This window comes from Allomuricauda sp. M10 (assembly GCF_020782875.1).
Classification (GTDB): Bacteria; Bacteroidota; Bacteroidia; order Flavobacteriales; family Flavobacteriaceae; genus Flagellimonas.
Window position 1 is genome coordinate 1 of record NZ_JAJGBN010000008.1, and the last position, 106,249, is coordinate 106,249.

105 protein-coding genes and 2 tRNA genes are annotated in these 106,249 nt (G+C 42.0%); 48 read left to right on the top strand and 59 right to left on the bottom strand.

Translation table 11 applies throughout. The annotated features are described in order from the left end of the window. Positions 1-614: 614 nt before the first annotated feature. From thrS to rplT, 4 genes are all read left to right on the top strand, one after another. Entirely contained in the window at positions 615-2,555 is a 1,941-nt protein-coding gene (gene thrS / locus LKX84_RS16420) for a threonine--tRNA ligase (RefSeq protein WP_228238564.1), read from the top strand. Between the two features lie 35 nt (positions 2,556-2,590). Continuing rightward, positions 2,591-3,142 carry a translation initiation factor IF-3 gene (infC, locus tag LKX84_RS16425; protein ID WP_317206483.1) on the top strand — a complete coding sequence of 184 codons (552 nt, stop codon included), beginning with the start codon at positions 2,591-2,593 and terminating at the stop codon, positions 3,140-3,142. A gap of 54 nt (positions 3,143-3,196) precedes the next feature. Beyond that, a complete protein-coding gene (gene rpmI / locus LKX84_RS16430; RefSeq protein WP_072879913.1) occupies positions 3,197-3,394 on the top strand; it encodes a 50S ribosomal protein L35 in 198 nt (65 codons plus the stop codon). Between the two features lie 90 nt (positions 3,395-3,484). Beyond that, positions 3,485-3,829 carry a 50S ribosomal protein L20 gene (gene rplT, locus LKX84_RS16435; protein WP_163636424.1) on the top strand — a complete coding sequence of 115 codons (345 nt, stop codon included), beginning with the start codon at positions 3,485-3,487 and terminating at the stop codon, positions 3,827-3,829. A 204-nt stretch (positions 3,830-4,033) separates the two neighbouring features. On the opposite strand, the gene LKX84_RS16440 is transcribed toward rplT, so the two are convergent. Next, positions 4,034-4,456: a secondary thiamine-phosphate synthase enzyme YjbQ gene (locus LKX84_RS16440; RefSeq protein ID WP_228238742.1), complete on the bottom strand. Its 423-nt coding sequence runs from the start codon at positions 4,454-4,456 to the stop codon at positions 4,034-4,036. A gap of 100 nt (positions 4,457-4,556) precedes the next feature. Here LKX84_RS16440 and LKX84_RS16445 point away from each other — a divergent pair, with 100 nt between their 5' ends. Beyond that, positions 4,557-5,348, top strand: a complete 792-nt coding sequence (locus LKX84_RS16445) for an HAD family hydrolase (protein WP_228238565.1) — start codon at positions 4,557-4,559, stop codon at positions 5,346-5,348. On the opposite strand, the gene LKX84_RS16450 is transcribed toward LKX84_RS16445, so the two are convergent. The 5 genes from LKX84_RS16450 to tgt form a co-directional block, all read right to left on the bottom strand. Continuing rightward, the gene (locus LKX84_RS16450; protein WP_410548886.1) at positions 5,345-6,655 is read right to left on the bottom strand and encodes an asparagine synthetase B; all 1,311 of its coding nucleotides are present in this window, start codon (positions 6,653-6,655) and stop codon (positions 5,345-5,347) included. The two genes, LKX84_RS16445 and LKX84_RS16450, sit on opposite strands and share 4 nt — an antisense overlap. After that, positions 6,633-8,180 carry a replicative DNA helicase gene (gene dnaB / locus LKX84_RS16455; protein ID WP_228238567.1) on the bottom strand — a complete coding sequence of 516 codons (1,548 nt, stop codon included), beginning with the start codon at positions 8,178-8,180 and terminating at the stop codon, positions 6,633-6,635. Before dnaB ends, LKX84_RS16450 begins: the two co-directional genes overlap by 23 nt. Before the next feature lie 167 nt (positions 8,181-8,347). Continuing rightward, positions 8,348-9,301: an acetyl-CoA carboxylase carboxyltransferase subunit alpha gene (locus tag LKX84_RS16460; protein WP_228238568.1), complete on the bottom strand. Its 954-nt coding sequence runs from the start codon at positions 9,299-9,301 to the stop codon at positions 8,348-8,350. A 112-nt stretch (positions 9,302-9,413) separates the two neighbouring features. After that, positions 9,414-10,496: an LptF/LptG family permease gene (locus LKX84_RS16465; RefSeq protein ID WP_228238570.1), complete on the bottom strand. Its 1,083-nt coding sequence runs from the start codon at positions 10,494-10,496 to the stop codon at positions 9,414-9,416. Then, the gene (gene tgt, locus LKX84_RS16470; protein ID WP_228238573.1) at positions 10,496-11,626 is read right to left on the bottom strand and encodes a tRNA guanosine(34) transglycosylase Tgt; all 1,131 of its coding nucleotides are present in this window, start codon (positions 11,624-11,626) and stop codon (positions 10,496-10,498) included. Before tgt ends, LKX84_RS16465 begins: the two co-directional genes overlap by 1 nt. Before the next feature lie 153 nt (positions 11,627-11,779). Between tgt and LKX84_RS16475 the strand changes: the two genes are divergently transcribed. The 3 genes from LKX84_RS16475 to LKX84_RS16485 are packed head-to-tail and all read left to right on the top strand — an operon-like array spanning position 11,780 to position 14,257. Next, positions 11,780-12,625, top strand: coding sequence for a transketolase (locus LKX84_RS16475; protein WP_228238575.1), 846 nt, complete (start codon positions 11,780-11,782; stop codon positions 12,623-12,625). A gap of 17 nt (positions 12,626-12,642) precedes the next feature. Continuing rightward, a complete protein-coding gene (locus LKX84_RS16480; protein WP_228238577.1) occupies positions 12,643-13,596 on the top strand; it encodes a transketolase family protein in 954 nt (317 codons plus the stop codon). Positions 13,597-13,645: 49 nt separating this feature from the next. Further along, positions 13,646-14,257, top strand: coding sequence for an outer membrane beta-barrel protein (locus tag LKX84_RS16485; RefSeq protein ID WP_228238579.1), 612 nt, complete (start codon positions 13,646-13,648; stop codon positions 14,255-14,257). A gap of 54 nt (positions 14,258-14,311) precedes the next feature. On the opposite strand, the gene LKX84_RS16490 is transcribed toward LKX84_RS16485, so the two are convergent. Continuing rightward, positions 14,312-15,250 carry an FKBP-type peptidyl-prolyl cis-trans isomerase gene (locus LKX84_RS16490; RefSeq protein ID WP_228238581.1) on the bottom strand — a complete coding sequence of 313 codons (939 nt, stop codon included), beginning with the start codon at positions 15,248-15,250 and terminating at the stop codon, positions 14,312-14,314. Positions 15,251-15,327: 77 nt separating this feature from the next. On the opposite strand from LKX84_RS16490, the gene LKX84_RS16495 reads away from it, so the two are divergent. Both LKX84_RS16495 and LKX84_RS16500 read left to right on the top strand, forming a co-directional pair. After that, positions 15,328-15,699, top strand: coding sequence for an RNA-binding S4 domain-containing protein (locus LKX84_RS16495; RefSeq protein ID WP_228238582.1), 372 nt, complete (start codon positions 15,328-15,330; stop codon positions 15,697-15,699). A gap of 31 nt (positions 15,700-15,730) precedes the next feature. Continuing rightward, positions 15,731-16,228: a phosphoribosyltransferase family protein gene (locus LKX84_RS16500; protein ID WP_228238583.1), complete on the top strand. Its 498-nt coding sequence runs from the start codon at positions 15,731-15,733 to the stop codon at positions 16,226-16,228. On the opposite strand, the gene LKX84_RS16505 is transcribed toward LKX84_RS16500, so the two are convergent. Further along, positions 16,220-16,732, bottom strand: coding sequence for a shikimate kinase (locus LKX84_RS16505; RefSeq protein ID WP_228238584.1), 513 nt, complete (start codon positions 16,730-16,732; stop codon positions 16,220-16,222). The two genes, LKX84_RS16500 and LKX84_RS16505, sit on opposite strands and share 9 nt — an antisense overlap. Positions 16,733-16,851: 119 nt before the next feature. On the opposite strand from LKX84_RS16505, the gene LKX84_RS16510 reads away from it, so the two are divergent. The 6 genes from LKX84_RS16510 (at position 16,852) to LKX84_RS16535 (ending at position 22,187) form a co-directional block, all read left to right on the top strand. Next, positions 16,852-16,924: transfer RNA gene (locus LKX84_RS16510), tRNA-Lys, on the top strand. 188 nt (positions 16,925-17,112) lie between these two features. Further along, positions 17,113-18,210, top strand: coding sequence for a helix-turn-helix domain-containing protein (locus tag LKX84_RS16515; RefSeq protein WP_228238585.1), 1,098 nt, complete (start codon positions 17,113-17,115; stop codon positions 18,208-18,210). A 100-nt stretch (positions 18,211-18,310) separates the two neighbouring features. Beyond that, positions 18,311-19,960 (top strand): serine hydrolase domain-containing protein, encoded by a 1,650-nt coding sequence (locus LKX84_RS16520; RefSeq protein WP_228238587.1) that lies wholly within the window; start codon positions 18,311-18,313, stop codon positions 19,958-19,960. Positions 19,961-20,039: 79 nt separating this feature from the next. After that, on the top strand, positions 20,040-20,858 hold the full coding sequence (locus LKX84_RS16525) for a formylglycine-generating enzyme family protein (RefSeq protein ID WP_228238589.1): 819 nt from the start codon (positions 20,040-20,042) through the stop codon (positions 20,856-20,858). Positions 20,859-20,925: 67 nt separating this feature from the next. After that, complete coding sequence (locus LKX84_RS16530) at positions 20,926-21,495, top strand: DinB family protein (RefSeq protein ID WP_228238591.1); 570 nt, start codon at positions 20,926-20,928, stop codon at positions 21,493-21,495. 80 nt (positions 21,496-21,575) lie between these two features. Continuing rightward, the gene (locus LKX84_RS16535; RefSeq protein ID WP_228238593.1) at positions 21,576-22,187 is read left to right on the top strand and encodes a hypothetical protein; all 612 of its coding nucleotides are present in this window, start codon (positions 21,576-21,578) and stop codon (positions 22,185-22,187) included. A 58-nt stretch (positions 22,188-22,245) separates the two neighbouring features. Here the strand turns inward: LKX84_RS16535 and LKX84_RS16540 are convergent, their stop codons facing one another. The 5 genes from LKX84_RS16540 to LKX84_RS16560 form a co-directional block, all read right to left on the bottom strand. Next, on the bottom strand, positions 22,246-24,360 hold the full coding sequence (locus LKX84_RS16540; RefSeq protein ID WP_228238602.1) for a M28 family peptidase: 2,115 nt from the start codon (positions 24,358-24,360) through the stop codon (positions 22,246-22,248). 195 nt (positions 24,361-24,555) lie between these two features. After that, positions 24,556-25,833, bottom strand: coding sequence for a mechanosensitive ion channel family protein (locus LKX84_RS16545; protein ID WP_228238604.1), 1,278 nt, complete (start codon positions 25,831-25,833; stop codon positions 24,556-24,558). Between the two features lie 79 nt (positions 25,834-25,912). Then, a complete protein-coding gene (locus tag LKX84_RS16550; protein ID WP_228238606.1) occupies positions 25,913-26,200 on the bottom strand; it encodes a putative quinol monooxygenase in 288 nt (95 codons plus the stop codon). Between the two features lie 21 nt (positions 26,201-26,221). Continuing rightward, complete coding sequence (locus tag LKX84_RS16555; protein WP_228238607.1) at positions 26,222-26,815, bottom strand: NAD(P)H-dependent oxidoreductase; 594 nt, start codon at positions 26,813-26,815, stop codon at positions 26,222-26,224. Between the two features lie 79 nt (positions 26,816-26,894). Further along, positions 26,895-27,494 carry a nitroreductase family protein gene (locus tag LKX84_RS16560; protein WP_228238608.1) on the bottom strand — a complete coding sequence of 200 codons (600 nt, stop codon included), beginning with the start codon at positions 27,492-27,494 and terminating at the stop codon, positions 26,895-26,897. A 115-nt stretch (positions 27,495-27,609) separates the two neighbouring features. Here LKX84_RS16560 and LKX84_RS16565 point away from each other — a divergent pair, with 115 nt between their 5' ends. Next, complete coding sequence (locus tag LKX84_RS16565) at positions 27,610-27,960, top strand: winged helix-turn-helix transcriptional regulator (protein ID WP_228238609.1); 351 nt, start codon at positions 27,610-27,612, stop codon at positions 27,958-27,960. Between the two features lie 62 nt (positions 27,961-28,022). On the opposite strand, the gene LKX84_RS16570 is transcribed toward LKX84_RS16565, so the two are convergent. From LKX84_RS16570 to LKX84_RS16595, 6 genes are all read right to left on the bottom strand, one after another. Then, positions 28,023-29,789, bottom strand: coding sequence for an alkaline phosphatase (locus LKX84_RS16570; RefSeq protein WP_228238614.1), 1,767 nt, complete (start codon positions 29,787-29,789; stop codon positions 28,023-28,025). 1 nt (position 29,790) lies between these two features. Then, the gene (locus tag LKX84_RS16575) at positions 29,791-30,765 is read right to left on the bottom strand and encodes an alkaline phosphatase (RefSeq protein ID WP_228238747.1); all 975 of its coding nucleotides are present in this window, start codon (positions 30,763-30,765) and stop codon (positions 29,791-29,793) included. A gap of 234 nt (positions 30,766-30,999) precedes the next feature. Continuing rightward, positions 31,000-32,742 carry a RagB/SusD family nutrient uptake outer membrane protein gene (locus LKX84_RS16580; RefSeq protein WP_228238616.1) on the bottom strand — a complete coding sequence of 581 codons (1,743 nt, stop codon included), beginning with the start codon at positions 32,740-32,742 and terminating at the stop codon, positions 31,000-31,002. A gap of 19 nt (positions 32,743-32,761) precedes the next feature. Continuing rightward, a complete protein-coding gene (locus LKX84_RS16585) occupies positions 32,762-35,959 on the bottom strand; it encodes a SusC/RagA family TonB-linked outer membrane protein (protein ID WP_228238618.1) in 3,198 nt (1,065 codons plus the stop codon). 199 nt (positions 35,960-36,158) lie between these two features. Further along, positions 36,159-37,088, bottom strand: coding sequence for a FecR family protein (locus LKX84_RS16590; RefSeq protein WP_228238620.1), 930 nt, complete (start codon positions 37,086-37,088; stop codon positions 36,159-36,161). Between the two features lie 149 nt (positions 37,089-37,237). Continuing rightward, positions 37,238-37,816, bottom strand: a complete 579-nt coding sequence (locus LKX84_RS16595) for an RNA polymerase sigma-70 factor (protein WP_228238622.1) — start codon at positions 37,814-37,816, stop codon at positions 37,238-37,240. Between the two features lie 312 nt (positions 37,817-38,128). Here LKX84_RS16595 and LKX84_RS16600 point away from each other — a divergent pair, with 312 nt between their 5' ends. Genes LKX84_RS16600 through LKX84_RS16625 form a run of 6 tightly spaced genes read left to right on the top strand, consistent with a single transcriptional unit; the run spans position 38,129 to position 43,794 of the window. Then, the gene (locus LKX84_RS16600) at positions 38,129-38,560 is read left to right on the top strand and encodes a DUF2147 domain-containing protein (protein ID WP_228238624.1); all 432 of its coding nucleotides are present in this window, start codon (positions 38,129-38,131) and stop codon (positions 38,558-38,560) included. Further along, positions 38,521-39,894 carry a TolC family protein gene (locus LKX84_RS16605; protein ID WP_228238626.1) on the top strand — a complete coding sequence of 458 codons (1,374 nt, stop codon included), beginning with the start codon at positions 38,521-38,523 and terminating at the stop codon, positions 39,892-39,894. Before LKX84_RS16600 ends, LKX84_RS16605 begins: the two co-directional genes overlap by 40 nt. After that, positions 39,878-40,978, top strand: a complete 1,101-nt coding sequence (locus LKX84_RS16610; protein WP_228238628.1) for an efflux RND transporter periplasmic adaptor subunit — start codon at positions 39,878-39,880, stop codon at positions 40,976-40,978. Before LKX84_RS16605 ends, LKX84_RS16610 begins: the two co-directional genes overlap by 17 nt. Beyond that, complete coding sequence (locus LKX84_RS16615) at positions 40,909-42,222, top strand: ABC transporter permease (RefSeq protein WP_228238630.1); 1,314 nt, start codon at positions 40,909-40,911, stop codon at positions 42,220-42,222. Before LKX84_RS16610 ends, LKX84_RS16615 begins: the two co-directional genes overlap by 70 nt. 4 nt (positions 42,223-42,226) lie before the next feature. After that, a complete protein-coding gene (locus LKX84_RS16620) occupies positions 42,227-42,907 on the top strand; it encodes an ABC transporter ATP-binding protein (protein ID WP_228238749.1) in 681 nt (226 codons plus the stop codon). A 5-nt stretch (positions 42,908-42,912) separates the two neighbouring features. Further along, positions 42,913-43,794 (top strand): DUF6268 family outer membrane beta-barrel protein, encoded by an 882-nt coding sequence (locus LKX84_RS16625; RefSeq protein WP_228238631.1) that lies wholly within the window; start codon positions 42,913-42,915, stop codon positions 43,792-43,794. A gap of 182 nt (positions 43,795-43,976) precedes the next feature. Here LKX84_RS16625 and LKX84_RS16630 read toward each other — a convergent pair whose 3' ends face one another. The 4 genes from LKX84_RS16630 to LKX84_RS16645 all read right to left on the bottom strand — a co-directional run bounded on the left by LKX84_RS16630 (position 43,977) and on the right by LKX84_RS16645 (position 47,107). Then, a complete protein-coding gene (locus LKX84_RS16630) occupies positions 43,977-44,738 on the bottom strand; it encodes a hypothetical protein (RefSeq protein ID WP_228238633.1) in 762 nt (253 codons plus the stop codon). Positions 44,739-44,741: 3 nt separating this feature from the next. Continuing rightward, complete coding sequence (locus LKX84_RS16635; RefSeq protein WP_228238635.1) at positions 44,742-45,185, bottom strand: DUF6515 family protein; 444 nt, start codon at positions 45,183-45,185, stop codon at positions 44,742-44,744. 141 nt (positions 45,186-45,326) lie between these two features. Further along, entirely contained in the window at positions 45,327-46,091 is a 765-nt protein-coding gene (locus LKX84_RS16640; RefSeq protein ID WP_228238637.1) for a LytR/AlgR family response regulator transcription factor, read from the bottom strand. A 5-nt stretch (positions 46,092-46,096) separates the two neighbouring features. Continuing rightward, positions 46,097-47,107 carry a sensor histidine kinase gene (locus LKX84_RS16645; protein ID WP_228238639.1) on the bottom strand — a complete coding sequence of 337 codons (1,011 nt, stop codon included), beginning with the start codon at positions 47,105-47,107 and terminating at the stop codon, positions 46,097-46,099. A 267-nt stretch (positions 47,108-47,374) separates the two neighbouring features. Here LKX84_RS16645 and LKX84_RS16650 point away from each other — a divergent pair, with 267 nt between their 5' ends. From LKX84_RS16650 to LKX84_RS16675, 6 genes are all read left to right on the top strand, one after another. Next, entirely contained in the window at positions 47,375-48,019 is a 645-nt protein-coding gene (locus tag LKX84_RS16650) for a porin family protein (RefSeq protein WP_228238641.1), read from the top strand. Positions 48,020-48,120: 101 nt separating this feature from the next. Further along, positions 48,121-48,204: transfer RNA gene (locus tag LKX84_RS16655), tRNA-Leu, on the top strand. Between the two features lie 168 nt (positions 48,205-48,372). Beyond that, on the top strand, positions 48,373-49,272 hold the full coding sequence (locus LKX84_RS16660) for a MerR family transcriptional regulator (RefSeq protein WP_228238750.1): 900 nt from the start codon (positions 48,373-48,375) through the stop codon (positions 49,270-49,272). A gap of 2 nt (positions 49,273-49,274) precedes the next feature. After that, positions 49,275-50,735 (top strand): phytoene desaturase family protein, encoded by a 1,461-nt coding sequence (locus tag LKX84_RS16665; protein ID WP_228238650.1) that lies wholly within the window; start codon positions 49,275-49,277, stop codon positions 50,733-50,735. Continuing rightward, positions 50,732-51,574, top strand: coding sequence for a phytoene/squalene synthase family protein (locus LKX84_RS16670; protein ID WP_228238654.1), 843 nt, complete (start codon positions 50,732-50,734; stop codon positions 51,572-51,574). The genes LKX84_RS16665 and LKX84_RS16670 overlap by 4 nt, the downstream gene beginning before the upstream one ends. After that, the gene (locus tag LKX84_RS16675) at positions 51,571-52,020 is read left to right on the top strand and encodes a sterol desaturase family protein (protein WP_228238655.1); all 450 of its coding nucleotides are present in this window, start codon (positions 51,571-51,573) and stop codon (positions 52,018-52,020) included. The genes LKX84_RS16670 and LKX84_RS16675 overlap by 4 nt, the downstream gene beginning before the upstream one ends. Positions 52,021-52,022: 2 nt before the next feature. On the opposite strand, the gene LKX84_RS16680 is transcribed toward LKX84_RS16675, so the two are convergent. The 6 genes from LKX84_RS16680 to LKX84_RS16705 form a co-directional block, all read right to left on the bottom strand. Beyond that, entirely contained in the window at positions 52,023-52,589 is a 567-nt protein-coding gene (locus LKX84_RS16680) for a TlpA family protein disulfide reductase (RefSeq protein WP_228238656.1), read from the bottom strand. A gap of 6 nt (positions 52,590-52,595) precedes the next feature. Further along, positions 52,596-53,156, bottom strand: coding sequence for a TlpA family protein disulfide reductase (locus LKX84_RS16685; RefSeq protein WP_228238659.1), 561 nt, complete (start codon positions 53,154-53,156; stop codon positions 52,596-52,598). An 83-nt stretch (positions 53,157-53,239) separates the two neighbouring features. After that, positions 53,240-55,510, bottom strand: coding sequence for an aconitate hydratase (locus LKX84_RS16690; RefSeq protein WP_228238665.1), 2,271 nt, complete (start codon positions 55,508-55,510; stop codon positions 53,240-53,242). 102 nt (positions 55,511-55,612) lie between these two features. Beyond that, a complete protein-coding gene (locus tag LKX84_RS16695; RefSeq protein ID WP_228238667.1) occupies positions 55,613-56,566 on the bottom strand; it encodes an AAA family ATPase in 954 nt (317 codons plus the stop codon). A 4-nt stretch (positions 56,567-56,570) separates the two neighbouring features. Further along, positions 56,571-58,004 (bottom strand): peptidylprolyl isomerase, encoded by a 1,434-nt coding sequence (locus tag LKX84_RS16700; RefSeq protein ID WP_228238669.1) that lies wholly within the window; start codon positions 58,002-58,004, stop codon positions 56,571-56,573. Further along, on the bottom strand, positions 57,964-58,836 hold the full coding sequence (locus tag LKX84_RS16705; RefSeq protein ID WP_228238671.1) for a peptidyl-prolyl cis-trans isomerase: 873 nt from the start codon (positions 58,834-58,836) through the stop codon (positions 57,964-57,966). Before LKX84_RS16705 ends, LKX84_RS16700 begins: the two co-directional genes overlap by 41 nt. Positions 58,837-58,951: 115 nt before the next feature. Here LKX84_RS16705 and LKX84_RS16710 point away from each other — a divergent pair, with 115 nt between their 5' ends. The 3 genes from LKX84_RS16710 to LKX84_RS16720 are packed head-to-tail and all read left to right on the top strand — an operon-like array spanning position 58,952 to position 60,813. Further along, positions 58,952-59,404, top strand: coding sequence for an SRPBCC family protein (locus tag LKX84_RS16710; RefSeq protein WP_228238673.1), 453 nt, complete (start codon positions 58,952-58,954; stop codon positions 59,402-59,404). Positions 59,405-59,409: 5 nt separating this feature from the next. After that, positions 59,410-59,667 (top strand): hypothetical protein, encoded by a 258-nt coding sequence (locus LKX84_RS16715; RefSeq protein WP_228238674.1) that lies wholly within the window; start codon positions 59,410-59,412, stop codon positions 59,665-59,667. Positions 59,668-59,676: 9 nt separating this feature from the next. Further along, positions 59,677-60,813, top strand: coding sequence for a serine hydrolase (locus LKX84_RS16720; RefSeq protein ID WP_228238675.1), 1,137 nt, complete (start codon positions 59,677-59,679; stop codon positions 60,811-60,813). Between the two features lie 105 nt (positions 60,814-60,918). Here LKX84_RS16720 and LKX84_RS16725 read toward each other — a convergent pair whose 3' ends face one another. The 3 genes from LKX84_RS16725 to rimO all read right to left on the bottom strand — a co-directional run bounded on the left by LKX84_RS16725 (position 60,919) and on the right by rimO (position 64,564). Further along, positions 60,919-62,535 carry a Gfo/Idh/MocA family protein gene (locus tag LKX84_RS16725; protein ID WP_228238676.1) on the bottom strand — a complete coding sequence of 539 codons (1,617 nt, stop codon included), beginning with the start codon at positions 62,533-62,535 and terminating at the stop codon, positions 60,919-60,921. Next, positions 62,532-62,987 (bottom strand): DoxX family membrane protein, encoded by a 456-nt coding sequence (locus LKX84_RS16730; protein ID WP_228238677.1) that lies wholly within the window; start codon positions 62,985-62,987, stop codon positions 62,532-62,534. Before LKX84_RS16730 ends, LKX84_RS16725 begins: the two co-directional genes overlap by 4 nt. A 275-nt stretch (positions 62,988-63,262) precedes the next feature. Further along, positions 63,263-64,564 (bottom strand): 30S ribosomal protein S12 methylthiotransferase RimO, encoded by a 1,302-nt coding sequence (gene rimO / locus LKX84_RS16735; protein ID WP_228238679.1) that lies wholly within the window; start codon positions 64,562-64,564, stop codon positions 63,263-63,265. Positions 64,565-64,690: 126 nt separating this feature from the next. Here rimO and LKX84_RS16740 point away from each other — a divergent pair, with 126 nt between their 5' ends. Further along, the gene (locus tag LKX84_RS16740) at positions 64,691-65,791 is read left to right on the top strand and encodes a serine hydrolase domain-containing protein (RefSeq protein ID WP_228238681.1); all 1,101 of its coding nucleotides are present in this window, start codon (positions 64,691-64,693) and stop codon (positions 65,789-65,791) included. On the opposite strand, the gene LKX84_RS16745 is transcribed toward LKX84_RS16740, so the two are convergent. Next, positions 65,788-67,449, bottom strand: a complete 1,662-nt coding sequence (locus LKX84_RS16745; RefSeq protein ID WP_228238683.1) for an amidase family protein — start codon at positions 67,447-67,449, stop codon at positions 65,788-65,790. The genes LKX84_RS16740 and LKX84_RS16745 overlap by 4 nt on opposite strands. Positions 67,450-67,453: 4 nt before the next feature. After that, positions 67,454-68,410, bottom strand: a complete 957-nt coding sequence (gene ftsY, locus LKX84_RS16750; RefSeq protein WP_228238686.1) for a signal recognition particle-docking protein FtsY — start codon at positions 68,408-68,410, stop codon at positions 67,454-67,456. A 225-nt stretch (positions 68,411-68,635) separates the two neighbouring features. On the opposite strand from ftsY, the gene LKX84_RS16755 reads away from it, so the two are divergent. Beyond that, entirely contained in the window at positions 68,636-70,510 is a 1,875-nt protein-coding gene (locus LKX84_RS16755) for an immunoglobulin domain-containing protein (RefSeq protein WP_228238687.1), read from the top strand. Positions 70,511-70,593: 83 nt separating this feature from the next. Here the strand turns inward: LKX84_RS16755 and LKX84_RS16760 are convergent, their stop codons facing one another. The 9 genes from LKX84_RS16760 to recR all read right to left on the bottom strand — a co-directional run bounded on the left by LKX84_RS16760 (position 70,594) and on the right by recR (position 76,447). Further along, positions 70,594-70,746 (bottom strand): DUF4295 domain-containing protein, encoded by a 153-nt coding sequence (locus LKX84_RS16760; protein WP_228238689.1) that lies wholly within the window; start codon positions 70,744-70,746, stop codon positions 70,594-70,596. 36 nt (positions 70,747-70,782) lie between these two features. After that, positions 70,783-70,965: a 50S ribosomal protein L33 gene (gene rpmG, locus LKX84_RS16765; protein ID WP_163636469.1), complete on the bottom strand. Its 183-nt coding sequence runs from the start codon at positions 70,963-70,965 to the stop codon at positions 70,783-70,785. A gap of 28 nt (positions 70,966-70,993) precedes the next feature. Continuing rightward, a complete protein-coding gene (gene rpmB, locus LKX84_RS16770; protein ID WP_163636470.1) occupies positions 70,994-71,221 on the bottom strand; it encodes a 50S ribosomal protein L28 in 228 nt (75 codons plus the stop codon). A gap of 73 nt (positions 71,222-71,294) precedes the next feature. After that, on the bottom strand, positions 71,295-72,542 hold the full coding sequence (locus LKX84_RS16775) for a competence/damage-inducible protein A (protein WP_228238691.1): 1,248 nt from the start codon (positions 72,540-72,542) through the stop codon (positions 71,295-71,297). Between the two features lies 1 nt (position 72,543). Then, positions 72,544-72,882, bottom strand: coding sequence for an Hpt domain-containing protein (locus tag LKX84_RS16780; RefSeq protein WP_228238693.1), 339 nt, complete (start codon positions 72,880-72,882; stop codon positions 72,544-72,546). Further along, positions 72,882-73,493, bottom strand: coding sequence for a fumarylacetoacetate hydrolase family protein (locus tag LKX84_RS16785; protein WP_228238695.1), 612 nt, complete (start codon positions 73,491-73,493; stop codon positions 72,882-72,884). The genes LKX84_RS16780 and LKX84_RS16785 overlap by 1 nt, the downstream gene beginning before the upstream one ends. Positions 73,494-73,519: 26 nt before the next feature. Then, positions 73,520-74,293, bottom strand: coding sequence for a 3'-5' exonuclease (locus tag LKX84_RS16790; RefSeq protein WP_228238700.1), 774 nt, complete (start codon positions 74,291-74,293; stop codon positions 73,520-73,522). A gap of 79 nt (positions 74,294-74,372) precedes the next feature. Further along, positions 74,373-75,731 carry a dihydrolipoamide acetyltransferase family protein gene (locus LKX84_RS16795; protein WP_228238701.1) on the bottom strand — a complete coding sequence of 453 codons (1,359 nt, stop codon included), beginning with the start codon at positions 75,729-75,731 and terminating at the stop codon, positions 74,373-74,375. A 95-nt stretch (positions 75,732-75,826) separates the two neighbouring features. After that, positions 75,827-76,447, bottom strand: coding sequence for a recombination mediator RecR (gene recR, locus LKX84_RS16800; RefSeq protein WP_228238702.1), 621 nt, complete (start codon positions 76,445-76,447; stop codon positions 75,827-75,829). A 76-nt stretch (positions 76,448-76,523) separates the two neighbouring features. Here recR and LKX84_RS16805 point away from each other — a divergent pair, with 76 nt between their 5' ends. After that, positions 76,524-78,005, top strand: coding sequence for a sodium:solute symporter (locus LKX84_RS16805; RefSeq protein ID WP_228238703.1), 1,482 nt, complete (start codon positions 76,524-76,526; stop codon positions 78,003-78,005). On the opposite strand, the gene LKX84_RS16810 is transcribed toward LKX84_RS16805, so the two are convergent. Beyond that, positions 77,989-78,348: a CoA-binding protein gene (locus LKX84_RS16810; protein WP_228238705.1), complete on the bottom strand. Its 360-nt coding sequence runs from the start codon at positions 78,346-78,348 to the stop codon at positions 77,989-77,991. The genes LKX84_RS16805 and LKX84_RS16810 overlap by 17 nt on opposite strands. A gap of 349 nt (positions 78,349-78,697) precedes the next feature. Between LKX84_RS16810 and LKX84_RS16815 the strand changes: the two genes are divergently transcribed. Then, positions 78,698-81,148 (top strand): TonB-dependent receptor domain-containing protein, encoded by a 2,451-nt coding sequence (locus tag LKX84_RS16815; protein ID WP_228238706.1) that lies wholly within the window; start codon positions 78,698-78,700, stop codon positions 81,146-81,148. A 114-nt stretch (positions 81,149-81,262) separates the two neighbouring features. Here the strand turns inward: LKX84_RS16815 and LKX84_RS16820 are convergent, their stop codons facing one another. The 3 genes from LKX84_RS16820 to LKX84_RS16830 form a co-directional block, all read right to left on the bottom strand. After that, positions 81,263-82,270 carry a 3-oxoacyl-ACP synthase III family protein gene (locus LKX84_RS16820; protein ID WP_228238707.1) on the bottom strand — a complete coding sequence of 336 codons (1,008 nt, stop codon included), beginning with the start codon at positions 82,268-82,270 and terminating at the stop codon, positions 81,263-81,265. Positions 82,271-82,366: 96 nt separating this feature from the next. Beyond that, entirely contained in the window at positions 82,367-83,677 is a 1,311-nt protein-coding gene (locus LKX84_RS16825; RefSeq protein ID WP_228238708.1) for an ABC1 kinase family protein, read from the bottom strand. Between the two features lie 6 nt (positions 83,678-83,683). Continuing rightward, positions 83,684-84,340, bottom strand: coding sequence for a TetR family transcriptional regulator C-terminal domain-containing protein (locus LKX84_RS16830; protein WP_228238709.1), 657 nt, complete (start codon positions 84,338-84,340; stop codon positions 83,684-83,686). Positions 84,341-84,668: 328 nt separating this feature from the next. Between LKX84_RS16830 and htpG the strand changes: the two genes are divergently transcribed. From htpG to LKX84_RS16845, 3 genes are all read left to right on the top strand, one after another. Beyond that, positions 84,669-86,552 carry a molecular chaperone HtpG gene (htpG, locus tag LKX84_RS16835; protein WP_228238710.1) on the top strand — a complete coding sequence of 628 codons (1,884 nt, stop codon included), beginning with the start codon at positions 84,669-84,671 and terminating at the stop codon, positions 86,550-86,552. 90 nt (positions 86,553-86,642) lie between these two features. Beyond that, on the top strand, positions 86,643-87,980 hold the full coding sequence (locus LKX84_RS16840; RefSeq protein ID WP_228238711.1) for a hypothetical protein: 1,338 nt from the start codon (positions 86,643-86,645) through the stop codon (positions 87,978-87,980). Between the two features lie 4 nt (positions 87,981-87,984). Beyond that, positions 87,985-88,341 carry a MauE/DoxX family redox-associated membrane protein gene (locus LKX84_RS16845; RefSeq protein ID WP_228238713.1) on the top strand — a complete coding sequence of 119 codons (357 nt, stop codon included), beginning with the start codon at positions 87,985-87,987 and terminating at the stop codon, positions 88,339-88,341. On the opposite strand, the gene LKX84_RS16850 is transcribed toward LKX84_RS16845, so the two are convergent. Together LKX84_RS16850 and LKX84_RS16855 are read right to left on the bottom strand one after the other, a co-directional pair. Further along, positions 88,333-88,749, bottom strand: coding sequence for a hypothetical protein (locus LKX84_RS16850; protein ID WP_228238715.1), 417 nt, complete (start codon positions 88,747-88,749; stop codon positions 88,333-88,335). The genes LKX84_RS16845 and LKX84_RS16850 overlap by 9 nt on opposite strands. Continuing rightward, positions 88,742-89,320, bottom strand: a complete 579-nt coding sequence (locus LKX84_RS16855) for an RNA polymerase sigma factor (RefSeq protein ID WP_228238717.1) — start codon at positions 89,318-89,320, stop codon at positions 88,742-88,744. Before LKX84_RS16855 ends, LKX84_RS16850 begins: the two co-directional genes overlap by 8 nt. A gap of 135 nt (positions 89,321-89,455) precedes the next feature. Here LKX84_RS16855 and LKX84_RS16860 point away from each other — a divergent pair, with 135 nt between their 5' ends. Both LKX84_RS16860 and LKX84_RS16865 read left to right on the top strand, forming a co-directional pair. Further along, positions 89,456-89,809, top strand: a complete 354-nt coding sequence (locus LKX84_RS16860; protein WP_228238718.1) for a DUF6249 domain-containing protein — start codon at positions 89,456-89,458, stop codon at positions 89,807-89,809. Positions 89,810-89,871: 62 nt separating this feature from the next. Further along, the gene (locus LKX84_RS16865; RefSeq protein WP_228238719.1) at positions 89,872-90,504 is read left to right on the top strand and encodes an MOSC domain-containing protein; all 633 of its coding nucleotides are present in this window, start codon (positions 89,872-89,874) and stop codon (positions 90,502-90,504) included. A 49-nt stretch (positions 90,505-90,553) separates the two neighbouring features. Here the strand turns inward: LKX84_RS16865 and LKX84_RS16870 are convergent, their stop codons facing one another. After that, the gene (locus LKX84_RS16870; protein WP_228238720.1) at positions 90,554-90,934 is read right to left on the bottom strand and encodes a hypothetical protein; all 381 of its coding nucleotides are present in this window, start codon (positions 90,932-90,934) and stop codon (positions 90,554-90,556) included. Between the two features lie 213 nt (positions 90,935-91,147). Here LKX84_RS16870 and LKX84_RS16875 point away from each other — a divergent pair, with 213 nt between their 5' ends. Continuing rightward, positions 91,148-92,017: an AraC family transcriptional regulator gene (locus tag LKX84_RS16875; RefSeq protein ID WP_228238721.1), complete on the top strand. Its 870-nt coding sequence runs from the start codon at positions 91,148-91,150 to the stop codon at positions 92,015-92,017. A gap of 6 nt (positions 92,018-92,023) precedes the next feature. On the opposite strand, the gene LKX84_RS16880 is transcribed toward LKX84_RS16875, so the two are convergent. Next, a complete protein-coding gene (locus LKX84_RS16880; RefSeq protein ID WP_228238722.1) occupies positions 92,024-92,794 on the bottom strand; it encodes a S1/P1 nuclease in 771 nt (256 codons plus the stop codon). A 150-nt stretch (positions 92,795-92,944) separates the two neighbouring features. Between LKX84_RS16880 and LKX84_RS16885 the strand changes: the two genes are divergently transcribed. Continuing rightward, entirely contained in the window at positions 92,945-95,143 is a 2,199-nt protein-coding gene (locus LKX84_RS16885; protein WP_228238723.1) for a DUF5916 domain-containing protein, read from the top strand. A gap of 128 nt (positions 95,144-95,271) precedes the next feature. On the opposite strand, the gene LKX84_RS16890 is transcribed toward LKX84_RS16885, so the two are convergent. Then, positions 95,272-95,439 carry a lmo0937 family membrane protein gene (locus tag LKX84_RS16890; protein WP_163636495.1) on the bottom strand — a complete coding sequence of 56 codons (168 nt, stop codon included), beginning with the start codon at positions 95,437-95,439 and terminating at the stop codon, positions 95,272-95,274. 139 nt (positions 95,440-95,578) lie between these two features. On the opposite strand from LKX84_RS16890, the gene LKX84_RS16895 reads away from it, so the two are divergent. The 5 genes from LKX84_RS16895 to LKX84_RS16915 all read left to right on the top strand — a co-directional run bounded on the left by LKX84_RS16895 (position 95,579) and on the right by LKX84_RS16915 (position 99,219). Further along, positions 95,579-96,268: a DUF4375 domain-containing protein gene (locus tag LKX84_RS16895; protein ID WP_228238725.1), complete on the top strand. Its 690-nt coding sequence runs from the start codon at positions 95,579-95,581 to the stop codon at positions 96,266-96,268. Between the two features lie 33 nt (positions 96,269-96,301). After that, on the top strand, positions 96,302-96,706 hold the full coding sequence (locus LKX84_RS16900; protein ID WP_228238726.1) for a helix-turn-helix domain-containing protein: 405 nt from the start codon (positions 96,302-96,304) through the stop codon (positions 96,704-96,706). Between the two features lie 32 nt (positions 96,707-96,738). Next, positions 96,739-97,134 (top strand): VOC family protein, encoded by a 396-nt coding sequence (locus LKX84_RS16905; RefSeq protein ID WP_228238728.1) that lies wholly within the window; start codon positions 96,739-96,741, stop codon positions 97,132-97,134. 82 nt (positions 97,135-97,216) lie between these two features. Continuing rightward, positions 97,217-98,479, top strand: coding sequence for a DUF819 domain-containing protein (locus LKX84_RS16910; protein WP_228238730.1), 1,263 nt, complete (start codon positions 97,217-97,219; stop codon positions 98,477-98,479). Between the two features lie 41 nt (positions 98,480-98,520). Next, a complete protein-coding gene (locus LKX84_RS16915; RefSeq protein ID WP_228238731.1) occupies positions 98,521-99,219 on the top strand; it encodes a DUF4369 domain-containing protein in 699 nt (232 codons plus the stop codon). Here LKX84_RS16915 and LKX84_RS16920 read toward each other — a convergent pair. The 7 genes from LKX84_RS16920 to LKX84_RS16950 all read right to left on the bottom strand — a co-directional run. Continuing rightward, positions 99,216-99,488: a hypothetical protein gene (locus tag LKX84_RS16920; protein WP_119645592.1), complete on the bottom strand. Its 273-nt coding sequence runs from the start codon at positions 99,486-99,488 to the stop codon at positions 99,216-99,218. The two genes, LKX84_RS16915 and LKX84_RS16920, sit on opposite strands and share 4 nt — an antisense overlap. A gap of 26 nt (positions 99,489-99,514) precedes the next feature. After that, a complete protein-coding gene (locus LKX84_RS16925) occupies positions 99,515-100,483 on the bottom strand; it encodes a type I phosphomannose isomerase catalytic subunit (protein ID WP_228238732.1) in 969 nt (322 codons plus the stop codon). Continuing rightward, positions 100,483-100,890, bottom strand: coding sequence for a 6-pyruvoyl trahydropterin synthase family protein (locus tag LKX84_RS16930; protein WP_228238733.1), 408 nt, complete (start codon positions 100,888-100,890; stop codon positions 100,483-100,485). The genes LKX84_RS16925 and LKX84_RS16930 overlap by 1 nt, the downstream gene beginning before the upstream one ends. Continuing rightward, positions 100,887-101,420 carry an isopentenyl-diphosphate Delta-isomerase gene (idi, locus tag LKX84_RS16935; RefSeq protein ID WP_228238734.1) on the bottom strand — a complete coding sequence of 178 codons (534 nt, stop codon included), beginning with the start codon at positions 101,418-101,420 and terminating at the stop codon, positions 100,887-100,889. Before idi ends, LKX84_RS16930 begins: the two co-directional genes overlap by 4 nt. Positions 101,421-101,475: 55 nt before the next feature. Further along, positions 101,476-102,411 (bottom strand): type IX secretion system membrane protein PorP/SprF, encoded by a 936-nt coding sequence (locus tag LKX84_RS16940; RefSeq protein ID WP_410548887.1) that lies wholly within the window; start codon positions 102,409-102,411, stop codon positions 101,476-101,478. A 23-nt stretch (positions 102,412-102,434) separates the two neighbouring features. Further along, entirely contained in the window at positions 102,435-104,390 is a 1,956-nt protein-coding gene (locus LKX84_RS16945) for a gliding motility-associated C-terminal domain-containing protein (RefSeq protein ID WP_228238737.1), read from the bottom strand. Positions 104,391-104,478: 88 nt separating this feature from the next. Next, positions 104,479-106,249 (bottom strand): beta strand repeat-containing protein (locus LKX84_RS16950; RefSeq protein ID WP_228238738.1); only part of this gene is annotated, 1,771 nt, incomplete at its 5' end.

Below are 106,249 nucleotides of genomic sequence, written 5' to 3' on the forward strand. Positions count from 1 at the left end.
TATTCTAATACCGAGTCAATCTCATTAAATCAATCCTCTCTCGGCTTTGTCCACATAACCTTATCGGTTAAGCGGCTGCAAATGTACAACTGTTTTTTAAACCAGCAAGCTTTTTTAAAAATATTTTCAAGCTTTTTCTTTATCTCAAAACAATCATTTTACAAGAACTTTTTCCCAAAACACCTCGGTGTTTTTCGGGCTGCAAATGTAAAATGCTTTTTTTGATTACACAATGCTTTATTTGATATTTTTTTTCAAGCCTTTCCGACTTATCAAAACAGCATGTCAATGAGCTTTTGTACTAACCTAAAAACAAACCCTTTGTTGTTTTTCGGGCTGCAAATGTAACACGCTTTCCATAATATACAAGAGTTTTTTTTGCCTTTGCAGCATATTTACATTCAAGTCACTGAAAACAAAGCCTATAAAAATACAACTTTTTTTAAAACTTCAAAACAACCAAACCTTTCTTGTAACATCAAGTCGAAAAAGCCAATTAAATCCACTTTATTCCAAGTAGAATATTCATGCATATATAATGTGTAGGTATTGTAACATCTATACAAGATATTATCTTTGTCCTCTCCAAAGTAAAACTTAGAAGTTTAAACCACATGATAAAGATCACACTACCAGATGGTGCTGTAAAAGAAGTAGAAAAGGGAACTACGCCCATGGGCATTGCCAAAGGTATCAGTGAAGGCTTGGCCAGAAATGTTATTTCAGCCAAATTCAATGATACAACTGTGGAGACCACAACCCCTTTAACGGAAAATGGCTCCCTTACCTTATATACATGGAACGATGATGAGGGAAAAAAAGCTTTCTGGCATTCCACATCGCATGTGGTGGCTCAAGCTTTGGAGGAAATGTACCCAGGCATTAAGCTGACCATTGGGCCAGCTATTGACAGCGGGTTTTATTATGATGTTGATTTTGGTGACCAATCCATCTCAGAAAAGGATTTACCCGAAATTGAAAAGAAAGCCTTGGAAATTGCCCGCGGGAAGTTTGACTACAACATGAGGAGCGTTTCCAAAGCAGATGCCCTTAACTATTACAAGAACCAAGGCAATGAATATAAGGTAGAGCTTATTGAAAACCTGGAGGACGGAACCATTACCTTTTGCGACCATAGCACCTTTACCGACCTTTGTCGTGGTGGACACATTCCAAACACCGGAATCATAAAAGCCATAAAGTTGTTGAGCGTTGCCGGGGCCTATTGGCGTGGTGATGAAAAAAACAAACAATTGACCAGGGTATATGGTATTTCTTTTCCTAAGCAAAAAGAGCTGACCGATTACCTTGAACTTTTGGAAGAGGCAAAAAAAAGGGACCACCGTAAATTAGGTAAAGAACTGGAACTTTTTACGTTCTCACAGAAAGTAGGACAAGGCCTTCCTTTGTGGTTGCCCAAGGGTGCAGCACTAAGGGAACGTTTGGAACAGTTTTTAAAGAAGGCACAAAAGAAGGCCGGTTATGAAATGGTGGTCACTCCCCATATCGGGCAAAAAGAATTGTATGTTACTTCTGGGCATTATGCCAAATATGGTGCAGATAGCTTTCAACCTATACGTACCCCAAAAGAAGATGAGGAGTTTTTATTGAAACCGATGAACTGTCCGCATCACTGCGAAATCTACAACAGTCATCCATTCAGTTATAAAGATTTGCCAAAACGTTATGCTGAATTCGGTACTGTATATAGGTATGAACAAAGTGGGGAGTTACACGGTCTTACCCGTGTACGAGGGTTTACGCAGGATGATGCCCACATTTTTTGCACCAACGAACAGTTGAACGACGAGTTCAAAAATGTCATCGACCTTACCTTATATGTATTGAATTCTTTGGGCTTCAATAATTTTACGGCCCAGGTTTCGGTACGCGACTTGGAACATCCTGAAAAATACATAGGAAATGCCGAGGATTGGGAGAAAGCTGAACAGGCCATTATTGATGCAGCTGAGGAAAAAGGATTGAAATATGTGGTTGAAAGTGGTGAAGCCGCTTTTTACGGACCAAAGCTCGACTTTATGGTGAAGGATGCCCTTGGCCGTAACTGGCAGTTGGGTACCATTCAGGTTGATTATAACCTACCGAAACGTTTTGACCTTACCTATAAAGGAAGTGACAATGAATTGCACCGCCCCGTTATGATCCACCGAGCACCTTTTGGCAGTATGGAGCGTTTTGTGGCGTTATTGCTGGAACACACTGGGGGCAACTTCCCGCTGTGGCTCATTCCGGTACAAGCTATTGTATTGCCCGTCAGTGAGAAACATGAAAAATATGCCGAAAAAGTTTTGAATTCACTAGAAAATAACGAAATTCGCGCGCTCATTGATAAGAGGAATGAAACGGTAGGGAAAAAAATCCGTGAGGCAGAACTCAAAAAAATCCCGTTCATGTTGATCGTCGGGGAGCAGGAAGAAGCTTCCGGAACCATATCGGTAAGAAGACATGGAGGAGAGGATTTGGGCAGCCTGAGCACCGATACATTTTCCGACTTGGTATCTACTGAAATAAATAGTACCTTAAAGTCGTTCTAAAAATCAAGTTTAACTAAAAAGTATACGTCATAGCAATACGAAGAAAATTTAAGCCCCAACCACAGAGGGAAAACAAAAACCCTCACAATATCAATGAAAAAATTAAAGCCCGCGAAGTAAGGTTGGTGGGCGATAATGTGGAGATGGGTGTTTACCCCATTGCAAGAGCAATGGAAATGGCCAACGAACAGGAATTGGATTTGGTGGAAATTTCACCTAATGCCAATCCTCCCGTTTGTAAGATTATCGATTACAAAAAGTTCCTTTACGAACAAAAGAAAAGGGACAAAGCCCTAAAGGCCAAGGCAACCAAAGTTATCATCAAGGAAATTAGGTTTGGTCCACAGACGGATGACCATGATTATGACTTCAAGAAGCGACATGCAGAAAAATTCTTGAAGGAAGGTGCCAAACTGAAAGCCTATGTGTTCTTTAAGGGACGTTCCATCGTTTACAAGGACCAAGGTGAAATTTTGTTGCTCAAACTAGCCCAAGAATTGGAAGAATGGGGCAAAGTGGAGCAAATGCCTAAATTGGAAGGAAAGCGTATGACCATGTTCATCGCTCCCAAGCCAAACAAGAAATAAAAAATACTGAACCATTGTTCAGCATAATAATAAGCGGAGTTAAAAACTAGGAAAATGCCTAAGATGAAAACAAAATCCAGTGCCAAAAAGCGTTTTAAGCTTACCGGTTCTGGTAAAATCAAGAGAAAGCACGCTTTTAAGAGTCACATCTTGACCAAAAAGTCTAAAAAGCGTAAGCTAAAGCTGACTCATTCCACGTTGGTGCACCCATCAGATGAGAACAGCGTATTGGAACAATTGCGTTTAAAATAATTGTTCAATCGGTACATTATTTATTAACCCTGGAGTTAGGCCATTAAAGTTCCCGTTTTTGGGACGCCTACTACAAAAAAATGAAACATTATGCCAAGATCAGTAAATTCAGTTGCTTCACGCGCTAGGAGAAAAAAAGTGATGAAGCAGGCCAAAGGTTACTTTGGAAGACGTAAAAACGTTTGGACAGTAGCCAAAAATGCGGTAGAAAAAGCAATGCTATATGCTTACCGCGATAGAAAGACCAAAAAACGTAACTTCCGTTCCCTATGGATTACCCGTATCAACGCCGGTACCAGATTGCACGGAATGTCTTACTCTCAATTCATGGGAAAAATCAAATCCAACGGAATCGAACTTAACAGAAAAGTTCTTGCGGATTTGGCCATGAACCACCCTGATGCCTTCAAGGCCATCGTGGAAAGAGTAAAATAAAAATCAATATAAACTTACCCCGCTTATTAAAAATCCCGCCTAGTGCGGGATTTTTTATTTCTAGCCTAAAACTGGTTGACACGAATTATTCGAATTGGCTCTAATGCATCTGCCTTTCTTTCTGCAAAAATTAGAAGAACAAAAAAATTATACTCAACTTCAACTAATTGAATTGTTTATTGAAAATTGTACATTGACGATTGCTTACAGTCCAAAAGCAGTGATGACCAACCTTCTTCCTGAGGCGTGGTTGCGGTGTTCACAAAGATAAATTCCCTGCCAAATTCCCATATTCAATCGTCCACGAGTAATCGGAATCTGAACCGAGGCTCCCATCAAAGATGCCTTGATATGTGCAGGCATATCATCTGGCCCTTCGTAATTGTGCACATAATAAGGAGCGTTCTCGGGTACCATCTTATTCATATGACTTTCAAAATCCGTACGAACGGTTGGATCGGCATTTTCATTGATCGTTAAACTGGCAGATGTATGTTTGATGAATACCTGTAACATTCCCGTTTCAATTTTACTGATCTCTAGCAATGACTCCAAAACGGTTTCCGTGATTAAATGAAAGCCTCGCTTGAAGGGTCTCAATTGTATTTCCTTTTGATAAAATTGCATGGTCATGGTACTGGTTCCGCACGAAAATAATACAAACTTTACCAAACAACCATGATTCTTTGATTGGAAGGGAATACCTTTGCAGCTTAATTTTTTTAGCATGGACCTATCACAGATAAAAATGGTTGTTTCCGACATGGACGGCACTTTGTTGAATTCCAACCACGAAGTGAGCCCACGTTTCTTTGAAATTTTCAAAGAACTGCAAAAAAGGAACATCACCTTTGTTGCCGCCAGCGGAAGACAATACCACAGTATGGTGGACAAGTTGGATTCCATTAAGGATGAGATTATTGTGATAGCCGAAAATGGCGCCTTGGTAAAACAACAGGGGAAAGTTTTGCTTACCACCCCTATTGATGGGTCTGAAGTAAACCGCATTTTGGAAACCGTAGCCCCTTTGGAAAATGTACACCCGGTACTCTGTTGCCAGAACAACGCCTTTGTGTGTGGGGATTCTGATGCCTTCATCACCATGTTGAAGGAATATTACTCCGAATTTCAGATAGTAAGAGACCAATCCCGAGTAGATGAAGAAGTCCTAAAAATTGCCATTTATCATTTTGAAAGCTCAGAAAGGTTCATATATCCGGCAGTGAAACATTTGGAAAGTGAACTGAAGGTAAAAGTATCCGGGGCCAATTGGGTAGACGTATCCGACATGAACGCTCACAAAGGTTATGCCTTGCAAAAAGTGATGGAGCAGCACAATGTAGCGCCCCACGAGATTATTGTTTTCGGGGATTACAATAATGACCTAGAAATGTTGGAACTTTCCGAATATAGTTTTGCGATGGCAAATGCCCACCCCAATGTGCTAAAAGCAGCCAAATACAAAACCACTAGCAACAACGATTTTGGCGTAGAACGGATTTTGGAAAAATTACTCTAGGTTTTCTGCTTTTTCTTCCTTGCGGCGGGGAATAAAACATTGTTCAATATCAAACGATAGCCCGGCGAAGTGGGATGCAGGTCCAGTTCCGTTTTGGGGTCCCCTACCCTGTGTTGGTAATCTTCGGGATCATGGCCTCCATAAAACGTAAAAAAGCCCTTCCCTTTTATGCCATGTATATAACGGGCCTCTCCATTGATCTTGTTTTCACCCAAAACCATTACCGTCGGTTTAATTTCATCCCTAGTAAAGGCCGTAGTCTGCCCCATAAAGCCTTTCACCAAACTGGTATGGTTCTGCGTTAACATGGTAGGCACGGGATCCCATTTGGCCGAAAATTCCATCAATGAAAAATAATCGGATTCCTTTTGAACGTTGCCACGCCTGTTGGTCATATCTATGGAAGAAAACTCATAACGCAATGGGTTCCGTTCAAGAATAAAATTGGTAAATGCAAAAGTGTTTCCAAAATCGAGTTTAGCCTGATAATTGGCATCCGAGGGATCCCCATCGAACATAGGTTCGCAGATGTCCACATTTTCGGCGGCCAAAGCAATGTCAAAACTGTCGGTTGCAGAACACATGGCGAACATGAACCCGCCACCTATTACATAATTCCTAATCTTTAGGGCTACAGCCAACTTCTCATCGGACACTTTGGAAAAGCCTAATTTTTGGGCCAATGCCTCAGCATCTTCCTTGGCTTCAATATACCAAGGCGCGGAACGGTAATGTCCATAAAACCGTCCGTATTGACCCGTAAAGTCTTCATGATGTAGGTGCAACCAATCGTACAAAGCCAATTTATCTCCCAAAACTTCCTCATCATAAATGGTGGTATAGGGAATTTCGGCATAAGTAAGCACCATGGTAACGGCATCGTCCCAAGGTTGGTTTTCCTTTGGGGAATACACCGCAATCTGAGGGGCTTTTTCCAAGACTACAGCATCTTGGTTTTGCGATGGACTGCTGATTTCATCCAAAATCTGTTCTGCCTGCCCATCAGTTAATACTTCAAAAGAAACTCCCCTGATCTGGCATTCCTTTCGTATGGCATCTCCATCAGGTAACAAAAAAGAACCTCCGCGGTAGTTGAGCAACCATTGTACTTTTTGTTGTTTGGAAAGCACCCAATAGGTAATTCCGTATGCTTTCAAGTGATTTTCCTGGCCTTCGGCATCCATAGGAATAAGAATGACGGAGGCGAAGGACTGCAATGAAAATAAAAAAACAAGAAAAAGAAGACCTCTCGACTTCGCTCGAGGCGACAAAAGTTGAAGTATTTTAGAACGGTACGTCGTTATCATCTGGGTCATCGTCACTGTTCATTGCGCTGCCAAATGCTTCGTTCGCACTAGGGAACTTTGGCGTTGCAAAGGGATTTTCTTCGTCCGCATTCATCTTCGATTGGAATTCGAATGGGGAATCAAAGTCATCCAAGTTATCAAATTTACCCAGAGCACCCACAAATTTTAACCTAATATTATCCAGACCACCATTACGGTGCTTGGCCACAATGAACTCCGCTTGACCTTGGGTAGGGGTGCGTTCCTCATCGTCCCATTCGTCAATTTTATAGTATTCTGGCCTGTAGATAAAGGATACAATATCCGCATCCTGTTCAATGGCACCGGATTCCCTAAGGTCGGAAAGGATCGGGCGTTTGCTGCCACCACGGGTCTCCACTGCCCTTGAAAGCTGTGAAAGGGCAATGACCGGAACATCCAATTCTTTGGCCAAAGCTTTCAGGTTACGGGAAATGGTGGAAATCTCCTGTTCACGGTTACCTCCTTTTTGGCTACCACCTGCCGTCATCAACTGCAAGTAATCGATGATTATAAGCTTTATTTTATGTTGCGAAGCCAATCGGCGTGCTTTGGCACGTAGGTCGAAAATGGAAAGTGAAGGAGTATCATCAATGAACAAAGGCGCTTTTTCCAAGGCTTTTACCTTTACGTTCAATTGCTCCCACTCGTGTTTTTCCAATTTACCGGTCCTCAATTTTTCTGAAGAAAGTCCAGTTTCCGAAGAAATTAAACGGGTAATCAACTGTACCGATGACATCTCCAAGGAGAAAAAAGCAACTCCATTACCTGAATTAACGGCAATATTACGCGCCATAGACAATGTCAATGCCGTTTTACCCATACCTGGCCTTGCCGCCACAATGATCAAATCACTTGGTTGCCAACCAGAAGTCAACCGATCTAGCTTGTCAAAGCCGGATGGGATTCCGCTTAGCCCTTCTTTGTTGGAAATTTCCTCAATTTTCTTTTTGGCTTGGATCACCAAGTTTTGCGCTGTCTCTGCAGAACGCTTCAAATTACCTTGGGTTACCTCGTACAGCTTTGCTTCTGCGTTATCCAACAAATCGAAAACATCGGTGGAATCGCTATAAGCGTCCTCAATAATTTCACTGGAAATTTTAATGAGGCTCCTTTGAATATACTTTTGGAGAATAATCCTGGCGTGGAACTCAATATGCGCCGAAGAAGCTACCTTTTGGGTGAGTTTTATGAGATAAAAATCCCCTCCAGCGGCTTCTAGCTTACCATCTTTCTTTAATTGCGAGGAAACGGTTAATAAATCCACTGGTTCGGAGGATTCGAACAATTTGAAGATGGCCTCATAAATATATTTGTGGGCATCCTTGTAGAACACATCCTGATGAAGAATATCGATTACTTCATCCACACCCTTTTTGTCAATCATCATAGCACCCAACACAACCTCCTCTAAATCAACAGCTTGAGGTGGTATTTTTCCTTTTTCAAGGCTAATAAGAGTAGATTTGTCCACTCGGTGTCCGATGACGGGGCTAGGCTTGTCCATGAATGCGAAAGTAGCTAATTAACCTTTAGTTAACTTTAAAATTGACGGAGGCGATTTCCACAGGTACTCAACAAATAAAATGTTGATAACTAAAAATACCTGTTGATAACATAAAAAAAATGCAGGATTTAACCTAATTCAAAAGGTTAACCTCTGAAAACCATGACTTATTCGTCGAAGACGCCCATTTCACAGTATTTATCCATGCGAGACTTGACCAGTTCTTTTGGTGATAACTTTTTAAGTTCCTCGTAATGGGACGAAATTTTGTTTTTTACGATTTCAAAAGTCTTATCCCTATTGGAATGTGCACCACCAAGTGGTTCTTTTACGATCTCATCGACCAACTTCTGCTTCTTCATATCGGCAGCGGTCAATTTTAACGCATCGGCAGCTTGTTCTTTATATTCCCAGCTCCTCCACAAAATGGATGAACAGGATTCAGGTGAAATAACGGAGTACCATGTGTTTTCCAACATCAGTACCTTATCACCTACTCCAATACCCAAGGCGCCACCGGAAGCTCCTTCACCAATAATGACTACAATGATAGGCACTTTAAGTCGGGTCATTTCCAGAATATTTCGAGCAATGGCCTCACCTTGTCCTCTTTCTTCTGCTTCGATACCTGGATAGGCACCAGGGGTATCAATAAAGCTCACCACTGGGATTCCGAATTTTTCGGCAGATTTCATTAACCTAAGTGCCTTTCTGTACCCTTCTGGGTTGGCCATACCAAAGTTTCGGAACTGTCGTGTTTTGGTATTGTATCCTTTTTGCTGACCGATGAACATATAGCTCTGGTCACCAATCTTGCCCAATCCACCGATCATGGCCTTGTCATCCTTCACATTTCGGTCTCCATGAAGTTCCAAAAAGGTCTCTCCACAAATAGCCCGAATATAGTCCATGGTATAGGGTCTATTGGGATGTCTTGACAGTTGTACCCTTTGCCAAGCGGTCAAATTTTTATAGATATCCTTTCGGGTATCTTCCAGTTTCTTTTCAATCTGGGTACATGTTTCACTTACATCTACATCACTTTCTTCCCCAATGATCATACATTTTTGAAGCTGTTCTTCAAGTTCTTTGATGGGAAGTTCAAATTCTAGATATTCCATGGAAAGTTGAAATTTTCAATAAAAACAATGGGGACAAATATATAACATTAAAGGTTATCCAAATAACTTGTGGAAGGCATTTAACGTCAAACATTTAAATAGATTTACCGATTTAGCGCTTGGCCTTCATCAGCATGTAAACGGCAAATGCACCGAACAAAAGATTGGGAATAAGTACGGCCAACAAAGGTGAAAACCCGGATTGTTCCGCTAGGGTACCGAACACCTTGTCAAAGAAAATGTATATAAACGCCACCCCTATACCAAAGGCCAAATTGAGTCCCATACCTCCCCTTCTTTTTACCGAGGATACGGCCACCGCAATAACGGTCAGGATAAACGCGGCAATGGGCAGGGCCCATCGTTTGTATTTTACCAGTACATAAGCATTGATGTTGGATGCCCCTTTGCTACGTTGATCTTCGATAAAATCATTGAGCTCGAAAAGGTTTTTGGTCTCGGCCACGTAGGAAACTGGTGTAAGATCATCAATCTGGAAAGCAAAAATGGTATCCAACCTGCGTTTGGAGTTAATGTATTCCGTTTCGTTCCGTACTTGGCGTTTCTCGTAGTTGGTCAATCGGTACACGCTGTCGTTTTCTACCCATCTGATATTACTCGCAGATATTTTATAATCCAACTTTCCGATGGTATCAAAATGCTCATAGGTAAAATTGTAGCCGATCTGGCGGTTTGGATCAAAACTGCTTACGTAGATATAATCCGTTTCGTTCAACTGGTTGAAAATGTTTTCCGTAACCCTATCCTGGCGTCCTTTTTTGAAGTATTTGTATTCAAACTCATTGAAACCGATACTGGCATGGGGAACGATGAACATCCCCATCATAAAAATGAGGAAGGCGACCAAAGTAGCACCGATAAAATACGGGCGCAAAAATCGCCAATACGAAACCCCCGAACTTAAAATGGCCACAATTTCAGTATTGCTCGCCAGTTTTGAGGTAAAGAAAATAATGGACAGGAAAAGGAAAATGGGCAACAACAGGTTTCCAATTACCAAAGTGAAGTTCCCGTAAAAAACGATTACTTCAGACAAAGGAGCCTCGTTATCGATGATTTTCCCGATCTTTTCAGCCAAGTTGGCCATGATCCCAATGGGTACAAAGAGCATGAGCATCCCCAAAAAGGTGACCAAGTAGCGTTTTAGAATGTACCTATCGAGTATGGTGAGCATTAGAGTCTTTTATCCATTTGTTGTACCATCCGGTTTTTCCATTCCAGAAAATCCCCTGCTAAAATACGTTCTCTGGCGGTACGTACCAACCAAAGATAAAATCCTAAATTATGTATGGTAGCGATCTGCTTGCCCAAATATTCATTGGCGGCGAACAAATGTCTCAAATAAGCCTTGGAATATTCGGTGTCCACAAAAGTGATTCCCATCTCATCAATAGGGGAAAAATCGTTTTCCCACTTTTTATTTTTGATGTTGATGGTACCATGTGCCGTGAACAACATACCGTTCCTGGCGTTACGGGTGGGCATCACACAATCGAACATGTCCACACCCAGTGCAATATTCTCCAAAATATTGATGGGCGTTCCAACACCCATTAAATATCGGGGCTTGTCTTCTGGTAAAATATCACAGACCAATTCTGCCATTTCATACATTTCCTCCGCAGGTTCACCTACTGAAAGTCCACCAATGGCATTCCCCTCCGCTCCTACCGAAGCAATATATTCGGCGGATTGTTTTCTCAAATCCTTATAGGTTGACCCCTGAACAATTGGAAAAAAGGTTTGGGAATACCCATATTTAAAGGGAAGTTTTTCCAAATGGTTGATGCATCTGTCCAACCATCTATGGGTCAAATGCATGGAACGCTTGGCGTATTGGTAATCACAGGGGTACGGAGTACATTCATCAAAAGCCATGATGATGTCTGCACCTATGGTGCGTTGGATCTCCATTACATTTTCTGGAGTGAAAAAATGGTGAGAGCCATCAATATGCGACTTGAACTTTACTCCTTCTTCCTTTATTTTCCTATTACTGGAAAGTGAATACACCTGATATCCCCCACTATCGGTCAAGATGTTTCGGTCCCAACCCATAAATTTGTGCAGGCCACCGGCCTCTTCCAAAATACCGGTATTGGGGCGTAAATAAAGGTGATAGGTGTTCCCCAAAATGATATCGGGATCGATCTCTTCCTTCAATTCTCTTTGGTGTACTCCCTTTACGGAAGCCACCGTTCCCACGGGCATAAAAATTGGGGTCTGGATATTTCCATGATCCGTTGTTATTTCTCCCGCCCTTGCCTTACTTTTGCTATCTTTATGAATTAAGGTAAAATCCAACTCGTACGTTTAAAACCGCAAATATAACCAACTCCTTTTCCTTAACCCTTAACAAAAAAATAAAGTTTTGGTCTACTTTTGGTTAATAAATGTGTTTTTTACACTTGTATAAAAGGATGATAGCCTTTACTTTTGAAAGATAAATTGAAAACAATGGCAAAAAATCAAGAATTGCAAGACCTGGTCTATCAGGTCAGAAGGGACATCTTACGTATGGTCCATAAGGTAAATTCAGGGCACCCCGGTGGCTCATTGGGCTGTACCGAGTTCCTTGTTGCGCTTTACAATGAGGTAATGGACCTTAAAGAGGGATTTGATATGGACGGAATCGGAGAAGACCTTTTCTTTTTGTCCAATGGACACATTTCCCCTGTTTTTTACAGTGTCTTGGCACGCAGAGGGTATTTCCCGATCGAGGAACTGAACACTTTTCGATTGATCAATTCAAGATTGCAAGGCCACCCTACCACTCATGAAGGATTGCCCGGAGTACGTATTGCCTCTGGATCTTTGGGTCAGGGAATGTCCGTTGCCATTGGTGCCGCTTTGGCCAAAAAATTAAACGGAGACAATCATTTGGTATTCAGTCTCCATGGTGATGGGGAACTTCAGGAAGGTCAAAACTGGGAAGCCATTATGTACGCATCCGGGAACAAGGTTGATAACCTTATCGCCACTGTGGACAGAAATGGTCAACAGATAGATGGCCCTACAGAAAAAGTATTGCCTTTGGGCGATGTTGCCGAAAAATTCAAAGTATTCGGATGGGACGTTATGGAGATTGCAAACGGAAATGATCTTGACCAGGTAGTGGCCGGATTGAAGGAAGCCAAATCTAGAACCGGAAAAGGAAAACCGGTTTGCATTGTGATGACCACGGAAATGGGCAACGGTGTTGACTTTATGATGCACACCCATGCTTGGCACGGTAAAGCGCCAAGTGATGAGCAGTTGGCCACGGCTTTGGCACAGAATCCAGAAACCCTAGGCGATTATTAATTTCAGAAAAACACACCATGACTAAATATACAGATCAAGGAAAACAAGATACCCGAAGCGGCTATGGTGCCGGAATGACGGAACTGGGAAGAACCAATCCAAACGTGGTGGCCCTTTGTGCCGATTTGGTGGGATCATTGAAGATTGAAACCTTCATTGAGGAAAGTCCGGAAAGATTTTTTCAAGTGGGGATTGCCGAGGCCAACATGATGGGGATTGCAGCAGGCTTGACCATTGGTGGTAAGATCCCGTTTGCCTCATCTTTTGCCAACTTTGCCACAGGAAGGGTCTATGATCAAATCCGTCAATCTATTGCCTATTCGGATAAAAACGTAAAAATATGTGCCTCCCACGCGGGTCTTACCCTTGGTGAAGATGGTGCAACGCATCAAATTCTAGAGGACATCGGGTTGATGAAGATGCTACCTGGGATGACGGTTATCAATCCTTGTGATTTTAACCAGACCAAAGCTGCCACCATTGCCATAGCAGAGCACCACGGTCCGGTTTACCTACGTTTTGGACGACCCAAAGTGGCCAACTTCACCCCTGTTGACCAAAAATTCGAAATAGGAAAAGCTTTAATGCTCAACGAAGGAACCGATGTGACCATCATTGCCACCGGACATTTGGTATGGGAAGCACTTATTGCCGCTGAACGTTTGGAAAACCAAGGAATCTCAGCTGAAGTCATCAACATACACACCATTAAACCTTTGGATGAAGAGGCCATTTTGGATTCCGTAAAGAAAACAGGATGTGTGGTGACTGCTGAGGAACACAATTACTTGGGCGGTTTGGGAGAAAGCGTGTCAGGTGTATTGGCGATGCACCATCCTGCTCCACAAGAACTAGTGGCCACAAAGGACACTTTTGGAGAAAGTGGCACCCCCGAACAGCTTATGGAGAAGTACGGTTTGAACAATAAAGCCATAGAAGAAGCCGTTTTAAGAGTGTTGAAGCGGAAATAGTTTCCGGTATCATTATTGATATACTTCAACCTCTAAAAAAGAACATTTTATGAAAAAAACGCTTCTAGTAGCAGTGTTTGCACTGTTTGGTGCTACTGCATTTGCCCAAAGTGGCTCCGGATTCGGTATTAAAGCCGGTTTATCTTATAACAAAAATGGTGATTTGATCAGCTCTGTTGGCGATGGCGGACAGGACATTATTGAAGGTGCCGAAGGTAAGGCCGGTTATCATGTTGGTTTCTGGGGAAAGTTGGACTTCCCAAAAATTTATTTGAGACCTGAATTGGTATATTCCAAGACCAAAAGTTCTTATGAAGTTGATGGAGATTCCCAGGATTATGACATTTCCAAATTGGATATGCCCGTACTGTTAGGGTATAAACTGATCGGTCCTTTGCACATTTTTGCAGGCCCCGCTTTTCAATACACCTTGAAAAACGATTTGGGCGATTTGGAGGTAGAGGACGTTAAAAACGACTTTACCGTTGGTTTGAATGCCGGTGTTGGCGTAAACCTTGGTAAAATTGGATTGGATGTTCGCTATGAACGTGGTTTCTCTGAAAATGAGGCCGAGTTCATCGGGAATAATGTTACCGATATTTCCGGAAGGGTAGATTCCAGACCTTCACAGGTTATTTTTGCCCTTTCCCTTAAGTTGTAAAAACTTGCTCATAAAAAATAAAAAGCCCGATGAAATCATCGGGCTTTTTTATGCTTAATTGGTATCTGGATCTAAGTAATCCGGAACTCCGTCCCCATCCTTGTCCGGGTAGGGTTTTATAATATTTCCGTTATCATCGGAGATTTCTTTTCGCGTTGAAACTCCATCACCATCATCATCCGCATCCCTGAAATTAGAAAAACTATCTTCGTCAGTATTATCATCATATAAATAACCATTCCCATTCAAATCTTCCTCAATAGAAGGGATACCATCATTGTCCAAGTCAGTATCTTCTACATACAGTCCCAACTCCACTTTAAACAAAATAGGGGAATAACTTGGTATGAGGGAAGAACCTGATCTATTGAAATAGGCCAAACCAGAAGGAATGACCAATATCCCCATTCCACTGTTCAAAATATCATAGGTACCATCCCCATTTTCTACGATCTGGTCTTCGGTTCCAGCATTCAACATTGCCACACCATTACCATACCCTCGCACTGTAACGGGAAGTTCTTGCCAAATAAAATCCTGGCTTTCATCGAACAAATTTCCGTTCAAAAGGGAACCTTGGTAACGGACCAAAGTAGAATCGGCAAACGTAGGGCTTCCGCCTCCACCTTCTCTTACGACAATATAGTAAAGGGTATGTTCAATATCCTCTTCGCCAGCGCTCAATCCCAAATAATCTGAATTTACTTTAATCTTTACGGATTGTGCATCCTCCATCAAAGAGCGTTTACCTGCATTATCCCCGGCCAAGGTATCGATCACAATTTTATAATCAAATCCTTCAGGCATGGTCAGTTCATCAAAATCCTCGTAGTTGTAGAAATGTGTATTCAGAAATTCTTTGATCGTTGCATCGTCCTCGGGAGCCACATCGCTCAATAGACTTGGCGGTACTTCCACAATCCCATCATCATCCTTTTTACACGAAAAAACAACCGTTACAAAAATCAAAGAAACTAAAATCCGGTACTTCATCAAGTTTGTCATTTAGCTGCGCAAGATACAATTTTCCGTTATTTTTGCTTTGTCCGTTAACAAAGAATTGCGAAGACATGCGTATTGACAAGTACCTTTGGTGTACCAGATATTACAAAACCCGGAACCTTGCCGCCACAGCCGTTAAAAAAGGACAGGTGAAGGTAAACGGGGCCGCGATCAAAGCATCTAGGGAGGTCTACCCGATGGATAAGATCATTGTAAGAAAGGATCAGGTGGATTATCAACTGACGGTGCTCGATCTTCCTGAAAGTCGAGTTGGGGCCAAATTGGTGGATATTTACCGAAAGGACACTACTCCAAAAGAGGCCTTTGAACATACCGAACTGCTGCAGCATGCCAAGACCCATTACCGCAAAAAGGGATTGGGCCGACCCACCAAAAAGGACCGGAGGGACATTGATGATTATTTGGACGAATCTGAATGATCTGTTTTATCTTTGAAGCAACAAGTACTATATGATGAACCGCATACTTACCCACGAACAGATCCAGCATATTGCCAAACGCATTGCCTATCAAATTTATGAGACGAATGTGGATGAGGAGGAAATCATTATTGCCGGTATTAACGGCGGTGGGGTGAACTTTGCCAAAAAAATTGCGGACATCCTTAAAAAGATTACCGATGCGAAAATTGTACTCCTTAAAATGGACATGGACAAAAAAAATCCATTGGACAGTGGGGTGAGTACGTCTATGGACGAAAAGGAGTATACCGATAAATCAATTGTATTGGTGGATGATGTGTTGAATTCCGGAACCACATTGATCTATGGCACGCATCACTTTTTAAAGACTCCAATAAAACAATTGAAGACAGCGGTTCTGGTCAATAGAAACCATAAAAAATACCCGATCAAAGCTGATTTTAAGGGAATTTCCCTTTCCACTTCGTTGAATGAGCACATTAAAGTGGTTTTTGAGCCCAATAATGATGCGGTCTATCTAGAGTAATACTTTTTTGATTTCATCAACCACAGCTTCGGGCTTTCCTTTACCATTGATCATGTGATGGGCCTGGGAGTAATACGGAATCCGTTCAAAAAGGTGTTTCCCTACAAATTCTGGTAAATCTGCATCGGGAATATCCTTTACAAGTGGCCGGTTTTCCTTTTCCCTAGCGATACGTTCCACCAAATCGGGAATAGCCATTTGCAGATAAATAGCGTGGTCTGCCTCCTCCAAAATAGTTTGCATATTGTTTCCGTAACAAGGTGTTCCCCCTCCTGTTGAAAGGACCACAGAAGCGTTTTCTTGCAATATTTTGGCCAACATTTGGTGTTCCAATTTTCGAAAATGGATTTCTCCCTTTTCAGAAAAAATGGTTTTGATGGATTTTTTTTCTTGTTCTTCGATGTAGGAGTCCAGATCCAGGAACGGAATTCCTAATTCACTGGCCAACAGCCGTCCAACTGTTGACTTTCCGCTTGCCATATATCCCAATAAAACTACTTTCATAAGCTTGAACTTCCTGCGATTTCAAAAAAACACAAATTTATCATTAATTCACCTTGTAAAATAGATTATTGATGTTATATTTGCACCCGCTTAGCAAAACTGCTACGCCCTTATTGAATGACCTGGTAGCTCAGTTGGTAGAGCATTTCACTTTTAATGAAAGGGTCCCGGGTTCGAGCCCCGGCCAGGTCACGAAATAAAATTTAAAACCTTGACAATCAAAGATTGATCAAGGTTTTTTCTTTTGTAGCCCCTCCGATATTCAGCCTGGACTCCGAACTGCTTCATTGAAAAAAGCTATTTTTATACCTGTTAGTACTGTATCGTTTCAAAGAAACGATGAGTAAGAATCAAAGGTAATTCTCAATATTATTTAAAAATTGGACAGTTTGGAACTTATCGCCAGTTTGGGAAAAATCATCTTTTTTTTGATGGTGCTATTTTCATTTTTCTTGTTCACTGTCAAAAGCGAGAAGAAAATGGCCAATCGTATCTTTGCCATATTTCTGCTGGTTACCGCCTTGGATTTATCGGGACTGTTCCTCATTGGCTTTTTTATGGAGCATCCCAATTTCAGGATACTGAAAACTTCTTCCACACTGTTACAGATGCCCCTGTTCTACTTTTATGTGCTCTCGGTCTGTTACTCTGATTTCAGGATAAAACCTAAGCATTGGTTACACGGGGCGTTGTTTTTGCTTTTTGTGCTGGTCTTTACAATCACATCCATTTCCGAGCAGAGTCTCTTCTATTTCAGTATCGTTGTAGAAGTGCAATACTTCAGCTATATCTTCGCTGTTTTTCATGCCCTAAAAAGATATAAGACCATTTATCTGGAGAATTATTCCCATGCCGATCGTACCGGGTATCAATGGTTGTTTCGAATAACCCTATTTTTCTGTTTTGCCCATGTTTTTGTATTGCTGAAAATGGGAGCTTTATTTTTGGGAAGTGAAGGCAACTTGATCCAGGTCCTGTATATTATCATCAGTATTGTGGCCCTATTCATCATTTGTTGGTTTGTTTTGACCGCTTTGTACAACCCACACCTTTTCACAGGTATTAAAACGGGACTTGTTCCGGTTCATTCCATCTTAAGGGAAAAAGAAACCGAGACAGAAAAGGACGACGAAACTCTTGAAGCTATCCAAAAATTGTTACATTTTATGGAAAACGAGAAACCGTATCTCGATTTCGAACTTACCTTGGAAAAATTGGCCTCCCATTTGCAAATACCCGATAGAGACCTGTCGATTTTAATCAACCATCACTTGGGCAAGCACTTCTTTGATTTTATAAACGAATACCGAATTGATAAGGCCAAGGAAATCCTGGAAAATCCAGACAATAGAAAACTCACCATTTTAGAAATCATCTATCAGGTTGGTTTCAACTCGAAATCTTCCTTTTACACCGCCTTCAAGAAAATTACCCATCAAACCCCAACAGCCTACAGAAAAGCAGCCCTCTCACAATAAACCATCACTCACACGGTACAATATTTAGTCCGACTTTCTTATTCGGACACTTTTATGAAAAACGACCTCTATGTTTGGGCCATATTCATCATTGTACATCATGAGAAAATCGATCTTACTTCTATTTCTTTTTGGCCTATCCTTTCAAAATTTCTTGGCGCAAAAAAATTACCAAAAAGAATTTCACCAAGTTGATTCAATACTTGGCAGCCACTATGATAAAAATGAACCAGGCATTGCGGTTGCCATCATAAAAGAGGGGAAAACCATATATAAAAATCAAATTGGTATGGCCGATCTTGAACAGGGGATTTCCATTTCTGACTCAACAGCCTTTCATATTGCGTCGGTCTCCAAACAATTTACAGCTTTTCTGGCCCTTTTATTGGAGAAAGAGGGTAAGCTATCCATGAGTGACGACATGCGGAAGTACCTGCCAGAATTGAAGGATCTTCCGTTCAAAATAAATCTTTACCAATTGGCCAACCATACCCATGGCCTACCTAATTTGAATGAATTGGCCCATCTGATCGGGATTGGACCTCAAGATCGAATGACACATAAAGAGGCAATAAAAATGCTGTTAAACATTAAGACGACTAATTTTAAACCGGGAGAAAAATATGAATACAATAACACAGGTCTTGCTCTACTGGCAGAAATTATAGAACGCGTTGAAGAAAAATCATTTAAGCAGGCACTAAAAGACAAAGTTTTTGAACCAGCTGGAATGATGCGGAGTAATGCTGTAGACAGTCCAGTGCTTATTGTGAAAAACAAGGCGCATTCATACAAGTTGGAACATGGGACCTACGTTAATTACCCCTTTAATTTAAAATCCAACGGTTCCACTGGGATAAGTACTACAATTAACGATATGGGTAAATGGGCATCTATGTTCCAAAACCCGTCCCCTGAAGCCAAAGAGATTTTTCAGGAGATGCAAAAACCAACTAAACTCAATTCAGGCAAAGTGGTTCAATATGGCTTAGGGTTGGAATTCAAAAATTATAAAGGCCTGAATTTGGTTTTTCATGGAGGTGGCGATGCGGGATATCGTTCATATATTCTGCACGTTCCAAAATTTCAATTTTCAGTTGTCATCCTTGGAAACAACAATGACTTTACGCCACTTGAGGTTGTCTACCAAATAGTGGATACATTCCTCAAAGACCATTTAAAAGAACCCTTGCCCCCCAAGAAAACACATTATACCGAAAGGGAGTTAAAATCATTTGAAGGCACTTACGAAATGTTTCCTGGAAACTATTTTAACATTATCGCCAACAAAGACACACTCTATTTCCAATCCTATGGAACCAAGGATAAAGCCCCACTTCCTATAATAGGCGATGATGAATTCCTGTTCCCCTACATCCCAACCGCTAAACTTTCCTTTTATAAAAACGGTTTCATTTTTCATATTGCCGATTTCAAATACGATTGTGAAAAGATAACCTTGGAAACGATTCTACCCGAGGAAGTAAAACTTACCGACTTTACAGGCTTATATAAAAATGAAGAATTCAACACCTTTTTTGAATTGGTCCTCCAAAATGGGGAATTGAAGGCAAAACATTGTTCAGATGAAGACATAGTGCTCCAACCACTCACCAAGGATAGTTTTTACTCTAGGAAATCTTTTTTCGGCAAACTAGATTTTACAAGGGACATACAGGGTAGTGTCATTAAATTTAAGGTGTCCGGTCAAAATTTAAAGGACATTGAATTTGTCAGAATACATGACTAAGTTTTAATCATGGCAGCTAAACATCTTTCCAATGATTCTCCCTTGAACCCATGTTATTAAACCAAACAAAAATCAAAAAATGATCAAAAAACAAACTTTACTGGTACTAGGAATTCTGGTTTTCCTTTCTTGCAAGCAAAACCAGGATGATACGGAAATCGACTGGGTTTTTGTAAAAGGGGGAACCTTTGAACAAGGCAAGAACCAAATCATCATCAGTCCAAAAGGAGATACCATTACAGGTTTCACCAGCCCTCATCGATTTGTGGAAATTAGCGATTTCTATATCAGTAAATACGAAATCACAGTGGAGCAGTTCAAAGAGTTTTGTAAAAGCACCAGAAGAAGCATGCCGGAAGCACCCATTGAAAATGCTTATGGAAAAAAAGTGTTTTATCAATGGGAAGATAAAAAACCTATGTTGGCCACTTGGGATGAGGCAAATGAATTTGCCAAATGGGCTGGAGGAAGATTACCGACGGAAGCAGAATGGGAATACGCCGCAAAAGGTGGGCAAAAAAGTAAAAACTTTACATATAGCGGGAGTAATGACCCAGTAGAAGTAGGTTGGGTCAGGGAAAACTCGGATAGTACTTTTCACAAGGTAGGACTACTCAAGCCAAACGAACTCGGCATTTATGATATGACCGGAAATGTAGGGGAATGGGTTTTTGATTGGTACAATCCAGAAAAAGATAGTTTGGTCAACAAAACAAACCCGCAAGGGCCACCCGAAGGTGCATATAAAATTTCAAAAGGGGTGAGCTGGTTTTACGAGACGCAGAACGCCAATGGAAAACCTTTGGAATATGGCATTCATATGCCAGAAGTAAGATACCAATCCCCTCCTGATACACGAAATGACGGATTTGGATTCAGGATTGCAAAAAATAAATAAAACGACCCCGACTTCCCATGGTCAAAATCATTGTGTATAATCATGAAAATCAATTGTTAAATAGATAATGCCCAATAAAACCTACTACAGAGATGCTCCAGCATATTGTCATTCCTTTTTTGACTTGGTTCAGACTGATGATCTGTTGAACGAACTTGAAAAAAGTAGAATTTTTACACAGGAGTTGTTCCATCTCATAACACCTGATACCGAAAATTACGCTTATGCACCCAGCAAGTGGACTACAAAAGAGGTCGTCCAGCATGTTATCGATTGCGAGAGGGTATATACATATCGGGCTTTGCGGTTTTCGAGGTTTGACTCTACCGAGCTTCCGGGTTTTGACGAGAACCAATACATCGAAAACCTAAAATCGACACACCTAAACCTATCCGATTTAAAAGAGGAATATGACTGTGTCAGAAATTCAACCATGACACTTTTTAAAAACATGACGGATGAAATGTTGGATTTTAAAGGAAAGGCAAACAAAGTCAATTTCACACCACGAGCACTTGGTTTTATGACTGTAGGACATAATCTGCACCACTGTCATTTTATAATGACCAACTATTTGAAACTGCCCCCAGCAATGCAAATTAACAAGGGAGGTTTGAGTAATGGAACAAAAAGTTAGCGAATTGAAATCTGCCACTAATCCTTATCCTATATTTTAGAATAATTATATTCAACCATATTTATAATATTTTCAATTGAATGGATAAACCAGATATGAGCGGAACTTGGTTAATGATCAACGATGGAAAATATTATGGAAAGCCGATGGTCATCAAATTTGAAGGGAATCAAATATTACATTATGAAATATTGGACCAGTTGAAAGATGGATTTTTGCAAAAGAAGTTGTTATACAGCGAAAAATGGTCGGAAACTAAAAATGAAGTCATCAACGAAAATCGAATTCGATTTTTTCGGATGGGAAAAACACATACCATAATCAGTGAAAACAAATCCAAAACAGAATACACTGAATTTACCATACACTATGAGCGACTAACACCTACTTTGACCGAATTAACTGAAGAGGAAATCCAAAAGCTTCAGTTTTTTATAGAATGGAACAACGAAATACTGGATTTTAAATTCAACCAAACATTGGACAGCATAACAATACAAGAACTCAACAAAAGGCTCGGAAAAGAAGGAAGAAAGCTTGTATTGGAAAAAATAAAAGATACCTATTTTGGTACTTTGTACGATAATGGAAATAGGGTCATTTTGTTGGCAATCAAGGAAATTGACCACGATAAAGTAGTCTTATACGGTTTCCCAAAGGAACCCTATCAAGTGGTGGGTTACCCAAAATAAACAATTACAAAAAAAGCAGGCCAAAGGCCTGCTTTTCCATATTCGCTTTTCAAGTTTCTTAGGAAATACTGTTTGCCAACGTCAAAATTTTGTTCGCCAAAGATTCGATGGCTGCAGCATAACGTTGATTCCATTCTTCCAACCTGTTTGATGATTCAAGGGATATTTCATATTCCAATCCAGGAAGGATCCAAGAAGCATACCCACTAAATGGATCGGTAGAAGCATACAAGGATTTGTACCAAGAACCATAATACATGCCCTTTTCATCAATAAAGCTTTTTTCCAAAGCGATCAATTGTTCATTGATACCTTTCAACTCCTTTTTGGAAAGTGTCTTTTCACCTAAAGCTTTGGTCAGGGCCACATCTAAAACGGTGGTGTTTTTTTCCAAAACGGCCAAAGCGGTTTCCACTTTTCCAAAGCCTGCAAAATCTTTATCAAATTCCTTTATCTTTTTGATGGCATTTTCAAAATGCCCTTTTAAGTCCGTGGCATATCTTTTTACATCATAGGGAATCACCTCCGCATTCGCCATTCGTAGCGCCATCAGACCGGCCCATTGCCCAATGGTTCCCCCCATTTTAAACTCAGGATCCACATAGGTCTCATAAAAATGGAAATCGTCATAATTGGTATGGTAAAGGGTAGGTCCACCAGAACCACCGCTTAAGGAGGGCACCCCTACGTGCATGTAAAAACCGATATGGTCCGATCCACCACCAAGGTTACCGATACCGGGAACTTCTTTCTCCCCTCTCCACTGATCGTAAAGCGTTTTATCGGTGTAAGGATAATCTACTTTTTGGGCCATTTCCGTTACGAGACCTTTTAACGTTGGGGACGAAGCAGCTCCAAAATTTTTACCTGAAACCCCGCCGTCAAAATTGAGATAGGCCACGGCTTTGGCATTCAAGGCATCACGCATTTGCTCCACCCATTCCGAAGAACCGATCACACCGTGTTCCTCTGCATCCCAATGTGCAATAAGGATGGAACGCTTTGGGGAATGTCCCGCTTTTACCATCTTGCCCAATGCCTCACTCAAAGATAACAGCATGGCTGTTCCACTATTGGGATCCGTTGCTCCAAAAGCCCAAGCATCGTAATGACATCCTAAAATGATCCACTCATCCGGATATTCGGAACCTTTAAAAGTCCCCACCACATTGCTGATTCGTGTAAAATCTTTTTTCTGGTCTACTTGTAACCTAAGGGTCAGTTCTTCCCCACCTTCCAATCGGTACGTGTAAGGCAAGCCACCCTGCCAACCCGAAGGAACCACTTTTCCGTTCATCCTAGCAAAGATTTCCTTGGCGGCACCATAGGCGATCGGAAGTACTGGAATGGTATGCAAGCTGGCTTCGGAGGGGTCCATTCGCTTGATTTTCTTTTTACCATCCATCGGAAGTGCAGGCTCAAATGGGGTCAAGGGGTCTCCTTCGTAATCCGTTGTCAAAAGAGAGCCCCGTTGAATGGCGCTTTCGTCATAAAATACCCCATCAGGATAAACCAGGCCTTTCATATAACCACTATCGGCAGGATCGGTATAAATAATCAAACCGGCCGCTCCATATTGTTCGGTAAATTTGGCCTTGTAACCTCTAAAGTTTCCTCCATAGCGAGCAATTACAATCTTTCCTTTTACATCTATGCCCATTTCAGCGAGCTTTTCAAAATCTTCCTTGGTTCCATAATTGGCATACACCACCGTAGCGGTTACATCCCCACTACCAGAATACGCATTCCAACCTTTTCCTAAAGTTGGGTCTGAAGAGAAGGGATCTTCCTGCATGATGTATTCCTGTTGGTTCAACGGCAACCGGATAGGTGTAACTAGGTCAATACTGGAAGTTCCGCCATCCGTAGTCATATAAATGTCGTATGGGTAGCGATCCACCTGCATTCCTGCAGCCTGCATCACTTGGGCCATATAATCGGCCACCTTTTCATTGGCTGGAGTACCTGCAATATGAGGCCGTTCTGTTAGTTTTTTCAAATGTTCCCGATAACTGGGAAAATCCATGCCCTGCAACAACAGGGTTTCCATTTTTTCCTGTTCTTGAAAGGAAGTTGGTGTATAGCCGTTCCATTCTTGGGCAGCTGCAAAATGACCAGTCAATAAGACCACAGAGTAATAAAGAAATGATGTAAGGGAAACTTTATGTTTCATATTTAAGAGGTTTGGTTTTTCCAAAAATAAGGCTTTAATCTTTCAAGATTTGTCCAATAGATGTTGCGGCAACAACTTTTGGATTATTCCTGATTTGGATCAGTTAGAATTATGGAATTACCAATCAAATTATTGGATTGCCTCATGAAATCAGCCCTTAGCAAAAGGTGTACAAAACCTTCCTAAGAATTCACCTCAATGCTCCGAATCATCCATAGTGATGGATGTAGGAAATTCAAATACCTCCAAAGAAAAATAAGGCAATGCGGCCAAAAGATGATCAAAGATATCGGCCATGACATATTCGTAGTTTTCCCAACGTTTATCGGAACTGAACGCATAGATTTCCAAGGGAATCCCCTTTGTGGTGGGTTCCAATTGACGCACCATCAAGGTCATATTTTTGTTGATGGCCGAATGGTTTTGAAGATAATTGGTGACGTATTTTCGAAAGACGCCAAAATTGGTAAGGTTACGTCCGTTCACCAAAAGTTCTTTGTTGATATTGTTATCCTTGTTATAGGCATTTATCTGTTCACTCCTAGTGTTTAAATAAGATTCCACCAACTGGATTTTCTTCAAATCCGCTATCTCCTTTTCGGTAAGGAACCGTATACTTTTTTGACGGATGATCAATGCCCGTTTGATCCGCCTTCCACCCGAAACCTGCATGCCCCTCCAGTTTTTGAAGGAATCCGAAATCAAGGCATAGGTAGGAATGGTGGTAATGGTCTTGTCAAAATTCTGGACTTTTACCGTGGCCAAGGAAATCTCGATCACATCACCATCGGCGCCATATTTTTCAAAAGTAATCCAATCCCCAATGCGAACCATATCGTTTATAGTCACCTGAATACTGGCCACCAGCCCCAGAATGGAATCCTTAAAAATGAGCAGTACAATGGCCGAGGCAGCACCAAGAGCCGTAAAAAACTTCCACACGGTGGTTTCGGTGACAATGGCAAATATGGTCAGGATCCCCACTACCCAAGCAAAAATCATAAACACCTGCACGTAACTGTCAATAGGCTTGTCCTTAAATTTTTGCAAGGTTTTTAGGTAGCCATTGGTGCTTTTAAAGAATTTCCTGAAAATGACCAGGGTAAGAAACACGAATAGGATCTTAATCACTTTCAAGGCAATGCCACTCGCATATTCAAAATCCATAAATGCGATGGGAACAAATTCCAACAAGAGCAACAATGGAAAAATATGAGCCACGTAGCGGGGCACTTGGTGCATCACCAGAAAATTATCGAAATTGTTCCGTGATTTTCGAGCCAAGCGAATGGAAACTCCACGCAACACCCTCCAAAGAATAAGATCCAGCACAAAGGCCACGATCAAAATCCCAACCAATAAAATCAATAGGTTGAGATAGGATGCCAAACCCTCACCCATCCCCGTTTTTAGAAGGTAGTCATAAAGCAGCCTTCCCCAATCCTTGTATATCGTAATGATTTCTGAAAACATGGTGCAAAATTACAGCATCCTTATGAGCTGCAAACATTTATTAACGCCTTATTCAGAATTGGGCTATTTGTTTTTATGATCAGACCCTATCCGCCTTGATGACCAAAGGGGTTTCCTGTAATTTTCCATTGGCAAAAGCCTGGAATTTTTTAATATGGGGTTGACCGTTGTGCTTTGTTAACCCCGCTTGGTCTTTCCAAATTTCATAAAAGATGAATCGGGTCTCATCCTCCTTGTCCTGATGAAGGTCGTATTGAATACATGCTTCTTCTTTGTGGGTTTCCTGCATAAGCTCCACCAATGCATTCTTTACTTCTGCAACAAATTCAGGTTTGCTGGTAATCAGGGCTACTACGTATATTTTCATGGCGTTGATTTTATGGGTTGACTATTTTATGATCTGTTCCAAATGGTTTCTATAACCACGAAGATACGTTTCTATCTGTGGATCTTTGATCACATTGAAACAATGAAAGTTAGGCAGTAATTCATACCCACAAAAACGATAGTTAACCCCAACGTTGTACAAAACATCATCCGCTGTTTTGCCTTGCAACAAATATTGGTCTTTGTTCCCTGAAAATTCATCCGGGGCATTCCAAGACGCTACCATGGTCATTTTTCGTCCCTGCATCAATCCACCGGTACCATAATTTTTGGAGGGGTCCTTTCGGGTGCGGCCATCATCCTTCAATAATTTACCCAAAGCCAGTCCGGTATTAAATACCTCATCCACATATTTTTTATGGATCCAAGGAGTATTGAACCAATACACTGGCGTATGTAGCACTACAACGTCAGCCTTGACATATTTTTCCACTTCTTCTGCGGGATCATATCCATTTTCAATTATGGTTTCGGTATAGGTATAACCGTGATCATCACAAAAGGTTTTGGTGGTTTCTGCTAGGGTTTTGGTCAATTTTCCTTCGGAAATACCATGATAATATTGATGGGCGTTGATAATGTGTAAATGTTTCATCGGTTTGTTTTGAAGAATAAGAATATGGGCGGACAGCCAAGGGCCATCCGCATTTAGAGAATAATTTTGATTAAGAGGTTTAGATGGAATGCACCACTGTTTCCAGATCCAATCTGGATTTTTGTTTTAGGGCTGGTTGATTGGCATCTTCCGAATCACGATACCCAATGGCAACAGCAAACAAAGAAGTATATCCATCCAGTTGTAAAACGGAATCGTACCCTTCCTTTTCAATGCCTTCCATGGGAGTGGAATCGATACCCATTGAAGCGCAGGCCCCCAAAAAGAAACCAAGGGACAAATACACTTGATGGGACAACCAAGATTTGACCACTTCTTCGTCAAGCGGTTTCAGGAATTGTTTAAAATACCCCACGCTTCCTGGTTGTAGGTGTTTTTCAATTTGTTCCTCAAACTTGTCGAGGTCGTTGATCACTGTAAAAACAACCAAATGACTGGTATCCTTCACTTTTTGATCATTAAAAAAGGACTGTTTGGCGAGTTCCTCTTTCATTTTATCATCCGAAACAAAAATGAAACGCCATGGTTGACTATTGATAGAAGAAGGACTCAACCGAAGAATTTCCTTTAAATCTTGAATTTTATATTCGGGAATTTTTTTGGTAGGGTCGTATTTTTTTGTGGTATATCGCTGTTCTGCCAGTTGTAAAAAATCCATTGGTTTTATAATTTCGATTAAACTATACTTTTTATAGTTACAAACGTATGTATAGTTTTATATCTTTGCAATAACGGTCAAAATGTATAGCAGGTATTTTTAAACTTTTCATTCCATGTATTCTGTCGACGACAAACATTATCCTTGCAGTACCAGCCTCACAATGAAGTATATAGGAGGCAAATGGAAATCGGTAATCCTGATTCATCTTGCCAAGGAAAAAAAGAGATATAATGAACTCCGCAAGGAAATACCCACCATTACAGAGCGTACTTTGAGTCTTCAACTAAAGGAATTGGAGTCCGACGGATTGGTTTGCAGAAAAGTGTACACCAGTAAGCCACCCCTTAAGGTGGAATATGAACTCACTACTTTTGGCAAGACGTTGATTCCCGTCCTGGTTGCCATTTCCGATTGGGGCAAGGAAGCTTCAAAAGCGCAGAAAAAAATTAAGGTGGAACTTTAACCAAAGTTTGATTTCAACTAAAAAAAGAAGGTGCACCCACCAAAGGTAAGCGCACCTATCCGTTACTTCAGTTGCAAAGCGGTCAATATTTTAGTAAAGACTTCGGTATTTTCATAAACGCCGTTGAAATCTTCTGCATGTGGACCATACGCAAACAAGGGCACCATAATTCCGGTATGGTCAATCGTTAAAAAATCACCGTGGATTGTCCCATCCTGCAAACTTCCTCCAACGATTCCGAAACCGGATGTTTCATGATCGGCGGTAATGACCACCAACGTATTCTCATTGGCATCAGCAAAACGAATGGCCGCCGCAATGGCTTGGTCAAAATCCAACATTTCCTGCACAATGTCGCTGGTACTGTTCGAATGTCCTCCGTTGTCAATTTGAGCTCCTTCCACCATCAAAAAGAATGGCTCCTGTTTATCACCTAGAACTTCTAAAGATTTTTTGACTGCCTCAGGCAACGTAGCTCCCCTGCCCTTCTCCATGGAAGGTACTTTGTTCTCCCCCAAATAAACTGCAGTTTGCCTGGAGAAATCTGAAAAACCCTCCAACGTTTGGTTCTGGAATACCTTGGAAATAGTTCCTTCCTGGTTTTGTCCCCCGGCCATGAAAAAATTCAAGTTGCTCTTGGTCAAATCGGCCACAAGACCTTCTGTATCGTCACGCTCCACCCGATGAGCAAAAAAAGAGGAAGGGGTTGCCCCGTAAATGGCATCCGTAGAAACAATCCCAGTATTGAAACCTTTTTTATGAACCACGTCAACCAGATTGGTCAAGACCTCACCTTTCGGCCCCACTCCAATAGCTCGGTTGTTTGTCTTGTTCCCAGTGGCCATGGCAGTTGCCCCAGCGGCAGAATCGGTGATCAAATCATCAAACGATGACGTTTTTACCAACCCGATGTTCTTTAAACCGGCAATCGTAAGTTTACCACGATTGGCAATCATGGCCGAGGTTATTTGGGCCAGTCCATTTCCGTCCCCGATCATTAAAATGACATTCTTTGGTTTCGATTTGGCATCATAACCAAATTTTGGTTCATAAACAGCGATCTCGTTTTTAAGTTGAAAGGTATTGGTATCCAATTTGTCCAGATACTGAACGGCCAATGCAGGTTCGTCCGTGTTGATAAAATCTACGCCCATTTTGGCCAATCGGGTCCAAGCCGTCTTGGTATCAGGTGTGGCCCAAAAGCGAAAGGGTTTGCCTGATTTCTTGGCTTTTGCAATAGCATTCTGTACAACTTCAAAATCGGGTGCGGTCATTCTTCCATAGCCGTTCCAAACCGAAAAATCCTTAAAGCTGACACTTACCAATCCTACCTTGGATAAATCAATCTGGTCCAATTCATCCAAATTTTGATGATCGAACCAAATAAAATCAGGATACTTTTTATAGTCCTCAAGTTTAGGCCTGTTCCCGGAAACCACAAATTTGACTTTGGACAATGTTGGGTAATTTTTCAATACCCCAACCAATTCCTTCATAGTGGAATACGCTTCGGATTTTATATCGATGAGTAATTGTATTTCCCTTAAATCCCCAGATTTTTTCAATCCTTGCAATTTGTCCAAGTAAAGGGTTTCCAAAGTTTTCCCTTCTTTGATTTCATTTTCGGCATGGGTTACATACAGCTTGCCATTTTTCAGGAATACATCGGCCTCAATGGATGCGGCACCATTGCTGTAGGCAAACCAAAATGGCAGTTCCTGTTCATAATCGTTGTGGGAATGTACTTTGTACGTTTCTTGCGCCAACAGATTTTGATGCGCGCTTAATAACCAAAGTACCAATGCTACTACTCCAATAATTTTTTTCATCCTATTTTTTGTTCTGATTTATAGCCTGAAAAAGCTTGTGATAAATTTCGTTGTTCTCATAGATTCCCTGAAAGTATTCAGCGCCTTTCCCTTCGGCAAAAACCGGTATCAACTCGCCACTATGCTGATTTGAATTAAAATACACCGCTACCTTATCGTTCACTTCCTTTTTATTGCCGGCTTCATCCACTTCATAGTATTTTCCAATGCTAACGCCACCGGTTTCATGATCGGCCGTGACCACCAACAAGGTATTGGGATGTTCTTTCACATAATCCAGTACCGTTCCCAAGGTTTTATCAAAATCTAGGACTTCGGCAACCATCATTTCGGCATCTTCCGCATGACCTCCCCAGTCAATATACGAACCTTCCACCATTAAAAAGAAAGGCCTTTTCTTCTGATCAAAATAATCCAAGGCCATTTTAGTGGCATCCTTTAGAAAATCGCCTCTGCCCTCCGTTTTTGAAGGAATGCCATCCTCGGCCAATACATAGGCATTGGGTCGATCCACAACCGGATTGGAAAGTTGAACAGTATCTAAATAATAATTCTCCTCCACTAAAGATTGAAAGAGGTCTTTCCCATCAGCTCGTTGGTTGAAGAATTTTTTTCCACCTCCTGCAAAGAAATCCACCTTTGCCGTTACCAATTGCGCAGCAATTTCCTCATGCATATCGCGATCGGTCACATGGGCATAAAAGCTGGCCGGCGTAGCGTGGGTAATGGAAGTCAAACTAATCAAACCGGTTTGATAGCCTTCTTTTTGAAGTTGCTCCAAAATGGTTTCTTGCGGAATACTATCCACAGAAACACCAATGGCCCTTTTGTAGGTTTTTTGTCCTGTTGAAAAAGCTGTTGCCCCTGCGGCAGAATCGGTAATCTTGGAACTTTTGTCCGAGGTCTTGTGTAAACCGATATGGGTAAACCTAGAAAAATTGGGGGGGGTTCCTCTCCAAAGTAATAGGCCGAGGATACCTGGGGAACGCCCATACCATCCCCAATCATCAAGATGATACTAAGTGGTTCTTCTTGATTCGTTTCAACTTGCCCATCCTTCTTTGTGGAACATCCGAATGCTACAAACGCTACAATAAAAGCCAAAATTTTAGGGTATGAAATCTTCATTATTTTCATTCAATACATTGTTTAAAAAAGCAAGCGGCAAGAGGAATCCCAACTTGCCGCATGTGCTAAAAAATACACTTGGTTAATACCCTTCGTTCTGTTCCAGATAACCTGGCACATTTGATGCTCCATCGATGGCATCCTGTGGAATAGGAAACAATCTGTGGTGAACATCCGTATCTGTTTTTTCGGTCCAAGCATCCTCATAATGACCGAATCGGATCTGGTCTGTTCTCCTGAAACCTTCCCAGTACAATTCAAAACCACGCTCACGGAAAAGAATGTCCAAATCTATACCTGGCAATGCTTCTGGGGTTTGGTCTGGACGTGCAGTTCTCGCGGTCCTAACAGTGTTCATGTCCACCAAGGCTCCGGCACTGTCTCCATTTCTGAGTTTTGCTTCGGCACGCATCAAATAAATTTCGGCCAAACGCATCAACACCAGATCCACACTGCTATAGTTGTTACCATTGGGCGAAGTATGGCTAAACTGGTATTTGGATACCCTGTAGCCATTACGGTGCAACCTTCCCTCGTTGGTGAAATCAACCTGCAACACGTGGTTCACATAATCCACATTTTTATCAGGGCCATTTCCTTTGGTTTGGATAACCGGATAGATTCGGTACCCACCATCACAGGTATAAAAGTTACCGCTTTCATCTTTTCTTGGTCCCCAAATAACACCACGAATGATTCCCCTATTGATCTCGAAATCCTCTGCAGAGATACAATAGTAATGGTCTTCATCATTTTCAGGAGTAACACCGGTCAAATCCTGCAATTCTGCCGGGATAATTTGGTTTTCCATGAAGAACCTGGCATCGGCTGCTGGATCTTCGGTTCCATAGGCATCTACCCAAGTTTGGTAGAAATCGGAAGTAATGGCCGGACCATCGGTACCGTCAGCACTTGGAAACTCTGGTCTTGGAAACCAAGAACCTGCCAAGGACCAATAAGCCCATCGGCTGTGCTCATTGTTCATTACCCCGCGTTGATCCGCTGCAAAAATGATTTCAGAATTGTCATTGTTATCATCGTTGAACAGATCAAAATATTCTGGGGACAATGCAAAGGCCCCTGAATTGATGATGTTATCGGTATACCCGATTACTTTGTCCATGTCCGCATTGGTGAAATTGGGTGTACCATATGGATCACGATATACGGCCGCATTCAGGTTCAATCTTGCCAAAAAGCCCCAAACAGCCGCTTGGGTAATCCTACCAGGGCCTCTGCTCGAATTAATTACGTCCACCACTGACAAGAATTCGCTTTCAATATAATCAATAGCATCTTGTCCCCTTAGAATTTCGGAAAGATCATCAGAATTTTCCTTTTTAAAGGCCAATCCCCAGCTATCCAGCACCAACATGTTCATATAGGCACGTAGGGCAATCATTTCGTAAAGGGCTCCTTCCGCCTCGGTATCGCCTGCTTCTGCAAGTGGTTTCAATACTTCAATGGCAGAAAGTGCACGTGAAATATTTTTGGTCACCTCATTCCAAGAACTACCAACCAAATCATTTCCGGTTGAAATGGTATGGGCATGCGTTTCCAAAAATTTACCACCGTCATACCAATCCGTTCCTCCACGATATGGCAAAATGGCCTCATCGGCAGCGATCAATTGCAAACCGTAATAATTAGTATGTCTCCAAGTCCAAGCCACTTGCCCATAAGCTGGGGCAATGGCACCACTGATCAGTTCTGCTTGTCCGCTTCCTTCCAGGGATTCGTCCAAAACTTCTTCCTCCAAATCGGTACAGCTCAAGTTTGAGAATAAGGAAATCCCCAATAATGCTATTATTATCTTGTTCTTCATTTTTGAAGTGTTTTTTTGATTAGAATGATACATTTAAGCCAAATACCACGGTTCTAGCCTTCGGATAATTGAAGTAATCGATCCCGAAGGTCTGGATGCCATCAATAGTCAAGTTCGAGTTGATCTCAGGATCAAAACCGGTATAATCGGTGATTACAAAAAGGTTCTGACCTGTTACGGAAAGACGAATATTGTTCACCAAGCCATCCAAACCGATTAGGGCCGGTCTTAGACTGTAACCCAAGGTGGCATTGTTCAGGCGCAAGAAATCCCCATCCTCCAAATAACGGGTAGAAACCGCATTGGAATTGGTTATGTCTTCGTTAGGAAACTCCGATGCGATCGACGTGGTATTGAAGTTTGAAGCCAACAATCCTTTTTTAAACAAGGACATTGCGGTATGGTTGTATACTTTGTTACCAGAAACTCCGTTAAAGTTCAATCCTAGGTCAAAATCCTTGTACTTGAAGTTCAGGTAGAATGCATACACCAAAGGTGGAAGGGCGCTGCCCACCACTTTTCTGTCTTCAGATAAGATGCTCAAACCGTCATCTCCGATACCCAAGAATTCTTGCATATAGAAGGAACCGATTGGCTCGCCATTGATGTTTCCGTTGATGGTGGCATCGGTCTGTCCTGCTCCTTGGGCCGCTCCAGTGGTCAAAACTTTGTAGGGCGAATTGGCCACTTCATTTTGCGTATACGCTAAATTACCTCCAATGTTATAGGAGAAATCCTTGCTGTAATCACTGTGGTAATCCAAGGCGAATTCAATACCGTTGTTCTTGATTTCCATATCAGGGATGTTGGTCCAGTACTTATCGGTTGGCTGAATAGGATCGGCAGGGGTTACCTCCAACAAAATATTCTTGGACACTTTCTGGAAATAATCCAGGGTTCCTGAAAGACGATTGTTGAACAAACCGAAATCCAAGCCGATGTCGACTTGTTGGGAAACTTCCCATTGGATATCAGGATTGGCCAAACGGGTAAAAATGGTTCCATAAGGATAATCTTCCAACGAGTCTTCATCTCCATTGATTGGATAGGAATCGTTGCCATCCTTACTATCGGTATAGCTCAATTTGGTGATCTTGGATGGAATTTCCTGGTTACCGGTCTTACCCCAGCTGGCCCTTAATTTCAAATTATTGATAGCCGTGTTGGAGCTTAAAAAATCCTCGTTCATAATATTCCAACCCAATGCCACAGATGGGAAATATCCATACTTGTTGTTGCCCCCAAATTTTGAGGATCCATCGGCACGCATAGTAGCGGTCAACAGATATTTATTATCGTAAGCATAGTTTACCCTTCCAAAGAAAGACTGCAATTCATTTTCGGTGGCATAGGTATACATATACGTTTGGGTACTTTCGCCACTGATCTGATCTTGATACTTTGGTTCTATACCATTGTCTGCAAAACCTTCCAATTCAAAACTCTTTTGATGCACAAAAGTTTTTTGGTAGGTGTGACCCGCCAAAACGGTAAAGTTGTGCTTATCAGTTGAATAATTGTAGGTAAGGGTATTTTCTACCAAGCTGTTCTTGTTGGTGGTATAAATGGAGTTCAACGATCCATTGATATAGCCCTCCAACAAAGAGTATGGGATGTATTGGATATCCCTTTCCGTTGTGGAATAATCAACACCCAAATTCAATTTGTAGGTCAACCCGTCTATAATTTCAATGGATGGGGACACGTTGGCCAAAATCCTATGGTTTAGGGCCTCATCACTGAAAATCTTTTCTCGGGTCAATGGGTTCAATGCATTGTCCAGCATGGCGGGTTGCCCATTAACATACAATGGAAGAGTTGGATTCATTTGAAGCATATCCCCAACAATGGCTCTTGAATCTGCTCTTAGGTTTTCGGTCCTACTGGCCGTCATGTTAAATTCTACCTTGAAACGGTCGTTCAATGCTTTTTGTACCAAATTCAATCGGCCTGAATACCTTTTAAGGTCGTTTGCCCTTAAAATACCTTCTTGATCATTTACGCCCAATGAAGCGTGATAGGAGAATTTTTCAGCCCCCCCACCCATGGACAAGTTTATATTTTTAGAGAAACCGGTTCGGCTCAAGGCATCTTGCCAATCGGTATTGGCTCCGCCATCATCCAAATTGCCGCCAGCGGCCACTACTTGTTGACGGAACTCATTGGCACTGAATACATCAACTTTATTGGCCAAAGTTGAAAAGCCGGTAGATACACTCAAATCCATTTGGGTACGTCCTGCTTTTCCTTTTTTGGTGGTGATCACAATAACCCCATTTGCGGCCCTGGCTCCGTAAATAGCTGCTGCAGAGGCATCTTTCAACACATCGATGCTTTGGATATCCTGTGGGTTGATAAAGTTCAATGGGTTAGTAGGCACTCCAGTACCTGTATTGTCCAAAGCAAAACCATCGATTACATATAACGGAGTGGTACCGGAACGCAAGCTTCCCACCCCACGGATGATAACATCCTGGGCGGCACCTGGCTCACCACTTACGTTGGAAATATTGACACCCGCAACTTTACCTTGTAAAAGCTGCCCGGGGTTCATCACGATTCCTTTATTGAAATCCTCACTTTCCACAGAGGCAATGGAACCGGTAACGTCGGTTTTTCTTTGGGTGCCGTAACCAACTACCACTACATCTTCCAATTGGGTGGCATCGGCCAACAATTGCACATCAATATTGGTTCTACCATCCACGGCAATTTCTTTTGGACTATACCCCAGATACGAGAATTGCAGTATTGAGTTACTTTCCACATCTATGGAATACCTTCCATCAAAATCAGTAATGGTACCATTTCCTGACCCCTTTTCCTGTACGGATGCGCCCGCCAGTGGAATTCCGTTTTCATCAGTAACGGTTCCCGAAACGGTAATAAAAACGACTTCCACAATCCTTTGGGGAGCCTTGGGTTTTACATCTATGGAAATGGTGTGGTTGATCCTTCTAAAGGTAAGATCGGCATCTTTGGCCATCAGTTCCAATATAGACTTAAGGGACACTTTGTTGTAGACAATGTCGTACGTTTTGTGCAAACGTTCCACCTTGCGATCATACACAAATTTGAAGTCTGTTTGTTCCTCTATCTGTTTCAAGACCTCAACTACCGTGGCATCGTTAACGGATAGGTCCACCCTGTAGTTCTCCAGTTTTTGTCCCCTTACATTGGCCGCCAACACCGGATTTAACAGTGCCAAGATGATCATGAAGCAAAATGTACGGAATGTCAACTTGATAAATTGTTTAATAGTTAGTGAATTCATAATTTCACATAATGTTTAAATGGTTATAAGTATTTGTAATCATTGAATTTTCGACAGCCTGTTTCCGCTCGCCAAAGTGTTGCAGGCTGTTTTTTATTTGGTTGTATTCATATCATAGGCGTATTTGTTAAGTTAGGTTGATTTAGTCAGTGCATTTTCCTTTGATCAGGATCTTCTGATCCTCCAAAAATTCATATTGTAATCCTTTCTTGGCAAACACGATACTTTCCAGCACTGTAGTAAGCAATTCGTTGTTATAGCTTGCGCTGATATGGCAATTGCCAGCGTTTTTGTTTTCAAGTACGAAGGTGACACCATACCATTTTTCCAAGGTTTCCAAGGCCTTTGCGAGGGGTACATCCTCAAAATGGATGATACCGTTCTTCCAATGGAGTGCGGCAGCAATATCCACTCTTTCCTTGGTCATGGTTTTGGTTTTTTTATGGAACACGCCTTGCTCGTTGGGCTCCAAGATGATTTCATTTTCTTGGGATGCTACTTTTACCTTTCCAGTAGAAACGGTGACTGCGATTTGGTCATCATCAGGATAGGTGTCCACATTGAAAGATGTCCCTAAAACCGTGGTCTGCACTTCCCCGGACTGGATTACAAAGGGTATTTTCGGGTTTTTGGCCACATCAAAAAAGGCTTCCCCTATCAATTCTACTTGACGCAGGTTACCTTCAAATCGACTTGGATATTTTAGGGTACTCCCTGAATTCAACCTTACTTGGGTACCATCGGCTAGGGTAATGTTCAATTTTTGCCCCCACTCTGTCGTCTTAACAATCTCAACCAGAGGCTCAACTACCGGCTCAACTTTCATTTTAGAGTAGAAGAAATATCCCAAACCCATCAAAAGGGCCAAAGAAGCCGCAGCTTTGGTCCATCTCAATATCGATTTATTCCTTTTGGGTTGGGTTATTCCATCGGAAAGCTGTTTTGCCATACGTTTCCGTTGATCATCATTTGCGAAGGTGTTCTTACTATTTCTTAAAAATAGACCACCATCGAACTGCTCCAGAAGGGATTCTTCCTGTTCGGTAATCGTACCATTTAAGTACTTTTCCATCAATCCCTTAATTTCATTTTCAGTCATTTTGTGCTCTTTTCATATATAAGTACCAAAGACACACAATTACGCACATTAAAAAAATGAGTTTTAATGTTTACTTAATATTAAGGGATTCTTATTAACCTTTAGGTAAAAATAGAAATATGTTAAAAAAACAGTGATTTCACCAAAGTGAGTTCTTGGCGAAGTCTGCGAAGGGCAAAGGAGATTTGATTTTCAACAGAGCGCTGGGAAATATTCAACCTCTCTGCAATTTCCTTGTTGTTGACTTGGTTGATGCGACTCATGATAAAAACTTCTTGACACCTTTTCGGCAGGCTGGAGATGGTGTCATCAATACGTTTGGACAAATCAACCAAATCAGCTTCCATTTCCACTTCGGAGTTTATGCAAACGGAATGTGCAACCTCTATCTGTATTTTGTTGAATTTGGTATCCCGAAGCGCATTGTAGCACTTGTAACGAATGGCCTTGAAGAGATAGGATTTTATGTTCTGAACCTCTATTGTTTCCCTTCGTTGCCAATAGTCGATCCAAACTTCCTGAACCAAATCCTTGGCCATGGAATTGTTCATGACCAGCGATGATGCATAAAGGTACATGGGCTCCCAAAGCATCCCAAATAAGGAGTTGAATGCATTCCTATTGGATTGATTGATCATTTTGGCTAACTTTTCTGGAGTGGCCTTATTGTTGAAGCACTTATCATCGAATACAAATTTCATAAAAATAAGATAGGCCAGAGATTATGATTTTGTAAACTTTACTCGGGTTTTGTGTAACCGAACTAAAATAACAAAATAAACTTGTATTTCAAACTTTCATCCTAACACCCTCAATCACAGTTATTTCAAAGAAAAAATATTGGATTGAAGCTTTATTTTATGGGATCTTCAACCTTTTTATACGAATCAAAAAATACTTGAATCCCCCTAACGCCCCTTTCAGTTCCCATAATGTACCCTTTACCCAATTCAAAGTGTGTTTAGGATAGCACAATGGTCAATTTTGACCAGGAACCTATCTAAAAAACATTCATGAAATCAATAGTGTTGATAGCATTTTTCTTTCTGACTATGTCGATGTCCTACGGGCAAACCCAGGATACGGACATCACGGGAACATGGTTGAACGACAAGAAAGATGCCCATGTGGAAATTTATCAAAAAGAAGGCAAATTTTACGGGAAGATTGTTTGGTTACAAGAACCCAATACTACCAATGGGGAACCTAAAACCGATAAGAACAACCCAAAGAAATCTCTAAGGAACCGCAAAATCTTGGGCATCGATATTATTTCGGATCTCTACTTCAATGGTCACATCTGGGAAGATGGCACTGTATATCTGCCCAAAAAAGGGCAAGAGGCCAATTGTAGTATAAAAATATCCGATGACCAAAAGGAGTTGACTTTGCACATCACCAAATTATGGTTCTCTACGGACATCACCTGGACACGATTGAAATGAGGAAGGCCCGTTTCATAATTGTATTTGTATTCTTATTTCAGGCTTCCCGATTGGTTGCACAAAAAAGTTCGGACACCATTGTTTTGGCCCAAGTTTCCGAAGCTATTGCATATGCCAAAAAGCACAATATCGACAAGGAAATACAAAGCCTTCAAAACGATAGGTCCAAATCGGAATACCGACTTTCCAAAAGCTATTTACTCCCTAATATTTCCGGAAATTTCAACGCCCAAAACAACCTGAAATTGGCCACTACGCCCATCCCAGGCGAACTTGTGGGACAACCAGGGACGTTGGTAAATGTTCAATTTGGGCAGGACTATAACTACAATGCAGGGGTGACCGTCACACAAACGGTGCTAGATTGGCAGAATAGCATGAAATCAAGGACTGCAAAGGTAGGCACCCAGATTACCCAAGTGCAATCCGAGCTTTTTGATGAACGGCTTACCGAGCAGATTGCACTTTACTATTACACCTCGCTTATTGCCCAAAAGGCACTGGACATTTCCACAAAAGATCTTGCATTGGCAGATAGTATCCTGATTTTGACCCAAGAAAAATTTCAAAATGGATTGGTGGATAAATCGATATGGAACCAAGCTTCCATCAACCTGAACAATATCCAGCAGAACCTCCTTTCCAATAGGATCCTATGGGAACAATCCTTGAACCAATTGAAAAATTTGCTCGGTATTCCAACAGGGGTGGCCCTTGAATTACATGAAGCCCAATCATCTTTTGAACATGCTTTTTCAGCAACCAATGAATTGTCCATGGACAAAAACATTCACCTGTTAGCGCTTCAATCAGAGCAGGCACGGTTGGACATAAAACAACAAAGGGCCCTTTATTATCCGAAACTGACCTTGAACGCCTATTTCGGACAACAACAGTTTCAAAACGATTTTACATTCTCATTGGATGGCAATGCATGGTCCGATTACAGTTATGTGGGCTTAAATGTTTCGGTTCCCATTTTCACAGGGTTCGCCAATCATCAAAAAATCAAAATAGCCAAAATAGAAAAGCGCATTGTGGATAAATCATTGGAGCAAGAAAAAAGGGAGTCCATTTTGAGGGACGACCTTTTATTGAAGGAACATTCGATAAATCTTGACGCTTTGACCTCTGCCCACAACAATTACCTGCTCTACGAGGACAATGTGAGCCTGGCCCATCAAAAATTACAACAGGGAATCATCAGCCTGGAAACATATTTCAAGGTTTTTGAAGATTACCTAAAATCAGAAAACAACTATTTAAATGCGCTTTCCAACCTATACAGTAGCTATTCAACCATCCTTTCCAGAAAAAATGACAACAATTTATAGAACCTTTACCTGTATCATCTTGCTGCTCCTTTCAAGTTGTAACCGTGGGGATACCACTACCCCCATTAAAAGGGATATTATTGACGTGGTGTTTGCCAGTGGATATTTGGCCAAATCCAATGAGTATACTGTTACGGCCAATACGGAAGGGTTTCTTCGCCATAGTTTGGTAAAGGAAGGAGATGAGATACACATTGGAGACGATCTTTTTCAATTATCAAACGGAGTTCAATCCAGTCAGTTGGAAAATGCGTTGGTGAACTATCAGGATGCCATGGCAAAGGCAAAACCAAGTTCCCCACAGATCACACAATTGCGACTTCAAATTGAACAAGCGGAAACACAATTTGAATTGGACCAAAAAAACTTGGAACGGTACAACCAACTGATCAAAACCAATGCCGTATCCCAATTGGATTATGACAAGGCCAAGGTACAGTTTGAAAACTCCAAGGCCCAGGTAGAAATCCTTAAAAAATCATTGTCTGACCTTCAACAATCATTGTTGATAAATTTGGCCAATGCGAAGAGCCAGTTACGCATCCAACAGGAAAACAATGACGATTACTTCATTAAATCACAATTGAATGGCATTGTACTGAATGTTTACAAAGAGCAGGGAGAATTGGTAAAAAGAGGAGAAAGTATCGCAAAAATTGGTGGAGGTGGATATATCCTTAAATTATTTGTTGCCGAGGAAGATATTTCGAGGGTTACATTGGGTCAGCGGGCAAAAGTTTCCCTAAACACGGAAAAAGACATCACTTTTAACGCCTTGATTACCAAAATCTACCCTGCTTTTGACGAAAAAGAACAATCCTTTGTGGTGGAAGCCACTTTTACAGAAACACCGTCTTCCGTTTATGCGGGCACCCAGTTACAGGCCAATATTGTAATAGCCGACATCAAAAATGCATTGGTCATACCTGCCCAATATGTGATGAAGGAGCATATGGTCATCTTGGACAAGGACAAAAAGGAAGTACCCATCAAACTTGGGATAAAAACGAGTGAATGGGTCCAGGTACTGGAAGGTTTGGACGAATCGACACGGATCATCAATCCAAAAAAGGAAAAGGAATGATCGTGAACAAGACCAATTACAAGATTGCCAACGCACATTTGACTTCTAGGTTGAAACAAACCTTGGTGGCCATTTTGAGTGTGACCTTTGGTATTTCCATGTATATTTTCATGAACAGTTTCATGACCGGTGTCAATGATACCCAAACCGGACTTGCGTTCAGTACCTTGGCCCACATCCGAATCTACAATGATATTCCCCAAGACAATACCAATCTTTTTGCTGATCATATTGATGAAAACATATTGGTCAACATAAGAAATCCCAAAGTCATCCAATACACCGAAGGCATCAAGAACTCTGAAAAAATATTGAACCTTTTGGATTCCGTTCCCGAGATCAGTGGCATTACCCCACAATTGAACATCAATGTATTTTTTAGAAATGGTGCCACGAAAGTCAATGGAATGTTGTCCGGTATCGATGTGGTCAATGAAGACCAACTTTTTGGAACCGCACAATATGTTGTTGAAGGTGATTGGATGGACCTGAACAGAAGGAGCGACGGTATTCTTTTGGGCAGTGGATTGGCCAAAAAATTGAGTCTGCACCTCAACGACAATGTAGTACTGACCACAGAAGATGGCATTACCAAAAATTACAAGGTCATCGGCATTGTAGAGACCACTCTAGCTAGTGTGGATAACTCTCGTGCCTACATTAGGATCGGGTTTGCAAGGCAATTGATATCCAAGAACATGGGATATGTCACCGATATCCAAGTGAATGTAAAGGATTATGACAGAGCCGTTTCGATTGCACAGAGAATTGGCAAAATAACACCTTACAAAGTGGAGCCCTGGCAAGAGGCGAACGGACAGTTGGAGGCTGCAAACAAACTACGGAACATCATTGCGGTGGCCGTTTCCCTCACCATTTTAATCGTTGCCGGTTTTGGGATCTACAACATCATGAACATGACGGTAAACGAGAAGATCCGTGAGATTGCCATCCTTAAGGCCATGGGGTTCGACGGGAAGGATATCATTCAGATCTTCTTGACCCAATCGGTGATCATTGGTATTTTGGGAGGAGTGGTAGGAATTATTTTGGGGTACTTGGTTTCCGTATTGGTAAACCATATTCCATTCAAAATTGCTTCGTTGGAAACCTTGCCGATAACGTACAGGACCAAAGATTATATCATGGCATTTGTATTTGGATTGATCACCACCTTCATTGCCGGGTACCTTCCGGCCAAAAAAGCCTCCCAAGTAGACCCTGTTGAAATCATTAGAGGATAATATCATGGAAAATCTAGCCCTATCGGTAAAAAACCTGAACAAATATTTCCATGAACCCCAAACGTTCCATGTATTAAAGGACATTTCCTTCGATATAAAAAAAGGGGAGTTTTTGGCCCTGACCGGGAAATCCGGCTCCGGAAAATCGACCCTATTGTACATCCTTTCCACCATGGACACCACTTATGAAGGTTCCCTGACTATCAACGGATTAACCTTGACAGGAAAGGCACAGAACGAGCTGGCAGCTTTTAGGAACGAGCACATTGGTTTTGTATTCCAATTCCATTATTTACTTCCTGAATTTTCGGCATTGGACAACGTAATGCTCCCTGCATTGAAATTGGAAAAAAAATCATCGGAAGAAATAGAGGAAAGTGCCATGGGCAATCTAAAACTTTTGGGGTTGGAAGACCAGGCCCTCAAGCCTGCCAATAAACTTTCAGGAGGGCAACAACAGCGTGTAGCCATTGCCAGGGCACTCATCAATGAACCTACTATTATCATGGGTGATGAACCTACTGGAAACCTAGATTCGAAGAATACGCAGATTGTTTTCGACATTTTCAGGGAATTGGCCAAAGAAAGGGGCCAGACCATTATCGCAGTAACGCATGATGATGATTTTGCCGCCAATTGCGACCGAACATTAGAATTGATGGACGGTAAATTGATCCACCAGTAAACCACATGAACAGAAACATTACCAAAAGCCTCATTGTTATCTCCCTTTCCTTGTTAGGTTTTAAAGGAACAGGACAGGAGAAATCACCCATTTATGTAAAATATGGCCTATCTACTTTAAAAGATGTGGATTCCGGGCATATTTCGCATTTGGAAGGTCAGTTGGTTTTCCCGATTCTTAAAGAAAAAGGGGTTGGATTGGCCACAGGAATAGCGCCTCAAGCCTTGTTGCTTGAAAATCTTCCCATGGAAATCGGAACTAGATTATTTGAACTAGGAATACCCATAGTAGCCAAATTAAAAGGGAATGGACGAAATGAATATTTCCTTGCTGGTAAAATTTCCCTGAACAGCGACCTGGAAAACATTACAATACGCGATATAATCTTCGGTATGGGAGTTGGGATGCAAAGAAAATTCTCCGATGACCTGACCTTGGGAATTGGGTTGGGATATGCCCATCAGTTCTTTGGAAATCAATTGATCCCCCTTTTGGATTTTGATTATCGGATAACTCATAAGCTTTCCATTTATGGCCGATTTCCCATGCAGGGAACCTTGGCATATTCATCAAGTATAAAAAGCACTTTGGGACTGGAGTGGAACCTTAATGCTTCCAGCTATGGAATTGGGAAGGAAACGGATGAGGGCTCTTTTGTGCGCGTTCGAAATTTGAACGGCGGCCTTTTTTATTCGTACCAACTTCTTGAACATTGGAAAGTAAAAATTACCGGGGGAATGGGTGCGCAAAAATTTGAATCGTTCCAAAATAAACAAACTGGAACGTGGACGATCATTACCATTCCGTTATCCGACCGTGAAGAACCCCTTGAAACCTATACCAACCGCGCCATGCAATTCCAAATTGGTCTGTTGTATGCTTTTTAGCAAAGAGAAGCATTATCAAAAATAGTTTCGTTTGTTTGTTAGTTGAGATGTTTGCCCTGGGAACTTGGAGTCCCGGGGCATTTGCTTTTTGGCCAATCCAGTTTCCTTGGATATTGCTCAAACAAAAACCCGGATGCCGAACAAACGGCACCCAGGTTTTAAGCAAACTTAGAGAATCGAAATTAATCTTCAGAAATACTCATGTTATCCAAATCAACATAGAAAATTTCCCCGCTATCGAAGGTTACTTTTGCTTGATCTTCATTCAGAAATTCCACGGTCCCTTCATAGGTATACGTTACATTGGAATAACTGTAGGCCTGCTCTAAAGTAAAGTTGGCAGCACCTGCAAATATTTTGTTGGATTCCTTGGAGACCAAAACCCCATCAATATCACTATCAAAAGTAAAACGGTAGGTTTCGCCATTAAAATTGGATTCCCACTCACCTTCCCGCTGATAACTCCCGACATAGATTTCATCTGAACTGGTTTCTTCCAAACCTGAAATATCAAAAGTTAAATCAATATCGTGGTCATAATCAAACCTTAGGGATTTTAATTGTTGGGTAGCTTTAAGATCATAATCCACTGAAACTTCGGGACCACAAGACCAAATGTATTCCTCTTGATAGTTGTACTCATAACTGATGTATCCTGTAATAGTCTCATCATAATGGGTATCGTTATCTTGATATAACACTCCACATTCATTGTTTTCCTGAATTTCATTACTGGCCCAATTCATATTGGCTACCATACCATAGGTACTGTAAGCCAGCGAAACCGCAACTGCCTCCTCAGCATCTTCATAAGCATAATATCTGGTGATGACGATGATCTCATCGTCGTCATCACAGCTTTGCATAAAAGCTGCCAAAAGCAAGAAAGTGGACCATAGCAGCAGGAGCAATATTCTTTTAATCATAATTTTCCTTGTTTCCATGTTTTATGATTTTGTGTATCCTACAACTTCGTATTTCACCAAATTCTCTACCAACACCTTTTTATAGATTACATCACCGAACTCATAATATTCGCGATCATCTATTATGGTCATATGTGCACCATCTGGAAGATTGGGCACTATGGTTCCGACTGGTGGCAGTACAACTTTATAGGAATCAGACTGCTCTATCCTCACATAAAAAACCCCATTGGCATAGTAGTAGGGATTACCAGCATAGTACACAGGTGCATAGTAACGGGGAAGTGCAACCGGCGCAACCACAACGGGCCTGGCCACTGGATAAACATACGGTCTTACAACAGGTCTATGGACCACAGTAACCGCTGGCCTTCGCACCACTACCTGTGCACTCAATTCAGGCACAAAGGCCAAAAACAAAATAGGTATCACCCACAATTTGGATGCTTGCATGATTCTTTTCATAATGCTACTTTTTTAAGATTCTACAGCAATAATACCTATGCTTTAGGTATGGATCTGACACAAATGATGGCAAGTGGACAAATCCATTGTTGAAGTAACATTTTAGGTTCCCGAAGCAATCTGGAACCTTTTAGTAAAGGGTCAACGCTCCTTTAACCACCCCATGAATACAGGGCTTCTCTTTTTACTGACCAATAAGGTTGATGGAGTTTCCACGAGCATATTCACCTTCATTTTTCTGGCATCATTGGCTTCCGCAGAGGCCATTGCACTATATGAAATGATATATTGCCTGTTGGCCCTGAAAAACATTTTGGGATCCAAGAGCTGTTCCAATTGTTCCAGGGTATAAGAAAGGACATAGCTTTTATGGGAAAGGGTATACAATTTGGTGATGCCGTTCTCGGTATAAAAAAAAGCAATATCCACAACTAAGATGGGTATCATCTTATCCTGAAAAGAAATCAAAAAACTGCTCCTGTAGGTTTGCAATTGATGATGAACCTTCTGTAAAAGCTCTTGAAAGTATGGGTTGTTCCTGATAAAATGGTCATTTAACTGATGGTACCTTTTAAGGCTTTCCGAGAGCTTGCCTTCATTGATCGGTTTCAACAAATAGTCAATTCCATTGGTCTCAAAAGCCCGAATGGCATATTCATCATATGCGGTACAAAAAATAACGGGACAACTTACACCTACCCTTTTCAACAGTTCAAAACTGAGTCCATCCGCCAATTGGATATCGCTCAAGATCAAATCAGGTTGTGCATTTTTACCAAACCAAACCAATCCTTCCGAAATGCTATCCACAATGCCCAAAACCTTCAAACCTGGATCTAAGGATTGAATGGTTTCCTCCAGATCTTTGGCCGTGGCCGGCTCATCTTCAATAATCAAAATATGCATGAAGTCTAAATTAAAATGGGCAACAAAACCTTGAACCGCTTATTGTCCTCCTTGATCAATATTTCCTTTTGCGCCAATAACCAATACTGCTCTTCCATACTACCCAAACCAAAACCGTGCGATGTCTCCAACGATACTTTGGGCTGGATTTGGTTACTGACCACGATCATTTGGTTTTCAATGCCAATTTCTATATCCAAGGGTTGGGTTTTGGACACCACATTGTGCTTAACCGCATTCTCCAAAAGCAATTGCAATGTCAATGGAGGTATTCTGGTCTGGATGTAGGGTTCGGTGATATTCACCGTAACCCTGATATTCTGTTTGAACCTGACCTTCAACAAAAAAATATAGGCATCTATAAAATCGAGTTCTTCCTTTAAACTTACCGTTTGGTGTTCCCTGTGCTGCAACAGATACCGATATACTTCCGCCAACCGTATCACAAAGTTCACCGCTCCAGGACTATCCCTTTTGATGACAGAAATAAGGGAGTTGAGCGAATTGAACAAAAAATGGGGGCTCATCTGTTCCTTTAATGAAGACAGGTTGGCTTCCAACTGTTTTTGCTTCAACTGTTCAATAACAAGGGCACTCCTTTGCTTTTCCTTTAAAACATCCAAATAATTGACCACAAAGGAAATTAAGGCACCAAGCATCAGTCCCCGAAAAAGAATGAGTAAGGTATAGCGCATACCCCCCGGGTCCATGATGGGCCTGATGGAAACCCCGACCACGGCCGTGAACAAGAAATTCAACAGAAAAGCCAGGATAATAGTGATGCTGGTACAAAAAACAAAGTACAGGGTTCTTTCTTTGGAAAAATTGAATCGGTTACTTTCCAGAACCTGATGACAAATAAACCAGCATAATAGTGTGATGATCAAATTATAGCTGATGGACCTGGCGAACAAATTCACTTCATCCGTAGAAAAATGGAGCAGTATGGGCAACGATCCAACTACCGATAAAATCACCGAAAACGGGATTCCTATGCTCCAATTCACCTTTTTCATCGGGCAAAAGTAGTGGGCTAAACCCATGATCGATCAAACTTTCAATTCCAGGCAGTAGATTATTGAGGTGAAGCATCCTAATTTCAGGTTGAAGTGCAATTGGACCATCAAAAGCAATGCTCAATTAATTTTATTGGGCGATTTCCCCTAAACGCCCCTTTTGGTTTCTTTAACCAACAATTCAGCCGCTTCAATTTCTTTTCAAATGCCAATAGTATTCTCCTACTCTACTTTTACCAAGGTTTATTGATTTAATACTTTCAAAAAATGAAAAAAATTTGGTTTTTGGCCGCTTTGGCTTTCACTTTTACAGGATTACATGCACAGCAACAATCAGGTTATTACCCCATTTACAGCATTCATGACCCCCATTTTGGACTCACTTTCGGTCCACAAGCAACAAGCTTCTACAGCGATCCGTACGATTCTGAATTTCAATTCGGTTTTTTTATCGGAGGCTCCTTTAGTTTGCCCTTGGGCAAAAGAATTGGCTTGGAACCGCAAATCCTGTACACAAGAAAAGGCGGAAAAGGCGATTTCTATATCAACAACTTTTACGACGGTACAATTCGGTTTAAATTACATTATATTGAAACCCCACTTTTGGTCAACATACACACCAAAAGTGTTGTGGATATTGTTTTAGGAGGATATGCCGGCTTTTTATTGGATAGCAATTTTGATTATGGCACTCCTTACTACATAGGCTATGGGGAACTGGACAATGACCAATTTGAAAAAATAGATCTAGGTCTGGTTGCCGGCATCGGAATTAATCTGCCCCATGGGAAAATCTTGTTCAAATACAATCACGGATTGACCGATGTGGCCAAGGAAGGCAATGCCTATCTTTTTTTGGAAGGCGCCAAAAACCATGGATTTTCCTTCTCTTACATAGGGTATTTACGCTAATGGTAAAAACCGGATTTCTATCTTTTCCATTGTTGCAAAACAATTATATTTGCAATCCGAAAGTTAAGTGCTTTGCTTAACTTTTTTTGTTTTCTACATTGGCCCACGTGGTGAAATTGGTAGACACGCCATCTTGAGGGGGTGGTGTTCGTAAGGACGTGCTGGTTCGAATCCAGTCGTGGGCACAAAACCGCAAATTATTGCGGTTTTTTTTGTTTTCATTCTTTTCCATTCCTTCCTAAACAAAATCCAATCAAAATTTCAGGTTTTATATCCTCTCCCTAAATTTTAAGACAAAAAAATAGGTTGGCATCGTTTAAATTGTAAATTTGTTTAACGTTTATGATGAAAAGATGAACAACGTAAAGAAATCTTTCAGCATTAGGGATTTGGAAAATTTGTCGGGAATCAAGGCCCACACCATTCGAATTTGGGAAAAACGATATAACCTTTTCAGCCCAGAAAGAACAGATACCAACATCCGCACCTACAATTTGGTGAGCTTGCAAAAGTTGTTGAACGTGACCATGCTGTACAACAACGGCTATAAAATTTCTAAAATAGCCAAGCTGGACGAAGTCAAGATTCCTACCCTTGTAAGGGAAATAGTGGCCCAAAACAGTGAAAAGAGCCATGCGCTGAATTCACTCAAACTATCCATGCTCAATTTTGATCAGGCACTTTTTTTGAAGACCTACAACAGCCTACTTCAAGATCGCACATTTACCCAAATCTTCAAGGAGGTTTTTATTCCTTTTTTGAATGAATTGGGACTCTTATGGCAGACACACACCATAAGTCCTGCCCATGAACATTTTGTTTCCAACTTGATCAAACAGAAAATCTACATCCATACAGAACAGGTACAGCTGAACGAACCTACACAAAAAGATCAGGTTTTTGTATTGTTCCTTCCTGAAAACGAAATTCATGAAATTGGCTTGTTGTACATCAATTATGAACTGGCCAACAAAGGGTACAAAACCATATATCTTGGCCAGACCATGCCTGTAGAAAGTTTGGTGGATCTACTTAAATATTACAGTAACATCCGGTTCATTTCTTATTTCACCGTATCCCCGGCTGCCAACGATCTTGAGGATTATTTTAATAGTTTTCAGGAGGTTCTTGATATGTCCCCTGGTTCTAAATTGTATGTATTGGGTCATCAAATACAGCAGGTTTCTGATAAAAAATTACCAAGTAGTGTCAAGATATTTAGATCAATCAACGAACTCTTGGAAACCGTTTAAGTATGAAAAAAGCCATCGTTATCGGTTCTGGATTTTCCTCACTGTCTGCCTCTTGTTATTTGGCAAAGGCAGGATTTGAGGTAGAAATCTATGAAAAGAACGATACGGTGGGCGGCAGGGCCAGACAATTGATCAAGGAGGGTTTTACTTTTGACATCGGTCCGAGCTGGTATTGGATGCCCGATATTTTTGACAAATTCTTCAACGACTTTGGAAAAAAAACTTCTGATTACTACCAGTTGGACAAACTGAGCCCGGCCTATAAAATATTTTTTGAGGACGACACGCTGACCATTGGGGATTGCATGGAAGCCATCTGTGAGGAATTTGAACGTATTGAAGCAGGCAGCAGTGAACACCTCAGACGATTTATCGGGCAGGCTCAAGAAAACTATGACATTGCCATCAACAAGGTGGTACTCCGACCCGGACTCTCCCCTTTGGAACTGGTTACAAAGGAAACCGTTCTTCGGGTGGACCAGTTTTTCAAAACCATCAGTCAAGAGGTTCGTAAGCGGTTTAAAAACCCGAAGCTCGTTTCCACATTGGAATTTCCCGTATTGTTTTTGGGTGCCAAACCGAGCAATACCCCATCCTTTTACAATTTCATGAACTTTGCCGATTTTGGCCTGGGCACCTGGCATCCCAAAGGTGGTATGTACGAGATCATCAAAGCCATGAAAAATCTGGCTGAGGAACTTGGGGTAAAAATCCATACCAACAGTCCCGTTACCCATATTTTGGTGTCAGATGGGGAAGTAATCGGTATCCGAAGCAAAGGAAACAATCAATTGGCCGATTATGTGATCAGCGGAGCGGATTACCATCATTCGGAAACGCTTTTGGACCAAAAATACCGTCAATATTCAGAAGAATACTGGGAGAACAAGACGTACGCGCCTTCCTCGCTACTTTTCTATATCGGTTTCAACAAAAAGTTGAAAAACATTGACCACCACAATCTGTTCTTTGATACCGATTTTGAAAAACATGCCCAGGAAATTTACGATGAACCCCAATGGCCGAGCAATCCGTTGTTCTATGCCAATTTTCCTTCGGTAACCGATAGCACCATGGCTCCCCAGGATTGTGAAACCGGTTTTTTCTTGGTCCCCATTGCACCGGGATTGGAGGATACACCTGAATTGAGAAACCAATATTTCGACATAGTGATGGATCGGTTTGAAAGACTGACCCATCAACAAATTAAAAATGCCATTGTTTTTAAGGAGAGTTTCTGTGTAAACGATTTTGTGGAACAGTACAATTCTTACAAGGGCAACGCTTACGGTCTGGCCAATACGTTGCGGCAGACTGCCTTTTTACGACCTAACCTAAAAAGTAGTAAGGTAAAGAACCTGTTCTTTACCGGTCAGCTCACCGTTCCGGGACCAGGAGTGCCACCGTCCCTGATTTCTGGTAAACTGGTGGCCGATCTAATCACCAAAGAAGTAAAAAGATGAAAAGCATTTTCGACGAAGTATCATACCATTGCAGTAAGGTTGTGACCCAATCGTACAGCACTTCCTTTGCCTTGGCCACCAAAATGTTGGCACCTTCCATCCGTGCCGATATTTACAACATTTACGGCTTTGTTCGGTTTGCCGATGAAATTGTGGATACTTTCCACGACTACGACAAGGAACAATTGTTCGTGAACTTTGAAAAGGAAATGGAAGAGGCCCTTGAGAAAAAAATTAGCCTGAACCCCATATTGAATTCTTTTCAACACACCTATCACAAATATGATATTCCCCATCATTTGGTGGCGGCTTTCATGAAGAGTATGCGGATGGACCTCCGCAAGAAGAAATACGAAACCTTTGATGAATATAGGGAGTACATCTACGGTTCTGCGGATGTGGTTGGGTTGATGTGTCTTTGTGTTTTTGTGAACGGCGATAAGGAGAAATATGAAGAATTGAAGGAATCTGCCATGGCTTTGGGGTCGGCCTTTCAAAAAGTGAACTTTTTAAGGGATTTGAAGGCGGATTATGAAGAATTGAACCGTACCTATTTCCCCAACACCAATCTTTTGGAACTGGATGAAGAGTCCAAGAGAAGAATCGTCAATGAGATAAAGGCGGACTTCGCGGTAGGGTATTCAGGTATCATTAAATTACCGGAACAGGCCAAATTTGGAGTTTATACAGCTTACCGTTATTACAAGAAACTGCTCCATAAATTACAGGGCACTCCTCCCCTAGAAATCAAAAATGCCAGGATACGTGTTCCCAATTATCAAAAATTCGGACTTTTGGCCCAATCTTACCTCAATTATAAATTACAATTGGTACAATGAAGGTAGCACTTTGGATACTCATTTTTTTGGCCACATTTGGTTTCATGGAGTTCATGGCCTGGTTTACCCATAAATATGTGATGCACGGTTTTTTATGGAGCCTTCACAAAGATCATCACAAAAAGGACCACAACTCTTGGTTTGAACGCAACGATGCTTTTTTCTTGTTCTACGCCGTGGTGAGCATGACGCTTTTCTTTTTGGGCAATTATACTTCCTTTTGGTATGGTTGGCCTTTGGGATTCGGGATTTTGGCTTACGGTATCGCCTATTTTTTGGTACACGATATCTTCATCCACCAGCGTTTCAAACTATTAAGAAATGCCAATAATTGGTATGCCCGTGGGGTACGTAGGGCCCATAAAATGCACCACAAACATCTGGGCAAGGAAGACGGGGAATGCTTTGGGATGCTCTTGGTTCCTTTTAAATATTTTAAAAAGTAGGGCTACTCTAGTATAAGTTCATCCAAAAGGGACCTTGTACTTTCGGAATTCCAGTTGGCGGCTCCCCTTTCATCCACAACAATTTTCCCTGATTTACTTATGATATAGGTGGCAGGAATGGTGCTACTATCGAATTCTGTAGGTGACTTTGAAGTTTGAAGAAATACAGGTAATTGATATCCCTTTTTCTTAAGAAAGGTCACCACCTTTTCTTTTTCATCGTTGGCAACAAAGGCAAAAACCACCTTGTCCTTATAATCCGCATACAATTCAACAAACTTGGGTAGTTCGGCAACACAGGGAGGACACCAAGTAGCCCAAACATTGACCACGGCCACCTTTCCTTTTGCAGATTGAAAATCTATTTGTTTGCCATCCAGACCCACCAAATTCCAATGATAATCCTCAAGGGTTATCTGCTCGTCATCCTCTACTACATCCGCAGAAAAAACCTCCGCCATTGCCTTACTGACCCATACCCGAACATGGAACCCAACAGGGGTGAACAAGATCAACACAATGATCAAAATCCAAATACCGTTGCCAATCTGTTCCTTGGTAATTTTCATACGGAATTATTCAGCGATCAATTCATCCAACAATTTGTAGACTTTTCCGGTGCTCCAATCGGCAATTCCTTCCTTGTAAATCACAATATTCCCTGATTTATCAATTAAATAAGAAGAAGGAACTGTTTCGGAATCAATCGGCATTTTCTCGCCAATAATCAAATAGGTAACGGGAAAAGTAAACTTGTGCTCGGCCATAAAAGCCTCCACGGGCGGTTGGTTTTCATTTGTGATGATATAGAAATCCATCTTGCCCTTGTACCTGTCGTACAACTCTTGAATGCTTGCAAGTTCCGCTTCAGACGGCAATTTCCAAGAAGCCCAAAGATTAATGAGTATCACTCTTCCCTTTGACTTTTCAAAATTGAAGAAGTTCCATTCCTCATCCTTCAATTTCCAATCGTAATCCGTAATCTTTTGTCTTTCCGATTGCTCGATTACGGGAGGAGAAAAGGAAAATAAACGGTTCAGGAATATTTTTCCATAGTAACCGATCGGTGTCACAAAAAAGGAAAGCACCAATAGAATGAATGCAATATTTAAAACGGTTTTTTTACTGACCTTCATAAAAAAGATGTTTCTCAAAAATTAAAAACTCCTGATATCTAAATCAATATCAGGAGTTTAATACAAATTATCTTAGATACAAATTATGCATTCTCCTTCTTGATCAGGTTCAATGCAGAACCTTCCTTGAACCATGCAATCTGAGCATCGTTGTACGAATGGTTTGCAATGATGGTATCCTTGCTTCCATTGGCATGTACTACTTCAATGGTCAATGGCTTTTCAGGAGCAAACTGGTCAATATCCAAAAAGTTGAAGGTATCATCTTCTTGAATTAGATCATAATCACTCTCATTGGCAAACGTCAAGGCCAACATACCTTGTTTCTTCAAGTTGGTTTCGTGGATCCTAGCAAAGGATTTTACCAAAACAGCAGCGACACCCAAGTGTCTCGGCTGCATGGCCGCATGCTCTCTTGAAGAACCTTCACCGTAGTTGTGGTCACCCACTACCAAGGTTTTGATTCCAGCTTTTTTGTATTCACGTTGGGTATCAGGTACCCCTCCGTACTCTCCTGTCAATTGGTTTTTGACAAAGTTTGTTTTTTTGTTGAAGGCGTTCACTGCTCCGATCAAGGTATTATTGGCGATATTGTCCAAATGTCCTCTGTAACGCAACCATGGTCCGGCCATTGAAATGTGGTCGGTGGTACACTTACCAAAGGCCTTGATCAACAGTTTCATGCCTTTCAAGCTTTCAGGTTTGATGGGTTCAAATGGAGCCAAAAGTTGCAGACGCTCAGAATCTGGGGCAACTTTTACTTCAACACCGCTACCGTCTTCTTTGGGAGCAATGTAACCGGCATCTTCCACAGCAAATCCTTCTGGAGGAAGTTCGTACCCTCTTGGTTCATCCAACATTACCTCTTCACCGTCCTCGTTCAACAACTTATCGGTGATGGGGTTAAAATCCAATCGCCCAGCGATGGCAATGGCGGTAACCAATTCTGGTGAACCTACAAACGCCAAAGTATTCGGGTTACCATCGGCTCTTTTAGCAAAGTTCCTGTTGAAAGAGTGAACGATGGTGTTACGTGGTGCATCAGCGGCTTTGTCGCCGTAACGATCCCACATACCGATACAGGGTCCACAGGCATTGGCAAACACGGTTGCTCCAATATTGTTGAAGGTATCGATAAATCCATCCCTTTCGATGGTATAACGAACCTGCTCGGAACCTGGGGTTATGGTAAATTGTGATTTAGTCTTCAAATTCTTGTCGGCCACTTGTTTTGCCAAAGAAGCCGCCCTTGAAATATCTTCGTAGGAAGAGTTGGTACAAGAACCAATCAATCCAACTTCCACAGTCAAAGGCCAATCGTTTGCTTTGGCAGTCTCTCCCATTTTAGAAATTGGGGTAGCCAAATCCGGGGTGAAAGGTCCGTTCAAATGTGGTTCCAAAGTATTCAAGTCGATTTCGATAACCTCATCAAAATACTGTCCTGGGTTGGCATACACTTCAGGATCCGCGGTCAAGTGCTGCTTTACGGCAAGGGCCGCATCGGCAACATCGGCACGGTTGGTAGCTCTAAGGTACCTATCCATGGATTCATCGTAACCGAAGGTTGAAGTAGTGGCACCTACCTCAGCTCCCATGTTACAAATGGTACCTTTACCGGTACATGACATGGAAGTGGCACCTTCGCCAAAATATTCAATAATGGCACCTGTTCCCCCTTTTACGGTAAGAATATCGGCCACTTTCAAGATCACATCTTTAGGAGCGGTCCATCCGGAAAGTTTTCCTTTCAGTTTAACCCCAATCAATTTTGGGAATTTCAATTCCCAAGCCATTCCGGCCATTACATCAACGGCATCAGCACCACCAACACCGATAGCGACCATTCCCAATCCACCGGCATTTACCGTGTGTGAATCGGTTCCGATCATCATACCTCCTGGAAACGCATAATTTTCCAAAACTACTTGGTGGATAATCCCTGCACCTGGTTTCCAGAAACCAATACCATATTTATTGGAAACGGATTCCAAGAAATCAAAAACTTCGTTACTGGTCTGGTTGGCCCTTTTTAAATCTGCCTCAGCCCCAACTTTTGCCTGGATCAAGTGATCACAGTGTACAGTTGTTGGTACAGCGGCCTTAGGTTTTCCAGCATGCATGAACTGTAGCAATGCCATTTGAGCGGTTGCATCCTGACAAGCAACCCTGTCCGGTGCAAAATCAACATAATCTTTTCCTCTGGTAAAATTTTTGGTGGGTGTTCCGTCCCATAGGTGTGAGTACAATATTTTCTCAGAAAGGGTCAACGGTTTTCCTACCAGTTCACGGGCCTTATCTACACGTTCCCCCATGGAAGCGTAGACGCCCTTAATCATGTCTATATCAAATGCCATTCTACAATTGAGTTTTTAGATTTTAGTAATTCGGTAAATTTACTAAATAACGAAGGATTTTGGAATTAGAATTCCGCTAAATAAATATCTATGATTTGATATTTATAACAATTCTGCAACAATTCTTTCCTCTGAGATGCCCTCGGCCTCAGCTTTATAGTTTTTTAGGATCCTGTGACGCAGAATACCCAAGGAAACCGCTTTCACGTCCTCAATGTCCGGAGAGAACTTTCCATGGACGGCAGCATGGGCCTTTGCAGCCAAAACAAGGTTTTGGGAAGCCCGTGGACCAGCGCCCCAATCCACATAATTATTCACAAAATCCAAGGAACCTTCCATTCCCGGACGGGTTCTATTGACAAGCCTTACGGCGTAATCGATTACATTATCGGGCACGGGAATGCGCCTGACCAAATGCTGGATGGCAATGATATCCTCCGCATTAAAAAGGGTATTGAGTTGTACCTCCTCATCAGTAGTGGTTGATTTAACCACCTGAATTTCTTCCTCTATGGACGGATATTTCAATTCTATAGCAAACATGAAACGATCCAGCTGGGCCTCTGGTAAAGGATACGTTCCTTCCTGTTCAATAGGGTTTTGTGTGGCCAACACAAAATAAGGACGGTTTAGCTTGTATTGTTTACCTGCAATCGTCACTGCTCGTTCCTGCATGGCTTCCAAAAGGGCAGCCTGAGTTTTGGGCGGGGTTCGGTTGATCTCATCCGCCAAAATGATGTTGGCGAAAACAGGCCCCATGATAAACTTAAAGTTTCTATTCTGATCCAACACCTCACTACCCAAAATATCACTGGGCATAAGGTCTGGGGTAAACTGTATCCTTTTAAAATCCAATCCGAGCGTTTGTGCGATAGTGTTGACCATTAACGTTTTGGCCAAACCGGGAACACCGATCAAAAGGGAATGCCCTCCTGTATAAATGGAGAGTAAAATCTGTTCGACCACCTTTTCTTGGCCAACAATGACCTTGGCAATCTCCTTTTTGAGTTCTTGGTGTTTTTTTACCAGGTTTTCTACCGCAGTTACGTCTGACATTGGCCTACTCCTTTACCCAGTTGTTTGCAAAATCGCAGCCTCTATTGTCAACGTTCACGTGGATATAGGTATCCTCAATATGTTCTTCCATCCATTTTTTGATGGCCTTGAACTGCTTTTCCCGAAGGGCCAATTCCTGAATTTTTAAATAATCCTTGGCAAAATCGGCTTTGTGCTCATCATAACGATTGGAAATCTTCATGATCTTGAACTTGGGAGGCCCTCCTCTGGGATCGTCTTCCCTGATAGGCTTGGAAATTTCCCCATCCTTAATGTTCCTAACCTGATTGTACAAGGTAGGATCCATTTTGGTCAGTTCAAATCTTGAATCAAAATTGATTGGGTTACGCAATAGACCTCCATCATTTTTGGTTTCCTTTTCATCGGAAAAATTTTGAGCAGCTTCGGCAAAAGTATATTTACCATCCAATATTTGCTGGCGAATGGTATCCAACTCTGTCACTGCATCATCAATTGCACTTTGCGGAACTTCGGGAATCATCAGAATGTGTCTCAAATCGATTTCCTGTCCCCTAATTTTTTCAATATAAATAATATGGTAACCGTAAACCGTTTCAAAAGGTTCGGAAATTTCACCTTCACGAAGACTGAAAGCCACATCCTTGAATTCTCGTACAAATTGGGTTTCCTTGTTCATACTGTAGAAACCACCGTTCGCCCTTGAAGAGTCGTCACGGGTATACAAAATGGCTTTTACCTTAAAGCTAGCCCCATTTTCCTCCACATCTTGTTTGATGGCCTTTAACTGTTGTATCACCTTCTGCTTTTCCTCTTCAGGTGCTTTGGGCGACTTTACGATCTGTGCAATTTCCAGTTCCGCACCAAAAACGGGACGGTCCTCTTCTGGAATATTAAAGAAAAACTGACGTACCTCTTCTGGGGTCACCTCAATTTCCTCAACAATCTTACCCTGCATCTTCTCGGACAGCATACGCAATTTGTTGATTTCAAAAAGTTCGGTACGGAAGCTTTCCACATCCGGTTTTTTGTAAAACTTCAACAGTTTTTCCATGGACCCTAGCTGTGACACAAATTGTTGGATCTGTCGATCACTTTGGGCATTCACCATATCGTCCGAAACCAACAAACTATCCTGAATAGCCTGGTGGGCATACAAACGGTCTTCCATCAATTTGCCCAGAAGCCCGCATCGGGTAATATTTTCCATTGAAGCTCCTTGTGTTTTTAGATCGATCAAGGTTTTATCGATATCCGATTCCAAGATCACATAATCACCGATTACCGCAGCAATACCATCCAACTTCACTTTAGTGGTAGAAGCAGTTGTGTCCTTCACTCCCAATGCTTCATCCGTTTCCTGGGCCTTCGCTGTAATGGTCGATAGGAAAACAAGGGCCAAAATCCCCTTCATCATATTATTCATAAACCTCAAATTCTTTCTTCTTGATTGCTTCATCTATAATCTCGGTTTCCAATTTTTTTACGTAGTTCAATCGCCTTCGGTTGAGGATCAATTGCCTAATTTCTGGTTCTACATACTCAAAAGGCGCTGTATCATTGACCTCCAACACATTGGTGACCATGCCCAAATATACCTCTATGGAATCTTGTAGCTCAAAAAATTGTGATTTTTTTAAGTAGTTGGCTTCATTTGCGGCAGTTAGGGGCGTAATTTCTTCCACAACCCTCGTAGAACTGACCCAAATAGAGTCGTTAAAATGGATTTTTTTGAACTGCACCGCAATGGAATCCAAGTATTGTTTATCAGCATCTTTCCAAGTTCTGATCTTTGCCTTTACCCCATCTTTGTCCAAAAACTGGGCAGGCATACCCACAAAACGGAGCTGCACCAATTTTTCGTTCAATTTAAAGTTTTCCTTTTCCCTTTCATAGTATTCCTGTAACTGGCTTTTGGTCACGGAGGTATCGTTGGCCTGCAACACCAAAGCCTCAATATAGGCCCGGGTGTACAGTTCCGACTTGTAATCGGAAACCAATCGGTCAAATTCCGCCAGTTTTTCTTCAGGCAGATTAATCTTGGATTTGGTCAACAACAATTGCTTGGATGCCCAATTGTTGATGTAATTGGACACAAACAGGGCACTATCCTGTGGAGTCATGTCATCACTGATCAAAGCGGCAACATCATCTTTGTAAAGGTAGGCATCCCCTACTCTTGCCAATGGTTCCCGTTCCACTTCCTTATTAAAAAGGCCTTCGCACGAAACGATCATCAGGGCACCCAGGGTGCAAAGTAGGTATAGGCTATTTTTTTGGAGCTTAAGCATTTCGCAAAAATAACAATTACTAAATCCCCTACAAGTAAGTGTCAATCCCATTAACAGATTTTTAGTAGAGAACCTTCACCAAAAAAAATGTTACATTAGTGGAAAACCAAACCAAATGAAATATACGACCGAAATTTTGGTGAATGTCCCAAGGGAAGAGTTCATCAAGAAATTGGACAATCCGGAAAACATGAAACATTGGCAACGGGGGCTGACCCAATATGAGCAGCTTTCCAAAAACCCAGGACAGGAAGGGGCGCAAATGAGCCTCACCTACCAGATGGGCAAGCGTGAAATCACTTTGGTGGAGACCATCATCAAAAAAAACCTCCCAGAAGAAATGCATGCCAGTTATGATGCCAAAGGTGTTCACAATCTCCAAAAAAACTATTTCAATGACGAAGATGACAAGACCCGTTGGGTAACGGAAACAGATTTTCAGTTTTCAGGCTTTGGAATGAAATTGATGGGGTTGCTGATGCCCGGTGCATTCAAAAAACAAACTTTGATTTATATGCAGGATTTTAAGAAATTTGCCGAAGAGGGGATTTCCGCAACCGATTTATAACAACCATGGAAAAAATTTTGGACCGCAAAATCAAGATCATTTGGGACTTTAGGGGACCCAACGCCGCACGCACCGCCGAACACTACCTTAAACACCTTGAAGAGTTTGTCATCGTGGAGGAATTGAAATTCGACCTATCTGGCGTGGAACATTTTGGACCGACACACAGCATCGCCTATTTGGTGGTGGCCGAGTTTGAGCTCAAAGAAGTGAAGGACATTCTAAAACCGCACAGGGGACAAGTTTATACAGGAGACCTATAACCGACCATCATGTGGAGCAGGATTGCTTTTACCGCACTGACCGTTTTGGCATTGTCCTGCAAAGATTCCGTTGTTGCCATTGATCCACTGAAGCAAGTTCTGGCTTCCGAAAATCCGCTGATCAAAAATGTGATGGACCGTGTGAAGGAACACGAAGTCCAAATACGGTATACCCAGATTGATCGTCGGAACGACAGCATTTTCTTCACGGATTTCGATTTTCAGGTGGATGCGGAAAACTATTTTTATCCTGCAAGTACTGCCAAGTTTCCAGCTGCAGTGGCCACACTTGAAAAATTGAACCAAATTGATTCCCTGGACCTCAACACGCGATTTTATATTGAGGGAGATTCCGTGGAAACCACTTTTGCCAAATGTATTTCCGAAATTTTTGCCGTTTCTGACAATGCCGCCAATAATAGATTGGTTGAGTTTTTAGGGCAGGACGACTTGAATGCTAGAATTATGCGAAGAGGAGTTACACCCATCCGTATCGCGCATAGATTATCGACTCCCAATGGTGACGATGTCACCACAAAGCCTTTGGTCATCTATTTAAATGATTCCACTACAACGGTAACCCAAACCATCATCAATACACCGGCCAAACCATTGACCTTGAAACAACTTAAAAAAGGCAGGGGATTTTACGGGGATGATTCTTTGGTGATGGAACCGTTCGATTTTTCCCTTAAAAATTATTTCCCCATTCAGGCTCAATCAGCATTGTTGAAACGTATCATTTTTCCAGAGGCTTTTCCAAAGGAAGAACGGTTTGATTTGAGCCCAGAGCAACATCAATTCCTTTTGGAAGCCATGCATACGCTCCCACCAAAATTGGGTTATGATCCCGAGGAGTTTTATGATAGCTATGTAAAGTTCTTTATGTTCGGGGACAGTACGGACCTCATGCCGGACCATATCAAAATTTACAACAAAGTGGGCTATGCCTATGGCACCCTAACGGATTGCGCATACATCAAAGACACCCAAAACCAAGTGGATTTTATGATCGTAGCCACCATTTTGGTGAACAGTGATGGTATTTTTAATGATGACGCCTACGAATATGACGATGTAGGCATTCCTTTTTTGGCAGAGTTGGGCAGGCAACTCTATCAACACGAACTACAGCGAAAAAAATAATCGAATCTGCAATTTCATGAAAAGTGGGACACTACCAAAGGAGCCGAATTCCTTAGAGGCAACATCCCACTTTCCGGATTAGAAAAACATAAAAATCTAGAAACCTCAACCAACCATTTCGGGTTTTACCTCCCAATTATCGTTGGCCAGCAATACTTGATCAAAATCAATGCCCTCAATGGGCTTCAACATTTGGGTTTGGGGATCCCATTCAATTTTTCGGCCTAATTTCCATGACAATCCTGCCATGTGTGCCGAAATGGCTTCCTCAAAACCTTCTTTGATACCACAACTAACCTTGCCACCATTTTTGATGACACTCAACCACTCCCTCATATGCAGAAAGGTGGAATCTACACGGACCCCATCAATATAGGTCCACATAAGGCCCTTATCCGCAAAATATTGTGAGGTGGCGGACGAAATGGCATCGGGTACATTGGCCGCTGGGTTGTACTGATAAATGGGTACTCCCGGATTCATTTTACCGGCCTCTATCATTTCGGCATAGCGAGTAGAAGCCCCATCGGGCCAAATGGTCAGTTTATTGCCCAGTTCCATGGTGGCATCATGGCCCATCAGTATAGTAGGTCTATTGAAACCATTACCTAAAGTGGCACTATAACAGAAGGTCATTCCTTTTTCCTTGCCTTTGGCCTGACTGCTTCCTGTACTGTAATCGGGGAATTCCATGTTCACCTGGATCACATCCGGAACATTCCTGCCATCATTATGGGTATAGATACCTCCCGAAGCACTCACCGAAGAGGGAATGCCCATATTGAGCACACAGTTCAAACGGTCATAATCGTGGGTCAACAAATCCCCTGAAAGTCCAGATCCATAGGCCCACCATTTGCGCCATCTGAAAAAATGATCTTTGTTGAATGGCACTTGGGGCGCAGAACCTAAAAATTGTTCCCAATCTATGGTTTCTGGGCTTGCTTTTTCATGAATGTCATAATTCCATGCGCCATTGTCGTCATTTCTATTGGTATTGGTCTGAATCAGGGAAACATGCCCCAGCGTACCTTTTTCAACAATGTCCCTTGCCGTACTGAAGCTCAGGGTCTGTCTATGTTGGTGCCCTACGGCCAAAACGGCCTTGGAGTTTTTGGCAGCATCACGCAACAGATAGGTTTCCCCTACGGTATGCGTCATCGGTTTTTCCACATACACATGTACATTGTGGTTCAATGCCTCAATAGAAATAGGGGCGTGCCAGTGGTCAGGTGTTGCAATCACCACAGCATCTACATCACCACTACCGATCATATCTTGGTAGGTAGTGTATCTTTTTATTTGGTTTTCTGGAGTTGAGAAAGAATCGATAAAATGTTGTGCCCTTACGTCGAAGATATCACAGATACCCGTCAATTTCACATTGAGCCTTTCTTGGCCCATGAAATCTTCAAGGGCTTGGTTTTCAGGATCTTCTTGAGTGGCCAAACGCATTTCTTCCTTCCAGGTTTCGGTAGCAAATCCCAAGGCCCTGCAAAGTTGTTCGCCACGGATTCCGAATCCAATAATTCCGATTCTAACAGGCTCCCCACCAATTCCGGGCACTGCAGGTGGCAATGATGGTACAATGTTGAGCTGTTCCAAAATTTCGGAACGTTTTCTTCTAGACCCTACGGTAGTGGCTGCTCCGGCCCACCATACCGCTCCAAGTATGGGGAGTCCACCCAATCCGATCAAAAGGTCTCTTCTTGTCCATTTCATTGCTCTTGCATTTTAGTTAGTCTGTTTTTTCGTAGGTATTCCAGTCCAAAATATTGTCCTGTGGGCAACTGGTAGATAACCAAACAAGCAACCAGTTCAATCAAATTTTTATTGACGAACCAATAGCTACCTTCCACGTTCAACTGGGTCAATCCTGGGAATGGTGGGTGAGCAAAAAAGTAGAGGGCCAAAAGTCCCATGCCAACAAAGGCACCTACTTTTTCAAAAATACCAAGGGTAAAGGTGATACCCACCACCATAAGGGCAATGATGTTCAGCGTGTCTACCCAACCGATTGTAGCATCGCCCACCAGCATGGTAAAAAACCATTTAAAAGGGCCCTGCGCGGTAGCCAAATACCCGAACGATGTCCACTCGGGATTGTAAAGCTTCACGACGCCCTCAAATAAAAAGTGCCACCCTATCAGAATACGAAGTAGCGTGACACTCACTTTCAATTTATTTTGATTTTGGTCCATATTGTTGGTTTAGTTGTTAACCCTTTTCTTTATCAACTGAATATCAATCAATAAGAAAATGAAATCAACAAAGATTCTTTAGTTTGAACTATAAAATTACCAACAGAAACGATGCTGAACCATGACCATTGTCAGTTTATGGACCTATTAAAATATATCCAACAGAAAACGAGCCTTGATAAGACTCATGATCGGCTTACCCTGCGAATATGGGAGGAATTTAAAATTAAATAATTATGGATTTCAACCTAAGCTGGCTCTCCATATAGATCATAATCGGAAGCCTCATGGATCTTGATGGACGTAAAATCGCCGATTTTTAGATAATGCTTGGTGGCATCGATCAACACTTCATTGTCCACATCGGGGGAATCAAATTCGGTGCGGCCTACAAAATAATTGCCTTCCTTTCTATCGATGATACAACGGAACGTTTTTCCAATTTTTTCTTGGTTAAGTTCCCATGAGATTTGGGATTGAATCTCCATAATCTGATTGGCCCGATCTTGCTTAACTTCCTCTGGAACATCATCTTCCAATGAATAGGCATGGGTATTTTCCTCATGACTATAGGCAAAGCAGCCCAAACGTTCAAAACGCATATCGGTTACCCATTGTTTCAACGTCTGGAAATCTTCTTCGGTTTCCCCTGGGTAACCCACAATCAAAGTGGTACGAATTGCCATACCTGGAACCGTTGATCTGAAATCCTTCAACAATTGTGTAGTCTTGGCTTGAGTGGTTCCCCTACGCATACTTTTCAATATGTTATCGGAAATATGCTGTAATGGAATATCAATATAATTGCAGATTTTGGGCTCCCTTCGCATCACCTCCAAAACATCCATCGGGAAACCTGTTGGGAAGGCATAGTGCAAACGGATCCATTCAATTCCCTCCACTTTTACCAATGCTTCGAGCAACTCTGCCAAATTACGCTTCTTGTACAGGTCAAGTCCGTAGTATGTAAGGTCCTGTGCAATCAAAATCAATTCCTTGACCCCTTTGGCAGCTAATTTTTCCGCTTCGGACACCAAGTCCTCAATGGGAGTGCTCCGATGTTTGCCACGCATGATCGGGATGGCACAGAACGAACAGGGTCTATCACAACCTTCGGCAATCTTCAGGTACGCATAGTTTTTGGGTGTGGTAGTTAAACGTTCCCCAATCAATTCATGCTTATAATCGGCCCCTAGGGCTTTCAGCAAATTAGGAAGGTCACTGGTCCCAAAATATTCGTCCACATTTGGGATTTCCTTTTGCAAATCCGGTTTATAGCGCTCACTCAAGCAACCGGTCACAAAAACCTTGTCCACTAAACCCTCTTCCTTCTTTTGAACATACTCCAAAATGGTGTTCACACTCTCTTCCTTGGCGTTGGCAATAAATCCACAAGTATTGATGACCACCACATTGCCTTCCTCTTCGTGTACTACCTCTTTATTGTTGGCACGCAGTTGGCCCATCAGTACTTCAGAATCGTAGACATTCTTGCTACAACCCAAGGTTACCACATTGATTTTGTTCTTTTTAAGCGATTTTGTGCGCATAGTTGCTATAAATGGAGTGCAAAAATACAACAACACAGCGCATTACATCGATTTGCCTGCATATTTTTCCTGTTTTGGCGTTAAACCCAATGGATTAAAATTAGTCCAACTAAAAATCGTGATGCCATGAAACAACTGGTTGCCCTATCGCTCTTTCTATTCATTCTATTAACTGGGTGCTCCTCTGGGGATGATTCCAAGGACAATGAGAATCCGGATCCTGATCCTGTTGCAGGTGAATTGTATTTTCCTCCAATCGGTTCTTCCACATGGGAAACCGTTTCGCCAACAGAGTTGGGTTGGAACACGGATGCCGAACAATCGCTATATGATTTTCTGGAAGAAAAAGGGACCGACGGATTCATCATTTTAAAGGATGGTAAAATTGCCGTGGAATGGTATTTTGGAGGTTTTACTGCAGATGACAGTCATTCATGGAACTCCGCGGGTAAAACTTTGACCGCCATGACAGTGGGTATTGCCCAAGAGGAAGGTTTTTTGTCCATTACCGATTCTTCAATGGATTATTTAGGCGAAGGTTGGTCCATGCTTACACCGGAACAAGAGGCCAATATCACCGTACGCCACCATTTGACCATGACCACAGGTTTGGATTATACGGTGGACGATCCTTTTTGTTACGACAAGGAATGCCTTATTTATAAAAATGAACCGGGTACATTTTGGTATTATCACAATGCAGCCTATACTCTATTGGATCAAATTGTGACCAATGCTACCGGTACAGATTTTAAACAATATTCCTATGAAAAGATTCGGGATAAAATTGGGATGCAGGGAACTTGGATCAAAGTCAACTACAACAATCTTTTTTTCAGCAACACCAGGAGTATGGCTCGTTATGGACTTTTATGCTTGAATGAAGGAACTTGGAACGAAACTGAAATTCTTTCGGACAAGTCTTATTTTACTGCCATGACGAACACCTCCCAAAACCTTAATCAATCTTACGGTTACTTATGGTGGCTCAATGGGAAGGGTAATTTTAAGGTTCCTGGTAATGAAGCTACCTTCAGTGGTGAATTAATGGCCGAAGCTCCAAGCGATCTCATTTCAGGTTTGGGCGCTTTCGACCAAAAGTTGTATGTGGTGCCTAGTCAAAATCTGGTCATCGTACGCTTAGGGGACGATGCTGGGGAAAGCCAGTTGGGCCCTTCCAGTTTTGACAACCTGCTTTGGGAAAAGTTGAGTGCCTATATCAATTAATCCTTAAACGCTTCCGGGATTTTTCGTGCATGGGTAAGGTCTTCATAAGCTTTCCCGATTCGTAACAGTTGAGCTTCCGTAAAAGGTTTGCCAATAAAAGTGAGGTTTTCAGGTTCTCCCGTTGGTTTATACCCCATCGGGATGGTCAAGGCCGGGTATTCTGCAACAGCTGCATATCCTGCATGGTAATTATTGATGCTCAAAACGGCATCAAGGTTTTTCTCTTCCATGATCTTGAAAAATGACCTGCCGGCGGCCATCAAATCAGTCTTTATCTTTTCAAATTCATCCTGTGTGGTGGAATCTGCCAAAATACCATCAAAACGAGCCTGCCCATAAGGAATCCTCACCAACGAATCTTGACTGTTGAACTTGACCACATCCTCCACCTTTTCCAACCTTACCACATCCTTGTTTTTTACTTCAGCATCAAGATAGGCTTTCAGGTCCTTTTTCATATCGAGGTTCAAGAGGGTAGTAAAATGGTCTAAGGGAACATTTTCAGGTTCAAATTCGATAAGTTGGGCACCGGCTTCCTTCAATTTTTCAACGGCCAAAGCGTAAATGGAATCCCTTTCCATCAAGTTCTTCATTACACCAAGCCTAACCTCCTTGAGCGGTTCCGGGTTCATCCACGCAGATAGGATACCGGGTTCGGATTCCACCGACTTAGCATCTTTGGGGTCTTTGCCCAACATGGCATCCAACAGAATGGCGTTATCCGTTACATTTTTGGTCATGGGGCCAGGGGTATCCAAAGTACTGGAAATAGGTACAATTCCTGTCCTGCTCAACAAACCAATCGTTGGCTTTAACCCCACCACGGAGTTTTGCCCAGAAGGTGAAAGAATGGAACCTGACGTTTCGGTTCCCACCGCACCAACGGCATAATTGGCCGCTGTAGATGTACCGCTGCCCGCACTGGAACCTCCGGTATCAAAAACCCTCCGTCCATAGGCATTCAGCGTTTGTCCACCAACGGCACTCTGTCCATTCGGGCAAACATCACAGATAAAATTGGCCCACTCGCTCAGGTTTGTCTTTCCTAGTATCAAAGCTCCTTTAGCTTTCAAGCGTTTTACGATAAAGGCATCATCGGTCTGGTTATCTTTTAAAGCTACTGCACCTGCTGTGGTATGCATTTCAGAAGTACCCACATTATCCTTCAACAAAATGGGCATTCCATAGATCAAGTGATGACCATCACTATTTGTATCCAATTTGCGAGCTTCTTCCAACACCAACGGATTCAAAGCAATCACGGTATTTAGGGTGGTGGTGTTCGGAAGTTCGTATTTGTAAATTCTGTGTAGGTAGAAGAGCACCAAATCCTCATAAGTGAAATCGCCATTTTTGATATGTTGTTGAAGTGTTGGAATATCCTGCTCCAACACCATGGGTTTCATCTTTTCATATAGCTCTTCAGAAAATTTGGAAACCTCATCATATAAGGGAAGAAATACTTCGTTTTTGTCAAGCACCTTGCTCTGGATGAATTTGTACCGCATCCTGGCACTTTCATTTTCCTGACTGGCGGCCACTTCGGATGAATCGTTATAAGGTGTCCAAAGAACAACTTCTTTTTCAGGCTCGGTATTTTTTTGCTTACAGGAAGCCAAACCTACAATAAGAAAACAGCCAAAAAGGTACTTGTACATAAGACTATAATTTGAAAAAGGAGTCGACAAACTCGTATTTGTTGAACACTTGAAGGTCTTCAATACCTTCACCTACCCCAATATATTTTACCGGAATCTGGAACTGATCGGAAATACCAATGACCACCCCGCCCTTGGCCGTACCATCCAACTTGGTAACTGCCAAACTGGTCACTTCGGTTGCCTTGGTAAATTGTTTGGCCTGTTCAAAAGCGTTCTGACCTGTGGAACCGTCCAAAACCAAAAGCACTTCGTGCGGAGCATCGGGCACCACTTTTTGCATGACCCGTTTTACTTTGGAAAGTTCATTCATTAAATTGACCTTGTTGTGCAAACGCCCGGCGGTATCCACCAAAACCACATCGGCACCTTCTGCCACGGCAGAATTCAACGTATCAAAAGCTACGGAAGCGGGATCACTGCCCATTTTTTGTTTGATGATGGGTACATCTACCCGCTTGGCCCAAACTTCCAACTGGTCAATGGCTGCAGCACGGAAGGTATCTGCGGCACCCAACACCACTTTGTATCCTTTGTTCTTGAACTGATGGGCCAACTTACCAATGGTTGTGGTCTTTCCCACACCATTTACGCCCACCACCATGATCACATAGGGTTTCTTGCCCTTGGGAACGGAAATCTCCGTTTCTTCGCCAATGTTGGTCTCGGAAAGGAGTCCGGCAATTTCTTCGCGTAGAATGGTATTCAATTCATCTGTCCCCATGTATTTATCCTTGGAAACGCGTTCCTCAATACGCTCAATGATCTTTAGGGTGGTGTTCACACCAACATCGGAGGTCACCAATACCTCTTCCAAATTGTCCAACACCTCATCATCAACCTTGGATTTTCCGGCCACGGCCTTGCCCAATTTGCCAAAGAAACTGGTCTTGGATTTTTCCAATCCCTTGTCCAAAGTCTCCTTTTTGTCCTTTGAAAATATATTTTTGAATAAGCTCATCTCGTGTTCTTAGTTGAATGTCAAATATAGGAAAGTAAGGGGAGTTTTGTTAAATCAAATTGCCTTGGGAACCTATAATGATATGCCCTCCATCTTTCCTACATATATCTTACAAACTTTGAGCAGTCAAGGTTTTACCGATAAAATGCACGGATACGCAACAAAATTTTTAGAGGGCTGGACTCCTTTTTTACTTTTAACATGGCATAGTTTACATCAATTACAATGAAAAATCTTTTAAATAGATACATCTTGGTGATCGTGATGATGCTATGCATTACTGTCAAGGCCCAAGAAACCTATTCTGATTTCTTTAGTTCCGTATCTTATTCCAACAATAACGGCACCCAAAACTGGTCGGGCAACTGGGCGGAGTCCAATGACGACAACGACCCATCCAACGGAAGAATAAGAATTACCGGAAATGAATTGAGGTTCAGCAGAATTGGTTCACACTACATTACCAGGGCGGCAGACCTAAGTTCCTATAGCACGGCAACACTGTCATTTGATTGGCAAACCTCAAGCCTGGAAACCAACGAAACCTTGGTCATCCAGATATCCAGCAATGGCTCTTCATTTTCTACAATTGGAACATTCTCAGGGAATCAGTCCGGTAGTTTTAGCCAGGATATTACTGGTTATTTATCCGGCAGTACCACCATCAGGTTCCGTAAAGGCAGTAATGATTGGGATCAAGGCAATGACAGAGTTTATATCGACAACGTAACGATAACGGCATACATCGTGGATCAGGACGGGGATGGGATCAGTGATATGGTCGACCTGGATGATGATAATGATGGGATAACGGATGAAGAGGAATATTGTACCACGATCAATGCTTCATTTTTGACCTCGGCGGATGTCGGGCAGAGATCGGTTGTAGTGAATCATACGGATACCGGTTATTTACGATTGGATTTTTCTTCCATGGACAACTCGTTTCAATTGGATATCAACGGAACCACAGTACATCCCTCCGTTTTGGAATTTGAAAGTGGGGCCCTCGATGCCGGTGATGAATATTTTGTTTTCCAATCCGATGGAGCCTTTATCAACTCACCTTGGGTGGCCAACTCCAATGGATTGCCCCGCTTGCGTTTGATCATCAACGAGTCAGGTCAGGCTACCTTGTACGGCACACGTTACACGTCCTCCACTGCTTTGGAAGTGATGGAGGCGCAAGCAAGTACGCCGTTCAATACAATTACCTGGACACCGGGAAACAACAATACCTTTACCATCACCAACCAGGCCGGTCCTGGTCCCGAAGGATTTACGGGTGAACTGTTCGCCAGTTCCGTATGCGATACCGATGGTGATGGCATCAGCAACCATCTAGACCTAGATTCAGACAATGATGGCATTATGGATATTGTTGAATCCGGGGTGCTCGATATAAGCGGTGTTTCCGATAGCAACAATGATGGGCGAATCGATGGGGCAATATCTGGCTCTGGTTCCAACGGACTCTATAACAGCATTGAGGACAATGATACCGTCTATGCCATTTTATCCTATTCCATTTTGGATTCCGATTCTGATGGCAGTTATGATGCCTATGTTTTGGATGCCGATGGAGATGGATGTAACGGTGTTTTGGAAGCTGGGTTTACTGATAATAATGATGATGGTGTTTTAGGGCCTTCAAGTGTGACAATCGATTCTGATGGTTTGGTAACCAGTGGTGTAGATGGCTATACCGTACCAGCGGATAATGATTCCAACTCGATCTATGATTATCGGGAAGTCGGAACTGTACCGACCATTACCTCCCAACCTGTGGATACTACTACTTGTCCTGGCTGCACTACAGCCATAACAGTAACTTCCATTGCAGATCAGTACCAATGGCAATTTAACAATGTAGGTGTTTGGAACGACCTTACTGATTCAGGAATTTACTCTGGCGCAACATCCCAGACATTGACAATAATTAACCCAACGCCCAGCGAAAACAATACCCAGTACCGTGTAGTGCTAAGCAATGACACCTTTGTGTGTGGATCCACCATTTCCAGCACTGCCACCCTAACATTACAAGTGACCACCGTGGTAACCAACCGTACTATCACGTACAGGGTGAATAAGAATTAATACATGATAATCATCCCAATAGGGACACAAATAAAAAAGCCGCTCAAAAAGCGGCTTTCTTTATATATATGTGGTTGTTCTCTTTAGTTCTTGTTCAACCAATCGTTCACCATTTCTGGAGCCATTACAGATTCTACGAATGTGTATGCACCAGTTTTTGGAGACTTTACCATTTTAATGGCTTTGGTCAATCTTTTAGAGGCGGTCTGAAGTGTTGCTACTGTTTTCTTTGCCATGGCCTATATTGTGTTTACTTTTTAATGAAAAAGTGATTACTTAATTTCTTTATGAACGGTCATACGCTTAAGGATAGGATTGTATTTTTTAATCTCCATCCTATCTGGCGTGTTCTTTTTGTTCTTTTTGGTAACGTACCTAGAAGTACCTGGCATACCAGATTCCTTGTGCTCTGTACACTCCAAAATTACCTGAATCCTATTTCCTTTCTTTGCCATTGTATCGTACTTAAAACGCTATTACTACTTACTTTTTGGAATTGATATCCTTCAATACGGCAGAGATTCCTTTTTTGTTGATGACCTTCAACCCTCTTGATGAAACGTTCAAGGTTACCCAACGATCTTCTTCTGGAACGTAAAATTTCTTTTTGGAAACGTTTACGTCGAATCTCCTTTTGGTCTTATTGATAGAAAAGGAAACGTTGTTTCCAAACATCACCTTTTTTCCTGTTACTTCACAAACTTTAGACATCTCCCTAACTTTTGAGTGATTTTATTGAGGCTGCAAATTTATACCATTTTAATGGGACGTACAAAATTCTTTTTCAGAAATTTAAAATTTCTTTGTACAATAGCTCAAAAGCCTTGCCTACAGACTTCTTTACCACCCTTTCCCGATGGTTTCCCATACTGAATTCTTGGGCAAAAGTGCCCTTTGGGGAACTTATGGCAATAAACACCGTTCCCACATCGGCATCGGAATCACCTTTTGTGGGTCCCGCATTTCCGGTCGTGGCGATGGCAAAATCGGTTCCCAATAGGTTTTTTACGCGTTCCGCCATGGCAACTGCCACCTGTTCACTAACCACGGAATGCTTTTCCACCAATTCTTTTGGCACGCCCAATATCTTGATTTTGGTCTCGGTGGCATAGCAGACCACACTACCCTTAAAATAATTGGACGCCCCAGGTACCGAAGTAACCTGCTCCGCGATTTTGCCCCCTGTAAAACTTTCGGCAGTGGCCAAAGTCAATTTCTTATCGGTGAGCAATTTTCCAATTTGTACCTCAATGGCACCATCTTCCTCCTCACCATAAATGATATCCCCGATCAAGGGATATAATTTCTTGGCCTCCTCTTCCACAAGGGCTACCAATGCCTCCTTATTCGCTCCTTTTGCCGAAAGTCGGAGCTTGACCCTTCCTAAATTGGGCAAATAGGCCAATTTTATGGCAGGGGGTAGGTTGTTTTCCCAATCCTCGATTTTTTCTGCGATGGTACTCTCCCCCATTCCATAGGTCATGATGGTCTTATGCACAATATGCGGACGTTCATACTCCTCAATGATTGCAGGTAGCGCAGAGGTTAGAATGAGATTCTTCATCTCATAAGGCACGCCGGGAAGAAAAAAATAGGAAACCTTCCCCTTTTTCATCCAAAGACCCGGAGCAGTGCCGAAAGCATTGTGCAACACCGTGGCCTTGGTCGGCACAAGTGCCTGTTGGCGATTTAGATCGGAAATGGGTGAATTGATGTATTTTTTAAAAAGTTCCTCAATATGGGCAAGGACCTTTTCATCACGTACCAACTCGTCATCAAAAAATTGGCAAAGGGTCGGTTTGGTGACATCATCTTTTGTTGGGCCCAGTCCACCCGTAACAATGACCACGGAGGAACGGTTGCCCGCCTCTTCCAATGACCTTAATATGTGATCGCGATCGTCCTGTACCGAGGTAATCTGGTAGACCGAAACACCGATCTTGTTCAACTCCTTGGCTATAAAAGCTGAATTGGAGTCTACAATCTGCCCAATGAGAATCTCGTCCCCAATGGTGATGATCTCGGCTTGCATTTTATAAATCGAAGTCTTTCTTTAATTCGGAGACCACCTGAAGAACATCCTTTTTCAAAAGGGGAAATTTCCCTTCAATATCCTCCATACTGGCTTCACTTTTGCCCATGGTCTCAATATCGAGGGCCATGGCCCTGGTCTGTTCCATGCCCAAGATGTCCACATTCGGTTTTATCTTGTGTGCCAGTTTATAAATAGTATCGTAATCCCGAGCACCTATGGCTTTTTCCAAACCTTCAAGATCTTCGGGTACTTCTTCCAAAAAAACAGAGATCACGGAAACAATGAAATCCTCATCTCCCTCCGCCATCTCATTTAACTTATCGAGGCTGTAAATCATTATCGTACATTAATTTCAAATAGCTTCTCACCTTCCAAGGTGCCAACAAGGTAGTCATTTGGGGTTACTTTACCAACCCCGGCAGGCGTACCAGTAAAAATGATATCCCCCTTTTTCAACATGAAATAAGTGGAGACATGCGCTATAATTTCATCTATCTTCCAAAGCATCAAAGCCGTATTCCCATCTTGAACTTTTTCACCATTTTTGGATAGGGTAAAACTCAAATGGTCCACATCCTTGAATTTATTTTTGGATACCCAGTTCCCAATAACGGCAGAACCATCAAAGCCTTTCGCTTTTTCCCAAGGCAGACCTTTTGCTTTTAGTTTGGATTGAAGGTCACGTGCCGTAAAATCGATGCCGAGGCCAATTTCGTCATAGTATTTATGGGCAAATTCCTTGGCGATATGTTTTCCGACCTTTTTGATCTTCACCAATACCTCAACCTCATAATGTACATCGTTGCTAAATTCAGGAATGTAAAAATCCTGCTCTTTTGGAAGAATGGAGGAATCCGGTTTTATGAAAACCACAGGTTCCTCGGGACGTTCGTTGTTCAGTTCGTCTATGTGATCCACATAGTTACGTCCTATACAAATCAGTTTCATTCAGTTTTAGTGGGGGTTATGTTGTGTTATATTTTATTGTTGAACTTACTCAACTTGATCTGTGTCAATACTTTTTTAGTGTACAAAGGAAAATCGGCATTCAAAATCCAACCAAAATAACCTGGTTCGGCCTCCAAGACCTCATCCACCGACCTTCCCTTGTGTTTTCCGAAGGAAAAAACAGGCTGTTCGTTTTCATCAAGGGCTATAAATCCAGCAAAATCGAGGGATTGTTTCCTAGTGGTGAATTCCGACAGTTTCTTGATGTCATTTTCCAGTTCGGGGTATCTTTCCAACTGGGCAAGGAGTACCTCATAAGTGGCCATGGTATCGGCTTTGGCACTATGGGCATCATCCAAGCTTTTGTCGCAATAGAATTTATAGGCAGCTTCCAGGGTACGTTTTTCCATTTTATGGAAAATGGTCTGCACATCCACGGAAACCATGTTCTTCATATCAAAATCCACATCGGCCCGCAACATTTCCTCCACCAATAAGGGAATATCGAAACGATCGGAATTAAAACCTGCCAAATCGCTGTCGCGGATCATTTTGTAGATCTCTTTTGACAATTGTTTGAAGGTAGGTTCATTTGCCACTTTTTCGTCGGATATGCCATGAATGGCCTCCGACTCTGGCGGTATTGGCATTTCAGGATTTACCAACCATGTTCTGCTTTCCTTGTTTCCGTTGGGATATACCTTCAAAATGGATATTTCTACGATACGATCCTTGGCCACATTGGTACCTGTGGTTTCCAGATCAAAAAAGCAAATGGGTTTGGTCAATTGTAATTGCATGCGGAATTCATTGAATGAGTAAATGGGACTTCAAAATCTTAAAGTTACACATAGTGAAAAGAAAAAATGGAATTTTCCATTAGATTTCCCTGTTCACGTCCCAAGCTTCCAAATAATCCGCAACGGCTTTTACGAACATTCCACCCAAGGCTCCGTTCACCACACGGTGGTCATAGCTATGCGATAGGAACATTTTGCTTCGGATGCCGATGAACTCCCCTTGACCGGTTTCGATCACGGAAGGAATTTTTCTAATGGCGCCCAATGCCAAAATGCCCACTTGCGGTTGGTTGATGATCGGCGTACCAAAAACACTACCGAAGGTTCCCACATTCGTAACGGTGTAGGTACCATCTTTAACCTCATCGGGCTTCAATTGGTTGTTCCGTGCACGATTGGCCAAATCGTTAACCGTCTTGGCCATCCCTACCAAATTCAATTGGTCGGCATTTTTGATGACAGGCACGATCAAGTTTCCATCTGGCAAGGCTGCCGCCATACCCAAATTGATGTTTTTCTTTTTGATGACCTTGTCCCCGTCCAAAGAAATATTCATCATCGGGAATTTCTTCAGGGCCAATGCCACCGCCTCCATAAATATTGGGGTAAAGGTGAGTTTTTCCCCTTCCCTCTGCTCAAAGGCATTTTTTACTTTATTTCTCCAGTTCACCACGTTGGTCACATCCACTTCCACAAAACTTTGCACATGTGCCGATGTGGAAATACTTTCGATCATGTGGTGCGCAATCAATTTACCCATTCGGGTCAATGGGATAACCTCATCGCCATCACCAACGGGAATTGGGGCTGATTTTGGTTTCTCAGCAACTTCCTTCACTGGTTTTGCTTCGGCTTCTACTGGTTTTACCTCTTTCACAACCGGAGCCTCAACTGGTTTTGTACTGCCTTTGGCGGTTCGGTTTTCCAGATAGGCCATGATATCGTTTTTGGTAACACGACCTTCACTGCCTGTACCGACAATAGCTTCCAGTTCGTCCATGGAAATACCTTCTTCCTTGGCAATATTTTTCACCAAAGGAGAATAAAATCTATCCGAATCTGAAAAATTTGGGGCAGGTATGGCAACTGCTTTTTGGGTCTGGGCCATATCGTTCTCCAAAACCTTGACTGGCTCTTCAATAGGCTCGGAAACAGGGCTCTCCTTTTTGGAATCCCCAGAAGGCATATCCACATTACCATTTAACTGGATTACGGCCACTACTTCCCCAACTTTTATCACATCATCTACGTCAAACCGCTTTTCCACCAAAACACCTTCCACTTCACTGGGTACTTCAGAATCTACTTTGTCCGTGGCAATTTCAAAAACGGCCTCGTCCATTTCAATGGTATCGCCCACTTCCTTCAACCAAGTGGTCAGGGTAGCTTCGGCAACACTTTCGCCCATTTGCGGTAATTTCAATTCAAATTTTGACATATTCCTATTTATCAAAGTGATTTGGACTCTTATTTTGCAAAAATACTAAAGTAAATCACTTATTATTGTTTTATGTTCATTATTTAGCAACTCACCTAATTCGCTTTCATCGAATTTTCAAAAGGCACTCGGTTCAAAATACTTCGCCCCAAGGTTACCTCATCGGCATACTCCAATTCATCGCCTACGGAAATCCCCCTTGCAATGGCAGAAGTGGTCACTTCCAACCCTTCCAACTGACGGTAAATATAAAAATTGGTGGTATCACCTTCCATAGTGGAACTTAGGGCAAAGATGAGTTCTTTTACCTTTCCCTCCTTTACTTTATTAACCAGGGATACGATGTTCAAATCCTGCGGCCCCACTCCTTCCATTGGGGAAATCTTGCCTCCCAGCACATGGTACAATCCATTATATTGGGATGTGTTCTCAATGGCCATTACGTCGCGGATGTCTTCCACCACGCAGACTAGACTTTCATCCCTTTTCGGGTTGGCACAGATCTCACAGATTTCGGTATCCGAAATGTTATGGCAGCTTTTGCAAAAGTTTACTTCGTTTTTCAACTTGGAAAGGGCATGGGTCAAATGCTCTGTACGTTCCTCCGGCTGTTTGAGCAGGTGAAGCACCAAACGCAAAGCGGTACGCTTGCCAATTCCCGGCAATTGCGACATTTCGTACACTGCATTTTCCAATAATTTGGATGAAAATTCCATAGTATCAAATCTCCAACAAAATTACGATTTTAGTGTTACGAATTTACTTTCGTACTTTGCAAATCAAATACCGTTTATGTCAGCCACACAGATTCTCTTGCTTATAGGTGCTTATTTCCTGGTGCTTATATTGATCTCTTACTTTACCGGAAAAAACGATTCGAACGCTGATTTTTTTAAGGCCGGCAAACAATCACCATGGTATCTGGTGGCATTTGGGATGGTAGGCGCCTCATTGTCAGGGGTTACGTTTATTTCCGTACCGGGATGGGTGGACGATATCCATTTTACCTACATGCAGGTAGTAATCGGATATCTTTTTGGCTATTTTGTTGTGGCTTTTGTACTGTTACCCCTTTACTACAGGTACAACCTTACCTCCATTTATGAATACCTTGCGGAACGTTTTGGAAAGGTCAGCCATAAAACCGGAGCCTTTTTCTTTTTCCTGTCCCGAGTTTTAGGGGCAGCCTTCCGGTTGTATTTGGTGGCCATTGTTTTGCAGCAATTTGTTTTTGATGGATTGGGGGTTCGTTTTGAGTTTACAGTGGTCATTTCCATTTTATTGATTTGGATCTACACCAACAAAGGCGGTATTAAAACTATTGTTTGGACCGATACCCTACAAACCCTTTTCATGATAGTAGCCGTGATTCTTTCCATTATCTTCATCAACCAGGAATTGGGTTGGAGCTTTGGGGAGTTTTTAAAGTCGGAAGAACTGAAAAGTTATAGCTCCTTTTTGGTCACCGATGATTTTTTGAGTCGAAATTATTTTATAAAATCCTTTGTTGGGGGGATGTTCGTGACCATTTGCATGACCGGACTGGATCAGGACATGATGCAAAAAAACCTTACCTGCAAATCGTTGAAAGATGCCCAAAAGAATATGGTTTCTTTCAGTTTTGTTTTGGTGGGGGTCACCTTTTTGTTCATGCTATTGGGTGCTTTGTTGTTTATTTATGCCAAACGCAACGGAGTGGCCATTCCTTTGATGGACGGCACCCCAAAAACCGATTTGTTGTTCCCCGAAATTGCGCTGAATAGTGGACTGGGATTGGCCCTTTCCATTACTTTTATGTTGGGATTGATCGCTGCGGCCTATAGTAGTGCAGATAGCGCCCTTACTTCGTTGACTACCTCATTCTGTGTGGATTTCCTTAACGTACAGAACAAAGAGGAAACGGAACAGAAAAAAATCAGGAAACAGACCCACGTTGGTATGAGTGTGATGCTCATTGTGGTCATCATTGCCTTCAAATATATTTTGAGCAGCAATGTGATCGATAGTCTTCTTACCGTAGCGGGTTATACCTATGGCCCTCTGTTGGGATTATTTTCCTTTGGAATTTTCACTAAACATAAGATCAAGGATACCTATGTATGGATCGTAGCCGTATTATCTGTCATCATCATCATTTTGATAGCCAACATCCCTGCCTCTTATTTAGGTGGATACCAAATGGGTTATGAACTGTTGCCCCTTAATGGATTATTGACCTTTTTTGGTCTTTGGTTGATCAGAAAAAAGGAATTGGAGCCTAGTATTGCCCAGTAGCCAATAAGACCAAAGTACAGGCAACCTCCACTTTTATACCTTCTTTTTTCAGGATTTCATAAAATTCCGGATTTTCAGTACCGGGGTTAAAAATCACCCGTTTGGGCCGTAAATCCACGATTTCCTGGTAATATGGCTTTTGGTTGGATGGGTTCACATATAAAGTTACGGTATCAATATTTTGAAAATCAACTAACTTGTCTTTAATTTGTACTCCTGATACAGTTCCCCCACGTATCCCAAATGCGGTTGTTTCAATATTTTGATCGACCAACCTACGAATTGCCATGTTACTGTATCTTCCCGGGTTTGTAGAAGCCCCGAAAACAAGTGTCTTTGTCATTTGTTAATTTTAGTGTTAAACTTAATAATAGACCGTAACGATACCAATAATTTTACGTCTATTGTATATATAAAAAATTTCATTGGTAAGACTGTATTTTTTATAGTTAATGGTTAGTGTTTAGTATAGCTTATCAATGTATCAACCCCGGTATTCTTTACCGGGGTTTCTTCTTTTTAGAACTTTCTCTTTTGTCTTTTTAAAATCGATATCCTTACAATCAAGACCTTACCGTTTTTTATTTGTTAAAGAATGTTAAAATGAGGTGAAGCTGTAACATTCTACGGTAGATGACGTCTTAACTATATCATCAATCAATCGAATTCATCAATCAAAAAACGAACAACTCATGAAAAAGTTGACCCTACTTTTTGTGCTCCTTTCGTGCACATTATTCCCAACACATGCAAATACCACAGATCCTGAAAACGCCTTGGGCTCCATTTCAGGAAAGGTAATTGACAATACCCTGCAACAACCCGTTGCCTATGCCGCAGTAGTCATTAAATCTGAAGATGGAACCGAAACCATCACCGGTGGCATCACTTTGGATGACGGTACTTTCGACATTAAAAAACTACCTGACGGCAATTTCATTTTTGAAGTACAGTACATCGGGTACAAAACGTATTCCCAAAAATTGGTCATCAATAAGGACAAAAGAAATTGGAGTTTGGGTACCATCACCTTGATGGAAGAAACCCAAAACTTGGAAGGCGTTGAACTGGTGGGCGAAAAAACGACCATTGAACAACGGGTGGATAGAAAGGTTATCAATGTGGGCAAAGATTTGACCACTTCCGGAGCCTCAGCCTCGGACATTATGAACAACATTCCTTCTGTAAATGTGGATGCCCAAACCGGCGACATTACCTTGAGAGGTAATTCCAACGTTCGTGTGATGGTCGATGGTAAATTATCCAACGTGCCCGTTGCGCAGTTGTTGAAGCAGATTCCATCCACATCCATTAAATCCATCGAGTTGATAACTAACCCATCCGCCAAGTACAATCCGGAAGGAATGAGTGGTATCATCAACATTGTATTGCACAAAAATGCCAATATTGGGTTCAACGGAAATGTGAGCCTAGGCCTTACCAAAGGTATCGAGGCCAAATTCAATAGTTCCATCGATTTGAACTACCGCAATGGCAAATTCAATTTCTACGGAAATTATGGCAACAACATTGGCAAATGGGTAAATGATGGCAGCATTTTGAGGGTAGATGAAAACTCACGCCAAAACTTCGATTTCCTGAACAACAACAAGTCGCACTTGTACAAATTGGGGGTTGATTTTTACCTGAACGAGAAGAACACCATCTCCTTCTTCACCAATCAGAATATTTATGACGGCAAAGGTTTTGGTACTGTTGCCATTGACTATATGGAATCCCCGTCGAACAACCTGACCCAATATTTTGATGATTTGTCCGACAACACCAGCGAGCAATACAATTTTGACTACAAATTGGATTTTGGTAAGGAAGGCCACAACATAGAACTGGAAGTGGACCACAACCATTTTAATAGTGGTCAAGATGCCGATTTTAGATCTGTTGGCGCCACTGTCTATCCAAATTACAAGGATTTTGTGGACACCAAGCGTGACCAAACCACGGCCAACTTGGATTATGTGAACCCGTTGGACAGTATTTCCAAATTGGAATTGGGCCTACAGTCAAGGAATTTTGAATCAATCGTGGATTATTCATCAACCGGACAATCCTTCAACTCCCAAGGCAACTTGGTTCCCACACCATCCACCAAGTTCATCTATGCCATGGACATTTACTCTGCTTATGCCACTTTTGGCCAGACCTATAAAAAATGGTCCTATCAAATGGGCGTTCGTATTGAAGATGTGGAAGTAAAAGCGGACACCAATGCAGTGCGTGCCTTTACCGACAAATACACGGAGCTATACCCATCGGCATTTGTAACATATAGTCCAAATGAAAAGGATCAAGTACAATTGAGCTATAGCAGAAGGGTAGATCGTCCAGGGTTGGATCAAGTAAACCCCATTAGGGAATTTGCCACTCCTTTGATTTCCTCTTTCGGTAACCCGAACTTGGTACCACAGTTTACCAGTTCCTATGAGTTGAACTATACCAAAAGGCTTAAAAATGGTAGTATCACCTCCGGAGTTTTCTATCGTAGCATTACCGATGAGATCAACAGGGCGTTGTACGTGGATCGATTGGATTTGAACAAGACCATCCTAACCTATGACAATTTTGATAAAACATCGGCTTACGGGGTGGAAGTATCCGGAAACTACAAGCCTTTAAAATGGTGGAGTGTAAATGGTAGTTTTGATTTGTACTCCCAAACACAGAGAGGTTTTTCCGAAACATTGGATACCACCGACCCTGATGCCACGGAAGCTGATATTATTACAGAAGAGGTTGAAGTGGACAACACGGCTTGGAACATTAGGATGAACAATAGTTTCACGGTGACCAAAAAACTAACGCTTCAGGCATTTGGTTTTTACCGAGGAAGGAACAAGAGCATCCAATTTGATGCCAACCCCATGTACTTTGTAAACTTGGGGGCCCGTTATAGCTTTGATGATGGCAAAGGTACCATCAGCTTCAACTACAATGATATTTTCAACACCATGCGTTTTGCCTTTGAAGGGGATTATCCCTACGCTCAGGAAGGCGCCTTCAACTGGGAAAGCAACAACGTATATGTGGGACTTTCCTATCGCTTTGGAAGTGGCAAGAACAGGGCCAATCAGCGTAAGAGAAGGGACGACAACACCAAGCAAGGTGGCGGTGGCATCCTATAACAATAATTTGATGGTCCTAGTCAGAGTGTTGGTTGGTTAGTCTTTCAAGGACGTCAAATAAAAAACCCCGATCCAAAAGATCGGGGTTTTCATTTATAAATTTTTTGTTTAAATCTACCAGCGGATGATGGCACTTCCCCAGGTAAAGCCACTACCAAAAGCGGCCAAGACCACCAAATCCCCTTCTTTCACCTTGCCTTCTTCCCAAGCCTCGGTCAAGGCAATTGGAATGGAAGCAGCGGTGGTGTTCCCATATTTCATGATGTTGTTGAATACCTGGTCATCGGACAATCTGAACTTGCCCTGAATAAACTGGGAAATCCGCAAATTGGCCTGGTGCGGAATCAACATATCTATATCTTGTGGAGTAAGGTTGTTCTTTTGCAACCCTTCCATGATCACTTCGCTAAAACGGACCACTGCATTTTTAAACACGAACTGACCGTTCATATACGGAAAATAGGAAGTATCCTCAGGATCGGCATCTGCAATGATATCGGTCACCCATCTTTTGCCCATCCCTGGTGCAATTAAGGAAAGTTCCTCGGCATGCTGCCCTTCGGAATGCAAATGGGTTGAGAGGATTCCTTTGGAAAGATCTTCCTCCCTAGTTAGAACAGCCGCTCCAGCTCCATCACCAAAAATAACGGAAACCCCACGGCCCCGAGTGGTCATATCCAATCCATGCGAATGCAGTTCCGAACCGATGACCAGTACATTTTTGTACATCCCGCTTTTGATATATTGATCGGCCACTGAAATACCATACACAAACCCTGAACATTGATTTCGAATATCGAGGGCGCCAACCGTGCGTAACCCAAGATCCCGTTGCACCAAAACTCCGGGTCCAGGAAAATAATAATCCGGGCTAAGAGTGGCAAAGACGATAAAATCAATTTCATCTTTATCGACACCGGCACGTTCAATGGCTTTTTCAGCGGCTTTAACCCCCATGGAAGTGGTAGTGTCCTCCCCCTTTACCACATGGCGCCTTTCCTTGATTCCGGTACGCTCTTGAATCCATTCGTCATTCGTATCCATCAGTTTGGATAAATCGTCATTGGTCACCACACGCTCAGGCACGTAAAATCCTAATCCTGAAATTCTTGAGTTATACATTGCGAAGTGCTTAAATAGAAATTTTTGAAAAAAGTATAGGCTAAATAATGGAAAAGTAAAAAATATATCCAAAGAACTGGATATATATTAACAAAATTAGACCATGTACTTTTTAAAATGGTTCACTTTCACCTTGGCCCCAAGGTCGTGCAGTAGATTATAAAGTCCGAAAAAAGTACGGTTCATGTATAGAAAATGTTTGGAGCCACGGTTTCCGTTCATTTTACGGATCTGCTCATCTTTGGAATAGCGTTCGCTCAACTCGGCAATCTTAGACCAGAAGCCCGCATCCCCAAAATCGAAATCTTCCTTGTTGAAGGGTGAGGTGAAAATACTGAGCATTTCCTTGAACAATGCCTTAAAAAATTCCAGTTCCTGCCCACTATCCGTTGGGGTCAAAATTTCCAATTGATAGAGCTTTTCCATGAAAACTGCATCATTGTTGAGATTGTCAAGATTGGCCAACTCAAAATAGGGAATGTAAAATTCATCGGGAATGGCCTTGATACAGCCAAAATCTATTGCAATCAGATTGCCATTTTCACTTACCAAGAAATTTCCTGGGTGCGGATCGGCATGTACCTTTCTTAAATGATGGATCTGGAACATGTAAAAATCCCAAAGTGCCTGACCTAATTGATTGCCGAGGTCGGTATCAAAATCGGTTTTGGTGAACTCACCCAAATGCAATCCGGTCATCCAATCCATGGTCAGGATCCGTTCACTTGAAAGTTCAGGGTAGTATTTTGGGAATTCCGTTCCAGGAATAACGGAACACGCTTCGGTAATTTCTTTGCTTTGTTCCAGTTCCAGAATATAGTTGGTCTCTTCGATCAACTTGTGCTCCACTTCCTTGAAATATTTCTCGGAATCTTTCCCTTTTAAATTGAACATTTTAATGGCCACGGGTTTCACCAAGGCCAAATCGCTACTAATGCTTTCTGCCACTCCCGGGTATTGGATCTTAACAGCCAAATCCTTGCCATTTTTACAGGCGCGATGTACTTGACCAATGCTGGCGGCGTTGACGGAATCCTTTTCAAAATGATCAAAAATGTCCTCGGGGTATTGACCTAGATATTTTTTAAAGGTTTTGCGGACCAAAGGAGCGGACAATGGCGGCACCGAAAATTGGGAAAGGGAAAATTTTTCCACATAGGCCCTGGGAAGCAGGTTTTTTTCCATGCTCAGCATTTGGGCCACTTTGAGAGCGCTACCTTTCAAACTTTTCAGTCCATCGTAAATATCCTCGGCATTATTTTCATCCAGTTCTTCCTTGGGTGTATCCGGATTTACCAGTTTTTTGCCATAATACTTCACATAATTCCCTCCGATCTTTACCCCGGTCTTTACCAATTTACCAGCGCGTTCCATTTTTCCGGTGGGTATTTTGTCCAATGTCTTCATAGGGTACTACACAAACTTTTCTTTGTACAGAAATTTTCCAAAGTCGATGATCTTTTCCAAAGGGGTATTCTCAAAAATCTGAAAGATAGTGGTCACGGATTTCTCAATCGCGATATCCGTTTTTTCAAACCCTGGGGAACTGTCATCCATCCAAAATTTCAACAGGAACAAAAACTGGAGCCATGCGCCTTCAGAAAAAAGTGGCTCATTGTATTTAAGGATTTTAAGGTTCTTTTCCTCATTTCGGTTTTTGATCAATTCCGTTGCAAACTCTTTAAATGATTTTCGCAGTCCCTTCAGTTGGGCCAATCCTTCAAAAGCATTCCGATGTTCCTTGAGAGCGAACAGCACATAGCTTCGGTTCAAGGTCAGGTTTTCAAAAAAAGTAAAGAAAAAGGTCAACATTTTGTCTTCGTTGGACATCGTTCCGTATTCCTTGTTCTTGTTCAACAAAGTCATGGTATGGTCAAAAAACTTGTGCCAAATCCTTTGTTGTATAGACTCGAAGGAGCCAAAAAATCCATAAAAAGTGTCCTCCCCGATTTTGTGAGCCTTGCAAAACTTATAAACCGATTCGGGAACCTTACCATTTTCAAGAACGGAATCCATATACCATTCAATAATCTTTTCCTCTGTAATGTTGGTTTTTACTGTTGTTGCCATAATCCTTTGTTTTAGGGTGAAACAATTATTGGTCAACCTGTGGTGAACGAATAAAGAAAATGCACTTCCGAGCGAAAGTGCATTTTCCACAACCTAACCAATAAATAAACAAACTTGTTATAGTGCAGAACTTCTTCACAGCAATTTTTTCCTATAACATTCTAAAGATACGATATTTTGTTTAATTTTTACAAAAAAAGAATAAACAAAATTTTGTTAAAGTTGTCGGAGGGTAAAAAATGGCGCATTCCAATGTCAGTTTGTCATATTTGGCATTCTGGTATTTTTTTTGTCGAATAGGGTATAGATAAATGATAAAAACAAAACGATGGCAACAGGTAAAATCAATGTTTCAGTAGAGAACATTTTTCCCTTGATCAAAAAATTTCTGTACAGCGACCATGAAATTTTCTTGAGGGAGCTTATTTCCAACGCTACGGATGCTACCTTAAAACTTAAACACCTTACATCCATTGGGGAAGCCAAGGTTGAATATGGCAACCCGATCATTGAGGTGAAAGTGGACAAGGAGAACAAACGCATCCATATTATAGACCAAGGAATCGGGATGACCGAGGAAGAGGTCAAAAAATATATCAACGAGGTAGCCTTTTCAGGTGCCGAAGAATTTTTGGACAAATACAAGGATGCTGGCAAGGAAGCTGGTATCATCGGTCACTTTGGACTTGGCTTTTACTCCGCCTTTATGGTGGCCGAAAAGGTAGAGATCATTTCCAAGAGTTATCAAGATGCCCCTGCGGTACACTGGACCTGTGATGGCTCCCCGGAATTTACGATTACCGAATCGGACAAGGCGGAAAGGGGAACGGAAATCATCTTGCATGTAGCTCAAGATTCCACCGAATTTTTGGATGATTCCAAAATCCGTGGTCTTTTGGTGAAATACAACAAGTTCATGCCCATTCCGATCAAATTTGGAACCAAAACCGAAACCTTGCCCAAACCGGAAGGCGCCAAAGAAGATGAACCCGCTCCGACCCAAGAGGTGGACAACATCATTAACAACCCGAATCCGGCGTGGACCAAGCAGCCTGCCGATTTAAAGGATGAGGATTACAAGCAGTTTTACAGGGAATTGTACCCAATGCAGTTTGAGGAGCCCTTGTTCCACATCCATTTAAATGTTGATTATCCCTTCAACCTGACCGGAATTTTATATTTCCCCAAGTTGACGAACGACCTCAACATTCAAAAAGATCGCATTCAACTTTATCAAAACCAAGTTTTTGTAACGGACAATGTGGAAGGCATCGTACCGGAGTTTTTGACCATGCTTCGCGGGGTCATCGATTCACCGGACATTCCATTGAACGTTTCGCGTTCTTACCTTCAGGCCGATGGTGCCGTGAAGAAGATTTCATCCTACATCACCAGAAAAGTAGCCGACAAGTTGAGCTCCCTTTTCAAGAACAACCGAGAGGATTTTGAAAAGAAATGGAACGATATCAAGGTGGTTATTGAATACGGCATGCTTTCTGAAGAAAAATTCTTTGAAAAAGCAGAAAGTTTTGCCCTGTACCCCACTGTGGACGGCAAGTATTACACCTTTGAAGAGCTGGAAGCCAAACTGAAGGACAACCAGACCGATAAGGACGATAAATTGGTGGTGCTTTACGCTTCCGACACCGAGGCGCAACACAGCTATATTGATGCCGCCAAGGCCAAAGGTTATGAGGTATTGTTGATGGATTCCCCAATAGTGCCGCACTTGCTTCAAAAGTTGGAGACAACAAAGGAAAAACTGTCCTTTGTACGTGTGGATGCAGACCATATCGATAACCTCATCAAAAAGAAGGATACAGCCATTTCCAAACTTTCGGAAGAGGAAAAAGAGCAGTTGAAAACCGAATTGGAGGAAGTTATTTCCAGCAAGGGTTACACCATTCAATTGGAAGCCATGGATAGTCAGGCCTCCCCGTTCATCATCACCGAACCGGAGTTTATGCGCCGTATGAAAGAAATGCAACGCACCGGTGGTGGTATGTTCGGAATGGGCAATATGCCCGATATGTACAACTTGATCGTAAACACCAACCACGAACTGGTGGGTGAGATATTAAACACCAAGACTGCCAAAAAAAGGGAACGATTGATCAATCAATCCTTGGATCTGGCGCGCCTTTCCAAAGGTTTGTTGAAGGGTGAAGAACTCACCAAGTTCATCGCTCGCAGTTATGAGATGATCAAATAAGGATCTTACCAGGAATAGAATTTACAAAACCGCTCAAAATGAGCGGTTTTTCTTTTTAATGTTTATCTTGTTGCATCAATCAACCAGACCGTGGGCAACAACGATTATAACAGTCCGTCCTTTAAAAAATTACTGGATTCCCTGCAACAGCAAAGCTGGGAGTTAGAGCTCATCATTTCGGGTTTCGCCATTTTTGGATTGTTTACCGCATACGAGCCATTGCGGTTGGAAATGTTGAATGCCGAAAACGAGCAACACGTTTACCGTTTTGTAGCCTATTTCATCCTCCATATCGCTTCCTCCATCCTATTGTTCAACCTGCTGTTGCATGTCATATTAAGAGGCTTGTGGATCGGGGCATTGGGCCTTCGGTATGTATCGGGAGACATTGAGTTTGACGAACTCAACTATGCCCAACGGTTTACCAATTATCTGAAGAAAAAGATCATTTCCTTTGATCGTTATATTGCCAATCTGGAGAATTATTGCAGCATTCTCTTTGCTGTTTCTTTTCTGTTGATTTTCTACGTTTTGGCCATGACCACCATAATCATTTCCATAGTGCTGGTGGCCAGTTTTGTCATTGAAGGGGATTGGTTGCCCAGTAAATTGGGCAAAATATTAGGGGCCGGAATGATGATTTTCATCGTTACGGGAATGTTCCTGACCTTTGTTGATTTTTTGACCCAAGGCCTTCTCAAAAAGAACAAATGGGTGGCCAAATTTTACTTTCCGATTTATTGGGTGTTCAGTTTTTTGACCCTTTCTTTTCTCTATAGACCTTTGGTCTATAACTTTTTGGACAACAAGTTTGGAAAACGGTTGATCTTGTTGCTTGCTCCCATTTACATCATCATCTTGATCATCACTAGTTTGGAATACAGGCATTCCAATTATTTGGAAAAGGACCTGAATTCTTCCAGTGTTTTTGCGAACAAAAAGAATTATTTGGATATGTTGGTGGAGGATGGGGATTTTCCCGGTGATGTGGTCATCCCTTCCAAAGTGATCACCACTTCTTATTTAAATGTCTTCATCCCTTTTTCGGAACACATGGAAGAGCGAATTTTCATTTACAATGATTCGTTAAAACCCAAAAAAGACCGTCGCGGGCTTACATCTGGCATCAAGATAAATACGAATTGGAGTGATGAAATCACAAGTCTAAGTCAGAAAGACAGTATTCGAAGGGTATACCTCAACACTTTTAACGACATCTATTCTTTCCAAATCGATACCTTGAAAATTGATGAGGATTTTATTTTGACAACAGGCATGAACAACCTTCTAGGATTTGAGACCTTTCTTAAAATCTCTGATCTGGATGAAGGCAAACATCTCCTTCGATTAAAAAGAAAACGCAAGGAAAAGGATACTGTGGTAACCGTTACCGAAGCAGCAATCCCTTTTTGGAAATTTAAAAATTAAGGATATGGGGCCATGGCATTTGTACCTTATGGGCATCCTTTATATAGTAGCCGGCATTATGCATTTTGTGCGACCAAAAATGTACCAACGCATCATTCCGGACTATCTACCTAATGCCAAATTCCTAGTTATTCTAAGTGGAATTGCAGAAATTGAATTAGGAATAGGGCTTTTCATAGAAGCCGTTAGAACTTGGGCCGCCCTGGGAATCATCTGCATGTTGATTGCATTCCTTCCCGTTCATTTTTATATGTTAACCAACAAGAATGCTGCCATGGGGCTTCCTAAATGGGTGCTGATACTACGGATTCCGTTACAGTTTGGCCTTATGTATTGGGCCTACAGCTATGTTTCATTCTAACATGGCAGTACGATCCATGTGCTTTTTGAGCCAAGGTACCTGCACAAAAAACAGAAAACCAAATAGCAGTACTGCATAGACCAATACTTTGGAAGAGGTATAGTTTTCCAACCAACCCCAAAGTGGCTTAAAATTGGGCTCCCAGGTTAGCTTGTCGAACCAACTGGTTCCATCCCCCAAACCATATTGCGAAATCACATAGACCATCAATACCGAAAAAGCTACAAATAGCCCAACCAAAACAGGTCTGGACATAATGGGTTTATACTGAAAGGCTTCTTTTTGGGATTGTGCCTCGATCTGTTGCATTAGATTTTTGGTGAAATCTTCGGATGGGGATTCCAATGGGGCATCAGCCATAAGGCGATCCACAAATGCTTCCAATTTCTTTTCTTCGTGCTTATCCATTGCTTTCTAGTATTTCACGTTCCAAACTGGTTTCCATGATACTGGCCAGTTTTTTTCTGGCCCTGAACAACTTTACTTTTATCGTATTGGCGGAAAGTTTCAAAATCTTTTCCATTTCCAAAAGGTTCTTTTCTTCAAAATAGAACAATGTGATGATCCCTGCATCTTCTGCCGGCAATTTGGCCAAACTATGATGGATCAACTGCCTTTTTTCTTCCTGTACCATTTTGTCAAGGGCATCGTCCATATCGGCCAACCCCATTTTTCTCACCTGATCGATCTCCACATGATCTTGGGACCTTTTGTTCTTTTTTATCCGATCTAACGCGGTGTTGTACGCAATCCTATAGATCCAGGTAGATAATTTGGAATCTCCCTTAAAGGTAACCAAAGCTTTATAAATTTTTATAAAAGCATCCTGCGAAACCTCCTCGGCCTCTTCCCTATTGCCCAACAACCTTAATGATAAGGTAAATACCAAATCTTTATATCTTTCTACCAAATCGGTGAAGGCCCTGGTATTACCACGGCGTATTTCCTCGATCAGTTCTTTTTCCTTGTTGGTCAGCATTGCACATTGGACGACTAGTGTACCTTTTAGGTTACATGGAAAACAATTTTTATAAAATTATGTAACCTGGATCAAAAAAGCGTCGTCATAGGCTATGAACAAAAAAAATATAAATAATCATAAAAACGAATCATCATGGGATCTGAAGTAATCATTTTACCAGTAATTTTTGGGGTCATCTTTGCCATAGCATACCTCTATTTTTCAACACGTAACAAAGAAAGGTTGGCCTTGATCGAAAAAGGTGCCGATGCAAGCATCTTTGTAAAGGGACGCCGGGAAGGAGCTGCTCCTTTTTGGAAAATTGTAATCCTGAACATTGCGCTTTTACTAATCGGCGTGGGGATTGCCATTTTTGTGGGCTCCATTATGGTCTACAATCTTGGTATGGAAGAAGAAGTGGCCTACCCAGGGACCATCTTTACCTTGGCTGGTGTAGGACTGTTGGTCGGTTTTGCAATGACCAAACGCCTTGAAAAGGAAAATTAAAAAATGATAGAACTGTTATAAAGACCACCTCACATCGCGGTGGTTTTTTTTATCTTGGTGGTATGAAAGTCATCTCTACCAACTTAGGCCCTTCCACAGCAATTATGTGGAACAATGAAAAGACCACTACCGGTATTTTCAAATATCCAGTTACGGGACCCATTTATTTGGATACAGAATCCGTTCGTAATGACACCATTGCCAACAGGAAGGTTCACGGTGGGGAGTTCAAGGCATGCTACCTCTTTTCATCAGATCATTATCCCTATTGGCAACAAAAGTATCCGAATTTGCAGTGGGATTGGGGCATGTTCGGGGAAAACGTGACTGTGGAAGGTCTTGATGAATCCAAATTGAAAGTCGGCAGCATTTACAAATTGGGATCTGCGCTGGTGCAGGTCACACAGCCAAGGGAACCCTGTTTTAAATTGGGCATCCGGTTCGGCAACCAGAAAATTCTTAAAGAATTTATTGATCATGGATTTCCTGGCACCTATGTACGTGTTTTGGAGAAAGGCGAAGTCAATGTGGGAGACCATATGGAACTGGTAAAGGAATCCACCAACCCGTTGACCATACAACAGTTTTACCACTTATTGTTCAACAAGGAAAAAGACAAAGAATTGTTGCAATGGGCCATCAACAATGAGGCGTTACCACCCGGTAAAAGGGAAGGTCTAAAAAAATGGGCATAAAAAAGGGGGCCTCCCGGCCCCCAATGCACATAAAAATTAACTAAACAAACTATCTTACTTCCATAGTTTCTTTGTAGGTTCCAAATTTGTCCACTACAACTACGGTATATTTATCTTGGTATGCTTTTTCAAAGTTGAAAGCTTTTTCAACTACGATATCCCCTTCGATAGCCTCATCGAAAACAAGTCTGTTTTGGGAATCATAAACTTTTAGAAGAACTTTACCTTGAGAGATGTTCAAAAGGTTCATCATGATTTTTTGACCTTTCTTTACAAATACTGGATCAAGGTTTACTTTCACCAAGTTCTTTTCAACTTCGTATTTGGCAGCTGTTTTTTTACCAAAATCAACTGCAGTTCCGTTAGCCAACCCAATTGCACTTACTAGAAGGGCTGCTGCTACTGTTAGGTTTTTTACTACTGATTTCATAACATTTCGCTTTTTTAAGATTACAAGACAAATGTATGGCGCAATTCAGGATAGGAATACCACCATCTTTTCCAGTTTATGTGCAATTTTACCATAGTAGACATGTTAATTGGATGTTAATGTTAATTTAACACACATTTGTGGTAATTTTGCAGATAAGTGCATAAAGGACACCGTCCTAACTTTACAATACCAAATAAAAAATTGGAACTTATGATTCAAAAACCTGCATTTGAAGCCATAGCCCCAAGTTTTGGTCACTCGTTTACCTTTCAAAAGTTCAACGAGAACAATGAGAACAAGAACAATGGCTGGCATTACCATCCGGAACTGGAACTGGTATATGTGAATGGGGGCTCGGGGAAAAGACAGATAGGCAGTCATGTATCCTATTATAGGAACGGGGATTTGATCCTAATCGGATCCAACCTTCCCCACTGTGGATTTACGGATAAGCTCACTGGGAACAAAAGTGAGACCCTTATACAGATGAAAGCGGATTTCTTGGGAAGTGATTTTTTCAATATCCCGGAAATGAAGAACATCCAGAAACTATTTGAGGTTGCCAAAGGCGGGATCGCCTTTTATGGAAGAACAAAATTGAAGGTGGGTGAGAAAATGGAAATCCTGGAATACCAGACCGATTTTCAAAGATTACTTTCCATCCTTAATATATTGAACCAATTGGCCACCTCGGATGAGATGAACGTGCTGAACGCCGAAGGTTTCTCGTTGGAGACCGAAGTGAAGGACAACGACAGGATCAATATTGTGTTCAACCACGTTAAAGCCAACTTCAAGGAAGATATCAGTCTTGAGGAAATATCGGATATGGTAAGCATGACGGTACCTTCATTCTGTAGGTACTTTAAAAAGATCACCAACAAAACCTTTACGCAGTTCGTAAATGAATATCGGTTGGTGCATGCCTCCAAACTATTGGCCGAACAGCCCATCAGCATCACCCAGGTGTGTTATGACAGTGGCTTCAACAATTTCTCGCATTTCAACAAATCGTTCAAGGCATTTACAGGGCAAAACCCTTCGGAATACCGAAATCAGTTGAAAACGGTGCTGCAATAAAAAAGCTTACTCGAACAGGTCGTTCAAGACCTTTGCCAATCTAAGACCTCCTTTTTGAAGTTGTTCGAACAGGAGATCATTATAATTATAGGCATACTGATACCCTAGCTTTTCGCCTACCTTAACGGAGTCGTACAGTTCGCCACAAATCTGATGGGATTCATCAACCCAATCGTAAATAGTGCCTTCCTGCATTTTTTTCACCTCTTTCTTTGAGACCTTGTCCAATTCATGGGCCAATTCGGTATAGGTCATCCCATAGGATTCGATAAGGTTTTGGTCCCAAACCCGATGCAAGTTGCTGCCTTGGCCAAACCATTGCACTTGTATGTCGTTACCGCCTTTATCCTCTTCCCTGCTGGCATGCATCGGTTGGTGAAGGTCCCCAATCAAATGGACCAACATTTTTAAATGGAAAATGCGGTCCTCCCGAGAGTTGTTTTTATTCTTTATGATGGCCTTGCACTCCTCAATAGCAGTAATGATATCGCCATCCTTACTTTTTTCAGAATCTTTGTAACTTATCCCTAACGGATAGTTTACATAATGCCAAGGAGAATATTTGTTATAGGCCCGGTCCGCCTTAATATCGTCACCATAGGTAGAAACGAATGCCAAACTATGTCCTTCCAACAAATCGTTCAAGGCCCTTTTGGTCTTTCCTTTCAAATGGTTTTGGGCAATTTGTCCGGTAACCCTGTGCCCGGTTTTGCTCCAAATAGTGTTTCCGAACATGAACATGGGCAGCAATAGGAGCAATAAGACGGTTTTTTTCATTTTGGTTGAATATTGACGAATTAAGGTTGACACTTTGGAACATGCAAAGTTCAATTTTCTGAATCTTTTCGCAATGTACAATGCATCATCAATTTTTTGGGAATATTTTAACTATACCCTTACATTTGGAAAACCAACTAAACTAAACAAATGCCAAAGCTACTAATCATAATAGCTATTTTCCTTTTCCCATTTGCCCTAGTATCACAAACACCCGACAACAGCTTTACCGTTAGGCATATTGACGAATTCATCGAAGTTGACGGAATTTTGGATGAACCTGTATGGAACCTCGCAGAGAGTGCCGAAGATTTCCATCAGTACTTTCCTTCTGATACTACTTTGGCGGTACAACAAACCGATATAAAGATGTTGTACAACAATACTACATTGTACATAGGCATTAAGTTAATGACCCAAGGAAACGATTATGTTGTACCTTCCCTACAACGGGATTATCGCGCAGGAGGAAACGATAATATCAGCCTGCTTTTTGACACTTTCAACGATGGTACCAATGCTTTTCTGTTCGGGATGAATCCCTATGGTGTACGGAGGGAGGCATTGATTTCTAACGGAGGTGCAGGGCCAAGTAATTTTACCACTTCATGGGACGTAAAATGGAAGGGAGAGACCAAATTGTACGATGGCTACTATATCTGTGAGATTGCCATTCCCTTGACCTCCTTTAAGTTTAAACAAGGGGAGACCAAGTGGCGGTTCAACAGTTACCGGTTCGATATGCAGACCAACGAGACCAGTACCTGGACAAAAATTCCGCAGAACCAGTTGATCTATAGTCTGGCCTTTATGGGGGATATGGTCTTTGAAAAACCACTGGGTAAATCCAGGACCCCCATGGCGCTCATTCCTTATGTAAACGGTATTGTGGGCAAGGATTATGAATATGATGAACAGTTGAACAAACTCGACTTTGGAGGCGATGCAAAAGTATCCATAGGCAACGGGATGAACCTAGATATTACCATAAACCCCGATTTCTCGAACGTTGAGGTGGACAATTTGGTCACCAACCTTACCCGATTTGAGGTTTCACTGCCCGAAAAGAGACAATTTTTTATTGACAACAGTGATCTTTTTGGCTCCTTCGGAAGTGAGGAGGATTCCAATCCTTTTTTTTCAAGAAGGATAGGCATTGCCCAAAATCTGGAGGATGAAACCATTGAGAATGGAATATTGGGTGGTATAAGGTTAAGTGGAAAACTTACGGAAGATTGGCGTTTGGGCCTTTTGAACATCCAGACAGAAAAAGATGAGGCGAACCACATCCCCAGTAACAACAACACCGTTTTTGCGCTACAGAAAAAAATGTTCTCCCGATCCAACCTTAGTTTCATTTTTGTAAATCGCCAAACTTTTGATGACTACGATTTTCTAGAAGAAGTGGACCGATATAATAGGGTATTGGGCATTGATTATAACTTGGCTTCTGCCAACAATACTTGGACAGGTAAATTTTACTATCACAAATCCTTTGCACATGAAATGGGCAACAGGGATGCATCAGGTGGGGTTAATCTCCAATACAACAGTCGATACCTGAACTTTGGGCTTCGGGGAAATTTTGTGGGCAATGATTTTAGATCGGATTTGGGCTATATTCCAAGGGAGGATATCGTGGTGGCAAAGCCCTATGTTGAAATCAACTTTTGGCCTAGAAAGGGGAATCTGAACACCCATGGCTTCTTATTTAGACCTTCCATGATTTGGCGCCCCACATTGGATTATAAGAATACCGATTACTTTTTTTACACCGGGTGGCAAGCCAAGTTCAAGAGCCAAGAGGAGCTTGCCGTTCGACTCTTTAACAGATATACCTATTTGACCGATGGGTTTGATCCTACTGGTAGTGAAGACGGGGTGGAACTACCCGCTGATATTGGATACCGCTATACCAGCTACGAGATCGAATTCCAGAGTGACCGTCGCAAGGTACTCTCCTACTCTTTGGAACCAGGCTATGGGGATTTTTTCAATGGAACTCGATTTGTTATGGAAGGTGATCTGAGTTTACGCCTTCAACCGACCGTTTTTATTTCTTTGGGATTGAACTACAACAGTATTAAACTACCAGAACCCTATGAAAGTGAAGACCTTTGGTTGGTGAGCCCTAAAATAAATATCACTTTCAACAAATCGGTGTTTTGGTCAACCCTCATCCAATACAGCAACCAAATGGACAATCTAGGTTTCAACTCTAGACTACAATGGCGCTTTGCCCCGCTTTCAGATCTTTTTCTGGTGTACAACGACAATTATTTTGTCAATTCCTTTATGCCACGGAACCGGTCCATCAATTTAAAGTTTACGTATTGGTTGAACATTTAATGTTATTTGCATCTAAATCAATTCATAAAAAACAGCCACAAGTTTTTGTGGCTGTTTCATTTTCAGAAGCTTATTGCTTCTTAAGTCATTGTTCTAGGTTGATAACTATTATTTCGGTCCGCTCTAAATTACAGCGGTTTACGACCAGAAATGATATTATACAAAATTGCGATAATTGCGATTACCAATAATACATGGATCAAGCTACTGGTGGCCATTCCGGCAACAATTCCAAAAAAGCCCAATACCCAAATAATGATACATATTACGGCAACCAACCAAAGTAAACTTCTCATGATTTCTAGGTTTTAGTGTTTTATAAGGATAAAATTAGGGCAGCATTTTCCGGAACCTTAGCGCAATTCATGCAATTGTTGACTCAAAACCGATTTCAACATCTTTTTCGAACAAAGGTCATTCTAATGGACTGAATGTATGTATCTTGGTGTTACAACCATTGACTGCATGAATTTTACTATCATAATTGCTATTCTGGTGATTTTAGGGTATATCCTTCCGAAGTTGGTGAAATTTGGGAAACCCGCACCTTCAAAACCGAAAGGGGAATGGCACTATAGAGTGAAGTTTGCCAAACTAAACAAAGAACTTTATGAAAAGGCGACTGAAGAGGAAAGGATGGAATTACTCTATTATTTCGTGCAAAAAATTAGACAGAGTGATGACTACGGAATAACTTCTTTACAGGAAATGCCGGAACCCCTCAAAACTTTTTACTTCATTGATTGTTTGGAAAAGGAAGTCAATAATGGCGGGTTTTTGCAATTTTTCACGAATTCAACAGGTCGATATACAGAAGGAACTATTGAAAGTTTAGACAAAATCGGAGCAAGTTTCAACAAAAGTTTGCTTTTAAGTGCAGTAAAGATCCTTGAAAAGCACAATGTTTCCCCTGAAAGCCTAGGAAATCTTTTAGACAATCATGAGTTACATGAAATTTTTCCGATTGGTGAATTATATCAGAATAAGGATCTAGTAAATGATATGCATGAACTTGATAAGCAATTTTACAAATCGGAAGAATACCTTTGGAAATTGAGTTTGACTTATTTTGAAGAGAACAGTCAAGATTTTTGGCCCAAATTGGAAGAAAAATATGGAAATTAAGCCACTGCCCAGTATTATGAAAAATAGTTTGCCATGACATTTTACCAAAGTGAGATCCAAAAGATCAAGAACAGTTGTTATGCCAATACCACACAGATTCAAAAGGTCGTAGCAACCCGCAAGTATATTGAGGAGCATTTTGACAAGCCGTTGAACCTGGATAGCCTTTCCAATGCTGGGTTTACGTCAAAATATCATCTGTTGCGACTTTTCAAGCGTTATTACGGACAAACACCCATGCAATACCTAATTGACAAACGCTTGGAAAAATCTAAAAAACACCTCAAAAATGGCATGTCCATTTCCGAGACCTGCTATCTGGTCGGGTTTGAAAGTCCAAGTTCGTTCAGTACGCTTTTCAAAAAAAAGTTGGGATCCAAACCAAGTACCTTCCAAAAAAAGCAATTTTCACAAAGTCGGTCTATCACTGATTTTTGATTTTTGGCCAACCAATCCTAAAATCAATTGAAATGAAAGTAAAAGTATTGAGTATACCGGTCCTTGATCAAACAAAAGCCCTTGCCTTCTATACCGAAATATTAGGTTTTGTAAAGAAAGTGGATGTGCCCTTAAGTGAGGACAGCAGGTGGCTAACGGTAGTAAGCAAGGAAGAGCAAGATGGACCCGAAATTTTACTGGAACCATCACCCAAACATTTTGAACCTGCAAAGACTTATCAAAAATCCCTTTTTGAAGCGGGAATCCCATACACTCAATTCAACGTTGAAAATGCGCAAGAGGAATACGATCGTCTTGCTGCGCTTGGTGTGACCTTCAGCATAAAACCTACAGAAATGGGTACGGTTAAGATTGCAGTTTTTGATGACACCTGCGGCAACAACATTCAAATTGTGGAGATGTTGTAAGACATCAAGATGGACTTCAAAAGGGCATGGTAACTTTTTCTCCCCCATGATTTTCCTATATTTGGGACCATAGCTTACAAATATGGACCAACTACCTTTTACCGACGATACCGTAATATTCGGACTGCTTTGCCTTTGTTTGGGCTTCGTTTTTTATACTTCATCCATTAAGACCGGATTCTGGGGAAAGTTTTACAATGTGGTGCCCACGGTGCTCATGTGCTACCTATTACCCGCCATTTTGGCCAGTGTGGGCATTGTGGACGAATCTTCCTCCAAGACCTATTCGGTAGCCAGTCAATACTTGCTGCCTGCAGCTTTGATCTTGATGACGCTAAGCGTTGACCTCAAGGCCATTTTGAACCTGGGATCCAAGGCCCTAATCATGTTTTTAACGGGAACTGTGGGTATCATCATCGGCGGTCCTATTGCCATATTGATCGTTTCCATCTTTTCGCCAGAAACCGTTGGCGGTGCAGGCTTTGATGCCGTTTGGCGCGGCTTGGCCACTATTGCCGGAAGTTGGATAGGTGGTGGTGCCAACCAAACAGCTATGCTGGAGGTCTTCAAATTCAACCAAGACAATTATGGAGGCATGGTCCTCATTGATATTGTTGTTGCCAATCTTTGGCTGGCAGTTATCCTTTTTGGAGTGGGCAAAAGCCAAAAAATTGATAAGTGGTTAAAGGCCGATACTTCCTCCATTGAGGAACTTAAACAGAAAGTATCTACCTATACCGCAAAAATTGCCCGGGTTACTACTCTACAAGATTTTATCATGATTCTGTTTTACGCATTCGTTGGGGTGGGCATCTCCCATTTTTTAGGGCATCACTTTGTGGTGTTTCTTCAGGATAATTTTGAAGTGATCCGGGATAAGGATAAAATTCTTTCCTCCCTTGGTTCCGAATTTTTATGGGTAGTGCTTTTTGCCACATTGATAGGCATCGGATTGTCTTTTACCAAAGCCAAAAACTACGAAGGGGCCGGGGCCAGTAAACTGGGTGGCCTGTTCATCTATATTTTAGTGGCCACCATCGGTATGAAGATGGATTTGGGCAAGGTCATGGAAAATCCAGGACTTATTGCCATCGGACTAATTTGGATCAGCATACATGCCCTATTAATGATTTTGGTTGCCAAGTTGATCAAGGCACCTTACTTTTTCCTTGCTGTGGGCAGCCAGGCCAACGTGGGTGGAGCGGCATCTGCCCCGGTTGTAGCGGCAGAATTCCATCCATCCCTTACCTCAGTGGGCATACTTTTGGCCGTTTTTGGGTATGTGGTGGGCACCGCAGGTGCCTATTTATGTGCTTTGTTGATGGAAGTGGCCTCCAAAGTTTAAAAAGTTCAGAAGTTTATTGATATTTGCCGAGCTAAAATTTAATGATGAAACGGATATTGTTCGTAATGCTTTTGGGATTGGTTGTTGTTTCTTGTGAGAAGAACACCGAAAATACCATGACCCTCACTGGAAATATTAAAGGCCTTAAAAAAGGGACCCTATACTTGCAACAGGCCAAGGATTCTACCTTAGTGGTGTTGGATTCCTTGGAAATCAATGGGGATGGCAGCTTTACATTTACCGAAGAGGTGGAAAATCCAGACATCTATTACTTATACCTCAACAAAAAGGACAATAACGACATTAATGACCGTATTACCATTTTTGGTGAACCTGGATTGATTACGGTTAAAACGTCATGGAACACTTTTGATACCAAAGCGGAAATCACCGGTTCCAAGTCACAGGAAAAAATGGAGGAATTCTACGATATGGCTTCCAAATTCAATATCAAAGAGTTAATGCTGGTACAACAGGCCGGTTTGCCCCAGTTTCAAAATGATTCCTTGGCTTTGGATTCACTTCAAAACCAAATTGATCAAAATACCATTAGGAAATACAGGTATGCCCTTAACTTTGGATTGCACAATGGCGATTCTTATGCCACTCCATACTTGATGTTGGCGGAGGCAAGCCAAGCCAATCCAAAATATTTGGATTCCATTTATAAAGGACTTAGTCCAGAAGTGGCGGAATCCAAATATGGGAAAATGTTGAAGGAGCTTTTGGACCAGAACTAGCCTGCCAAACTATTCAATTGGTCTACCAATTCGGTAGCTTTTTCTTCCAATTCGTTGCGGATACTCCTGAAGTGGGCCTTGCGGTCTTCCACATCTTTTTTGTTGACCTTGTCCATCAACTCATCAAAAATGTCGATGGCCTTGTCAATGATCACGGTTCCTTCTTCGGATTCCTTATTACCATCACCTGCTTCCCAAATGTAAACGGCCTCGATAATATCTCCGAGTACAAAATTGATATCTTTCTTTAAATCGCGAATACTTGCCATATCAGTGTTTTTATTAAAGGTACTAATTAAATGGTCACTTCTAAAAGTTTGGCGCCTTTGGTTTCAATTTCAACCTTGCCGCTCATGGCTGGCACCAATATCGTTTCTCCCCTTTTGATTGAGGCTCTACCCCAATCATTGGAAATGGTCGCACTTCCTCCAACGCACATATAGATCGTAAAAGAATCCCTATCGGAAACATCTTGCTTCATGGATTGGGAGAGTTCTATAAAATTGGTCTTGAAATATGGGCAATCCACCATTTCGTTCACCACATCGGTTTGAGCGGAATAGCTTACTTTGAAGTCATCTTTCTTTTTATAATCGATGGCATCTACGGCCAAACTGGTATGCAGCTCCCTTAAATTGCCATTTTTATCCCTTCTGTCAAAATCGTAGACCCTGTAAGTAACATCGGAAGTCTGCTGGATTTCGGCCAATAGTACACCGGCCCCAATGGCATGGATTTTTCCGGTATTGATGAAAAAGGTATCACCCTCTTCCACTTCTTCATAGTTCATCAAATCCAAAAGGGAACCTTCTTGCAGACTATACACATATTCTTCTTTTTCCACATCCTTATTGAATCCTACGATCAATTTGGCCCCGGGATCGGCATCCATAATGTACCACATTTCGGTCTTACCAAAAGAATTGTGTCTTTGTTTGGCCAGCTCATCATTCGGGTGCAATTGAATGGAAAGGTCCTGTTTGGCATCAATGAATTTTATGAGAATAGGAAACTCATCCCCAAAACGATCGGTAACGCTTTTACCCAAAAGTTCCTCACCATGGTTGGCGATAAGGTTATTCAAAGATGTTCCAGCCAACGGTCCGTTGGACACTTCGGAAATATCACCGGGCACCCCAGAGAGCTCCCAACTTTCGCCGGTAATATCACTTTCGATGGTTTTGCCAAGTACATCTTTTAATTTGGTACCGCCCCAAAGACGTTCCTTTAAGATCGGTTTAAATTTTAAGGGATATAATTCCATTATCCTGAATAGGTTACAAAATTTCGTGGGGTTTCATAGAGTACTACCTCCAATTGATTTTCTGGGTTGATGAGTGGTCTCAATTTATTCCAAATAACCACTGCAATATTTTCCGCTGTCGGGTTCAGATTCTTGAACTCGGGTACATCGGTATTCAAATTCTTGTGATCCAAAACTTCTATGACATGCTCTTCGATCATTTCCTTCAAAACCTTAAGATCCATCACAAATCCGGTTTCTTGATCAATTTCCCCAGTAACACTTACGATCAGGTCATAGTTGTGTCCATGAAAACGTGGGTTGTTGCATTTACCGAAAACCTCCTGGTTCTTGGCATCGTCCCAATCGGGTCTATGAAGCCTGTGCGCTGCATTGAAGATAGCCTTTCTACTAACCTTTACTTTCATGTTGTGGGAATGTTTTGCATGAGATGATCATAAAAACGTTCAAAGATAATCTTGAACCATGCGGTGTATTGATCTGGATTTTCTTCAATATCCTTTTTGATATCCTCCGGAAGCATCCATTTCCAATCCGCAACTTCATCTGGATTGATGTTCGGTTCTCCAAGGAAGGTACCCATCATCACATGATCAAATTCGTGTTCCGTAAGTCCGTTGTCAAAAGGTGCTTTGTAGATGAAGGAAAAGAGTTCCTTCAGTTCTGTGGAAAAGCCCATTTCCTCCATCAACCGGCGTTTACCGGCATCAACATTGCTTTCGCCGTCCCTCTGATGACTGCAACAGGTGTTGGTCCACAATAAAGGCGAATGGTATTTGTTCTTTGCTCTTTGCTGAAGCATGGTTTCGCCTTTGTCGTTCATCACAAAAACGGAAAATGCCCTGTGTAAAAGGGCTTTCTCGTGTGCTTTCATCTTGGGCATAAGACCAATGGGTTCATCGGACTCGTTCACCAATATCACATGTTCCTCTACCATGCTGCAAAAATATGACCTTTGAAGGACATAGACGGTAGCAGGTTCTTAAATCTTCCTAAAAGAAACGTGGGGATTTTAGGTTTCCGATATTTCTGATGAAATCGTATCGCAAAATGATTTCAAAAGAGCCATCGTTAAAGGTAGCAGCTCCCAATTCGGTGATTTCCCGATCGTAGGCCATACCTACCATAAACTGGTCGGACAACATAAACCCGATAAGTCCGCTGAAGGCAGCATCCCATCTGTAGGCCAATCCACCAATAAATTTTTCGTTGAACATGAAATTTGCCGATACATCCACTTGCAAAGGTGCACCTTGGACAGCCTTGGTTAACAAGGTGGGCTTGAATTTCAAGAACGGGTTCAAGTCCCAAACATACCCTGTGATCAAATACAAATTGATCTGCTCCTTGGCCGTAGAAACGGATGAAGAATCGAAGTGCGTGGTCTCCAAAATTCGGGGTGCCGACAATCCCACATAAAATTCATCTGTGTGGTAATAGACCCCTGCTCCAATGTTGGGTGAAAATTTATTTTGGATATCTTGTTGCGATTGTAACTGTGGATCTACCTCAAATTCATCCAATTCAGAATACCGGATGTCCAACATATGGGCACTTCCCTTTAAACCGAAGCTCAACCTGCCTTCAAAAGAAGTCTGGATGGTATAGGAAAAGTCCACATCAAAATAAGTTTCCGAAGTAGGTCCGATCTTATCATTTACAATGGAAAGACCCAATCCAACCCCACGGTACCCAACCGGTGCATGAATATTGAATGTTTGGGTTTCCGGTGCGCCATCCAAGCCTAACCATTGATTGCGGTACAAACCGGCAATGCTCAAATGTCCACGAGATCCTGCATAGGCCGGATTCACGCTTACCGTATTGTACATGTACTGGGTATATTGTGCATCTTGTTGCGCCTGAAGACTTCCCAGTCCCAGCACAAGAAACACAAGCAACCATTGGATATTTCGGTTCAAAATCATTTTCTCCACAGTAATCATTTTGCTTATCTGTTAATGTATATGTAGCCCGAAAGCTGTTTCATGTTTCCTCCCATATCCTCGTAATCCAGCACATAGAAGTACGTTCCTACGGGAAGTTTGTTGTCCTGGTCAACAGTGACCCTACCTTGCGAGGTACCGTCGAACACGTTGCCACTGGTGTTGTATGCTCTGGTTTGATAGACCATCACACCCCATCTGTTATATATTCTTACTGTGTTGTTTGGGTAATTTTCTATTCCGTTGATGGCCAATACATCGTGCACACCATCGCCGTTCGGAGTGATCACATTGATCACATCAATTTCATCTAAAGTTGTTTCACCAAGATCTGGATCCAAATAATTTGGCACTCCATCACCGTCGGTATCATCATTGGCGTAATTGCCATCTTGATCAAGGTCTTCATCAATGGTTTCAATACCATCGTCATCATCATCGGAGTCCCTAAAATCTGGAATACCATCAGAATCCGTATCCGGTAATAACAAGCTTGGCTCGTCCATTTCATCGTTCACATCGATATCGATGACCGTTTCGCCTTCATAACCATCGTCCAAACCGTCATTGTCCTTATCCGAACCAATGAAGGTCACTTCTGGAATACCATCGTGGTCATGATCATGTCCTTCAATAGCATCGGGAACATTATCATCATCACTATCCAAATCCACATAATCGGGCAAGCCATCATTATCGGAATCAACAGGAATCAGTCCAATATTGCCATCGAGTTCATAGGCATCATCAAGTCCATTCGCATTGGCATCCACCAAACTTGGAGGAATATAACCCAAGGCCAATTGTGCTTCCACGTTATCCGGAATTCCATCATTGTCACTGTCTATATCCAAATAATCTGGGAATCCGTCACCATCGGTATCAGTTGGGTCGGTTGCTGGATCATTATCGCCATCGGCGTTCAAATCCTCAAAACTATCCACAATTCCATCATTATCACTATCCAAATCCACTCCGGAAGCGTTGACGATTATCGTAATGGTCGCCGTATCACAATTTCCATTGGTATCACAAACGGTATAGTCAAAAGAATCGGTACCGTTGAAACCAGGATTTGGAACATAGGTAATATTGTCATCCGAAGGATTGTTCGGTGTGCCATTTTCATTCAGAATGATTGTGCCATTGGCAGGATTGGTCGCAGTAATGGTCCCTGATGTTGGGATGTCATTATCATTGACACGCCATGAAATGACCACATCCGTATCGATATCCGTAGAGACCGAATCATCATTGGTATCCACAATCGGCAACACATCAACGGTTACCGTAGCGGTGCTACAATCGCCAAAACTGTTGCAAATGGTATAGTCAAAGCTATCGCTTCCGTTAAAATCAGGATTTGGGATATAGGTCACTGCATCATCCGATGGATCATTAGCCGTACCGTTATCATCGATGGAAACTGCTCCATTGGATGGCTCTGTAATGGACAACGTTCCTGTTGTGGGCAGATCCGAATCATTATCAAAAATAGGAACCACAATACTTTCGTCTTCGTTAACAGCAATCAGGTCATCCACCAAATTTGCAGCCTGACTCATACAAACCACCGTAAACCTGGGTAATGCCGAACTGTTCCCTACTTTGGTTATGGTCGCCACATATCTTGTCACCGTTTGGGTACTCGTAACCGTGGGTCTGGCCTGATCTCCACTGACCGCTGGGCTCCAACTTACGGTTGCCCCTGAAGGAATGCTGGCAGAAATATCCAGAGTTACCTGATTGTTGGGAGCATTACAGTCTGTTAGAATGAAGTAACCTGTTGCATTGGAACCACAAAGGGTACCATCATAAGTGGCAAAGTAAATTCCCGGCTGGGTAGCTTCATAAAAAGAGTTGGTCCCTAAAACGGTAGCCAAATCCGAAGCTTCATACCATCTGTAATTGTTCTCATCGCCAGTGTTGGGCGCCTGGAGCAAAAACTGGGCAGTTGCCATGTTTGCTCCAGCAAAAAGAAGGAACAAACCAATGAGTAAAGACCTGTATGGGGTTGTTGAATTCAAATCGATGCGTCTTTAATCATTATTATTTTACAACGAATACCACATTGATCAAGGCATTGTAATCTGCCGGTTGTCCGATAATATCATAAGTCAGTACACCACTGGCGTTAATGCTCATGTTGGCAAAAACCGATGGGTCTGCATAGGTTACGTAATAGTATAGATCGGTTGCCGCATACGTTGGAAGTGCTGTTGGAGCACCTGTACTAGCCACTGCCGGAGTACCGTACTGCGCCACATATTGGGAATAAAGGTTAACAGTAAATCCGGTTCCATTGGATGATGCATCAATTGCAATCGAAGGTGGATAAAAAATACGTGCAGCTTTGGAAGTGATTGGCGCAATAGCCTGAATCACATCTTCCACAGTGGTTTCAGTAGCGCCATCGCCATCTACATCTACTGCAGAATCAGAATTTACTTCTGAGGCAGTTTGGTCATCTGTGTTATCCAAGTACCCGCTCAAATCCACGTTGCCGCCATCCTCAAGGGCCAGGGTGTTACCGCTCAAGCTCAAGGCCTGGTCGTCAGTTCCACTATTGTTGAAGGTTGAAAGGTCTACACTTCCGCCATCTTCCAAAGTCAAAGTATTTCCACTCAAGCTCAAGGCCTGATCATCTGTTCCGCTATTATTGAAAGTAGATAGGTCCACACTGTTGCCATCGGCGATGGAAAGGGTGTTTCCTGACAAGCTCAAGGTCTGGTCATCGGTATCGGTATCGATGGAACTGATGTCGATGGTGTTGCCACCTGTGATGCTCAAATCGCTACCGCTCAAGGATAAAGTCTGTGCATCGGTGTTATCCAAATATCCGCTCAAGTCAACGTTGCCGCCATCTTCCAAGGTTAAAGTATTGCCACTTAAGCTCAAGGCCTGGTCGTCTGTTCCGCTATTGTTGAAAGCCGAAAGGTCTACACTACCACCATCTTCCAAAGTCAGGGTGTTGCCGCTCAAACTCAATGCTTGGTCATCCGTATTATCCAAATATCCACTCAAGTCCACGTTGCCACCGTCCTCAAGGGTCAAGGTATTACCACTCAAGCTCAAGGCCTGGTCGTCAGTATTATCCAAATATCCGCTCAAGTCCACGTTGCCACCATCTTCCAATGTCAAGGTGTTGCCGCTCAAGCTAAGTGTCTGGTCATCCGTTCCGCTGTTGTTGAAAACGGATAGGTCCACACTGTTACCATCGGCGATGGATAGGGTGTTCCCTGAAAGGCTCAAAGTCTGGTCATCGGTATCGGTGTCGATGGAACTGATGTCGATGGTGTTTCCACCAGTGATGCTCAAATCCGTTCCACTCAAGGAAAGTGTTTGGGAATCTGTGTTCACACCTGAAATATCAATCGTGTTTCCTTCGGAAATTGTCAGATCCGAACCGGATATGCTCAAGGTCTGGTCATCGGTATCAGTATCAATAGAGCTGATGTCGATGGTGTTACCTCCAGCAATGCTCAAATCGCTACCGCTCAAGGAAAGGGTCTGTGCATCCGTATTATCCAAGTATCCGCTCAAGTCCACGTTGCCACCATCCTCAAGGGTCAAGGTGTTGCCGCTCAAGCTAAGTGCCTGGTCATCCGTTCCGCTGTTGTTGAATACGGATAGGTCCACACTGTTACCATCGGCGATGGAAAGGGTGTTTCCTGAAAGGGTCAATGTCTGGTCATCCGTGTCCGTGTCAATGCTACTAATGTCTATGGTATTGCCTCCTGTGATGCTCAGATCGTTTCCGCTCAAGGATAAAGTCTGTGCATCGGTGTTGTCCAAGTATCCGCTCAAGTCCACATTACCA

Bases quoted from the DNA above. Each gene is read 5' to 3' on its own strand.
- LKX84_RS16805 (WP_228238703.1), top strand. From the start codon at position 76,524: ATGTCAGCCACACAGATTCTCTTGCTTATAGGTGCTTATTTCCTGGTG.
- LKX84_RS16775 (WP_228238691.1), bottom strand. From the start codon at position 72,542: ATGCAAGCCGAGATCATCACCATTGGGGACGAGATTCTCATTGGGCAG.
- LKX84_RS16450 (WP_410548886.1), bottom strand. From the start codon at position 6,655: ATGATAACGACGTACCGTTCTAAAATACTTCAACTTTTGTCGCCTCGA.
- LKX84_RS16715 (WP_228238674.1), top strand. From the start codon at position 59,410: ATGGAAAAAATTTTGGACCGCAAAATCAAGATCATTTGGGACTTTAGG.
- LKX84_RS16545 (WP_228238604.1), bottom strand. From the start codon at position 25,833: ATGTTTTCAGAAATCATTACGATATACAAGGATTGGGGAAGGCTGCTT.
- LKX84_RS16650 (WP_228238641.1), top strand. From the start codon at position 47,375: ATGAAAAAAATTTGGTTTTTGGCCGCTTTGGCTTTCACTTTTACAGGA.
- LKX84_RS16700 (WP_228238669.1), bottom strand. From the start codon at position 58,004: ATGAAGCAATCAAGAAGAAAGAATTTGAGGTTTATGAATAATATGATG.
- LKX84_RS16875 (WP_228238721.1), top strand. From the start codon at position 91,148: ATGATTCAAAAACCTGCATTTGAAGCCATAGCCCCAAGTTTTGGTCAC.
- LKX84_RS16705 (WP_228238671.1), bottom strand. From the start codon at position 58,836: ATGCTTAAGCTCCAAAAAAATAGCCTATACCTACTTTGCACCCTGGGT.
- LKX84_RS16665 (WP_228238650.1), top strand. From the start codon at position 49,275: ATGAAAAAAGCCATCGTTATCGGTTCTGGATTTTCCTCACTGTCTGCC.
- LKX84_RS16895 (WP_228238725.1), top strand. From the start codon at position 95,579: ATGTATCTTGGTGTTACAACCATTGACTGCATGAATTTTACTATCATA.
- LKX84_RS16620 (WP_228238749.1), top strand. From the start codon at position 42,227: ATGGAAAATCTAGCCCTATCGGTAAAAAACCTGAACAAATATTTCCAT.
- LKX84_RS16475 (WP_228238575.1), top strand. From the start codon at position 11,780: ATGGCAAAAAATCAAGAATTGCAAGACCTGGTCTATCAGGTCAGAAGG.
- LKX84_RS16725 (WP_228238676.1), bottom strand. From the start codon at position 62,535: ATGAAATGGACAAGAAGAGACCTTTTGATCGGATTGGGTGGACTCCCC.
- LKX84_RS16880 (WP_228238722.1), bottom strand. From the start codon at position 92,794: ATGAAAAAAACCGTCTTATTGCTCCTATTGCTGCCCATGTTCATGTTC.
- LKX84_RS16795 (WP_228238701.1), bottom strand. From the start codon at position 75,731: ATGTCAAAATTTGAATTGAAATTACCGCAAATGGGCGAAAGTGTTGCC.
- LKX84_RS16560 (WP_228238608.1), bottom strand. From the start codon at position 27,494: ATGGATTTTTTACAACTGGCAGAACAGCGATATACCACAAAAAAATAC.
- LKX84_RS16535 (WP_228238593.1), top strand. From the start codon at position 21,576: ATGGATAAACCAGATATGAGCGGAACTTGGTTAATGATCAACGATGGA.
- LKX84_RS16815 (WP_228238706.1), top strand. From the start codon at position 78,698: ATGAAAAAGTTGACCCTACTTTTTGTGCTCCTTTCGTGCACATTATTC.
- LKX84_RS16630 (WP_228238633.1), bottom strand. From the start codon at position 44,738: ATGGAAACAAGGAAAATTATGATTAAAAGAATATTGCTCCTGCTGCTA.
- LKX84_RS16695 (WP_228238667.1), bottom strand. From the start codon at position 56,566: ATGTCAGACGTAACTGCGGTAGAAAACCTGGTAAAAAAACACCAAGAA.
- LKX84_RS16675 (WP_228238655.1), top strand. From the start codon at position 51,571: ATGAAGGTAGCACTTTGGATACTCATTTTTTTGGCCACATTTGGTTTC.
- rpmI (WP_072879913.1), top strand. From the start codon at position 3,197: ATGCCTAAGATGAAAACAAAATCCAGTGCCAAAAAGCGTTTTAAGCTT.
- LKX84_RS16915 (WP_228238731.1), top strand. From the start codon at position 98,521: ATGATGAAACGGATATTGTTCGTAATGCTTTTGGGATTGGTTGTTGTT.
- LKX84_RS16645 (WP_228238639.1), bottom strand. From the start codon at position 47,107: ATGAAAAAGGTGAATTGGAGCATAGGAATCCCGTTTTCGGTGATTTTA.
- LKX84_RS16810 (WP_228238705.1), bottom strand. From the start codon at position 78,348: ATGACAAAGACACTTGTTTTCGGGGCTTCTACAAACCCGGGAAGATAC.
- LKX84_RS16820 (WP_228238707.1), bottom strand. From the start codon at position 82,270: ATGTATAACTCAAGAATTTCAGGATTAGGATTTTACGTGCCTGAGCGT.
- LKX84_RS16855 (WP_228238717.1), bottom strand. From the start codon at position 89,320: ATGCTGACCAACAAGGAAAAAGAACTGATCGAGGAAATACGCCGTGGT.
- LKX84_RS16555 (WP_228238607.1), bottom strand. From the start codon at position 26,815: ATGAAACATTTACACATTATCAACGCCCATCAATATTATCATGGTATT.
- LKX84_RS16890 (WP_163636495.1), bottom strand. From the start codon at position 95,439: ATGAGAAGTTTACTTTGGTTGGTTGCCGTAATATGTATCATTATTTGG.
- LKX84_RS16530 (WP_228238591.1), top strand. From the start codon at position 20,926: ATGCCCAATAAAACCTACTACAGAGATGCTCCAGCATATTGTCATTCC.
- LKX84_RS16870 (WP_228238720.1), bottom strand. From the start codon at position 90,934: ATGAAATCAGTAGTAAAAAACCTAACAGTAGCAGCAGCCCTTCTAGTA.
- LKX84_RS16930 (WP_228238733.1), bottom strand. From the start codon at position 100,890: ATGAAAGTAAAGGTTAGTAGAAAGGCTATCTTCAATGCAGCGCACAGG.
- LKX84_RS16920 (WP_119645592.1), bottom strand. From the start codon at position 99,488: ATGGCAAGTATTCGCGATTTAAAGAAAGATATCAATTTTGTACTCGGA.
- LKX84_RS16785 (WP_228238695.1), bottom strand. From the start codon at position 73,493: ATGAAACTGATTTGTATAGGACGTAACTATGTGGATCACATAGACGAA.
- LKX84_RS16900 (WP_228238726.1), top strand. From the start codon at position 96,302: ATGACATTTTACCAAAGTGAGATCCAAAAGATCAAGAACAGTTGTTAT.
- LKX84_RS16790 (WP_228238700.1), bottom strand. From the start codon at position 74,293: ATGCAATTACAATTGACCAAACCCATTTGCTTTTTTGATCTGGAAACC.
- LKX84_RS16520 (WP_228238587.1), top strand. From the start codon at position 18,311: ATGAGAAAATCGATCTTACTTCTATTTCTTTTTGGCCTATCCTTTCAA.
- LKX84_RS16495 (WP_228238582.1), top strand. From the start codon at position 15,328: ATGCGTATTGACAAGTACCTTTGGTGTACCAGATATTACAAAACCCGG.
- LKX84_RS16440 (WP_228238742.1), bottom strand. From the start codon at position 4,456: ATGCAATTTTATCAAAAGGAAATACAATTGAGACCCTTCAAGCGAGGC.
- LKX84_RS16445 (WP_228238565.1), top strand. From the start codon at position 4,557: ATGGACCTATCACAGATAAAAATGGTTGTTTCCGACATGGACGGCACT.
- LKX84_RS16740 (WP_228238681.1), top strand. From the start codon at position 64,691: ATGAAACAACTGGTTGCCCTATCGCTCTTTCTATTCATTCTATTAACT.
- LKX84_RS16755 (WP_228238687.1), top strand. From the start codon at position 68,636: ATGAAAAATCTTTTAAATAGATACATCTTGGTGATCGTGATGATGCTA.
- htpG (WP_228238710.1), top strand. From the start codon at position 84,669: ATGGCAACAGGTAAAATCAATGTTTCAGTAGAGAACATTTTTCCCTTG.
- LKX84_RS16910 (WP_228238730.1), top strand. From the start codon at position 97,217: ATGGACCAACTACCTTTTACCGACGATACCGTAATATTCGGACTGCTT.
- LKX84_RS16830 (WP_228238709.1), bottom strand. From the start codon at position 84,340: ATGGCAACAACAGTAAAAACCAACATTACAGAGGAAAAGATTATTGAA.
- dnaB (WP_228238567.1), bottom strand. From the start codon at position 8,180: ATGGACAAGCCTAGCCCCGTCATCGGACACCGAGTGGACAAATCTACT.
- thrS (WP_228238564.1), top strand. From the start codon at position 615: ATGATAAAGATCACACTACCAGATGGTGCTGTAAAAGAAGTAGAAAAG.
- LKX84_RS16660 (WP_228238750.1), top strand. From the start codon at position 48,373: ATGAACAACGTAAAGAAATCTTTCAGCATTAGGGATTTGGAAAATTTG.
- LKX84_RS16525 (WP_228238589.1), top strand. From the start codon at position 20,040: ATGATCAAAAAACAAACTTTACTGGTACTAGGAATTCTGGTTTTCCTT.
- LKX84_RS16550 (WP_228238606.1), bottom strand. From the start codon at position 26,200: ATGAAAATATACGTAGTAGCCCTGATTACCAGCAAACCTGAATTTGTT.
- LKX84_RS16565 (WP_228238609.1), top strand. From the start codon at position 27,610: ATGTATTCTGTCGACGACAAACATTATCCTTGCAGTACCAGCCTCACA.
- LKX84_RS16585 (WP_228238618.1), bottom strand. From the start codon at position 35,959: ATGATCATCTTGGCACTGTTAAATCCGGTGTTGGCGGCCAATGTAAGG.
- LKX84_RS16690 (WP_228238665.1), bottom strand. From the start codon at position 55,510: ATGGCATTTGATATAGACATGATTAAGGGCGTCTACGCTTCCATGGGG.
- LKX84_RS16615 (WP_228238630.1), top strand. From the start codon at position 40,909: ATGGGTCCAGGTACTGGAAGGTTTGGACGAATCGACACGGATCATCAA.
- LKX84_RS16490 (WP_228238581.1), bottom strand. From the start codon at position 15,250: ATGAAGTACCGGATTTTAGTTTCTTTGATTTTTGTAACGGTTGTTTTT.
- recR (WP_228238702.1), bottom strand. From the start codon at position 76,447: ATGGAATTTTCATCCAAATTATTGGAAAATGCAGTGTACGAAATGTCG.
- LKX84_RS16460 (WP_228238568.1), bottom strand. From the start codon at position 9,301: ATGGAATATCTAGAATTTGAACTTCCCATCAAAGAACTTGAAGAACAG.
- LKX84_RS16860 (WP_228238718.1), top strand. From the start codon at position 89,456: ATGGGATCTGAAGTAATCATTTTACCAGTAATTTTTGGGGTCATCTTT.
- rimO (WP_228238679.1), bottom strand. From the start codon at position 64,564: ATGCGCACAAAATCGCTTAAAAAGAACAAAATCAATGTGGTAACCTTG.
- LKX84_RS16745 (WP_228238683.1), bottom strand. From the start codon at position 67,449: ATGTACAAGTACCTTTTTGGCTGTTTTCTTATTGTAGGTTTGGCTTCC.
- LKX84_RS16780 (WP_228238693.1), bottom strand. From the start codon at position 72,882: ATGATTTACAGCCTCGATAAGTTAAATGAGATGGCGGAGGGAGATGAG.
- LKX84_RS16540 (WP_228238602.1), bottom strand. From the start codon at position 24,360: ATGAAACATAAAGTTTCCCTTACATCATTTCTTTATTACTCTGTGGTC.
- LKX84_RS16580 (WP_228238616.1), bottom strand. From the start codon at position 32,742: ATGAAGAACAAGATAATAATAGCATTATTGGGGATTTCCTTATTCTCA.
- LKX84_RS16680 (WP_228238656.1), bottom strand. From the start codon at position 52,589: ATGAAAATTACCAAGGAACAGATTGGCAACGGTATTTGGATTTTGATC.
- LKX84_RS16485 (WP_228238579.1), top strand. From the start codon at position 13,646: ATGAAAAAAACGCTTCTAGTAGCAGTGTTTGCACTGTTTGGTGCTACT.
- LKX84_RS16640 (WP_228238637.1), bottom strand. From the start codon at position 46,091: ATGCATATTTTGATTATTGAAGATGAGCCGGCCACGGCCAAAGATCTG.
- LKX84_RS16625 (WP_228238631.1), top strand. From the start codon at position 42,913: ATGAACAGAAACATTACCAAAAGCCTCATTGTTATCTCCCTTTCCTTG.
- LKX84_RS16925 (WP_228238732.1), bottom strand. From the start codon at position 100,483: ATGGAATTATATCCCTTAAAATTTAAACCGATCTTAAAGGAACGTCTT.
- LKX84_RS16635 (WP_228238635.1), bottom strand. From the start codon at position 45,185: ATGAAAAGAATCATGCAAGCATCCAAATTGTGGGTGATACCTATTTTG.
- LKX84_RS16825 (WP_228238708.1), bottom strand. From the start codon at position 83,677: ATGAAGACATTGGACAAAATACCCACCGGAAAAATGGAACGCGCTGGT.
- LKX84_RS16670 (WP_228238654.1), top strand. From the start codon at position 50,732: ATGAAAAGCATTTTCGACGAAGTATCATACCATTGCAGTAAGGTTGTG.
- LKX84_RS16570 (WP_228238614.1), bottom strand. From the start codon at position 29,789: ATGAAAAAAATTATTGGAGTAGTAGCATTGGTACTTTGGTTATTAAGC.
- rplT (WP_163636424.1), top strand. From the start codon at position 3,485: ATGCCAAGATCAGTAAATTCAGTTGCTTCACGCGCTAGGAGAAAAAAA.
- LKX84_RS16850 (WP_228238715.1), bottom strand. From the start codon at position 88,749: ATGGATAAGCACGAAGAAAAGAAATTGGAAGCATTTGTGGATCGCCTT.
- LKX84_RS16905 (WP_228238728.1), top strand. From the start codon at position 96,739: ATGAAAGTAAAAGTATTGAGTATACCGGTCCTTGATCAAACAAAAGCC.
- LKX84_RS16610 (WP_228238628.1), top strand. From the start codon at position 39,878: ATGACAACAATTTATAGAACCTTTACCTGTATCATCTTGCTGCTCCTT.
- LKX84_RS16600 (WP_228238624.1), top strand. From the start codon at position 38,129: ATGAAATCAATAGTGTTGATAGCATTTTTCTTTCTGACTATGTCGATG.
- LKX84_RS16465 (WP_228238570.1), bottom strand. From the start codon at position 10,496: ATGCTCACCATACTCGATAGGTACATTCTAAAACGCTACTTGGTCACC.
- LKX84_RS16865 (WP_228238719.1), top strand. From the start codon at position 89,872: ATGAAAGTCATCTCTACCAACTTAGGCCCTTCCACAGCAATTATGTGG.
- LKX84_RS16945 (WP_228238737.1), bottom strand. From the start codon at position 104,390: ATGGCAACTGCCCAGTTTTTGCTCCAGGCGCCCAACACTGGCGATGAG.
- ftsY (WP_228238686.1), bottom strand. From the start codon at position 68,410: ATGAGCTTATTCAAAAATATATTTTCAAAGGACAAAAAGGAGACTTTG.
- LKX84_RS16760 (WP_228238689.1), bottom strand. From the start codon at position 70,746: ATGGCAAAGAAAACAGTAGCAACACTTCAGACCGCCTCTAAAAGATTG.
- LKX84_RS16845 (WP_228238713.1), top strand. From the start codon at position 87,985: ATGGGGCCATGGCATTTGTACCTTATGGGCATCCTTTATATAGTAGCC.
- LKX84_RS16505 (WP_228238584.1), bottom strand. From the start codon at position 16,732: ATGAAAGTAGTTTTATTGGGATATATGGCAAGCGGAAAGTCAACAGTT.
- LKX84_RS16480 (WP_228238577.1), top strand. From the start codon at position 12,643: ATGACTAAATATACAGATCAAGGAAAACAAGATACCCGAAGCGGCTAT.
- LKX84_RS16885 (WP_228238723.1), top strand. From the start codon at position 92,945: ATGCCAAAGCTACTAATCATAATAGCTATTTTCCTTTTCCCATTTGCC.
- LKX84_RS16605 (WP_228238626.1), top strand. From the start codon at position 38,521: ATGGTTCTCTACGGACATCACCTGGACACGATTGAAATGAGGAAGGCC.
- rpmG (WP_163636469.1), bottom strand. From the start codon at position 70,965: ATGGCAAAGAAAGGAAATAGGATTCAGGTAATTTTGGAGTGTACAGAG.
- LKX84_RS16710 (WP_228238673.1), top strand. From the start codon at position 58,952: ATGAAATATACGACCGAAATTTTGGTGAATGTCCCAAGGGAAGAGTTC.
- LKX84_RS16590 (WP_228238620.1), bottom strand. From the start codon at position 37,088: ATGGAAAAGTACTTAAATGGTACGATTACCGAACAGGAAGAATCCCTT.
- LKX84_RS16595 (WP_228238622.1), bottom strand. From the start codon at position 37,816: ATGAAATTTGTATTCGATGATAAGTGCTTCAACAATAAGGCCACTCCA.
- LKX84_RS16720 (WP_228238675.1), top strand. From the start codon at position 59,677: ATGTGGAGCAGGATTGCTTTTACCGCACTGACCGTTTTGGCATTGTCC.
- LKX84_RS16940 (WP_410548887.1), bottom strand. From the start codon at position 102,411: ATGATTTTGAACCGAAATATCCAATGGTTGCTTGTGTTTCTTGTGCTG.
- idi (WP_228238734.1), bottom strand. From the start codon at position 101,420: ATGGTAGAGGAACATGTGATATTGGTGAACGAGTCCGATGAACCCATT.
- LKX84_RS16500 (WP_228238583.1), top strand. From the start codon at position 15,731: ATGATGAACCGCATACTTACCCACGAACAGATCCAGCATATTGCCAAA.
- LKX84_RS16685 (WP_228238659.1), bottom strand. From the start codon at position 53,156: ATGAAGGTCAGTAAAAAAACCGTTTTAAATATTGCATTCATTCTATTG.
- rpmB (WP_163636470.1), bottom strand. From the start codon at position 71,221: ATGTCTAAAGTTTGTGAAGTAACAGGAAAAAAGGTGATGTTTGGAAAC.